At 72.5% G+C, this 114,828-nt stretch carries 99 protein-coding genes and 2 pseudogenes (1 of these 101 only partly in view); 44 read left to right on the forward strand and 57 right to left on the reverse strand.

Annotation, left to right across the window (positions count from 1 at the left end; all coding sequences use genetic code 11):
- The first annotated feature begins 212 nt into the window (after positions 1–212).
- The gene (locus tag EV190_RS12355) at positions 213–674 is read left to right on the forward strand and encodes a pyridoxamine 5'-phosphate oxidase family protein (protein WP_133741685.1); all 462 of its coding nucleotides are present in this window, start codon (positions 213–215) and stop codon (positions 672–674) included.
- Positions 675–754: 80 nt separating this feature from the next.
- Here the strand turns inward: EV190_RS12355 and EV190_RS12360 are convergent, their stop codons facing one another.
- From EV190_RS12360 to ppdK, 16 genes are all read right to left on the reverse strand, one after another.
- Entirely contained in the window at positions 755–2,026 is a 1,272-nt protein-coding gene (locus tag EV190_RS12360; protein ID WP_133741808.1) for a glycoside hydrolase family 18 protein, read from the reverse strand.
- Positions 2,027–2,229: 203 nt separating this feature from the next.
- Positions 2,230–3,381, reverse strand: a complete 1,152-nt coding sequence (gene rpoD / locus EV190_RS12365; RefSeq protein ID WP_133741686.1) for an RNA polymerase sigma factor RpoD — start codon at positions 3,379–3,381, stop codon at positions 2,230–2,232.
- A gap of 71 nt (positions 3,382–3,452) precedes the next feature.
- Entirely contained in the window at positions 3,453–5,324 is a 1,872-nt protein-coding gene (gene dnaG, locus EV190_RS12370; RefSeq protein WP_133741687.1) for a DNA primase, read from the reverse strand.
- A gap of 177 nt (positions 5,325–5,501) precedes the next feature.
- Positions 5,502–5,867 carry a hypothetical protein gene (locus tag EV190_RS12375; RefSeq protein ID WP_133741688.1) on the reverse strand — a complete coding sequence of 122 codons (366 nt, stop codon included), beginning with the start codon at positions 5,865–5,867 and terminating at the stop codon, positions 5,502–5,504.
- A gap of 121 nt (positions 5,868–5,988) precedes the next feature.
- Positions 5,989–7,242 carry a multiple monosaccharide ABC transporter permease gene (gene mmsB / locus EV190_RS12380; RefSeq protein ID WP_133741689.1) on the reverse strand — a complete coding sequence of 418 codons (1,254 nt, stop codon included), beginning with the start codon at positions 7,240–7,242 and terminating at the stop codon, positions 5,989–5,991.
- Positions 7,239–8,777, reverse strand: a complete 1,539-nt coding sequence (mmsA, locus tag EV190_RS12385; RefSeq protein WP_208113159.1) for a multiple monosaccharide ABC transporter ATP-binding protein — start codon at positions 8,775–8,777, stop codon at positions 7,239–7,241. Before mmsA ends, mmsB begins: the two co-directional genes overlap by 4 nt.
- Positions 8,778–8,844: 67 nt before the next feature.
- Positions 8,845–9,924 (reverse strand): multiple monosaccharide ABC transporter substrate-binding protein, encoded by a 1,080-nt coding sequence (gene chvE, locus EV190_RS12390; protein ID WP_133741690.1) that lies wholly within the window; start codon positions 9,922–9,924, stop codon positions 8,845–8,847.
- 80 nt (positions 9,925–10,004) lie between these two features.
- Positions 10,005–11,519, reverse strand: coding sequence for an arabinosylfuranosidase ArfA (gene arfA, locus EV190_RS12395; RefSeq protein ID WP_133741691.1), 1,515 nt, complete (start codon positions 11,517–11,519; stop codon positions 10,005–10,007).
- A gap of 42 nt (positions 11,520–11,561) precedes the next feature.
- Positions 11,562–12,446 carry a carbohydrate ABC transporter permease gene (locus EV190_RS12400; RefSeq protein ID WP_133741692.1) on the reverse strand — a complete coding sequence of 295 codons (885 nt, stop codon included), beginning with the start codon at positions 12,444–12,446 and terminating at the stop codon, positions 11,562–11,564.
- 2 nt (positions 12,447–12,448) lie between these two features.
- Complete coding sequence (locus EV190_RS12405) at positions 12,449–13,384, reverse strand: carbohydrate ABC transporter permease (RefSeq protein WP_133741693.1); 936 nt, start codon at positions 13,382–13,384, stop codon at positions 12,449–12,451.
- 45 nt (positions 13,385–13,429) lie between these two features.
- Entirely contained in the window at positions 13,430–14,737 is a 1,308-nt protein-coding gene (locus EV190_RS12410) for an extracellular solute-binding protein (protein ID WP_133741694.1), read from the reverse strand.
- 54 nt (positions 14,738–14,791) lie between these two features.
- Complete coding sequence (locus EV190_RS12415; RefSeq protein ID WP_133741695.1) at positions 14,792–15,478, reverse strand: L-ribulose-5-phosphate 4-epimerase; 687 nt, start codon at positions 15,476–15,478, stop codon at positions 14,792–14,794.
- 17 nt (positions 15,479–15,495) lie between these two features.
- A complete protein-coding gene (gene araB, locus EV190_RS12420; RefSeq protein ID WP_208113160.1) occupies positions 15,496–17,199 on the reverse strand; it encodes a ribulokinase in 1,704 nt (567 codons plus the stop codon).
- A gap of 334 nt (positions 17,200–17,533) precedes the next feature.
- Complete coding sequence (locus tag EV190_RS12425) at positions 17,534–18,769, reverse strand: deoxyguanosinetriphosphate triphosphohydrolase (protein WP_133741811.1); 1,236 nt, start codon at positions 18,767–18,769, stop codon at positions 17,534–17,536.
- Positions 18,770–18,878: 109 nt separating this feature from the next.
- On the reverse strand, positions 18,879–20,024 hold the full coding sequence (locus EV190_RS12430) for a YdcF family protein (protein ID WP_243742538.1): 1,146 nt from the start codon (positions 20,022–20,024) through the stop codon (positions 18,879–18,881).
- A 180-nt stretch (positions 20,025–20,204) separates the two neighbouring features.
- Positions 20,205–22,880: a pyruvate, phosphate dikinase gene (gene ppdK / locus EV190_RS12435; protein WP_133741696.1), complete on the reverse strand. Its 2,676-nt coding sequence runs from the start codon at positions 22,878–22,880 to the stop codon at positions 20,205–20,207.
- Positions 22,881–23,276: 396 nt separating this feature from the next.
- Between ppdK and trhA the strand changes: the two genes are divergently transcribed.
- A complete protein-coding gene (trhA, locus tag EV190_RS12440; protein ID WP_394345521.1) occupies positions 23,277–24,026 on the forward strand; it encodes a PAQR family membrane homeostasis protein TrhA in 750 nt (249 codons plus the stop codon).
- A 282-nt stretch (positions 24,027–24,308) separates the two neighbouring features.
- Here the strand turns inward: trhA and EV190_RS12445 are convergent, their stop codons facing one another.
- Positions 24,309–25,697, reverse strand: coding sequence for a glycine--tRNA ligase (locus EV190_RS12445; protein ID WP_208113161.1), 1,389 nt, complete (start codon positions 25,695–25,697; stop codon positions 24,309–24,311).
- 205 nt (positions 25,698–25,902) lie between these two features.
- A complete protein-coding gene (locus EV190_RS12450) occupies positions 25,903–26,202 on the reverse strand; it encodes an antibiotic biosynthesis monooxygenase family protein (protein WP_133741699.1) in 300 nt (99 codons plus the stop codon).
- A 116-nt stretch (positions 26,203–26,318) separates the two neighbouring features.
- Here EV190_RS12450 and EV190_RS12455 point away from each other — a divergent pair, with 116 nt between their 5' ends.
- Genes EV190_RS12455 through EV190_RS12470 form a run of 4 tightly spaced genes read left to right on the forward strand, consistent with a single transcriptional unit; the run spans position 26,319 to position 28,803 of the window.
- Positions 26,319–26,678: a DUF6703 family protein gene (locus tag EV190_RS12455; protein WP_133741700.1), complete on the forward strand. Its 360-nt coding sequence runs from the start codon at positions 26,319–26,321 to the stop codon at positions 26,676–26,678.
- Positions 26,679–26,709: 31 nt separating this feature from the next.
- Positions 26,710–27,525 (forward strand): metal ABC transporter ATP-binding protein, encoded by an 816-nt coding sequence (locus EV190_RS12460; RefSeq protein WP_133741701.1) that lies wholly within the window; start codon positions 26,710–26,712, stop codon positions 27,523–27,525.
- Positions 27,518–28,420: a metal ABC transporter permease gene (locus EV190_RS12465; RefSeq protein WP_133741702.1), complete on the forward strand. Its 903-nt coding sequence runs from the start codon at positions 27,518–27,520 to the stop codon at positions 28,418–28,420. Before EV190_RS12460 ends, EV190_RS12465 begins: the two co-directional genes overlap by 8 nt.
- The gene (locus EV190_RS12470; RefSeq protein ID WP_133741703.1) at positions 28,417–28,803 is read left to right on the forward strand and encodes a Fur family transcriptional regulator; all 387 of its coding nucleotides are present in this window, start codon (positions 28,417–28,419) and stop codon (positions 28,801–28,803) included. The genes EV190_RS12465 and EV190_RS12470 overlap by 4 nt, the downstream gene beginning before the upstream one ends.
- A gap of 63 nt (positions 28,804–28,866) precedes the next feature.
- On the opposite strand, the gene EV190_RS12475 is transcribed toward EV190_RS12470, so the two are convergent.
- The 4 genes from EV190_RS12475 to recO all read right to left on the reverse strand — a co-directional run bounded on the left by EV190_RS12475 (position 28,867) and on the right by recO (position 32,271).
- The gene (locus tag EV190_RS12475) at positions 28,867–29,664 is read right to left on the reverse strand and encodes an SGNH/GDSL hydrolase family protein (protein WP_133741704.1); all 798 of its coding nucleotides are present in this window, start codon (positions 29,662–29,664) and stop codon (positions 28,867–28,869) included.
- A gap of 245 nt (positions 29,665–29,909) precedes the next feature.
- Positions 29,910–30,692: an SGNH/GDSL hydrolase family protein gene (locus EV190_RS12480; protein WP_133741705.1), complete on the reverse strand. Its 783-nt coding sequence runs from the start codon at positions 30,690–30,692 to the stop codon at positions 29,910–29,912.
- A complete protein-coding gene (locus tag EV190_RS12485) occupies positions 30,689–31,543 on the reverse strand; it encodes an isoprenyl transferase (RefSeq protein ID WP_133741706.1) in 855 nt (284 codons plus the stop codon). Before EV190_RS12485 ends, EV190_RS12480 begins: the two co-directional genes overlap by 4 nt.
- Complete coding sequence (recO, locus tag EV190_RS12490; protein ID WP_133741707.1) at positions 31,540–32,271, reverse strand: DNA repair protein RecO; 732 nt, start codon at positions 32,269–32,271, stop codon at positions 31,540–31,542. Before recO ends, EV190_RS12485 begins: the two co-directional genes overlap by 4 nt.
- 272 nt (positions 32,272–32,543) lie before the next feature.
- Between recO and EV190_RS12495 the strand changes: the two genes are divergently transcribed.
- Positions 32,544–33,317, forward strand: coding sequence for a CAP domain-containing protein (locus EV190_RS12495; protein WP_341770549.1), 774 nt, complete (start codon positions 32,544–32,546; stop codon positions 33,315–33,317).
- Positions 33,318–33,416: 99 nt separating this feature from the next.
- On the opposite strand, the gene leuA is transcribed toward EV190_RS12495, so the two are convergent.
- The gene (gene leuA / locus EV190_RS12500; RefSeq protein ID WP_133741709.1) at positions 33,417–35,123 is read right to left on the reverse strand and encodes a 2-isopropylmalate synthase; all 1,707 of its coding nucleotides are present in this window, start codon (positions 35,121–35,123) and stop codon (positions 33,417–33,419) included.
- A 781-nt stretch (positions 35,124–35,904) separates the two neighbouring features.
- Between leuA and EV190_RS12505 the strand changes: the two genes are divergently transcribed.
- Entirely contained in the window at positions 35,905–36,720 is an 816-nt protein-coding gene (locus tag EV190_RS12505; RefSeq protein ID WP_394345522.1) for an IclR family transcriptional regulator, read from the forward strand.
- Positions 36,721–37,109: 389 nt separating this feature from the next.
- On the opposite strand, the gene era is transcribed toward EV190_RS12505, so the two are convergent.
- From era to EV190_RS12535, 6 genes are all read right to left on the reverse strand, one after another.
- Positions 37,110–38,078 (reverse strand): GTPase Era, encoded by a 969-nt coding sequence (gene era, locus EV190_RS12510; RefSeq protein ID WP_133741710.1) that lies wholly within the window; start codon positions 38,076–38,078, stop codon positions 37,110–37,112.
- 30 nt (positions 38,079–38,108) lie between these two features.
- Entirely contained in the window at positions 38,109–38,465 is a 357-nt protein-coding gene (locus EV190_RS12515) for a cytidine deaminase (RefSeq protein ID WP_394345523.1), read from the reverse strand.
- Between the two features lie 50 nt (positions 38,466–38,515).
- The gene (locus tag EV190_RS12520; protein ID WP_133741815.1) at positions 38,516–39,820 is read right to left on the reverse strand and encodes a hemolysin family protein; all 1,305 of its coding nucleotides are present in this window, start codon (positions 39,818–39,820) and stop codon (positions 38,516–38,518) included.
- A 14-nt stretch (positions 39,821–39,834) separates the two neighbouring features.
- Positions 39,835–40,299, reverse strand: coding sequence for an rRNA maturation RNase YbeY (gene ybeY / locus EV190_RS12525; protein WP_133741711.1), 465 nt, complete (start codon positions 40,297–40,299; stop codon positions 39,835–39,837).
- 63 nt (positions 40,300–40,362) lie between these two features.
- On the reverse strand, positions 40,363–41,409 hold the full coding sequence (locus EV190_RS12530; RefSeq protein ID WP_133741712.1) for a PhoH family protein: 1,047 nt from the start codon (positions 41,407–41,409) through the stop codon (positions 40,363–40,365).
- Between the two features lie 301 nt (positions 41,410–41,710).
- A complete protein-coding gene (locus tag EV190_RS12535; protein ID WP_243742539.1) occupies positions 41,711–42,067 on the reverse strand; it encodes a histidine triad nucleotide-binding protein in 357 nt (118 codons plus the stop codon).
- Between the two features lie 481 nt (positions 42,068–42,548).
- On the opposite strand from EV190_RS12535, the gene EV190_RS12540 reads away from it, so the two are divergent.
- Positions 42,549–43,079, forward strand: a complete 531-nt coding sequence (locus EV190_RS12540) for a SigE family RNA polymerase sigma factor (protein ID WP_133741817.1) — start codon at positions 42,549–42,551, stop codon at positions 43,077–43,079.
- Positions 43,076–43,735 carry a hypothetical protein gene (locus EV190_RS12545; RefSeq protein ID WP_133741713.1) on the forward strand — a complete coding sequence of 220 codons (660 nt, stop codon included), beginning with the start codon at positions 43,076–43,078 and terminating at the stop codon, positions 43,733–43,735. The genes EV190_RS12540 and EV190_RS12545 overlap by 4 nt, the downstream gene beginning before the upstream one ends.
- A gap of 57 nt (positions 43,736–43,792) precedes the next feature.
- Here EV190_RS12545 and EV190_RS12550 read toward each other — a convergent pair whose 3' ends face one another.
- Genes EV190_RS12550 through hrcA form a run of 3 tightly spaced genes read right to left on the reverse strand, consistent with a single transcriptional unit; the run spans position 43,793 to position 46,704 of the window.
- Complete coding sequence (locus EV190_RS12550) at positions 43,793–44,539, reverse strand: 16S rRNA (uracil(1498)-N(3))-methyltransferase (RefSeq protein ID WP_133741714.1); 747 nt, start codon at positions 44,537–44,539, stop codon at positions 43,793–43,795.
- Positions 44,536–45,690 (reverse strand): molecular chaperone DnaJ, encoded by a 1,155-nt coding sequence (dnaJ, locus tag EV190_RS12555; RefSeq protein ID WP_133741715.1) that lies wholly within the window; start codon positions 45,688–45,690, stop codon positions 44,536–44,538. The genes EV190_RS12550 and dnaJ overlap by 4 nt, the downstream gene beginning before the upstream one ends.
- Positions 45,691–46,704, reverse strand: a complete 1,014-nt coding sequence (gene hrcA / locus EV190_RS12560; protein ID WP_133741716.1) for a heat-inducible transcriptional repressor HrcA — start codon at positions 46,702–46,704, stop codon at positions 45,691–45,693. It lies immediately after the preceding gene.
- A 201-nt stretch (positions 46,705–46,905) separates the two neighbouring features.
- Here hrcA and EV190_RS12565 point away from each other — a divergent pair, with 201 nt between their 5' ends.
- The 4 genes from EV190_RS12565 (at position 46,906) to EV190_RS12580 (ending at position 50,735) form a co-directional block, all read left to right on the forward strand.
- Entirely contained in the window at positions 46,906–47,667 is a 762-nt protein-coding gene (locus EV190_RS12565) for a hypothetical protein (protein ID WP_133741717.1), read from the forward strand.
- 232 nt (positions 47,668–47,899) lie between these two features.
- On the forward strand, positions 47,900–48,736 hold the full coding sequence (locus EV190_RS12570) for a DUF3097 domain-containing protein (protein WP_243742540.1): 837 nt from the start codon (positions 47,900–47,902) through the stop codon (positions 48,734–48,736).
- A gap of 61 nt (positions 48,737–48,797) precedes the next feature.
- Complete coding sequence (locus tag EV190_RS12575) at positions 48,798–49,991, forward strand: DUF4870 domain-containing protein (protein WP_133741718.1); 1,194 nt, start codon at positions 48,798–48,800, stop codon at positions 49,989–49,991.
- 168 nt (positions 49,992–50,159) lie between these two features.
- Positions 50,160–50,735 carry a DUF4870 domain-containing protein gene (locus EV190_RS12580; protein WP_133741719.1) on the forward strand — a complete coding sequence of 192 codons (576 nt, stop codon included), beginning with the start codon at positions 50,160–50,162 and terminating at the stop codon, positions 50,733–50,735.
- Between the two features lie 67 nt (positions 50,736–50,802).
- Here the strand turns inward: EV190_RS12580 and hemW are convergent, their stop codons facing one another.
- Genes hemW through EV190_RS12595 form a run of 3 tightly spaced genes read right to left on the reverse strand, consistent with a single transcriptional unit; the run spans position 50,803 to position 53,830 of the window.
- The gene (gene hemW / locus EV190_RS12585; RefSeq protein ID WP_133741720.1) at positions 50,803–52,035 is read right to left on the reverse strand and encodes a radical SAM family heme chaperone HemW; all 1,233 of its coding nucleotides are present in this window, start codon (positions 52,033–52,035) and stop codon (positions 50,803–50,805) included.
- 55 nt (positions 52,036–52,090) lie between these two features.
- Positions 52,091–52,744 (reverse strand): MOSC domain-containing protein, encoded by a 654-nt coding sequence (locus EV190_RS12590; protein WP_133741721.1) that lies wholly within the window; start codon positions 52,742–52,744, stop codon positions 52,091–52,093.
- Between the two features lie 39 nt (positions 52,745–52,783).
- Positions 52,784–53,830, reverse strand: coding sequence for a LacI family DNA-binding transcriptional regulator (locus tag EV190_RS12595; RefSeq protein ID WP_208113162.1), 1,047 nt, complete (start codon positions 53,828–53,830; stop codon positions 52,784–52,786).
- A 107-nt stretch (positions 53,831–53,937) separates the two neighbouring features.
- Between EV190_RS12595 and EV190_RS12600 the strand changes: the two genes are divergently transcribed.
- From EV190_RS12600 to EV190_RS12615, 4 genes are all read left to right on the forward strand, one after another.
- On the forward strand, positions 53,938–55,572 hold the full coding sequence (locus EV190_RS12600) for a glycoside hydrolase family 13 protein (protein ID WP_133741722.1): 1,635 nt from the start codon (positions 53,938–53,940) through the stop codon (positions 55,570–55,572).
- 217 nt (positions 55,573–55,789) lie between these two features.
- Positions 55,790–57,034, forward strand: a complete 1,245-nt coding sequence (locus EV190_RS12605) for a sugar ABC transporter substrate-binding protein (protein ID WP_133741723.1) — start codon at positions 55,790–55,792, stop codon at positions 57,032–57,034.
- A gap of 26 nt (positions 57,035–57,060) precedes the next feature.
- On the forward strand, positions 57,061–58,644 hold the full coding sequence (locus tag EV190_RS12610) for an ABC transporter permease subunit (protein WP_243742541.1): 1,584 nt from the start codon (positions 57,061–57,063) through the stop codon (positions 58,642–58,644).
- The gene (locus EV190_RS12615; protein ID WP_133741725.1) at positions 58,644–59,516 is read left to right on the forward strand and encodes a sugar ABC transporter permease; all 873 of its coding nucleotides are present in this window, start codon (positions 58,644–58,646) and stop codon (positions 59,514–59,516) included. The genes EV190_RS12610 and EV190_RS12615 overlap by 1 nt, the downstream gene beginning before the upstream one ends.
- A 281-nt stretch (positions 59,517–59,797) precedes the next feature.
- Here the strand turns inward: EV190_RS12615 and lepA are convergent, their stop codons facing one another.
- Positions 59,798–61,642: a translation elongation factor 4 gene (lepA, locus tag EV190_RS12620; protein ID WP_133741726.1), complete on the reverse strand. Its 1,845-nt coding sequence runs from the start codon at positions 61,640–61,642 to the stop codon at positions 59,798–59,800.
- 171 nt (positions 61,643–61,813) lie between these two features.
- Between lepA and EV190_RS12625 the strand changes: the two genes are divergently transcribed.
- The 7 genes from EV190_RS12625 to EV190_RS12655 all read left to right on the forward strand — a co-directional run bounded on the left by EV190_RS12625 (position 61,814) and on the right by EV190_RS12655 (position 69,607).
- On the forward strand, positions 61,814–62,815 hold the full coding sequence (locus EV190_RS12625; protein WP_133741727.1) for a hypothetical protein: 1,002 nt from the start codon (positions 61,814–61,816) through the stop codon (positions 62,813–62,815).
- A gap of 225 nt (positions 62,816–63,040) precedes the next feature.
- Positions 63,041–63,310, forward strand: coding sequence for a 30S ribosomal protein S20 (gene rpsT / locus EV190_RS12630; RefSeq protein WP_133741728.1), 270 nt, complete (start codon positions 63,041–63,043; stop codon positions 63,308–63,310).
- A 302-nt stretch (positions 63,311–63,612) separates the two neighbouring features.
- Entirely contained in the window at positions 63,613–63,933 is a 321-nt protein-coding gene (locus EV190_RS12635) for a hypothetical protein (protein ID WP_208113163.1), read from the forward strand.
- A gap of 214 nt (positions 63,934–64,147) precedes the next feature.
- Positions 64,148–65,149, forward strand: a complete 1,002-nt coding sequence (locus EV190_RS12640; RefSeq protein WP_133741730.1) for a ComEA family DNA-binding protein — start codon at positions 64,148–64,150, stop codon at positions 65,147–65,149.
- The gene (locus EV190_RS12645) at positions 65,146–67,500 is read left to right on the forward strand and encodes a ComEC/Rec2 family competence protein (protein WP_133741731.1); all 2,355 of its coding nucleotides are present in this window, start codon (positions 65,146–65,148) and stop codon (positions 67,498–67,500) included. The genes EV190_RS12640 and EV190_RS12645 overlap by 4 nt, the downstream gene beginning before the upstream one ends.
- 267 nt (positions 67,501–67,767) lie before the next feature.
- On the forward strand, positions 67,768–68,739 hold the full coding sequence (holA, locus tag EV190_RS12650) for a DNA polymerase III subunit delta (protein ID WP_133741732.1): 972 nt from the start codon (positions 67,768–67,770) through the stop codon (positions 68,737–68,739).
- Positions 68,740–68,797: 58 nt separating this feature from the next.
- Positions 68,798–69,607 (forward strand): phosphotransferase enzyme family protein, encoded by an 810-nt coding sequence (locus EV190_RS12655; RefSeq protein ID WP_133741733.1) that lies wholly within the window; start codon positions 68,798–68,800, stop codon positions 69,605–69,607.
- A gap of 132 nt (positions 69,608–69,739) precedes the next feature.
- Here EV190_RS12655 and EV190_RS12660 read toward each other — a convergent pair whose 3' ends face one another.
- Positions 69,740–70,945: an amidohydrolase family protein gene (locus EV190_RS12660; RefSeq protein WP_133741734.1), complete on the reverse strand. Its 1,206-nt coding sequence runs from the start codon at positions 70,943–70,945 to the stop codon at positions 69,740–69,742.
- Between the two features lie 276 nt (positions 70,946–71,221).
- On the reverse strand, positions 71,222–72,736 hold the full coding sequence (gene hflX, locus EV190_RS12665) for a GTPase HflX (protein ID WP_133741735.1): 1,515 nt from the start codon (positions 72,734–72,736) through the stop codon (positions 71,222–71,224).
- Between the two features lie 301 nt (positions 72,737–73,037).
- Between hflX and aceB the strand changes: the two genes are divergently transcribed.
- The 3 genes from aceB (at position 73,038) to EV190_RS12680 (ending at position 77,576) form a co-directional block, all read left to right on the forward strand.
- Entirely contained in the window at positions 73,038–74,636 is a 1,599-nt protein-coding gene (gene aceB, locus EV190_RS12670) for a malate synthase A (RefSeq protein WP_133741736.1), read from the forward strand.
- A gap of 205 nt (positions 74,637–74,841) precedes the next feature.
- Entirely contained in the window at positions 74,842–76,314 is a 1,473-nt protein-coding gene (locus tag EV190_RS12675) for an FAD-binding oxidoreductase (protein WP_133741737.1), read from the forward strand.
- Positions 76,315–76,346: 32 nt separating this feature from the next.
- The gene (locus EV190_RS12680; RefSeq protein WP_133741738.1) at positions 76,347–77,576 is read left to right on the forward strand and encodes an FAD-binding oxidoreductase; all 1,230 of its coding nucleotides are present in this window, start codon (positions 76,347–76,349) and stop codon (positions 77,574–77,576) included.
- A gap of 57 nt (positions 77,577–77,633) precedes the next feature.
- On the opposite strand, the gene EV190_RS12685 is transcribed toward EV190_RS12680, so the two are convergent.
- Positions 77,634–78,311, reverse strand: a complete 678-nt coding sequence (locus tag EV190_RS12685) for a hypothetical protein (RefSeq protein WP_133741739.1) — start codon at positions 78,309–78,311, stop codon at positions 77,634–77,636.
- Between the two features lie 121 nt (positions 78,312–78,432).
- Here EV190_RS12685 and EV190_RS12690 point away from each other — a divergent pair, with 121 nt between their 5' ends.
- A complete protein-coding gene (locus EV190_RS12690) occupies positions 78,433–79,767 on the forward strand; it encodes a (Fe-S)-binding protein (protein WP_133741740.1) in 1,335 nt (444 codons plus the stop codon).
- Between the two features lie 385 nt (positions 79,768–80,152).
- Positions 80,153–81,235 carry an alpha/beta fold hydrolase gene (locus EV190_RS12695; protein WP_133741741.1) on the forward strand — a complete coding sequence of 361 codons (1,083 nt, stop codon included), beginning with the start codon at positions 80,153–80,155 and terminating at the stop codon, positions 81,233–81,235.
- A gap of 294 nt (positions 81,236–81,529) precedes the next feature.
- On the opposite strand, the gene EV190_RS12700 is transcribed toward EV190_RS12695, so the two are convergent.
- From EV190_RS12700 to dapF, 3 genes are all read right to left on the reverse strand, one after another.
- Complete coding sequence (locus EV190_RS12700) at positions 81,530–83,218, reverse strand: ABC transporter family substrate-binding protein (RefSeq protein ID WP_341770550.1); 1,689 nt, start codon at positions 83,216–83,218, stop codon at positions 81,530–81,532.
- A 187-nt stretch (positions 83,219–83,405) separates the two neighbouring features.
- Positions 83,406–84,389, reverse strand: a complete 984-nt coding sequence (locus EV190_RS12705; RefSeq protein WP_133741743.1) for an ABC transporter permease — start codon at positions 84,387–84,389, stop codon at positions 83,406–83,408.
- A gap of 35 nt (positions 84,390–84,424) precedes the next feature.
- Positions 84,425–85,243, reverse strand: coding sequence for a diaminopimelate epimerase (gene dapF, locus EV190_RS12710; protein WP_133741744.1), 819 nt, complete (start codon positions 85,241–85,243; stop codon positions 84,425–84,427).
- Between the two features lie 254 nt (positions 85,244–85,497).
- Here dapF and miaA point away from each other — a divergent pair, with 254 nt between their 5' ends.
- Positions 85,498–86,421 (forward strand): tRNA (adenosine(37)-N6)-dimethylallyltransferase MiaA, encoded by a 924-nt coding sequence (gene miaA, locus EV190_RS12715; protein WP_133741745.1) that lies wholly within the window; start codon positions 85,498–85,500, stop codon positions 86,419–86,421.
- 66 nt (positions 86,422–86,487) lie between these two features.
- Complete coding sequence (locus EV190_RS12720; RefSeq protein WP_133741746.1) at positions 86,488–87,246, forward strand: VOC family protein; 759 nt, start codon at positions 86,488–86,490, stop codon at positions 87,244–87,246.
- A 93-nt stretch (positions 87,247–87,339) separates the two neighbouring features.
- On the opposite strand, the gene EV190_RS12725 is transcribed toward EV190_RS12720, so the two are convergent.
- Entirely contained in the window at positions 87,340–88,026 is a 687-nt protein-coding gene (locus EV190_RS12725; RefSeq protein WP_133741747.1) for a hypothetical protein, read from the reverse strand.
- Between the two features lie 413 nt (positions 88,027–88,439).
- Here EV190_RS12725 and EV190_RS12730 point away from each other — a divergent pair, with 413 nt between their 5' ends.
- Entirely contained in the window at positions 88,440–89,717 is a 1,278-nt protein-coding gene (locus EV190_RS12730) for a cytochrome P450 family protein (protein WP_133741748.1), read from the forward strand.
- Positions 89,718–89,762: 45 nt separating this feature from the next.
- On the opposite strand, the gene miaB is transcribed toward EV190_RS12730, so the two are convergent.
- Positions 89,763–91,232 carry a tRNA (N6-isopentenyl adenosine(37)-C2)-methylthiotransferase MiaB gene (gene miaB / locus EV190_RS12735; protein WP_279536616.1) on the reverse strand — a complete coding sequence of 490 codons (1,470 nt, stop codon included), beginning with the start codon at positions 91,230–91,232 and terminating at the stop codon, positions 89,763–89,765.
- A gap of 357 nt (positions 91,233–91,589) precedes the next feature.
- Here miaB and EV190_RS12740 point away from each other — a divergent pair, with 357 nt between their 5' ends.
- The 5 genes from EV190_RS12740 to EV190_RS12760 all read left to right on the forward strand — a co-directional run bounded on the left by EV190_RS12740 (position 91,590) and on the right by EV190_RS12760 (position 97,256).
- The gene (locus EV190_RS12740) at positions 91,590–92,333 is read left to right on the forward strand and encodes an amino acid ABC transporter ATP-binding protein (protein ID WP_133741750.1); all 744 of its coding nucleotides are present in this window, start codon (positions 91,590–91,592) and stop codon (positions 92,331–92,333) included.
- 131 nt (positions 92,334–92,464) lie between these two features.
- Positions 92,465–93,322, forward strand: coding sequence for a glutamate ABC transporter substrate-binding protein (locus EV190_RS12745; RefSeq protein WP_133741751.1), 858 nt, complete (start codon positions 92,465–92,467; stop codon positions 93,320–93,322).
- A gap of 69 nt (positions 93,323–93,391) precedes the next feature.
- Entirely contained in the window at positions 93,392–94,066 is a 675-nt protein-coding gene (locus EV190_RS12750; protein WP_133741752.1) for an amino acid ABC transporter permease, read from the forward strand.
- Positions 94,063–95,073, forward strand: a complete 1,011-nt coding sequence (locus EV190_RS12755) for an amino acid ABC transporter permease (RefSeq protein ID WP_133741753.1) — start codon at positions 94,063–94,065, stop codon at positions 95,071–95,073. Before EV190_RS12750 ends, EV190_RS12755 begins: the two co-directional genes overlap by 4 nt.
- A 194-nt stretch (positions 95,074–95,267) precedes the next feature.
- Complete coding sequence (locus tag EV190_RS12760) at positions 95,268–97,256, forward strand: S9 family peptidase (RefSeq protein WP_133741754.1); 1,989 nt, start codon at positions 95,268–95,270, stop codon at positions 97,254–97,256.
- A gap of 448 nt (positions 97,257–97,704) precedes the next feature.
- Here EV190_RS12760 and rny read toward each other — a convergent pair whose 3' ends face one another.
- From rny to EV190_RS12780, 6 genes and pseudogenes are all read right to left on the reverse strand, one after another.
- A complete protein-coding gene (rny, locus tag EV190_RS12765; protein WP_133741755.1) occupies positions 97,705–99,246 on the reverse strand; it encodes a ribonuclease Y in 1,542 nt (513 codons plus the stop codon).
- A gap of 205 nt (positions 99,247–99,451) precedes the next feature.
- Positions 99,452–100,021: a recombination regulator RecX gene (gene recX, locus EV190_RS12770; protein WP_133741756.1), complete on the reverse strand. Its 570-nt coding sequence runs from the start codon at positions 100,019–100,021 to the stop codon at positions 99,452–99,454.
- Entirely contained in the window at positions 100,014–100,652 is a 639-nt protein-coding gene (locus EV190_RS24320; RefSeq protein ID WP_279536617.1) for a hypothetical protein, read from the reverse strand. The genes recX and EV190_RS24320 overlap by 8 nt, the downstream gene beginning before the upstream one ends.
- A 171-nt stretch (positions 100,653–100,823) precedes the next feature.
- Positions 100,824–101,438: pseudogene (locus EV190_RS24565) on the reverse strand (LAGLIDADG endonuclease); the annotation flags it as partial.
- Positions 101,439–102,287: pseudogene (recA, locus tag EV190_RS24430) on the reverse strand (recombinase RecA); the annotation flags it as partial.
- A 258-nt stretch (positions 102,288–102,545) separates the two neighbouring features.
- Complete coding sequence (locus EV190_RS12780; protein WP_133741757.1) at positions 102,546–102,740, reverse strand: DUF3046 domain-containing protein; 195 nt, start codon at positions 102,738–102,740, stop codon at positions 102,546–102,548.
- 66 nt (positions 102,741–102,806) lie between these two features.
- Between EV190_RS12780 and EV190_RS12785 the strand changes: the two genes are divergently transcribed.
- Positions 102,807–103,292: a GNAT family N-acetyltransferase gene (locus EV190_RS12785; RefSeq protein ID WP_133741758.1), complete on the forward strand. Its 486-nt coding sequence runs from the start codon at positions 102,807–102,809 to the stop codon at positions 103,290–103,292.
- 47 nt (positions 103,293–103,339) lie between these two features.
- Here EV190_RS12785 and EV190_RS12790 read toward each other — a convergent pair whose 3' ends face one another.
- Positions 103,340–104,557 (reverse strand): ROK family transcriptional regulator, encoded by a 1,218-nt coding sequence (locus EV190_RS12790; RefSeq protein WP_133741759.1) that lies wholly within the window; start codon positions 104,555–104,557, stop codon positions 103,340–103,342.
- 270 nt (positions 104,558–104,827) lie between these two features.
- Here EV190_RS12790 and EV190_RS12795 point away from each other — a divergent pair, with 270 nt between their 5' ends.
- The 5 genes from EV190_RS12795 (at position 104,828) to EV190_RS12815 (ending at position 110,335) form a co-directional block, all read left to right on the forward strand.
- On the forward strand, positions 104,828–106,120 hold the full coding sequence (locus EV190_RS12795; protein WP_133741760.1) for an extracellular solute-binding protein: 1,293 nt from the start codon (positions 104,828–104,830) through the stop codon (positions 106,118–106,120).
- A 102-nt stretch (positions 106,121–106,222) separates the two neighbouring features.
- A complete protein-coding gene (locus tag EV190_RS12800) occupies positions 106,223–107,251 on the forward strand; it encodes a carbohydrate ABC transporter permease (RefSeq protein WP_133741761.1) in 1,029 nt (342 codons plus the stop codon).
- Positions 107,248–108,168 carry a carbohydrate ABC transporter permease gene (locus tag EV190_RS12805; RefSeq protein WP_133741762.1) on the forward strand — a complete coding sequence of 307 codons (921 nt, stop codon included), beginning with the start codon at positions 107,248–107,250 and terminating at the stop codon, positions 108,166–108,168. Before EV190_RS12800 ends, EV190_RS12805 begins: the two co-directional genes overlap by 4 nt.
- Before the next feature lie 111 nt (positions 108,169–108,279).
- Complete coding sequence (locus tag EV190_RS12810) at positions 108,280–109,737, forward strand: glycoside hydrolase family 3 protein (protein ID WP_133741763.1); 1,458 nt, start codon at positions 108,280–108,282, stop codon at positions 109,735–109,737.
- Positions 109,738–109,882: 145 nt separating this feature from the next.
- On the forward strand, positions 109,883–110,335 hold the full coding sequence (locus EV190_RS12815) for an RrF2 family transcriptional regulator (RefSeq protein WP_133741764.1): 453 nt from the start codon (positions 109,883–109,885) through the stop codon (positions 110,333–110,335).
- Between the two features lie 48 nt (positions 110,336–110,383).
- Here EV190_RS12815 and EV190_RS12820 read toward each other — a convergent pair whose 3' ends face one another.
- The 6 genes from EV190_RS12820 to EV190_RS12845 form a co-directional block, all read right to left on the reverse strand.
- The gene (locus EV190_RS12820; RefSeq protein WP_133741765.1) at positions 110,384–110,851 is read right to left on the reverse strand and encodes a Dps family protein; all 468 of its coding nucleotides are present in this window, start codon (positions 110,849–110,851) and stop codon (positions 110,384–110,386) included.
- Positions 110,852–111,002: 151 nt separating this feature from the next.
- The gene (locus EV190_RS12825) at positions 111,003–111,359 is read right to left on the reverse strand and encodes a helix-turn-helix domain-containing protein (protein WP_133741766.1); all 357 of its coding nucleotides are present in this window, start codon (positions 111,357–111,359) and stop codon (positions 111,003–111,005) included.
- 157 nt (positions 111,360–111,516) lie between these two features.
- Complete coding sequence (locus tag EV190_RS12830; protein WP_133741767.1) at positions 111,517–112,017, reverse strand: CinA family protein; 501 nt, start codon at positions 112,015–112,017, stop codon at positions 111,517–111,519.
- Entirely contained in the window at positions 112,014–112,628 is a 615-nt protein-coding gene (pgsA, locus tag EV190_RS12835) for a CDP-diacylglycerol--glycerol-3-phosphate 3-phosphatidyltransferase (RefSeq protein WP_133741768.1), read from the reverse strand. Before pgsA ends, EV190_RS12830 begins: the two co-directional genes overlap by 4 nt.
- Complete coding sequence (gene rimO, locus EV190_RS12840) at positions 112,625–114,079, reverse strand: 30S ribosomal protein S12 methylthiotransferase RimO (protein WP_133741769.1); 1,455 nt, start codon at positions 114,077–114,079, stop codon at positions 112,625–112,627. Before rimO ends, pgsA begins: the two co-directional genes overlap by 4 nt.
- A 162-nt stretch (positions 114,080–114,241) precedes the next feature.
- A protein-coding gene (locus tag EV190_RS12845) for a RodZ domain-containing protein (RefSeq protein ID WP_133741770.1) crosses the window boundary here: on the reverse strand, positions 114,242–114,828 show its 3' portion. The gene runs 394 nt beyond the window's last position; 587 of the gene's 981 nt are visible here — the last part of the coding sequence; the start codon falls outside the window, past its right edge; it ends in the stop codon at positions 114,242–114,244.

Genomic DNA, 114,828 nt, shown 5'->3' on the forward strand with positions numbered 1-114,828 from the left:
CCCTGGGGGCGGGGGGGGGGGGGGGTGGGGTGGGGGGGGGGGGCCCCCCCCCCCCCCCGCCCCCCCCCGGGGCCCCCCCCCCACGACCGTCAACAAAACCACCGGTGCCCGGATCCACCCCCGCACCGGAGGTTCTCTATGGAGACTCCCGCGCCGGAAACACCCTCGAACCTGACGGGGGTCGTCAGGTTCGGAGGCCATACTCGTCTCCCATGACGACATGGGAATCCTTCGCCGCCCAGGCGCCCGGGCTCGCCTCGGCGGTGCGCGCCCGCTTCGAGGCGAACAGGCACCACGTGCTGGCCACCCTGCGCAGGGACGGCGCGCCCCGGGTCAGCGGGACCGAGGTCTCCTTCCACGGCCCGGACCTGGTGATCGGTTCGATGCCCGGCGCGGTCAAGGCGCGCGACCTCCAGCGCGACGGCCGCTTCGCGCTGCACGCGCACACCGGCGACTCCTCCATGGCGGGCGGCGACGCCAAGGTCTCGGGCACCGCCGTGGAGGTGACCGACCCCGACGAGGTCGAGAGGTTCCGGGAGCCGGGCACCCCGCCGGGCCCGTTCCACCTGTTCCGGCTGGAGCTCACCGACGTGGTGCTGACCTCGGTCGAGGGCGACCGCCTGGTCGTCGACGTGTGGCGCGAGGGCGAGGAGACACGCCGGATCTCTCGATGACCTTGACGCCACCGCCCTGGAACCCGCGGGTTCCAGGGCGGTGGCGTCAAGGTCATCGGTGGGTGTGGCGCGGACCCCGGTCAGTTCAGGGACTCCTCCATCGCCTCGACGAGCTCGCCCTCGGGGTCCATGTCCAGGTTCCACAGCATGAGGCCGCGCAGGTCGTGGCGGACGACGTACTCGCCCTTGAGCCGGACCACGTCGGGGTTGTCGTAGGACCACCACTCGTTTCCGTCGAAGACCCAGTAGGCGCCCTGGTCCTCGTCGAAGAAGCGCGCGCCCGCGCGTTCCCTCAGGACGGAGTAGGCCTCGGTCGCCGTGCCGTAGCCGCCCTGCGCGGCCCGCGTGGCCTGGGTGAAACGCCCCTCGCCGTCCTCTCCGGGGGCGACCCCGCTCCACCCCCGGCCGTAGCCCGGCAGGCCCAGCACCAGCTTCTCCGGGGGCAGGCCGTAGTCGAGGTACTGGCGCACCGCGCTGTCCGCGCTGGGCTGGTCCGGGGCGTCGTCGGGCGCGTACAGCTGGGAGTGGTGGCCCGTGACGTCGCTCCACGACCCGGTGAAGTCGTATCCCTGCACGGTCGCGAAGTCGAGGTGCCCGAACACCTCGGGCTCGTAGCTGTCCCGCATGATCCGGGCGTCGTGCGACAGCGAGGCCGACAGCGTGTACTCCTCGCCGGTCTCGGCCTCCAGCGCGTCCAGCTGCTCGCGGAACTCGGTCACGACCAGGGTGAAGTTGTGCTTGTCCTCGGGCCGCACCGTGTTGCCGGGGTGCCCGTTGCCGCCGGGCCACTCCCAGTCCAGGTCGATACCGTCGAAGATCCCCGCGGCCACCCCCTCGCCTCCCTGGGGCTCCCCCGGGAGCTTCGGCAGGTTCCCGCGCAGCCACAGGTCCACGCACGAGGAGACGAACCGCCGGCGGGACTCCTCGGTCCGCACCGCGTCGGAGAAGTGCGTCGACCAGTTCCAGCCTCCCAGCGAGATGCTGGCGTCGAGGTGCGGGTACTTCTCCTGGAGCTTGCGCAGCTGGTTGAGGCTGCCCGCGAGCGGCTGCTCGTACGTGTCGCCCACCCCGTCCACGCTGTCGTCGGCGTCGTAGCGGTGCTGGAAGATCTGCCACGGCTGGTCGGCGTCGGCCGGGATGTGGCACAGGCCCTCGGCGTTGACGTCGCCGAACGCCCACATCAACCGGTTCAGCCGCGCGGCCGCTCCGCTCTCGTCGATGTCCTTGATCGAGTAGCCCCGGTTGGCGGTGTTCCAGTCGGCGAAGTAGGCCAGGCTCTCCTTCGGACCGAAGGCCGGCACCGCGCGGGTGAACGCCGCGAAGGTGCTCACGAAGAGGGAGCACAGCGCCATGGCCAGAACCGTCCACAACAGGACCCCCCGGCTCCGTCGGAACGAAGGGGTGCTTCCGCGCCGATGGCGAGCAGGCATGCTTCACAAGGTATAGGGCCGACGGCTCGTTGGCCCAGGGGAACCCGCGCGAGACCGGAATCGGTCCCGTGGGAACCCCGGCCGCCGTTCCGCTCGTTGTCCACTGCGGCGCGGCGGCGGAACCGTCACTCCAGGAAGTCGCGGAGCATCTGGGCGCGCGAGGGCTGGCGCAGCTTCGCCAGCGTCTTGGCCTCGATCTGGCGGATGCGCTCGCGGGTCACCCCGAACTCCCTTCCCACCTCCTCCAGGGTGTGCGGATGCCCGTCGGCCAGGCCGAACCGGAGCGCGATGACGCGCTGCTCCCGTTCGGAGAGCGCGTTCAGCAGACGGGCCAGCTGCTCCTGGAGCAGGATGAACGCCGCGGCCTCCACCGGCACCACGGCGTCGGAGTCCTCGATGAAGTCGCCGAAGTCGGAGTCCTCCTCGCCGATCGGCGACTGCAGGGAGACCGGCTCCTGCGCGATGCGCTGGATCTCGGCGACGCGCTCGCCACCCAGGTCCAGCGCGCGGGAGAGCTCCTCGGGGGTCGGCTCGCGGCCGAGCTCCTGGTGCATCTGGCGCTGGGTCCGGATCAGCTTGTTGATGGTCTCCACCATGTGCACCGGGATGCGGATGGTGCGCGCCTGGTCGGCGATCGCGCGCGTGATGGCCTGGCGGATCCACCAGGTCGCGTACGTGGAGAACTTGTACCCCTTGGCGTAGTCGAACTTCTCCACGGCGCGGATCAGGCCGAGGTTGCCCTCCTGGACGAGGTCCAGAAGCATCAGGCCGCGCCCGATGTAGCGCTTGGCGATGGACACCACCAGGCGCAGGTTGGCCTCGATCAGCCGGCGCTTGGCGCGCTCCCCCTCGCGGACCAGGGAGCGGAGGTCGGCGATCCGGTCGGGGTCGATCTGGGACGGGACCGGGAGCGTCCGCACGACGCGGAGCTTCTGCTCGGCGTAGAGTCCGATCTCGATCGATTGGGCGAATTCCACTTCTTCTTCTGCCGTGAGCAGCGGAACACGGCCGATCTCGCGCAGGTAGATGCGGACGAGGTCGCTGGTGGGCGCGCGGCGCCCCCGTTCCTCGACGGCCCGGGCGTCGTCGGCGGCCGGGTCGACGACGTCGATCCCCTGCCGCTCCAGGTCTCTCACGACCTGGTCGAACGCCTCGGGCGGGGCATCGAACCGGTCCAGGGCGGACACGACGTCGGTCACCGAGACCGCGCCCTCGTTCCTTCCGCCCGCGACCAGTTCCACCACCTGCCGGACCGGTGGTGTCTCGCTTGGCAGCACCGAAAGAGCCACTCCTACAGTGTGCCCGGTGTCACCCCGCCATGGTGAGGTCTACTTTTGTCACCCTTGTGTCACGCGGCACCGCCGGACCGCTCCCGCATCGTGCGTTTGCGCTGTTCAACAGTCATCAGTTCGGTGAAGACCCGCTGGTATTCCTCGGCCTGGGCGATCGGGTCGAGCCGCCCCAGCTGCGACTTGAGGTTTGTGACCTGACGATTGATGGAATGAACCCTGATCGTGCCGATGACCTCTCCGGCGGTGTGCTCGTCGAGTTCTCCGTAGATCTCGACCGGTTCCACCGCCAGCCGGGTGACGAACCCCCGCTGCTCCTCGTTGCGGGCGGCCTCGCGCAGCCGGCCGGCCCACTGCGCCGGGTCCTGGGCCGCGGCCACCCCGCCCTGGTCCCGCAGCAGCCGGAACACGACCCGGTGCTGGGAGACGGTGAACGCGTCCTCGTCGAGCTGGTCGAACTCGCCCGACAGCGCCGGGTGCTGCACCGCGAGCTTGAGCGCGAGCCGCTCGCGCTGCACCGACGGGTCGCGCGGGTCGTAGGGCGCGCTCTCGGCGGGCGCGGCGGGCGCGGGCGCGGGCCGCCCGCCGCGCTGGGGGCGCCCCTGGTTCATGTGCTGGCGCACCCGCCTGCTGACGAACTCCTCGTCCATGATGCCGAGCCAGCGGTCCAGGCTGACCCCGTAGAGCTTGCGGACCCCGGCGTTGCGGATGCTCGCCACGATGGGCGCGGCCGCGTCCAGCGCGGCGAGGCGGCCCTCGGGGGTGTCGAGGTTGTGCCCCTCGAACTTGCTGCGGATCATGAACTCGTACAGCGGTTTCTTCGCCTCGACCAGGTCCCGCACCGCGCCGTCGCCGTGCCGGATGCGCAGGTCGCACGGGTCGAGCCCGTCGGGCTGCACCGCGACGAAGGTCTCCGAGGCGAACCCGTGCTCCTCCGCGAACGCGCGCAGCGCCGCGTTCTGCCCGGCCTTGTCGCCGTCGAAGGTGAACACGACCTCGCCGCCGAACTCCGAGCGGCCCAGGAGCAGCCGCCGCAGGATCTTGAGGTGCTCCTCGCCGAAGGAGGTGCCGCAGGTGGCGATGGCGGTGGTGACGCCCGCCAGGTGGCAGGCCATCACGTCGGTGTAGCCCTCGACGACCACGGCCCTGCGCTGCCTGGCGATCTCCTTCTTGGCCAGGTCCAGGCCGTACAGCAGGCCGCTCTTCTTGAAGAGCGGGGTCTCCTGCGTGTTGAGGTACTTGGGCCCGTCGTCGCCGGGGTCGAGCTTGCGCGCGCCGAACCCGACGACCTCGCCGGTGACCTCGCGCACCGGCCACAGCAGCCGGTTGCGGAACTTGTCGTAGGGGCCGCGCCGTCCCTGGCTGGCCAGTCCGCCGAGGATGATCTCCTTGTCGGTGAAGCCCTTCTTGCGCAGGTGCGAGGTGAGCGACTCCCAGCCGGGCGGGGCGTACCCGACCCCGAAGCGCTCGGCGTCGGCCCGGGCGAACCCGCGCTCGGTGAGGAAGCGCCGCGCCTCCTGCGCCTGCGGGGAGAGCAGCTGCTCGGCGTAGAACTCCGCCGCGGCCCGGTGCGCCTCGATCAGCCGCTGGCGCTGGCCCTGCTCGTTGCGCGGGACGTACCCGCCCTGCTCGTAGCGGAGCTGGATGCCCGCCCCCCGCGCGAGGGTCTCGATCGCCTCGACGAAGCTCAGGTGCTCGATCTTCTGCACGAAGGCGATGACGTCGCCGCCCTCGCCGCACCCGAAGCAGTACCAGAGGTTGCGCGCCGGGGTGACGTTGAAGGAGGGGGACTTCTCGTCGTGGAAGGGGCACAGGCCCTTCAGGGAGCCGCCGCCGGCGCTGCGGAGCTGGAGGTACTCGCCGACGATGTCGGCGATGGGTGAGCGCTCCCGTACGAGGGCGACGTCTTCGTCTCTGATTCGACCGGCCACGGGAATCAGACTAGTTCGTCCCGACGACTCGGGACGGACCGGCGCGGAGCCTGTGGACGGACCCGGGCCGGACCCGGTGCCCGGTGGCCCTGGCCCTCTCGCGGCCGGAAGCGCTCCGGACCCCGAAAACACCGGGACCGACCGGAAAGGGCCACGGGAGGCGCGGAGCGGCCGGGCTCAGCCGATCTCGGCGCTGCGCAGCACGCCCCTGGACTCGTAGGCGGAGCGGACCGCGCCCGAGAGGGAGTCCAGTCCGTTGCGCACCTTGGCCACGCCGACGGCGCCGCCCATCATGCCGGTGCTGGCCAGGAACAGCGAGACCGTGACGGTGCCGTCGGGGTTCGGGTCGATCTGCAGGGAGTACGGGTAGTACACGGAGAACGCGCCGAGCAGCATCGCCTTGACCTTGCTGCCCTTCTCCGCCAGTCCGCGCTGGGGGCTCTCCCAGGAGAAGCGGAACTGCTGCTGGGCCAGCGTCTCCTGGAGGATGCTCCGGGCGCCCTCGGTGTCGGCGGCCACCACGAACTTCGAGTACTTCGCCATGCGTGTCTTCTCTCTCTGCCGACGGGCGCCGGGGTCCCCCGGCCCCGCCCGGTGCGGTCCTGACCGGGCAGAACTTACCGTGGCCGCCTGTACGCCAGGCGGCCGCGGCATAACAACCCCGTCACATCGCGGCGGTCGGGGCCCGTTCCGGCGGCTCCTCCGCCGGGAGCCGGCCACCGCCGCCCGCGCCGGAGCGGTCCCGCCCGCCCCGGCGCGGGCCGACCCGGTTCTTGTTGTAGATGTCGAAGGCCACGGCCGCGAGCAGGACCAGGCCCTTGATGCCCTGCTGCCAGTCCACGCCCAGGCCGATCAGCGACATCCCGTTGTTCATGACGCCCATGACCAGGGCGCCCACGACCGCGCCGATGACGGTTCCCACGCCTCCGGCGGCGGAGGCCCCGCCGATGAAGGCCGCGGCGATCGCGTCCAGTTCGAACATCGTCCCGGCCCGCGGGGTGGCCGCGTTGAGCCGGGCCATGAAGACCAGACCGGCCAGCGCCGAGAGCGCGCCCATCGTCACGAACACCCAGAACGTCGTCTGCCTGGTCTTGACGCCCGACAGCATCGCCGCCTTCTCGTTGCCGCCCACGGCGTAGACGTGCCGCCCCGCCACCGTGGTGTTCATGACGAACGAGAACACCACGATCAGCGCGACCAGCAGCACCCCGACCACCGGGATCCCGTTGTGGACCGCCAACACGCAGGCGAAGGCGTTGACCACGACGGCGGTGGCGGCGGCCCTGGCCCAGAACAGGCCCCGCGAGGACACCGGCAGCCCGTGCCCGGCGGAACGGACCCGCCCCCGCCACTGCGACCACACCAGGGCCGCGGAGGACAGCGCACCGAGCAGGAGGGTGAGCACGTGCACCTCGGCGTCGACCACGTCGGGCACGTACCCCGAGCCGAGTGCGCGCAGGCTGTCGGGCAGCGGACCGACCGACTCCCCGCCCAGCACGACCATCGTCGCGCCGCGGAAGATCAGCATCCCGGCGAGGGTGACGATGAAGGAGGGGATGCGCACGTAGGCCACCCAGAAGCCCTGCCAGGCCCCGATGAGGGCGCCCGCGAGCAGGGCGGCGGGCACCACGGCCCACACCGGCAGCCCCCAGGAGGTCAGCATCACGGCGGACAGCGCCCCGACGAACGCGACGATCGAGCCGACCGACAGGTCGATGTGGCCGGTGATGATGACCAGCATCATCCCGATCGCCAGGATCAGGACGTAGCTGTTCTGCATGATGAGGTTGGTGATGTTGAGCGGCCTGAGCAGCAGCCCGCCCGTGAGGATCTCGAACAGGACGACGATCGCCAGGAGCGCCATCACCATCCCGTACTGGCGGGCGTTGCCGCGCAGCAGGTCGCGGACGGCGCTCATCGGGCACCGGCCCGGGCCGTGGTCATCAGTCGCATGAGGGTCTCCTGGTCGGCGCGGTCGCGGGGCACCTCTCCGGTGATCCGGCCGTCGTTCATGGTGTAGACGCGGTCGCACATCCCGATCAGCTCCGGCAGCTCCGAGGAGATCAGCAGCACGCCCTTCCCCTGCCGGGCGAGGCTCTGGATGATCAGGTAGATCTCGTACTTGGCTCCGACGTCGATGCCGCGCGTGGGCTCGTCGAGGATGAGCAGGTCGGGTTCGGTGAACATCCACTTGCCGAGGACGACCTTCTGCTGGTTGCCGCCGCTGAGCTGTCCGGCGGCCTGGAAGACGTCTCGGCTCTTGACCCGCATCCGGCGGCGGGCGTCGTCGGCCCGGACCGCCTCGCGCGCGGGGTCGATCACCCCGTTGCGGCTGACCCGGTCGAGCCCGGCCAGGGTGATGTTGCGGAGGATGTCGTCGTCCAGCAGCAGGCCCAGTTCCTTGCGGTCCTCGGGAACGTAGGCGATGCCGTGGGCGATGGCCTCGCTCACGTCGCGGATCCTGACGGGGCGGCCGCCCTTGCGCAGGGAGCCGCTGACGTACCGGCCGTAGGAGCGGCCGAACACGCTCATCGCGAACTCGGTCCGCCCGGCTCCCATCAACCCGGCCAGGCCCACGATCTCGCCGCCGCGCACGGACAGCGACGCGCCGTCGACCACGCGCCGGTCCAGCTGGGAGGGGTGGTCCACGGTCCAGTCGACCACCTCGAACAGCACCCGCCCCGGGCGGCTCTCGCGCTCGGGGTAGCGGTGGTCCATGTCGCGCCCCACCATGCCCCGGATGATGCGGTCCTCGGTCACCTCGCCCGAGGCCGTGTCCAGGGTCTCGATGGTCCGCCCGTCGCGCAGGACCGTGACGGTGTCGGCCACCCGGGTGATCTCGCCGAGCTTGTGGGAGATCAGGATGGCGGTGATGCCCTGGCCGCGCAGCTCCCGCAGGAGGTCGAGCAGGTTGGCGCTGTCGGTCTCGTTCAGCGCCGACGTCGGCTCGTCCAGGATCAGCAGGCGCACGTCCTTGGAGAGCGCCTTGGCGATCTCGACCAGCTGCTGCTGCCCCACGCCCAGGTCGGACACCGGGACCGAGGGGTCCTGGTCGAGGCCGACCCGTTCCAGCAGGCCGCGCGCCTGCCCGAAGGTGCGGCCCCAGTCGACCACGCCGCGCCGGGCCCGCTCGTTGCCCAGGAAGATGTTCTCGGCGATGGACAGCTGCGGGACCAGTGCCAGCTCCTGGTGGATGATGGCGATCCCCGCCGCCTCGCTGTCGCGGACGCCGCGGAAGGCCGCGGGCGCGCCGTCCACCAGGATCTCGCCGCTGTAGGAGCCGTGCGGGTAGACCCCGCTGAGCACCTTCATCAGGGTGGACTTGCCCGCCCCGTTCTCGCCCATGAGGGCGTGGACCTCTCCTCGCCCGACCCTCAGGGAGACGTCCTCCAGCGCCTTGACGCCGGGGAACTCCTTGCCGATCGCCCTCATCTCCAGAATGGTGTCGCGCATCGCGGTCGGCTCCTCCTTCTCCGTGGCGGGGCCGGGGCGCCCGACCGCGCCCCGGCCCCGGGGCGTGTCAGCTCAGCTGCTCTTCGGTGTAGTAGCCGCTGTCCACGAGGACCTCCTCGTAGTTGGAGGCGTCCACGGACACGGGTTCGAGCAGGTGGGACGGCACGACCTTGACCCCGTTGTCGTAGGTCTCGGTGTCGTTGACCTCCGGCTCGGTGCCGTTGGCCACCGCGTCGACCATGGAGACCGCCACGTCCGCGAGCTCGCGGGTGTCCTTGAACACCGTCTGGGTCTGCTCCCCGGCGATGATCGACTTGACGGAGGCCACCTCGGCGTCCTGGCCGGTGATGACGGGCATCGGCCTGGCGTCGGTGCCGTACCCGGCGCTCTTGAGCGCGGAGATCACCCCGATGCTGATGCCGTCGTAGGGCGACAGGACGGCGTCCAGGTCCTCGTCCGCGTAGTGGGCGCTGACCAGGTTGTCCATCCGGGCCTGCGCGGTGGCGCCGTCCCAGCGCAGCGTCGCGATCTGCTCCATCGAGGTCTGTCCGCTGCGGACGTCCAGCACGCCGGAGTCGATGTGGGGTCGGAGCACCGACATCGCGCCGTCGTAGAAGAAGTAGGCGTTGTTGTCGTCGGGGGACCCGCCGAACAGCTCGATGCTGAAGGGGCCCTCCTCCTCGGCCAGGTTCAGCTCCTCCGCCAGGTAGGTCGCCTGCAGGACGCCGACCTGGAAGTTGTCGAACGTGGCGTAGTAGTCGACGTTCTCCGTGCCGAGGATGAGCCGGTCGTAGGAGATGACCGGGATCTCCTGGTCCGCGGCCTGCTGCAGGACGTCGGTGAGCGCCTCGCCGTCGATCGCGGCGACGACGAGCGCGTCCACGCCCTTGGTGATCATGTTCTCGATCTGGGAGACCTGGTTCTCGACCACGTCCTCGGCGTACTGCAGGTCGGTGCCGTATCCCAGCTCCTCGAACTGCTCGACCATGTTCCGGCCGTCGTTGACCCAGCGCTCGGAGGACTGCGTCGGCATCGCGATGCCGACCAGCCCCTCCTCGCCGCGGTTCGCGGCGTCGCCCACGGCGCATCCGCTCAGGAGGGTGGCCAGGGCGGCCGCCCCTGCCAGCAGGACTCTGTTCCGTCTCATGTGGAAACGACCTCATTCGGTTGGGGGTCCGGTGGGGCTCCCGGCGGTCCGGGAAGGGGGGCGGGCCGGGGAGGCCCTGGTCAGGATTTCGTCGCGGCCATCCGCACGACGGTCCACGACACCGGCGGCAGCACGACGCCGAGGCGGCCGCCGTCCAGGCGGACGTCCTTGCCGGGCCGGGGCGCGACGCGGTCGGGGTCCCGCGCGGTGTTGACCGCGCGGTGGTCGGCGTCCGCCAGGGTCAGGCACTCCACGACCCGGTCGACGCCCAGGGGGCGGGCGTCCACGTCGAGGGCGACCGGCTCGTCGACGGAGCGGTTGACCACGAACACCGCGGCCTCCCCGGTCTCCGCGTCGTGGGTGGCGACGGCGTCCACGACGGCGACGTCGCCGAACCGCGCGGTCTCGTGCGCGGGTGAGACCGGCTCCACCCGGAGCACCTGGCCCCGGGCGGCCCGGGCGGTCTGGGCGAAGGGGTGGAAGACGGTCTGCCGCCAGGCCGGGCCGCCGGGCTCGGTCATGATCGGCGCGATGACGTTGACCAGCTGGGCCTGGCTGGCCGAGGTCACCCGGTCGCTGTGGCGCAGCAGCGAGATCAGCAGGCCGCCGACCACGACGGCGTCGGCGAGGTGGTAGCGGTCCTCGATGACGCGCGGGGCCACCGGCCAGTCCTCGCGGGGCTCCTCGGCCTGGAAGCGGCTCAGGTACCACACGTTCCACTCGTCGAAGGAGAGCATGATCCGCTTGCGATCGCGCAGCCGCGCCCCGACGGCGTCGGCGGTGGCCGTCACCGAGTCGACGAAGTGGTCCATGTCCACCGCCGACGCCAGGAAGCTCCGCAGGTCGCCGTCGTGCTCCTCGTAGTAGGCGTGCAGGGAGACGTAGTCGACGGCGTCGTACGCCTGCTCCAGGACCTCGGCCTCCCACGCCCCGAAGGTGGGCATCGACGACCCGGAGCTGCCGCAGACCACCAGTTCCAGGTCGGGCTGGGCCATGCGCATCGCCCGGGCGGTCTCCGCGGCCAGCCGCCCGTACTCGCGGGCGGTCTTGTGGCCGATCTGCCACGGGCCGTCCATCTCGTTGCCCAGGCACCACATGCGGATGCCGTGCGGTTCGACCGCCCCGTTGGCGACGCGCTGGTCGGACAGGCTGGTCCCGCCGGGGTGGTTGGCGTACTCCAGCAGGTCGAGGGCCTCCTGGATGCCGCGGGTGCCCAGGTTCACCGCCGTCATCGGCTCGATGCCGGCCCTGCGCGCCCAGCGCACGAACTCGTCCAGGCCGAACTGGTTGGTCTCGGTGCTGTGCCAGGCCAGGTCGCGGCGGACCGGTCGCGCGGCGCGCGGGCCCACCCCGTCCTCCCACCGGTAGCCGGAGACGAAGTTGCCGCCCGGGTAGCGCACGGTGGTGACGCCCAGTTCCCGGACCAGTTCCAGCACGTCGCCGCGGAAGCCGTCGGCGTCCGCCGTCGGGTGGTCGGGCTCGTAGATACCGGTGTAGACGCACCGGCCCATGTGCTCGACGAAGGAGCCGAAGGTGCGCCGGTGGACGGGCGCGACGCGGAGGGCGGGGTCGAGGGTGAGGGAGGCGTTGAGCATCAGGAGGCTTCTCTCTCGTCTGTGCGGGGCGGGGGCCCGGGGTCAGCCCTTGATGCCGACACCGGCGATGCCGGACACGATCTGGCGTTGGAAGAACAGGAAGACGACGAGCAGTGGCAGCGCGCTGATGACGGCCGCGGCCATGGTCTGGGCGTACTGGAGCCCGTAGGCGCCCTGGACGGTGCCCAGCCCGACGGGGAGCGTCATCATCGCGGGGTCGGTGGTGGCCACGAAGGGCCACAGGAAGTTGTTCCAGGCCCCCACGAAGGTGAAGATGCCGACGGCGGCCAGGACCGGGCGCGACATCGGCAGGACGACGCTCCACAGGACGCGCAGGGGCCCGGCGCCGTCCATGCGGGCGGCGTCCTCGTAGGCGGCCGGGATGCCGTCGAAGAACCGCTTGAGCACGAACACCATCACCGGGGCCACGACCTGGGGCAGCGCGATCCCCCAGTAGGTGTCGACCAGCCCCATGAGGCCCATCTGCGCGAACAGCGGCACGATCAGCACCTGCGGGGGGACCAGGATCCCGGCGACGACGACGGCGAACAGCCAGCCGCGTCCCGGGAACCGGCACTTGGCGAAGCCGTAGGCGGCCAGCACGCACAGGACCAGGGTCAGCGCGGTGACGAGCACCGAGATGATGGCGCTGTTGGCCATCCAGCGCAGCAGGTCGCCGCGGGCCAGGACCGAGGCGTACGCCTGCGTGGTGGGGTTGTCGGTGAGCCAGCGGACGGGCACCGCCGTGGTCTCGGCCTCGGGCTTGACCGAGGTGGCCACCGCCCACAGCAGCGGGGCGAGCCACAGCAGCGCGCACGCCGCGGCCACCGCGTACAGGACCGCGCTCCCCGGGGTGACCCTGATCCGGGGCGCGCGCCGCGCCGGTCCGGTCCGCGCCCCCGCCCGGGGGGTCGTCGTTGCGGCCATGGTCAGTCCTCCTTCCGGGAGAACAGGCGGAACTGGACGATCGAGGCGACGATGACCACCGCGAAGAACAGGTAGGAGACCGCCGACGCGTAGCCGATCCGGAAGCCCGTGAAACCGGACTCGTAGACGTACTGGATGATCGGGCGGGTCGCGGCGTCGGGCAGGCCGATGGTCATCAGGTACATCTGGTCGAAGACCTTCAGCGAGGCGACCAGCTGCAGCACGAGCACCAGCGCCGTGGTGCGCCGCAGCAGCGGCAGGGTGACGCCGCGCAGCCGCTGCCAGGAGCCCGCGCCGTCCAGCGCGGCCGCCTCGTGGACCTCCCGGGGGATGCCCTGGAGCGCGGCGAGGTAGAGCAGGTAGTTGAAGCCCGCCGTCCACCAGGTGGTGGTGGCCACGACCGAGAGCATCGCGAAGCGCTCGTCGGTCAGCCAGTTCACCTCGCCCAGGCCCAGCGCGGCGAGCGTGCCGTTGATCAGTCCGATCCCCGGCTGGTAGATCCACACCCAGATCAGGGTCACCACCGCGACCGGCAGGACGAAGGGGGCGAAGAAGGCGAACCGCAGGAACCAGCCCAGCCGCCGGGCCCGGTCGGTCAGCAGCGCCATGCCCAGTCCCACCAGGACCAGCGGCGGCACGCTGAGCGCGGTGAACACCAGGGTGTTGCGCAGCGAGGACCACACGTTCGGGTCGGCGAGGGCCTCCTGCCAGTTGGCCAGGCCCACGAACCCGGCGGGGGCTCCCGACAGGCTCTGGTCGGTGAGGCTGTAGCCGAGCCCGGTCAGCGTCGGCCAGACCAGGAACAGCGCGTAGCAGGCGACGAAGGGCAGGACGAACCACAGGCCGGTCCAGGAGGCCGGGCGCCGGGGCGCGGTGCCGCCGGGGGGTTCGGGGAGGGAGGGCGCCCGCGCGTCCTCCGTGCTCGTTCTCGTTGTCATGAGGTGGGGACTCCTCGGTGCTGCGGAAGGGGGGCGCCGCCCCGGTCAGATCGGGGCGGGGACGCGCACGAGGGCGCGGACCGCGTCCTTGAACCGCGTCAGGGACTCCTCGGGGGTCGTGGTCCCCTGGTGCAGGCCGGAGAAGACCGCGGTGGCCTCCGTGCTCAGCCGGGCCGCCGACCCGCTGAACCAGATGTCGGGGTCCAGTTCGACGTTCCCGGCCGCCTCGCGGTACTCGGACTGGGGCCGCATCGCCAGGTACTCCTCGCTCTCGACGACCGGCCGGTAGGCGGGGATGTGCCCTCCCCCGGCCCAGGTGAGGCTGTTGCGGAGCATCCAGGCCGCGTACTCCACGGCGGCCGCGGTCACCTCGGGGTCGCGCTCGCGCTGGTGCGGCAGGACGTAGACGTGCGAGTCGCCGCGGGTGCGGTGGTTGCCGAACAGGTCGGGGAACTGGGTGACCGAGAAGTCCATCCCGGCGGTCTCGAAGGTGGGGATCTCCCAGTTGCCCATGAGCCCGAGTCCGCCCCTGCCGTTGGCGAAGTTCGGCGGGGTCCCCGGCGCGTCCGAGCTGCGCGGGGCCAGCCCCTCCTCGGAGAGGCGCCGCAGCACGTCCAGCGCGGCCAGGGCCTTGTCGTCGTCCATCTCGAAGTCGTCGTCGCCGAAGACCATGCGGCCGTCCTGCTGGCGGTACATCGCCCAGAAGTACTGCCAGGGGTTGGTGGTGTCCAGGACGGTTCCGAACTCGCCGGTGACCGCCTTGACCTCGGTGAGCAGGTCGACGAACTCCGCGACGCCGCGCGTCTCGACGAGCCGGCCGCCGGCGTCGAGGACCCCGGCGGAGCGGCAGACCTCCCGGTTGTAGTAGGTGACGACGACGTGGGTGTCCAGGGGGACCGCGTACAGCGCGCCGTCCACGAAGCAGCGCTCCCAGATGTCGGGAGGCAGCACCTCCCCGGAGATCCCGGCCTCGGCCAGGGCGCCCTCGTCGATGGGGTCGATCAGCCGTCCGGGGGCCATGTTGGCCAGTCGGGACAGGTGCAGGGTCGCGATGTCGGAGGCTCGGCCGCCCGCCGCGCCCATCGCGAACTTCGTGTAGAAGGGGTCCCCCCACAGGTAGGTGGTGGGGCGGAAGTCGATGTCGGGGTGCTCGGCCGTGTAGCGCTCGTGCATCTCGACCATCCGGGCGCCGTCGCCTCCGGTGAAGAGGTTCCACTGGCGCAGCCGGGTGCGGTCGTCCAGCACCGAGTCGGCGGGGCCGCACCCGGCCAGGCCCAGCCCGGCGGCGGCGAGCGTCCCGGCCAGCAGCGACCTGCGGCTCGGCGACGGGGGGGTTCCTGCTGCCCTGCGCATGGCGTCTCCTCTTCCGGCCGCCCCGTCAGGAGGCGCGCCGAGGGTTCCTTCGGGCTAGTCGTCTTCTCCGGGGCTCCCGGCGCGCTGACCGTAGACGTTCTGGTAGCGCGCGTAGAGCGCGTCGACGTGCTTCTGGGGCAGCGGCTCCACCGGTCCGTGCTGGCGCGCCAGGTGCACGGTGCGGGCGACGTCCTCGCACATGACCGCGGCCTTGACCGCGGCCCTGGCGTCGGCGCCGATGGTGAACACGCCGTGGCTGCGCATGAGCACCGCCGGCGAGCGGTGGCCCGAGAGGGTGGCCACGATGCCCTTCCCGATGTCGTCGCCGCCGATGAGCGCGAACGGGCCCACCGGGATCTCGGCGCCGAACTCGTCGGCCATCGCGGTGATGGCGCACGGGATCGGCTCCCCTCTGGCCGCCCAGGCGGTGGCGTACGGGCTGTGGGTGTGCACGACGCCGCCCACTCCGGGCATGGACCGGTAGACGTAGGCGTGCGCGGCGGTGTCGCTGGAGGGGCTGTGCGTCCCGTCGACGACCGCCCCGTCGAGGTCGCACACGACCATCGACTCGGGGGTCAGGTCGTCGTAGGACAGGCCGCTGGGCTTGATCACGATCAGGTCGGCGTCGGGGACGCGGGCCGAGATGTTCCCGCTGGTCCAGGTGACCAGGTTCCAGCGGAGGAGTTCGGCGTGGAGGCGGCAGACCTCCGCGCGGAGCCGGTCGACTGCTTCGGTGCGCACGGTCGGGGTGTCCTTAGCTAGCTCTGGGATGCGAGGCGCTCGTTGCGGATGCGGCGCAGGCGGTGCAGCGCGTCGCTGCCGCCCCGGCCGAAGTGGTCGTGCAGGTCGGTGTAGACCGCGTAGAGCCGGTCGTAGGCGTCGGCCCGCTCGGGGTCGGGCATGACCCGGTCGGCGCGCCGGCCGCCCATCGCCGCCGACGCGGCGTGGATGTCGGGGTGCGCCCCCGCCGCGACGGCCGCGTGGATGGCCGCGCCGAGGGCGGGCCCCTGGTCGGAGTCGATGACGCTCAGCGGCCTGCGCAGGACGTCGGCGTAGACGCCCGTCACGAAGGGGTTGCGGGCCAGTCCCCCGGCCACCACGAACTCCTCGACGGGCACGCCCGCCCCGGTGAAGGCCTCCACGATCGTGCGCGCGCCGAACGCGGTGGCCTCCACCAACGCCCGGTAGACCTCTTCCGGGCGGGTGGCCAGCGTCAACCCGGCGATCACCCCCGACAGGTCGTGGTCGACCAGGACCGAGCGGTTCCCGCTGTGCCAGTCCAGCGCGACCAGACCGTGCGCGCCCACCGGTTGGCCCGCGGCCCTGGCCGAGAGCAGCTCGTGCCCGGAGACCCCGGTCCGCTCGGCCTCGCGGGCGTACTCCCCGGGCATCGCCGAGTCGACGAACCAGGCGAAGACGTCGCCGACGCCGCTCTGCCCGGCCTCGTACCCCCACAGACCGGGGACGATCCCGTCGCGGACCACCCCGCACATGCCGGGGACCTCCGCGGGGACGTCGGAGTTCATGATGTGGCAGGTGCTGGTCCCCATGACCGCGAGCATCTGGCCGGGCGCGACCGCCTGCGCGGCGGCCGCGGTGACGTGCGCGTCGATGGTGCCGACCGCGACGGCGATCCCCTCGGGCAGGCCGGTCCAGGCCGCGGCCCGTGCTGTGAGGGAGCCCGCCCGGGTGCCCAGCTGCGCGAGCGGGTGGGCGAGCTTGTCCCGGGCGAAGTCCGCGAATCCGGGGTCCAGCGCGGCCAGGTAATCCCGCGAGGGCCAGGCCCCGTCCTGGTGGATGCCCTTGTACCCGGCAGTGCTGACGTTGCGGGTCTCCCGACCGCACAGCTCCCAGACGATCCAGTCCGCCGCCTCGATCCACCGGTCGGCGCGCGCGTACGCCTCGGGGTCCTCCTCCAGGACCTGCAGCGCCTTGGCGAACTGCCACTCGGAGGAGATCCGCCCCCCGTAGCGGGACAGCCACGCCTCGCCCCGCTCCCGCGCCACCTCGTTGATCCGGTGCGCCTGCGGCTGGGCGGCGTGGTGCTTCCAGAGCTTGGGGTAGGCGTGCGGGCGGTCGGCCAGCCCGGGGATTTCGCACAGCGGCGTCCCGTCGGCGGTCGCGGGCAGGACCGTGCAGGAGGTGAAGTCGGTGCCGATGCCCACCACCCGGTCCGCGGGCACCCCCGCCGCGGCGAGCGCCTCGGGCACGGCCCGGCGCAGGACCCGCCGGTAGTCCTCGGGGACCTGAAGGGCCGTGTCGGGCGCGAGCGGAACCCTGGTCCCGGCCAGGCTCTCGGGAAGCGCCTCCGAGAGAACCGCGTGCTCGTAGGTGTGGACGGCCTCGGCGAGCTGGGCGCCGTCGGCGACCCGCGCGACCACCGCCCGGCCGGACAGGGTCCCGAAGTCGATGCCGACCACGTACTGGTGTTCCCGGGGCGGGCTGCTGGCGTTCTTGGTCATCTGTCAGGTTCCTCGCGAAGGCGCCGGGGGCGGGCGCGCGGTCAGGGGACGCCGGCCCGGACGGCCGGGCGGGCCGGAGCGACGACGGGGACGGGCGGTGGCTCGGGCGGGAGATCGGCGGGGGCGGGCGTTCCTGGGGCGCCTCGTCACACCCCACACCGCTCGGGATGTGACGTGGGCTACATTGTTAGCGCTAACATTAAGGAGCGTCAAGGGCTGTCCCCACAAAAGACCGCGAACCGGGAGAACGGTCGCCGCGCCACGGCCCCGCTTGCTGGCAAGCGCTTACCCACTACCGCGCCGTCCCGCCCCGGCGTCCCGGGGCGCCCGGGCCTCAGGCCAGGGCGGCGTGCCAGGCCAGGGCGGAGGTGTCGGAGAGCGAGGCCACCTGGTCGACGACCACGCGCAGCGCGGCGGCGTCGTCCGGCGCCGCGGCGTAGTCGGCCCGGAAGGGGGCGTCGAGGGTGCCGGGGGCGCCCAGGCGCACGGCCGACACCAGTTCGGCGATCACCTCGCGCTCGCGCGCCTGGTACTCGCGCGCCTCGGTACGGGCCATCACGTAGTGCGCGGCCACCGCCTTGAGCAGCGCGCACTCCAGCAGCCGGGCGCGCGGCACCACCAGGTCGGCGGCGTACCGGGTGAGCGGGGCGGAGCCGTGGACGGCGCGGGTGGCCTGCTCGGCGGCGCGGCAGAACCGCCCGATCAGCTCGCTGGTGAGGTTCTTCAGCGCGGCCAGCGACCGCAGGTCCCCGTCGAAGGAAGCCGGCCAGAACTCCTGGGCCATGAGGCCGTCGAAGACCTCTTCGAGCTCGGCCCGGCCGGCGTCGCAGTAGCGCGCGGCGGCCGTCGCGCACACCTCGGAGCGCTCGGCGGGGCTGCGCAGCGCGTCCAGCCGGACCAGCCCGGCGTACAGCCCGTCCTCCAGGTCGTGCACGGAGTAGGCGACGTCGTCGGACCAGTCCATGACCTGCGCCTCGAAGCAGACCCGGCCCTGCGGCGCGCCCTCGCGCACCCAGGCGAAGACGTCGGCGTCGTCGGCGTAGGCGTTGAACTTGTGCGTGTCGGGGCCGCGACCGCGCTCCCAGGGGTACTTGAGGGTGGCGTCCAGGGCCGCGCGGGTCAGGTTGAGCCCGGCGCTGCGGCCGTCGGCGGTGACGACCTTGCCCTCCAGCCGGGTGAGCAGCCGCAGGCTCTGCGCGTTGCCCTCGAACCCGCCGCAGGACCGCGCGGCGGCGTCCAGCGCGGTCTCCCCGTTGTGCCCGAACGGCGGATGGCCCAGGTCGTGCGCCAGGCAGGCCGCCTCGACCAGGTCGGGATCGCAGCCGAGCCCCTGGCCGAGTTCGCGCCCGATCTGGGCGCACTCCAGCGAATGGGTGAGCCGGGTACGGGGGAAGTCGCTCGCCCCCGGCTGCACCACCTGGGTCTTGGCGGCGAGCCTGCGCAGCGCGAAGCTGTGCAGGACGCGGGCCCGGTCCCGCTCGAAGGCTCCCCGGGCCCGGTTCTTGGGCGGCTCCGCGACCCACCGCCGCAGGTCGTGCCCGCTGTAGGTGTCCGCCGAGGTCTTTGGCATGGCGCTCACGACTCCACTGTCCGTCTCCCCGCTGGTCGTGGCCTTTCCGGGGTCCCAACCGCCTCCGAGACCCCGGAAAGGCCACGATCGCCGGGGAGGCCGCCGCGGGTCAGAGCGCGTCCACCCGGACCGTGGCGCTCTCCCCGAAGATCCAGTAGTGCCACAGCGAGGCGGTCTCACGGGTGATGTACCACAGCTGGGTCTCGCGCTCCAGGACCGCGGGCCCCGAGCGCGCGGGCGAGGTCGCGGCCTCGATCCCGAAGCCCTCGGCCATCTCCCGCGAGCGCAGCGAGTGCCAGGGGTCGCTGACGATCACCGCGGTGGTCCAGCCCCGCTCCCGGAACGCCAGGGAGACCAGTTCCAGGCTCTCCAGGGTGTCGCTGCCCTCGCCGATGGCGACGATCCGCTCGGAGGGGACGCCCTCCTGCTCCAGCCACCGGCCGCCGCTGCCGCCCTCGGTGAAGTTGTCGCCCGGCTGGTTGCCGCCGACCGTGACGATGGCGGGGGCCACCCCCTCCTCGTAGAGGTCGGCGGCGTGCCGCAGCCTGGCCTCGAAGACGGGCGAGGGCTGGCCGTTGTACTGGCTGGCGCCCAGCACGACGATCGCGTCGGAGGAGGGGCGCTGGTCCTGCCGGGCGGTGAACCAGACCCAGCCCCAGGTGGCGACGGGAATCATGACGATCACCACCAGGACCAGCGCGGCGATCCCGGCGATCCGCGGACCGCGGCGGCGCCGGGGACGGACCGGGCGCCGCATGGTTCGGGTGCTCGACGCGTCCGCGTCGTCCGCGTCGTCCGCGTCGCCGAGGTCGTCCCGGCCGCCGCCGTCCGCGCGGTCGTCCCCGCCGAGCGGTTCGGGGCGCGGGTTCCCCGGGCCCGGGTCGCGCCGTCCGGGGGCCGGGGGCCGCTGCCGGACGAAGGTCTGCGGGTGCGCGCCGTCCTGCCGCCGGACGAAGGTCTGGGCGTGCCCGTCGTCGGTCCGCCCGGCGCCGTCCCCGTCGTCGTCCCGGACGGACCGCGCGCCCTCCCCCGGTTCGGCGGGCGCGCGCGTGAAGACCCGCGTCGCCTCGTCCCGCTCGTTCCCGCCGTGCGGATCGTCCGCGGGTCCTCCACCGGTCGTGCGCACCTTCACCCCCTGGCCGAGCACGGAGACGGAACGGTCGTCGCCCTGGTGCCCGTGGCACATCGAGTAGGGGCCGGGCCTCCTCGGCCCGGCGGGGGTCGACCGGCCTCGGCCGCGTACCGTGCCGCCCACGCTGCCTCGGCCAGGGAGCGGCGAGGCGCTCCCGCCGCGCGCTCCCGATGACAATGCTAGGAGAAAGCCACGGCCTTAACAGCCACTATGCCCCTCATCGGCCGATAACGGAGACCGGGCCCGGGCGGCTCACCCGGGCCCGGCCGTCCGCGGCGGACCTCCCCGCGAGGGCCGCGCGCCTCAGCGCCCGGCCGCCCTCCCCGCCTCGAGGCGGGCGACGGGTACTCGGAACGGGGAGCAGGACACGTAGTCCAGTCCCGCCTGGTGGAAGAAGCGCACCGAGGCCGGGTCGCCGCCGTGCTCGCCGCAGACGCCCAGCTTGATGCCCGGGCGCGCGGCCCGGCCCTCCTCGACCGCGATCCTGATCAGCCGCCCCACCCCGTCGACGTCCAGGGACTCGAACGGGGAGACCCCGAACACTCCCTTCTCCAGGTAGTTGGAGAAGAAGGACGCCTCCACGTCGTCGCGCGAGAAGCCCCACACGGTCTGGGTGAGGTCGTTGGTGCCGAAGGAGAAGAACTCGGCGCTCTCGGCGATCTGCCCGGCGGTCAGCGCCGCCCGCGGCAGCTCGATCATGGTGCCGACCGGGTAGTCGAGGTCGAAGCCGCTCTCCTCGCCGACCTCGCGCAGCACCCGGACCGACTCGTCCCGGATGATCTCCAGCTCCTGGACGGTGCCGACCAGCGGGATCATGATCTCCGGGCGGGGGCGCCCCCCGGCCCGGATCCGCTCCGCGGCGGCCTGGGCGATCGCGCGCACCTGCATGGTGAACAGGCCCGGGACCACGAGGCCCAGGCGTACTCCGCGCAGGCCCAGCATCGGGTTCTGCTCGTGCAGGCGGTGCACGGCCTGGAGCAGGCGGAGGTCGCCCTCGTGCTTCTCGCCGCGCGCCTCGGCCACCGCCACGCGCACCGACAGCTCGGTGATGTCGGGCAGGAACTCGTGCAGCGGCGGGTCCAGCAGGCGTACGGTGACGGGCAGGCCGTCCATGGCCGCGAAGATGCCGACGAAGTCCTCGCGCTGCATCGGCAGCAGCGCGGCCAGGGACTCCTCGCGCTCCTTGTCGGTGTCGGCGAGGATGAGCCGCTCCACGAGGGACCGGCGGTCGCCGAGGAACATGTGCTCGGTGCGGCACAGCCCGATGCCCTGGGCGCCCATGCGACGGGCGCGGGCGGCGTCCTCGGGGGTGTCGGCGTTGGCCCGCACGTTCATCCGGCGCGCGGCGTCGGCGTACTGCATGAACCGGTGCACCGCGCGCACCAGGTCGTCGGCCTGGTCCGAGGCGGGGTCGATCTCCCCGTCGAAGTAGCGCACGACCGGCGACGCCACGACCGGGACCTCGCCGAGGAAGACCTCGCCGCTGGTGCCGTCGATGGAGATGACGTCGCCCTCCTCGATGATCCGGCCGCCGGGGGCGACCAGGCGGCGGTTCTTGGTGTCCACGTCGAGTTCCTCGGCGCCGCACACGCAGGTCTTGCCCATGCCGCGGGCCACCACGGCGGCGTGCGAGGTCTTGCCGCCGCGGCTGGTGAGGATGCCCTCGGCGGCGATCATGCCCTCGAGGTCGTCGGGGTTGGTCTCTCGGCGGCACAGGATGACGCTCTCGCCGCTGCGGGACCACTTGATGGCGGTGTAGGAGTCGAACACCGCGCGGCCCACCGCCGCGCCCGGGGACGCGTTCATGCCGCGGCCCAGGCGGTCTCGGTCCGCGGCGTGGTCGAAGCGGGGGAACATGAGCTGGGCGAGCTGGTCGCCGGTGACCCGGCCCACGGCCTCGTCCAGGGTGATCAGGCCCTGGTCGACGAGCTGGTTGGCGATCCGGAAGGCCGCGGCGGCGGTGCGCTTGCCCACGCGGGTCTGCAGCATCCACAGCTTGCCGCGCTCGATCGTGAACTCGATGTCGCACAGGTCCCGGTAGTGCGTCTCGAGCGTCTCCATGATGGCCAGGAGCTCGGCGTAGCACTTGGCGTCGACCCGCTCCAGGTCGGCGAGCGGGACGGTGTTGCGGATACCGGCGACGACGTCCTCGCCCTGGGCGTTCTGCAGGTAGTCGCCGTAGACGCCCTGCTGGCCCGAGGCCGGGTCGCGGGTGAAGGCGACGCCGGTGCCCGAGTCCATGCCGAGGTTGCCGAAGACCATGGAACAGACGTTGACCGCGGTGCCCAGGTCGGTGGGGATGCGCTCCTGGCGGCGGTACAGGACGGCGCGGGGCGCGTTCCAGGAGTCGAAGACGGCCTTGATGGCGAGCCGCATCTGCTCGCGCGGATCGGTGGGGAACTCGGTGCCGGTCGCCTCGTGCACGATGCTCTTGAAGGTCTCGACGATCGCCTTGAGGTCGTCGGCGTCGAGGTCGAGGTCGCTGGTGACGCCCTTGCGCGACTTGGTCTCGTCGATGGCGTCCTCGAACAGCTCGCCCTCGATGCCCAGCACGGTCTTGCCGAACATCTGGACCAGGCGGCGGTAGGAGTCCCAGGCGAACCGGTCGTTCCCGGCCTGGGCGGCCAGGCCCTTGACCGACTCGTCGTTGAGGCCGATGTTCAGGACGGTCTCCATCATGCCCGGCATGGAGAACTTGGCGCCCGAGCGCACGCTCACGAGCAGCGGGTCGTCGGCCTGGCCCAGGCGCTTGCCCATCCTCTCCTCCAGCGCCGCCAGCTTCTGGTCGATCTCCGCGTCCAGCCCCGCGGGCACGGACCCGTGCTCCAGGTAGTGCCGGCACGCCTCGGTGGTGATGGTGAACCCGGGCGGGACCGGGAGTCCGAGGTTGGTCATCTCAGCGAGGTTCGCACCCTTGCCACCGAGGAGGTCCTTGAGGTCTTTGTTCCCCTCGGCGAATTCGAAGACGTACTGGGGCACGGGAACTCCTTTTCACGGCCGGTTGACCTGAGGTGGGCGCGACTCTACCCGACGTCGCACGGGAACTTCCGTAACTAGCCTTCAATTCTAGCGTTTATGCAGGTCAGAGACATGTAGTTGGACTAGACCATTGGTAGAGTCGATTTGGCCGGAAACCACCCGGTTCACACGCCCGGAGCCCTTCGGGACGACGATGAAAGCGCAGCTCACTGCGGAGGCGCGGGAGAAGCCGAGCGCGACTCGAAAAAATTGGTCCACTACGCCACGCGGAGGACCGAAGTGTGCCGATCGCCACATCTCTACCGGCAAGTAACCTACGCTACCGTAGGTTAGAGTCCGAGGGACCAGGTCGGCACCGCGCAGGCGCGCCCGGCCGCCGACGTGACGGAGAAGAACGTGTCAGTGGACCAGACCGGCAGGACACCGCGGGACGAGGAGCCCCGCGACTCGGACGGGAGCGGGGAGGGCCCGCTCGGCAGGGCCGGAGCCGCGGCCTCGGACCTGTTCGAGGCGGTCAAACCCCGGCTGCGCGGCTGGCTTCACCTGGGCACCGCCCCGCTGGCGCTGGCGGCCGGGATCGTCCTGGTCTGCCTGGCGCCCACCGGCCTGTCCAGGCTCGCCAGCGCGATCTACGCGGCCAGCGCGGTCCTGCTGTTCAGCACCTCGGCCGTGTACCACGTGGGCCGCTGGTCCACGAGGGCGGTGGCGGTCCTGCGCCGGATGGACCACTCGAACATCTACCTGATCATCGCCGGGACCTACACGCCGTTCGTGCTCCTGGTGCTCGACGGCTCCCTGCGCGTCGCGATGACCGCGCTGATCTGGGGCGGCGCGTTCGCCGGGGTGCTGTTCAAGATGTTCTGGCTGAACGCGCCACGCTGGCTGTCCACCGCGCTGTACCTGGCCATCGGCTGGGTCGCGGTGCTGTTCGTCCCCCAGCTCGTCGGCGGCACCCACCCCGCCACCTGGATCCTCATCCTGGTCGGCGGCGTGCTGTACAGCCTGGGCGCGGTCGTCTACGGCCTCAAGCGGCCCGACCCCGCGCCGCGGTGGTTCGGCTTCCACGAGATCTTCCACTCGCTCACCATCGCGGCCTTCGTCTGCCACTACATCGCCGTGTCCTTCGTCGTCTACACGACGGGGTGAACCGCGCCGCCGACCGCTTCGGCGGGGTGAGTCACGATTCGCTCACATGGTCGGACTCCAGGTGCGAAAGGCCCCGGGGACGCCCGTCCCGCCCACCGGCCTCTCGGTAGGTTGGGCGGTGTCCCGGCCGACCGTGTGCGGTGGGCCGGACCCACGGTGAGGCGGCCGGAAACCACATCCCCCCGGGTACGGCCGCCTCATCGGACACCCCTGGCACGCGGGAGGCCCCCGCGCGGGGCGGATTCAACGGGTCCGCGCGGGGGCCTCCTCGCACCTCCGGGGTCAGCAGCCGGGCAGCCGCTCCCACAGGTAGTGCTCGACCTGGTCCAGGGAGACGCGCTCCTGGTTCATGGAGTCGCGCTCGCGGACGGTCACGGCGTCGTCCTCGAGGGTGTCGAAGTCGACCGTGACGCAGAACGGGGTGCCGATCTCGTCCTGGCGGCGGTAGCGGCGGCCGATCGCCCCCGCGTCGTCGAACTCCACGTTCCAGCGCCTGCGCAGCGCCGCCGCGAGGTCGCGGGCCTTGGGCGAGAGGTCGGTGTTGCGCGACAGCGGCAGCACCGCGGCCTTGACCGGGGCCAGGCGCGGGTCCAGGCGCATGACGGCGCGCTTCTCCAGCTTGCCCTTGGCGTTGGGCGCCTCGTCCTCGGAGTAGGCGTCCAGCATGAACGTGAGCAGCGCCCGGTCCACACCCGCGGCGGGCTCGATGACGTAGGGGATGTACCGCTCGTTGCTCTCCTGGTCGAAGAAGGACAGGTCGGTGCCGGACTTCTCCGAGTGCGTCCTGAGGTCGTAGTCCGTGCGGTTGGCGACGCCCTCCAGCTCGCCCCACTCGCTGCCGACGAAGTCGAAGCGGTACTCGATGTCGACGGTCCGCTTGGAGTAGTGCGACAGCTTCTCCTGCGGGTGCTCGTACAGCCGCAGGTTGTCCTTGTTGATGCCGAGGTCGACGTACCACTGCAGGCGGGTGTCGATCCAGTACTGGTGCCACTCCTCGTCCGAGCCGGGCTTGACGAAGAACTCCATCTCCATCTGCTCGAACTCGCGCGTGCGGAAGATGAAGTTGCCCGGGGTGATCTCGTTGCGGAAGGACTTGCCGATCTGGCCGATGCCGAACGGGATCTTGCGGCGCGCCGACTGCTCCACGTGCTTGTAGTTGATGAAGATGCCCTGCGCGGTCTCGGGCCGCAGGAAGGCCAGCCCGCTCTCGTCCTGGACCGGGCCGAGGTAGGTGCGCAGCAGGCCGTTGAACATCTTCGGCTCGGTGAAGGAGTTCTTGGCGCCGCAGTTGGGGCAGTTGAGGTCGGCCAGGCCGCCCGCGGGCTCCCTGCCGTGCTTCTCCTCGTACGCCTCGACGAGGTGGTCGGCGCGGAAGCGCTTGTGGCAGGACTGGCACTCGGTGAGCGGGTCCACGAAGGCGGTGATGTGGCCCGAGGCCTCCCAGACCTCCCGGGCCAGGATGACGCTGGAGTCGAGGCCGACGATGTCCTCGCGCTCCTGGACCATCGAACGCCACCACTGGCGCTTGACGTTGTTCTTCAGCTCCACGCCCAGCGGCCCGTAGTCCCAGGAGGCGCGCAGGCCTCCGTAGATCTCACTGGACGGGTAGACCAGACCCCGGCGCTTCGCGAGATTGACCAGGGTGTCCATTGCCTCTGACTTTGCGGCCATGGTTGTTTGACTCTCCATCCGGCTGGCGGTCGGCGGATCGCGGAAGGGCGCGATGCTCGATGGGAAATGCGGAACGCCAAGCGTATTGGACTTCGGGGCGTGTACACGCACCAAGGGCGATACGCCTGCTTTCCGGCGTGCTGTCCCGTTTGACGATACGCGCGGGCCGCCGCCGCGGCGACCCCTTTCCCACCCTGCGGCGGGTTCACCCGGTGACGGGCTCCTGGCGGGAGAGCACCTCGAAGGCGCTGGCCTCGTCCCTGGCCGTGGCCAGCAGCGGGACCGCGGCGACCTTGACGTCGAAGTTCGACAGCGCCCGGCGGTAGAAGCCCGGGCCGTCCCACTCGGTGACGACCGTCCACAGCCCCGGCTCGTCGACGGCGCGCGCCACCGACCCCCTCCGGTAGCCGGGCCTGCGGGCCAGCGCGTCCAGCGCGGTGGCCGCGCCGGCCGCGAAGTCGTCGGAGTCCTCGGGCGCGACGGCGTGTCTGGTGATGACGATCACCCGCCCATGCTGCCACGCCCGCGCCCCCGGCGGGACACGGGGGGAGGCCCCCGCGCGGGCTCTCCTTAAGTAGGCTGCCGACTACCGTGTCGCCCTGACCGCATGGAGGAAGCCGGGTGTCCCCTGACCGCCACGAGCCCGAGCGGAAGAACCGTCCACTGCCGGAAGGGGGCTCGTTCTTCACGCCCGGCGCGTCACCGCTGCGCAGAGCGGTCGAGCGGCGCAGCGCGGTCCCGCTGGTGGTGCTGCACAACGCGCCGCGGTGGGTGCTGCCCGTCGGGATGGTCGGCGTGCTCTTCGCCGGACTGCTGCTCGCCGGGATCGCCGGCGCGCTGCTTCTGGCGCTCCTGGCCGCGTTCATCGGCTGGCTGGCGTTCCTGGCCTGGCCCCGGCTGCGGCGCCCGGAGCGGGCGACGCGGTGCGTGGTGGTGGCGACCCTGCTCGGGCTCGGAGTACTGCAGAGCGGGGTATTTTGACAATCATTTTCGTTCTCGTCAAACTGTAAGGGTGTTACCACAAGCCTCACCTGCCGAAACCTCCTCCCCGCTGGCCTTCTCCGTACGCGACGCCGTTGTGGAGTACGACCGCAGGCCCGTGCTGCGCGGCGTCTCCCTCGACGTCCGCCAGGGCGAGGTCGTCGCCGTCCTGGGCGCCAACGGGTCGGGCAAGTCCACCCTGCTGCGCGCGATGCTGGGCCTGGTCCCGCTCGCCGGGGGAGAGGTCTCGGTGAGGGGCGTGCCGCTGCGGCGGTTCCGCGACTGGGGCCGGATCGGATACGTGCCCCAGCGCCTGTCCGCGGGCGGCGGGGTCCCCTCCACCGTGCGCGAGGTCGTGACCTCCGGCCGGATCAACCGCCTGCGCCGGTTCCTGCCGCCCTCGGCCGCGGACCGCGCGGCCGTCGACGACGCGCTGGCCTCGGTGGGGCTGGGCGACCGCGCCGGGGACTCCGTGCACGAGCTGTCCGGCGGGCAGCAGCAGCGCGTGCTGATCGCCCGCGCCCTCGCGGGCGGGCCCGACGTCTTCGTCATGGACGAGCCCATGGCCGGGGTCGACGCCGCCAACCAGCAGGCCCTGGCCCGGACCATCGAGGGACTGTCGAACCGGGGCGCCACCGTCGTCCTGGTGCTGCACGAGCTCGGCCCGCTGGAACCGCTGATCCGGCGCTCCGTCACCCTGGACCACGGCGTGATCGCGCACGACGGGGCGCCCCCGCGGCCCGAAGGCGACTGCGCCCGGCCCGGCCACGACCACGTCCACCCGCACGCCGACGCCGACCGGACCCCGGCGGCCGTTCCGGTCATCGAGGTTTCCCGCCGTGATTGAGCTGCTCCAGTACGACTTCATGGTCCGCGCGCTGATCGCCGCCGCGCTGGTCGGGCTCGCCGCCCCCGTCATCGGCGTCTTCATCGTGCAGCGCCGCCTGGCACTGCTGGGCGATGGCATCGGGCACGTCGCGCTGACCGGCGTGGGCCTGGGCTTCCTCACCGGCAACTCCCCCGTGCTGACCGCGCTGGTCGTGGCGGTCGTCGGGGCGGTCCTGATCGAACTGGTGCGGGTGCACACCCGCACCAGCGGTGACCTCGCCCTGGCGCTGCTGTTCTACGGCGGCATCGCGGGCGGCGTGTTCCTGACCGGGCTGGCCCCCGGCGCCAGCACCGCCACCCTCACCAGCTTCCTGTTCGGCTCGGTCAGCACCGTGGACCAGCAGGACGTGTACGTGGTGGCCGTCCTGGCCGCGGCCGTGCTGGCCGTGCTGGCCTACTTCGGACGCGAGCTGTTCGTGCTCTGCCAGGACGAGGAGGTGGCCCGCGCGCACGGGCTCCCGGTCCGCTTCCTCGGCATGGTGATCGCGGTGGTCGCCGCGGTCACCGTGGTGATCGCGATGCGGGTCGTCGGGGCGCTGCTGGTCAGCGCGCTGATGGTGGTCCCGGTGGCGGCGGCCCAGCAGCTCACCCGCAGTTTCCGGGTCACCACGGGGCTGGCCATGCTGATCGGCGTGCTGTCCGCGCTGACGGGGCTGTCCGCGGCGTTCTACACCGACACCGCTCCGGGGTCCTCCATCGTGCTGATCGCGATCGCGGTGTTCGCGGTGGCCTCGGGGGCCGGGGCCGTGCTGCGGGCCCGACGGGGCAGGCGTTCCGGCGCCGGCCGGGACGCGCGCGCGGAACCGATGGCGGATACCATTTCCGCGACAGATCCGGGGAGCATATCGACATGAGCACACGTCGCGAGACGGTCCGCCAGGCGCTGAACGAGAGCACCGGCTTTCGCAGCGCCCAGGACCTGTACGCAGCCCTGCGCGCCGAGGGGTCCAAGATCGGCCTGACCACGGTCTACCGGGCGCTCCAGGCTCTGAGCGACTCCGGCGAGGTCGACGTCCTGAGAACCGACGACGGCGAGGCCGTCTACCGAGCCTGCGCCACCGACACCCATCACCACCACCTGGTCTGCCGCAGCTGCGGCAAGGCCGTGGAGGTCGAGGGCCCCGCGGTGGAGAGCTGGGCGGACGACCTGGCCGCCCAGCACGGCTTCGTCGACCTCACGCACACGCTGGAGTTGTTCGGCACCTGCGCCGACTGCGCGGCCGCCGCCCGGCGGTAGCCCGGCGCGCCCTCACACCGGAGGGGCGCCCGGTGACCTGGTCGCCGGGCGCCCCTCCCCTGTTCATCCCAGCCGTTCGAGGTTGGGCCGCTTGGGGCCGAGCCCGTCACCGGAGGAGCGGCCGGTCAGGCGGCGGTGGATCCACGGCATCAGGAACTCCCGCGCCCAGAGCAGGTCCTCCTGGCGGGCCGCCCGCCAGTCGACCCGCCGGTCCTCCGGCCACGGCTCGCTCCAGTCGCCCTCGACCGGCGCCCCCACGACCTCGCACACCTTCAGCGCGAGCCGGGCGTGCCCCTCGGGGGACAGGTGCAGCCGGTCCCAGTTCCAGGCCCTGCGGTCCTGGAGGACCCGCATGCTCCACAGGTCCACGACGTGGCAGCCGTGGCGGTCGGCGATCCCGCGCAGATGCATGTTGTAGGTCGCGATCCTGCCGCGCAGGTGCCGCATGACCGGCTGGAACCCGGTGTCGAAACCGGTGAAGACGATCACCTCGGAACCGGTGGCGCGCAGCCTCCGCACGCCGGCCTCGAATTCCTCCGCGAGCGCGTCGGGGTCGGCCCCCGGGCGGATCAGGTCGTTGCCGCCCGCGCAGACGGTGACCAGGTCGGGGCGCAGCTCCACCGCGCGGGGCAGCTGCTCGGTGAGGATCTGGCGCAGCAGCTTGCCGCGCACCGCGAGGTTGGCGTAGCGCACCTCCTCCGCGTGGTCCACCAGGTGCTGGGCGAACCGGTCCGCCCAGCCCCGGTAGCGGCCCTGCGGGAAGCCGGCGCTGTCCGGATAGGGATCGCTGAGGCCCTCCGTGAAACTGTCGCCGAGTGCCACGTAGGAGATGATGTCCTGCCCGATCTGAAAGCCGCTCATGGTAGACGAGCATGCAACGCGGGTCCATGGTTACGCGACAGTAGGTTGGCGAATCGTCCGTTTTTGTAACCGGGGTCACGCCCGAGGCGAGCGGGGCCTCCCCGGGACGTGATCCGTCGCACACGCCGTGCCGGGCTTTCCGAAACGCCGCGTCGGGCGGTCGGGTGCCCCCTCCGTGCCGGAGACGGCCTGCCGGGGCTCGCGCCGCTTCGATGGCCGAGCGTCCCGCGCAGCCGACGAGAAGCTCAGCGGCCGGACGGGTAGCTCTCCAGATCGGGGCGCTTGGCCGTGACCGAGTCGCCGGAGGAGCGGCCGGTCAGGCGGCGGACCACCCACGGCCCCAGGAACTCCCGCGCCCAGCGGGCGTCGGCGCTCCTGGCCTGGCGCCAGGCCACCGGGGCGGCCTCGGGCCAGGGCTCGTCCCAGCGCTCCTCCGTGGGCACGCCCAGCACCTCGCACACTCCCAGCGCGAGCCTGCGGTGCCCCTCGGGGGACATGTGCAGCCGGTCGGCGTCCCAGGCGCGCGCGTCGGCCAGCACCGGCATGGACCACTGGTCGACCAGGTGGCAGCCGTACCGGTCCGCGATGGAGCGGATGTTCAGGTAGTACCGGGCGAACGGCCCGATGAGCCCGCTCATGTACCCGCGCGAGATGTTGACACCGGTGAACAGCACCACCTCGGCCCCCGCCTCGCGCAGCCGCCGCACCCCGATCTCCAGGACGCGCGCCAGGCGGTCCGGGTCCCCGCCGGGGCGCAGCAGGTCGTTGCCGCCGGCGCTGAACGTCGCCAGGTCCGGCCGGAGCTCCACCGCGCGCGGCAGCTGCTCGGTCATGACCTGGCGCAGCAGCTTGCCGCGCACCGCGAGGTTGGCGTAGCGCACCTCCCCCGCGTGGCCCGCCAGGTGCCCGGCGAACCGGTCCGCCCAGCCGCGCGCGCCGCCGTCCGGGTACCAGTCGCCGACGCCCTCGGTGAAGCTGTCGCCGATCGCCACGTAGTCGACCCGCTCGCCCTCGCCGAGCGGGCTCATCGGGGCGCCTCCCCGGGAGCGGGGTGGGCGGCCGACGGCTCCACCGGGTTGGGCACCGCGCCGCCGTAGCGGCGGTCCCGGCTGGCGAAGATCTCGCAGGCGTGCCAGAAGTGGCGGCGGTCGAAGTCCGGCCAGAGCGTGTCCAGGAAGACGAACTCCGCGTAGGCGGACTGCCAGAGCAGGAAGTTGGAGAAGCGCTGCTCGCCCGAGGAGCGCACGAAGAGGTCGACCTCGGGGATGTCCGGCTTGTACAGGTACTTGGCGAGCGTGGCCTCGGTGATCCGGTCGGGCTTGAGCCGGCCGGCGGCCACGTCGCGCGCCATCTCCGCGGCGGCGTCCGCGATCTCCGCCCGCCCCCCGTAGTTCACGCAGAACTGCAGGGTGAGCCGGGTGTTGTCCTTGGTCATCTCCTCGGCGTCGGTGAGCTCGCTGATGACGCTCTTCCACAGCCGCCCGGGCCGCCCCGCCCAGCGCACCCGCACCCCGCGCGCGTTCAGCTCGTCGCGGCGGCGGCGGATCACCTCGCGGTTGAAGCCCATGAGGAAGCGCACCTCCTCGGGCGAGCGCTTCCAGTTCTCGGTGGAGAAGGCGTAGGCGGACAGGTAGGGCACGCCCAGTTCCAGCGCGCCCTCGATCACGTCGAACAGGGACGCCTCTCCGGCCTTGTGCCCCTCTGTGCGGGGCAGCCCCCGCTGTTTGGCCCAGCGCCCGTTGCCGTCCATGACGACGGCCACGTGCTTGGGGACGAGCTCCTTGGGCAGCTCGGGTGCCCGGGCGCCGCTGGGGTGCGGCGCCGGCGGGACCGGGGCCCGCCGGTCGGACTTGGACGAGAAGGCGTTGTACAGGCTCACGCACGCTCCACAAGGCGCAAAGATCGGATTCCGTTCTCCAGGTGCCACTGGAGGTAGGCGGCCACCAGGCCGCTGCACTGGCCGCGGTCGCGTTCGGTGCTGGCGTCGGCGTGCTCCCAGTCGCCGCGCAGCAGCGCCAGCATCAGCGCGACCACGGCGGGCGCCGGTGTCGCCGAGCCCGCGGGACGGCACACCGTGCACACCATGCCCCCGGCGTGCACCGCGAAGTTGCGGTGCGTCCCCTGCGAACCGCAGCGGGCACATTCTTCCAGCGCCGGAGCGTACCCCGCGACGGCGAGGGAGCGCAGCATGTAGGCGTCCAGCACCAGGCGGGGGTCGTGCCCGCCTCCGGCGAGCGTGCGCAGGCCGCCCAGCAGCAGCAGGAACTGGCGCAGCGCCGGGTCCTTCTCCACGATCACGATCTTCTCGGCGGTCTCCAGCATCGCCGTCCCGGCCGTGTAGCGCGGGTAGTCGGCGACCAGGGGGCCGCCGTAGGCGTGCAGGGTGTCGGCCTGGGTGACGATGTCCAGCGTCCTGCCGGTGTGCAGCTGGAGGTCGACGTGGCTGAACGGCTCCAGCCGCGCGCCGAAACGGGACTTGGTGCGCCGGACGCCCTTGCCGACCGCGCGGACCAGCCCGGTGCGCCGGGTCAGCAGGGTCACGATGCGGTCGGCCTCTCCCAGCTTCTGGGTGCGAAGGACGATTCCCTCGTCGCGGTAGAGGCTCACCCCCCCATTGTCGCCGATGCGGTCCGCTCAGGCGACCGCGGCGGTTCCCATTTCCCCGCACCCCCAACCAACAGGGATGTTTCACCCAGATAACACTTTTCCCCTTACTTTGGTCTACGATCTCCCGCCAACAGGAGTTTCCGCACCATCGAACGGAGGTAGGGCGAATGCCACACGATGCTCGACCCGGGCGAAGATCCGGGGCATCCCGTCGACGCCGCGGCAGCCGGGCACGGCGCCGGGCCGGCCGCCGGAACCGCTGGCGCGGCCCCGTGATCGGAGCGGTGCTGGCCGTTCCCGTCGGCCTCGGCCTGGCCGCGGCCCTCACACTCAACACGGCGTCCGTGTCCGACAACGGCGGCGACAGCCCGCTCGCCCAGGCGCCGGGCTCGGTCCTTCCCGACGACGCCTTCGCGCCCACACCGGACTTCTTCCCCAGCCCCGAACCCGGGCAGAGCTCCGCGCCGCCCTCCCCCAGGCCCACCGAGGGGGCCGGCAACAGCCGGGACGGCGTCGAACTCGAAGTAGAAGACGACTCCGACTCCGACGCGGACACGGACGCGGGGAACGGGACAGGACCCGACGGCGGGTCCGGCGGCGGCGGACAGGGGGCCGACGGCGGGGCCGGATCGGACGGCGGAGGCGGATCGGGCGGCGGAGGCGGCGACACCGGTTCCATGAACACCCTGAGCGCCCAGGTCTTCGCCCTGGTCAACGACGAGCGGGCCGACGCCGGATGCGGCCCCGTGCACTCGGACGAGCGCCTGGTCGCCGCGGCGCAGCTGCACAGCGAGGACATGGACGCCAACGACTACATGTCGCACACCGGCCTCAACGGCAGCGGTCCGGGCGACCGCGCGAGCGCGCAGGGCTACGACGCCTGGTCGGGCGAGAACGTCGCCAAGGGCCAGAGAACCGCCCAGGAGGTCATGGACGCCTGGATGAACAGCCCCGGCCACCGGTCGAACATCCTCAACTGCGACAACAAGGCCCTGGGCGTCGGCGAGTCCGGCAGCGCCTGGACCCAGCTGTTCGGCCGGTCCTGACCCCGGTGCACGAAGTCCCGCACCACCGCGGAACGCGGTGGCCGCGCGCGAGGCGCTGCGCCTCGCGCGCGGCCACCGGCGGGGCCCCGGGGGCCGGCGTCAGCGCCCGGCGCGGTTGACCGCGCTGCACACGGCCTTCAGGGAGGCCGTGGTGATGTTGCTGCTGATCCCCACGCCCCAGAAGACCCGGCCGTCCACCTCGGCCTCGACGTAGGCGGCCGCGCGGGCGTCGCCGCCCTCGCTCATCGCGTGCTCGCTGTAGTCGACCACGCGGACCTTGACCCCGACACCGGACAGCGCGTCCACGAAGGCCGAGATCGGGCCGTTGCCGCTGCCCTCGATCTCACGGATCTCGCCGCGCACCCGCACGTCGGCGTTGATCTGGTACTCGCCCTCGGGGGTGGTCCGGGAGCGGTGCGCCATCACGCCGACCGGTCCCTCGTCGGACAGGTAGGTCCGGGTGAAGACCTCCCAGATGCGCTCGCCGTCGAACTCGCCGCCCTCGGCGTCGGTGAACTCCTGGACCACCCGGGAGAACTCGATCTGCAGGCGGCGCGGCAGGTCGACGGCGTGGTCGCGCTGCAGGATGTAGGAGACCCCGCCCTTGCCGGACTGGCTGTTGACCCGGATGACGGCCTCGTAGTTGCGGCCGACCTCCTTGGGGTCGATCGGCAGGTACGGCACCTTCCACGGGTACTCCGCCACGGGGACGCCCGCCGCCCCGGCGTCGGCCTCCAGGGCGGTCAGGCCCTTCTTGATGGCGTCCTGGTGCGAGCCCGAGAAAGCCGTGTACACCAGGTCGCCGCCGTAGGGGTGGCGGGGCGCGACGGGCAGCTGGGTGCAGTGCTCGACGACGCGGCGGATCTCGTCGATGTCGGAGAAGTCGATCTGCGGGTCCACGCCCTGGCTGAACAGGTTCAGGCCCAGCGTGACCAGGCACACGTTCCCGGTGCGCTCGCCGTGCCCGAACAGGCAGCCCTCGACGCGGTCGGCGCCGGCCATGACCGCCAGCTCGGCCGACGCCACACCGGTGCCGCGGTCGTTGTGCGGGTGCACCGAGACGCACACGTGCTCGCGGCGCGACAGGTTGCGGCTCATCCACTCGATCTGGTCGGCGTACACGTTGGGCGTCGCGCGCTCGACCGTGGCCGGCAGGTTCAGGATGATCTCGCGGCCCGGCCCCGGCTGGTAGACGTCCATGACCGCCTCGCACACCTCCAGGACGAAGTCCGGTTCGGTGTCGATGAAGATCTCGGGCGAGTACTCGTAGCCGAAGTACTCGGTGTCGCCCAGGTACTGCTCGGCGAACTTCAGCACGTGCCGGGTGCCCTCGACCGCGATGGCCCTGCACTCGTCACGGTCCACCCCGAACACCACCCGGCGGAACTCCGGCGCGGTCGCGTTGTACAGGTGCACGGTGGCCCGCTTCGCCCCGACCAGGCTCTGCACGGTGCGCTCGATCAGCTCCTCGCGCGCCTGGGTCAGCACGGAGATCTGCACGTCGTCGGGGACGCGGTCCTCTTCGATCAGGGAGCGCACGAAGTCGAAGTCGGTCTGGCTGGCCGCGGGGAAGCCGACCTCGATCTCCTTGTAGCCCATGCGGACCAGCAGGTCGAACATCTCGCGCTTGCGGTCGCCGTCCATCGGCTCGATCAGCGCCTGGTTCCCGTCGCGCAGGTCGGTGGACAGCCACCGGGGCGCCCGGGTGATGGTCCTGGACGGCCAGGCGCGGTCGGGCAGATCCACCGGCGGGAAGGGCTGGTAGCGCTGGAAGGGCATACCACTGGGCTTTTGCTGCGGCACCATTGTGAAGGCTCCTGGAAAGGTTTCTCGCGGTCGATGAGGCCGACAACAGACAGGTCGAAGCCCCGCGGCGAGGGAGCCGGCCTATCGGCCCCCGCCGCGGCCGCTAAGAAGGAGCAGCTCGCGCAGCATAACGAAAGCCACGTTAGCAGACCCCCCGCACCCGGCACGGCAGGGACCCTCACGCCCCGAGCCCCGGGGAGCCCCCGCGCCCCGATTCGGACGCCTCGCCGCTGGTGTTCTCCCCGACCGTATGTAACATTCAAGGAAACCCTTCAGTGCTAGGGGGTTATGCAGCCACACGGGCGGACCCGTCCGCCCGGCCAGGCCGCTGGAAGCCGTCGGCGGGACTTCGGGTGCGGCCAACACCCAGGCGGTCGTTTCTCGTGCGGAGCACACGTAAGACACGAGACCGGCTTGCCAGTCCCACCGGCGGTCGTCCCCTGCCGCGCGGTCGTCCCGCGTCGCCCCGCCACTGCCGGGCCCCGCGCGACCGCCGCGCCGCTTCCGGTCGTCGAGGGCCGCGGTTCGGAACCGGAAATCGGTGGAATCACCGAATCCCGGCCCAGAAGCTTCTCCATGGCGGACACCGACTTTTACAATTCGGAACAACACGGGTGTGATCTGCGAGAATCGGTGCAGATCCCGACGGCGCGGTCCGCGGGCGCGCGGCGGCACGAGCTGCGGACGGGTTTCGGGGCGGGGCTTCACGTGCTCCGGAACGAGGACCCGGGACTCGACCGTCCGTCGACCGGGCCGGTCACGGTGATGGGAGCTGGATTCCTTGGCAACGTCGCAGACAACGGCCGACGGCGGGCCCGACGGGGTCCTGGTCGGGCCGGAGGCCCGTGGACGCTCCGGCGGCGTGCAGTCGCTCGACCGCGCGTTCACACTGCTGGAGATCATGGCCGACGCCGGCGGCGAGATCTCACTCAGTCAGCTCGCGGCCTCGTCGGGGCTGCCCCTGCCCACGATCCACCGCATCATCCGCACCCTGCTCGGCAACGGGTACGTCCGGCAGCTGCCCTCGCGCCGCTACGCGCTGGGGCCGCGCCTGATCGGCCTGGGCGAGAGCGCCTCGCGCATGCTGGGCGCCTGGGCCCGCCCGCACCTGGCCCAGCTGGTCGAGGACCTCGGCGAGACCGCCAACCTGGCCATGCTGGACGGCGACAAGGTCGTCTACGTGGCGCAGGTGCCCTCCCCGCACTCCATGCGCATGTTCACCGAGGTCGGCCGACGGGTGCTGCCGCACTCGGCGGGAGTCGGCAAGGCCCTGCTGGCCCAGCTCCCCGAGGCCGAGGCGCTGGCCACCGTGCGGCGCGCCGGCATGCCGGCGGCCACCGACCGCACCATCACCACCCCCGAGGCGTTCGCCGCCGAACTGGCCCGCGTCCGCGAGCAGGGGTACGCCATCGACGACGGCGAGCAGGAGGTCGGGGTCCGCTGCCTGGCCGTGCCGGTCCTGGGCGGCCCGGCGATGATGGCCGTCTCCATCTCCGGCCCCGAGTCCCGGATGAACTGGGACTTCGTGGACCGGGCCGCCCCCATCGTGCGCCGGAGCGCCGTGGACCTGGCCGAGGACCTCACCCACCAGGCCTAGGGAATCTCCGGCGCGAGGGTGGATTCGGACACCGGTGCCTCGCCCCCCACCCGGAATGATCATGGGCTTTCCGCCCTTCCCGACCCCGAAACGGGCAGAAAGCCCACAACCGTCAACGGAACCCTCACGCAACGGACATCATGGGCGCTGCCCCGACCCCCGCCCGCCGTCGCCGCCCGCTGTGACCTTGTGATCCGCGTGGCGTGCGGCCGAAAGACCCCCGAAGCACCGGTGCACGGAACACCCCCGCCTCGGAAACCCCATAGGGAGTGTCCCGCGTCCGGTTCGTAGTGGTTTCCCCGCTGATCGTGACCTTTCCCGGGTCTCAGAGGCGGTCGAGACCCCGAAAAGGTCAGGATCAGCGAGAAGGGCGCCGCGCTCCAGGGGCGTCAGACCTGCTGGTCGAAGCCCAGGCGGCGGAGCTGCTTGGGGTCGCGCTGCCAGTCCTTGGCGACGCGTACGCGCAGGTCGAGGTAGACGCGGGTGCCCAGCAGCCCCTCGATCTGCTTGCGGGCGCGGGTCCCCACGTCGCGCAGGCGGGCGCCCTTGGCCCCGATGACGATGGCCTTCTGGCTGGGACGCTCCACGTACAGAGAGGCGTAGATGTCGACGAGCTCGCGGTCCGGGCGGCTGTCCTCGCGCGGGGCCATCTCCTCGACGACCACCGCGATGGAGTGCGGGAGCTCGTCGCGCACCCCCTCCAGGGACGCCTCGCGGATCAGCTCGGCCACCAGCATCTCGTCCGGCTCGTCGGTGAGGTCGCCGTCGGGGTACAGCGGCGGCCCCTCGGGCAGGTGGCCGCACAGCACGTCGGTGACGGTGTCCAGCTGGTAGGCGCCGTTCGCCGAGACCGGCACGATGTCGGCCCAGTCGCCCAACCGGGAGACCGCCAGCAGCTGCTCGGTGATCTGCTTGCGGTCCGCGGTGTCGGTCTTGGTGACGATCGCCACGACCGGGGTGTTCCGCTGGGCGGCGAGCTCGCGGGCGATGTAGGTGTCGCCCCGGCCGATCGGCTCGTTCGCCGGGACGCAGAACCCGATGACGTCGACCTCGACCAGGGTCGAGCGCACCAGGCTGTCCAGCCGCTCCCCCAGCAGCGTGCGCGGCTTGTGCAGGCCCGGGGTGTCCACAATGATCAGCTGCGCGTCGTCGCGGTGCACGATCCCGCGCACGGTGCGCCGCGTGGTCTGCGGCTGGTTGCTGGTGATCGCCACCTTCTGCCCCACCAGGGCGTTCATCAGCGTCGACTTGCCCACGTTGGGCCTGCCGACGAAGCACGCGAAGCCGCTCCGGAAGCCCTCCCGGTGGGTGGGCATCGGCAGCGGCGTGCGCAGTTTTTCGAGGTCGAGGTCGTTCATGTGTCCAGTCTCGCCGGTCGGGGCCGGTGCTCAGGTCCGGGTGACGCCGACGGGGGTGCCGTCGGGGGTCGCGAACACCAGGACCGCGGTCCCGAGGTCTCCCGCCACCGCGGTGTCGCTCGCGGGCAGCGAGGCGGCCGCGGTCACGACCACGGCGGCCTCCAGGGAGGACGCGCCGCTGGAGACCGCGGCGGCCACGGCGGCCTGGAGCGCGCTCAGCGCCAGGGACGGCAGGGCGACGGTGGTCGCCACGTAGGTCCGTCCCGTCTCGTCGCGCACCGCCGCCCCCTCGGCCGCGCCGTTGCGGGCGCGCGAGGACCGCGCGAGGGTGATCAGCTTGACGTCCTCGGGGTCCATGTCCGCGAGGTTTCCGGTTCCGTTGGTCACAGGGATGCCTTTCTCGGCGTCGGTGCTGGAAGTGTGTGGGGCCCGGCGGGTCAGGTCTCGGCCCGGCCCGACGACTCGGCGGGCGCGGGCAGCTTCTCGACCAGGACCGTGGCGGTCTGGTTGCGCCGCCCCGAGGGGTCCTCGGCCACCAGCCGCAGTCCCGCGTACTCGGCCTCGGAACCGGTGACGGGGACGCGGCCGAGCGTGTAGGCGAGCAGGCCGCCGACGGTCTCGACGTCGGGCGCGTCGATCTCCACTCCGAACAGCTCGGCCAGCTCACCGAGCGGAAGCCGCGCGGTGACCCGGGCGCGGTCGTCGCCGAGGGGCTCGATCGGCGGGACCTCGTCGTCGTACTCGTCGGTGATCTCCCCGACGATCTCCTCGACGATGTCCTCGATCGTGACGAGCCCGGCGGTCCCGCCGTACTCGTCGATGACCACCGCCAGGTGGATGCGCTGCTTCTGCATCTCGCGCAGCAGCTCGTCCACCGGCTTGGAGTCGGGTACGTAGTTGGGCTCGCGCATGATGTCGCGGACCGTGCGCCCGGCCTCGGCGCCGGCTCCGTCGCCGGTCCAGGTGTCGCGCAGCCGCGCCACGACGTCCTTGAGGTAGACGATGCCGATGATGTCGTCGAGGTTCTCGCCCACCACCGGGACGCGGGAGAACCCGCTGCTCAACGCGAGCGAGAGGGCGTCCTCCGCCGAGGCGTCGGCGTTGAGGAAGACGATGTCGGTGTGCGGGACCATGACCTCGCGCACCGAGGTGTCGTCGAGCCGGAAGACCGAGTGGATCATCTCCCGCTCCTCCGGGTCGATGACGTGGCCCCGCTCGGCCAGGTCGACCAGGTGGCGCAGCTCGTCCTCCGTGGCGAACGGGCCCTCCCTGTCGCCCTTGCCGCGCGGGGTGAAGGCCCTGCCCAGGAACACCAGGAGCTGCGCCAGCGGGCCGAGCACCAGCGTCACCGGATAGATGACGTTGGCGCTGACCAGCGCCACCTCGGCGGGGAACTGCCGCCCCAGGATGCGCGGTGTCACCCCGATCAGCACGTAGCTGACCAGGATCATCACGACCGCGGTGAGCGTGATCGCGGGCCAGCCCAGGCCGAGCCAGTCGACGAAGCCGACCGCGAGCGAGAGGGCCGCCAGCACCTCGCAGGCGACCCGCAGGAGCAGCAGCATGTTGAGGTAGCGGGCGGGGTCGGCGGCGATCACCCCGAGCCGGCGCGCGCCGGGCCGGTCTCCGCCGACCAGCTCCGCGACGCCCGTCCGGGCGGCGCGGCCGAGCGCGACCTCGGCGCTCACGAAGCACGACGCGCCCAGTGAGAGCAGGACGGCGAGGCCGAAGGCGACCCCCATCTCGAGGGCTCCGTTCACGAGACCTCGTCCAGGCTCCGACGCCAGCCCTCCAGGATCTCACCCTGGATCCCGAACATCTCCTTGTGCTCCTCGGGCTCGGCGTGGTCGTAGCCCAGGAGGTGCAGGATGCCGTGCGTGCACAGCAGGTCGATCTCGTCCTGCGCGCTGTGCCCGGCCTGCTCGGCCTGCCGGGCGGCGACCTGCGGGCAGATGATCACGTCGCCCAGGACCCCCGGGTCGGAGGTGCGCCCGGGACCGCCGGGACGCAGCTCGTCCATCGGGAAGGACAGCACGTCGGTCGGTCCGGGCTCGTCCATCCACCGCACGTGCAGGTCCGTCATCGGCTCCTCGTCCACGAGGACGACGGACAGCTCCGCGAGGGGGTGCACCCGCATGGCGTCCAGAACGTAGCGCGCCAGCCGGGACAGCCGCTCCTCGTCCGCGGGGACGCCGGACTCGTTCGCGACGTCAATACTCATAGTTCTCAGGGGCCTTACTTGTCGCATGCGGGACCGCGCGGGCCGACGGGTCCGCGCGGGGGATCACCTGGCGCCGCGGACCGATCCGTTGGAGTGGACCGGGAGGCGGTCGCGGGAGCCGTTGCCCTGGCTCTGCCGCTGCTCGGCCTCGTGACGGCCGTAGGCGTCCACGATCTTGCCGACCAGCTTGTGCCGGACCACGTCGTTGCTGTTGAGACGGCAGAAGCCGATGTCCCTGATACCGTCCAGGACGCTCTCGACGACGCTGAGGCCGCTGGCCTGCCCTCCCGGCAGGTCGACCTGCGTGACGTCTCCCGTGACCACGATCTTGGAGCCGAAGCCCAGCCGGGTCAAGAACATCTTCATCTGCTCGGGCGAGGTGTTCTGCGCCTCGTCCAGGATGATGAAGGCGTCGTTGAGGGTGCGTCCGCGCATGTAGGCCAGCGGGGCGACCTCGATGGTCCCGGCCGACATCAGCTTGGGGATGGAGTCGGGGTCGAGCATGTCGTGCAGCGCGTCGTACAGCGGGCGCAGGTAGGGGTCGATCTTCTCGTACAGGGTGCCGGGCAGGAAGCCCAGGCGCTCCCCCGCCTCGACCGCGGGGCGGGTCAGGATGATCCGGTTGACCTCTTTGGCCTGCAGTGCCTTGACGGCCTTGGCCATCGCCAGGTAGGTCTTCCCGGTTCCCGCGGGGCCGATCCCGAAGACGATGGTGTGCTTGTCGATCGCGTCGACGTAGCGCTTCTGGTTCAGCGTCTTGGGGCGGATGGTGCGACCGCGCGCCGACAGGATGTTCGTCATCAGCACGTCGGCGGGACGCTCCCCGTTGGGGACGCGAAGCATGCCCAACGCGCGCTCGATCGCGTCGGGGGTGATCTGCGCGCCGTTCTCGACCAGCTGCAGCAGCTCTTCGATGAGCCGGACGACCAGGGCGTTGTCCTCGGCCCGGCCGCTGATGGTGATCTCGTTGCCCCGGACGTGGATGTCGCTGTCGAAGGAGTTCTCGACGACCCGGAGCAGTTCGTCCCCGGACCCCAGCAGGTTGACCATCATCTGGTCTTCCGGGACGACGACCTTGACCTGGGTGCTTGAATGCGTTGACTCGACCATGATGTGGCCTTGCGGCCGTCTCGCCCCTGCCCTTCACCGTGTCCGGAGGATCCCGTCCCGGCAGCCACTGCGGCCGCCGCGCGACACCTGAGATTCTATCAACCCGGACACGCGCGCCCCGAAGGGTTTTCCCAGCCCTCCGAGGGCCGGAGCGCCTCCGGACCTCTCCGGACAACGGCGGCCGGGGTCCCGCTATTCCGGCCCTCCTCCGTTCCCCCGGAAGACCCTCCGACCCGCGCCCGCCGGGCGTGCGGACTCGCGGGCGCCGCGCCGCCCGGGGGACCGCTCCGTCCGCCCCCGGTCACCCCGGGGGCCACTCCATCCCGCGCCCGCCCAGCAGGTGGCCGTGCAGGTGGAAGACGGTCTGCCCGGCCGCCGACCCGGTGTTGAAGACCAGGCGGTAGCCGGTCTCGGCGATCCCCTCGGCGCGCGCGATCTCGCCCGCCTCCCGGACGATCTCGTCGAGGAGTCCGCTCCGGGCGGCGCCCGCCGCGGCGGCGTCGGGGTAGTGGTCGCGCGGGATGACCAGCACGTGGGTCGGGGCCTGCGGGTTGACGTCGCGGAAGGCGACGACGCGCTCGCCCTCGCGGACGACGTCGGCCGGCACCTCCCCCGCGACGATCCTGCAGAACAGACAGTCGGGTCGACTGACGGACACCGGCTTCTCCCTTCTCCGGGAGAGCGGGGCGCCTCCCGGTCCCCACATCATGCCGGAGAGCGCGGAGCGGTACGCCTGCGACGCAGGGGACGGGTGTGTCCGGTGGGAGGCGGACCGCCGGGCGTCCGAACCGGGGGCGGGGACACGCCGGGGAGCCGCGGGGATTCGGCCTTCTCGCTCCCGACAGCCGGTTCGGCTTGGTTCGGGCGCGTTTCCGGACCTTCCCCGGCCCTCGATCCACCGGGAATCGCCCCCATGGCGGACTATTCTGGTCTTTCGCGTCCTCGCGGTGTCCTCTGCCGCCGCCACGGGGCGCGAAGGCTCCGCTGCGCGCGGACCGCCCGCAGTGTGGACATCAAAGGAGGTCATGGGCGTCTTCTCTTGGAACAAGAGGCCGAAACCCCAACCGAACGAGAAGAACGGCATGCCCCTTCGTAAACCGGGCGAGAAGGGCCCGCGTCCTAACCACGTGACTGAAACCATGGTGGCGGGAGCGCCCGCAGCGGCGGTACCGGTCGGTTGGGACGCCGACCAGGCGGTGACCCAGCTGTACTCGGCCCACTACCGGCCCCTGGTCCGGCTCGCCACCCTGCTCGTCCGCGACGTCGCCACCGCCGAGGAGGTCGTGCAGGACGCGTTCGTCGCCATGCACGGCGCCTGGCGGCGCCTCCGCGACCCGAACAAGGCGCTCTCCTACCTGCGCCAGTCCGTGGTCAACAAGGCCCGGTCGGTCCTGCGGCACCGCGCCGTCGTGGAGAAGCACGCCCCCAAGGCGCTCCCCGACGCCCCCAGCGCCGAGCACGGCGCTCTCGGCGAACTCGAGCGCGCCGAAGTGATCAAGGCTCTGCGCACGCTGCCGACCCGGCAGCGGGAGGCTATCGTTCTGCGGTACTACGGGGACCTTTCCGAAGCCCAGATCGCCGACGCCATGGGAATCAGTCGTGGCGCAGTCAAGAGCCACACGGCACGCGGGATCTCCGCGCTCCGCACGGTTCTGGAGCAAACGACATGACCGAACCTTTCGACGACCGCTTCGAAGAGCGGCTGAGGGCGGCCCTCCGCGCCGAGGCCGACAGCACCCCCACGTCACACGACGCGCTGGAGCGCATCAGGGCCCGCACCGAGCGGAGGCTGCTCCCCTGGTCCGGGCTCGCCTGGCTGCGTCCAGCGGTGGCCGTGGGCGCCGCCGCGCTGATCGCCGGGTCCGTTCTGCTGAGCACACCGCAGATCCGCGACCACGTGCTTCCCGAGTCCTTCGTCTCCGCCGCCGAGTCGCACAGGGCCGAGACCGAGCAGCCTCCGCCCGAGGCCGCCGCCGACCCCTCGGACGGTTCCGGTGTCCGGCCGGGCGGGAGCGCGGCCGCCCCGGTCCCGCCCCCGGCTCCCTCTCCGGTCCCCTCCCCGGAGGAGGAGGACGAGGACGGCGAAGGCGAGAGCCCGGCCCTGTCCTGCGCCGCGTCCCCCCCGCCCGAACCGTCGCCCGACACGCGGTCCGACCCGGCCCCGGAGTCCTGCCCGGCCACGGACGCCCCCGGCTCCCCGGAAGGCGAGTCCCCGGCGCCCGGCGGGGACGAGCCCGACGACGGCACCGCTCCCGAGAGCCCGCCCGCCGACGACGAGGAGCCCTCTCCCCTTCCCGAGGAGTCGAAGAGCGCCCCGACCCCCTGACGTGCACCGGCCCGCCCCGCCGTGAGCGGGACGGGCCGGTTCGCGTCAGGGGGTCGGCTACCAGCGGCCGCAGCGGGCCTGGAGCACCGACAGCGCGGCCACACCCGCGGTGGAGGTGCGCAGCACGGTCGGGCCGAGCAGCGCCCGAACCGCCCCGGCCTCGTCGAAGCAGGCCAGCTCGGCGTCGGTGAACCCGCCCTCGGGGCCGACCACCAGCACGATCTCCCCACCGGGGTCGAACGCGCCCTCGGGCGGTTCGAGAGTGGACAGCCGCACGGCGCCCTCCTCGTGCAGCACGATTCCGAGCGAGGCCCCGCCGAGCAGGTCGGCGACCTCGCGGGTGCTCGCGCACCCGGAGACCTCGGGGACACGACTGCGCCGGGCCTGCTTGGCCGCCGCCCGGGCCGCGGCCCGCCACTTGGCCGGCCCCTTGGCGGCGCGGTCGCCCTTCCAGCGGGTGACGCAGCGCTCCGCCTGCCAGGGCGTGACGGCGTCGACCCCCGCCTCCGTCATGACCTCTACCGCGAGCTCACCCCGGTCGCCCTTCGGCAGCGCCTGGACGACGGTGATCCGGGGTGCGGGCTCGGGGTCGACGACGCGCTCCCGGACCTGGCAGGTCACCGTGTCCTTCCCGACGGCGACGACCACGCAGCGCGCCCGTGTGCCGGTGCCGTCGGCGAGATGGACGACCTCGCCGACGGTGATCCTGCGCACAGTGGCGGCGTGCCGCCCCTCCGCACCCGACAGCAGCACGCGGTCGGAGTCGAGGTCCCCCGGTTCCGTCAGGAAGACCGGAGGCGTCACCGGGCTCCGAACGCGTCGCGCAGCCTGGAGAAGATGTTGCCGTGCCCCGGGCTGAACTTGCCGGGCGGCTGGTCCTCACCGCGCAGCTCCGCGAACTTGCGCAGCAGCGCCTCCTGCTCCTCGTCCAGGCGGCTGGGCGTCTCGACGGTGACGTGGATCATCAGGTCGCCCCGGCCCGGGGCGTTGAGGTGCTGGCACCCGCGGGCGTCCAGCGTGATGACCTGGCCGGAGTTGCTGCCCGGCCGCAGGTCGATCTGCTCGGTCCCGTCGAGGGTCTCGATGGTCAGCGACGCGCCCAGGGCGGCCGCCGTCATCGGGACGGTGACGGTGCAGTGCAGGTCGTCGCCGCGCCGCTCGAAGATCGGGTGCGGGCGCTGGACGATCTCCAGGAAGATGTCGCCGCGCGGCCCGCCGTTCGGGCCCACCTCGCCCTCGCCCGCGAGCTGGATCTGAGTGCCGTCCTCGACGCCCGCGGGGATCTGGACCTTGCGGGTGACGCGCTCGCGCACCCTGCCCTCGCCGGCGCAGTCGGGGCACGGGTCCTTGATGACGGTGCCCTGGCCCGAGCACTGCGGGCACGGGCGCGTGGTCATGACCTGCCCGAGGAAGGAGCGGGTGACCTGGGAGACCTCGCCGCGGCCCGCGCACATGTCGCAGGTCTCGCGGTGGCTGCCCTTGGCCGTGCCCTCGCCGTGGCAGGTGTCGCACACGATCGCGGTGGGGAAGGTGACGTCCTTGGTGACGCCGAACGCGGTCTCGGCGAGGTCGAGTTCGACCCGCACCTTGATGCTGCGTCCCCGGCGGACCCGGTCCCGCGGCGATCGGCCGCCCTGCGGTCCGCCGCCCCCGCCGAAGAAGGCGTTCATGATGTCGTCGAAGGGGAAGCCCTGGGCGCCGAAGCCTCCGGCTCCGCCCCCGGCCCCCGCCCCGCCCCTCGCGAAGGGGTCCACTCCCATGTCGAACATGCGGCGCTTCTCCGCGTTGGAGAGCACCTCGTAGGCCTGGGCCACCTCTTTGAAGCGCTCCTGCGTCTCCGGATCGGGGTTGACGTCCGGGTGGAGTTCGCGCGCCAGGCGGCGATATGCCTTCTTGATCTCGTCCTGGGTGGCGTCCCGACGGACACCGAGGGTCTCGTAATAGTCTCTGGCCACTTACTGTCCCGCCAAGATCTGACCGACGTACCTTGCCACTGCGCGTACCGCTCCCATCGTTCCTGGGTAGTCCATTCGGGTCGGACCGACGACCCCGAGCTTGGCCAGCGACTGGTCGCCGATGCCGTAGCCCGCGGAGATGATCGATGTGGTGTGGAGACCCTCGTGCGAGTTCTCCGCCCCGATGCGCACCGTCAGCATCGACGGGTCGCCCGCCTCACCGAGCAAACGGATGAGTACGACGTTTTCTTCCAGTGCTTCGAGCACGTCCCGCAGACTGGCCGAAAACCCCATCGCGGCGAGGTTCGCGGTCCCGCCGAGGACGACCTTCTCCTCGCGCTTCTCCACGAGGCTCTCCATCAGGACGGACAGTACCGCCTGCGCCAGCGGGCGGTCCTCCGCCGGAAGCTGGGCCGTCGTCTCGGACAGGGCCTGGGGGACGTCGGTGAGCCACTTGCCGACGAGGGCCCGGTTGAGCACGCCCCGCAGGTTCTCGACCACGTCGTCGGTGACCCGCGCGAGACCGTCGATGACGCGCTGGTCGACCCGGCCCGTGTTGGTGATCAGCACCATCATGACACGCTGCGGTCCCAGCGGGACGAGTTCGATGTGCTGCACGCAGGACCGTGTCAGCGACGGGTACTGCACGACCGCCACCTGGCGGGTCAGCTGGGCCAGCAGCCGGACCGTCCGGGCCACGATCTCGTCCAGGTCCACCGCGCCGGACAGGAAGGTCTCGATGGCGCGGCGCTCGGCCTTGGACAGCGGTTTGACCGTGGAGAGCCGGTCGACGAAGAGCCGGTAGCCCTTGTCGGTCGGGACCCGGCCCGCGCTGGTGTGGGGTTGGGCGATGTACCCCTCTTCTTCGAGGGCCACCATGTCGTTGCGGATGGTCGCGGGGGAGACCCCGAGGCTGTGCCTGTCGACCAGTGCCTTGGAGCCCACGGGTTCGTTCGTGGACACGAAGTCTTCGACGATGGCACGCAGCACCGCGAGCTTTCGGTCGTCGAGCACGCGCTCACCTCCTGGCACTCCGTGGTCTTAAGTGCTAATTCTACGCTGGCGGGCAAACCCGGCCCTCCCACGATCGGGCACGCTGCCGGCCGGCGTCCGGCCCCGGGCGCGCCCGCGTCCGCCCGAACACCCGGTGGACGCGGGGGTCCGGCGGCCGAAAACCGGTACGGCCAAAGGCTTTCCGTCCGGAATAATCTCTCCGTGTCCTACTATCCCCCGAATCCCCCTCCCCCTACCCCGCCCTCCGGCGCTCCCGCCGGCCCCGGCGTCCTGCGCTACTGGGCGGGCGGCCTGCTCATCGCGGCGGGCTTCGTCACCGCGGTCGTCGTCTTCGCGGTCGGCTCCGTCAGCTCGTTGGCCGCCCCCGTCATGGACCACATCTTCGTCGAGACCGAAGTCGCCGGCTTCACCGTCGCCCCGGGCAGCGAGCACCAGAGCTGGGACCTGTTCGTCACCCATTACCAGAGCCCCGGCATACCGTCGGAGTGCTCGGTCACGGGCCCGGCGGGCGGGGACGACTCCGTTCCGGTCCGCCGCGCCCCGCTCCACTACGAGGTGTGGGACGACGAGACCCGGTGGATACTCGCGGGCCAGGTCCAGGTGAGGGAGCCGGGCGAGCACACGATCGTCTGCCGGACCGTCCAGGGCGCGCGGTACGGACTGTGGCAGGGCGACCACGCCAGGACCACCGAGGACATGTTCTTCGCGGGGCTCCGGTGGTCCGCCCTCATCGGCTCCGGCACCCTCGTGATCGGCATCACGCTGATCGTCACCAACAGCGTCAGCCGCAGCGCCGCCAGGCGGCGGTCGGCCGCACCGGTGTTCCACGCCCCTCCCCGGCCGCCGTGGGGGCCGCCTCCCGCCGCGTACCCCCCGGCCGCGCCCCCGCACCCCGCGTCCCACGGCGAACCCGTGGTGGGAACAGGCCCCTGGCAGCCACCGGAACCCCCCTCCGGCGGCTAGGGAGCATCCGGCGCGGTGACGGGGCTGCGACGGCGAGCGGGGGCCGGGCCCGCGCGGAGCAACCCGGTTCGCGGTCACCACCGGGGGTCCCGCTCGATGATCGTGACGCCGGCGTTCCACTTCGTCCGTTTTGCAGAACGCCAGCGCCAAGACCGTCAACGAAACCCTCACGCAACGGATACCCCGTAGGGCTCCTGTGCCCGCGCGTTCGGAAGCACTAGACTCCGTGCCCGTGGGTTCTCACTCCGGGCGATACGGCGACGACGTGCTCGCGGGCGACTGGCGGCGCCCCCGCAAGGGGAGCGTCCCCGAGGTCCCCGCCGAACTGGGGCTGGTCCTGGAGTCCGCCGACGAGGGGTTCTGCGGCGCGGTGGTCGCCTGGGACAAGCTCGGCCTCACCCTCGAGGACCGCCACGGCCGCCGGCGGGTGTTCGACCTCGCCCCGGCGGGATTCCTCGTCGACGGCGCTCCGGTGACCGTGGTGCGCCCCTCGTCCGCGCCCGCGGGTCCGCTGCGCAGCGCGTCCGGATCCGTCGCCGTCCCCGGCGCGCGTCCCAGGGTCGCCAGGGAGAGCCGCATCTACGTGGAGGGCGCGCACGACGCCGAGCTGGTCGAGCGGATCTGGGGCCACGACCTCCGGGTGGAGGGCATCGCCGTGGAGTACCTGGAAGGCGTCGACCACCTGCCCGAGATCGTCGCGGAGTTCTCCCCCGGTCCGCGGCGCCGCCTCGGAGTGCTCGTGGACCACCTCGTCCCCGGTTCGAAGGAGAGCCGGACCGCCGACCGTGTGCGGTCCCCGGACGTGCTGGTCGTCGGCCACCCCTACGTCGACGTGTGGGAGGCGGTGAAACCGGCGGCGGTCGGCATCCGCGCCTGGCCGCGTGTACCGCGCGGCGTCCCGTGGAAGGAAGGGGTTCTGGCCGCTCTGGGCTGGCGGATGGAGACCGGGGAGGCCTGGCGGCGGATCCTCGGATCGGTCCGCTCCTACGCTGATCTGGAACCGGAACTGCTGGGCCGCGTCGAAGAACTGATCGACTTCGTCACCGTCCCCCAGATGACCGAGGAATAGGCTCAGTACCAGGACCGCGTGGTCTGTGGCCCCATCGCAACCGGCATAGCCAAGGGAAACCATGAGCGAGACACCGCCCAACTACCCTCCTCCCCAGGACCAGCCTCCGGGCGGAGAACCGGCCGGGGGCCGGACCCCCTCCGGCGGGCAGCCGGGCTTCGGCGAGGCTGGGGGCAGCAGCCAGTCCGGCCCCCAGCAGCCCGAGCAGCCGCAGGCTCCCCAGCAGCCCGGGTACGCCCAGCCCAGCGGCGGGCAGCCCGGGTACCCCCAGGGGTACCCGCAGCAGCAGCCCCAGCCCGGAGCCCCCGAGTACGGCCAACCCGGCTACGCCCAGCAGCCCGGCTACCCCCAGCAGCCCGAGCAGCCCGGCTACGGCCAACCGAGCGGCGGACAGCCGGGGTACGCCCAACCGAGCGGCGGGCAGCCCGGATACCCGCAGCAGCCCGAACAGCCCGGCTACGGCCAGCAGCCGGGATACCCGCAGCAGCCCCAGCAGCCCGGCTACGGCCAGCCCAGCGGCGGGCAGCCCGGGTACCCCCAGGGGTACCCGCAGCAGCAGCCCCAGCCCGGAGCCCCCGAGTACGGCCAACCCGGCTACCCCCAGCAGCCCGGCTACCCCCAGCCCAGCGGCGGGCAGCCCGGATACCCGCAGCAGCCCGAACAGCCCGGCTACGGCCAGCAGCCGGGATACCCCCAGCAGCCCCAGCAGCCCGGCTACGGCCAGCCCACCGGCGGACAGCCCGGGTACCCCCAGGGGTACCCGCAGCAGCAGCCCCAGCCCGGAGCCCCCGAGTACGGCCAACCCGGCTACGCCCAGCAGCCCGGCTACCCCCAGCAGCCGGGACCGCAGGCGCACGGGCCGGTCGGGTTCGAGCAGGGCGCCGGGGTGCCCGGCCAGGGGGGTTCGGACGAGACCACCTGGGCGATGATCTCGCACCTCGCCGGGGTGATCATCGCGTGCGCCGGGTGGCTGCCCGCGCTGGTCGTCTACCTGGCCAGGAGGAACCGCTCGCCGTTCGTGCGGCACCACGCCGCGGAGGCGCTGAACTTCCAGCTGACCCTGCTGATCCCGTACATCGTCAGCGGGATCGTCTTCGTCCTGCTCGGTGTGTTCGCGCCCCCTCTCTCCGCGATCGGTTCGGGTCTGCTGATCGTCATATGGCTGGTCTCCATCATCTTCGGGGTGCTGGCCGCGATCGCCGCGAACAAGGGCGCCTGGTACCGCTACCCGGTCGCCGTCCGCCTGGTGAAATAACCGGAACCACACGGTCGGTGGGCCCGTCGGAGTATCCGGACGGACCCACCGACTGGACGATCAGCGCGAATGCGTTCACAATGCCGGGACCGGGCCTTTAAGGCGTCCACCGGCCGTGATGGCACTCATCCCCGCCGCTCCGCACTGGCTTGAAGAACGAGGACGATCATGAGCAACCCCTATCCGCCCCAAGACGGTTCCGAGGGCCAGGGCTACCCCGGTGGCTACGGCCCGGGCCAGGACCCCTACAACACGGGAGGCCAGCAGCCGGGGTACGGACAGCCCAGCGGCGGACAGCCCGGATACGGACAGCAGCCGGGGTACGGACAGCAGCCCGGCTACGGCCAGCCCACCGGCGGACAGCCCGGATACGGTCAGCAGCCCGGCTACGGACAGCAGCCCGGCTACGGCCCCGGCGCCAACCCGGGCGACGACAACACGTTCGCGCTGCTGACCCACGTCCTCGGCATCCTCACCGGTTTCCTCGGCCCCCTCATCCTGTTCCTGGTCAAGAAGGACGAGGCCTCCCCCTACCTGCGGCACCACCTTCTGGAGTCGCTCAACTTCCAGATCATGATCACGATCATCTACGTGGTCTCGTGGGTGCTGACGTTCGTCATCATCGGCATCTTCACCATGCTGGCCGCCGGCGTGTGCGCGCTGATCTTCGGCATCATGGCCGCTCTGGCCGCCAGCAAGGGCGAGTGGTACAAGTACCCGCTCAGCATGCGACTGGTCAAGTAGTCCGAGGCCTCCGCATGACCGAGCGGGCCCGGCCGGGCGGCCGGCCGGGCCCGCCGTGGTGCGAGGCTCAGGTGAGGTCGCGCACCAGAGCGTCGGCGAGCAGACGCCCCCGGGTGGTGAGCACCGCGCGGCCCCGCTCGTGGGCGCCGGAGGCCAGCAGCCCTTCGGCGACGGCCCTCTCGGCGGCCGCGCGGCCCCGCTCGTCGAGCAGCTCCAGCGGACAGCCCTGGGCGATGCGAAGCTCCAGCAGGATCCGCTCGAAGCGGCGGTCCTCGTCGTCGAGGACCTCGCGGGCCTGGGCCGGGGTGCGCCCGGCGGCCAGGCGCGCGGCGTAGGCAGCGGGGTGCCGGACGTTCCACCAGCGGGTCCCCCCCACGTGGCTGTGCGCGCCGGGGCCCACCCCCCACCAGTCGCCGCCGGTCCAGTACAGCAGGTTGTGCGCGCTGCGGGCCGACTCGTCGGCCGCCCAGTTGGAGACCTCGTACCAGTGCAGGCCCGCGGCGGAGAGCAGCTCGTCCGCCATCAGGTAACGGTCGGCCATGACGTCGTCGTCGGGCGGGGTCAGTTCGCCGCGCCGCACCCGCGCCGCCAGGCGGGTGCCCTCCTCCACGATGAGCGAGTAGGCCGAGACGTGGTCCGGACGCGCCGCGACCGCGGCCTCGACGGACTCCTTCCAGTCGGCGTCGGTCTCGCCGGGCGCGCCGTAGATGAGGTCGAGGTTGACGTGCTCGAAGCCCGCCTCCCTCGCCCAGGCCACGCACTGCTCGGGCCGGCCGGGCGTGTGCGTGCGCTCCAGGACGGCCAGCACGTGGGGCCGGGCGCTCTGCATGCCGAAGGAGACCCGGGTGAACCCGGCGTCGCGCAGCCGCATCAGGTAGTCGCGGTCCACCGTCTCGGGGTTGGCCTCCGTGGTGACCTCTGCTCCGGGCTCCAGGCCGAACCGGGCGTCGATCCCCGCGAGGATCCGCCCCAGGTCCGCCGCGGGCAGCAGGGTGGGCGTGCCTCCGCCGACGAAGACGGTGCGCACCGGCGCCGCGCGCTCCCCCAGCACCCTCCGGGCCAGGTCGAGCTCGGCGATCGCCTGGTCCGCGTAGGTATCCCGGGAGGCCGTGGCCGTCCCGTCCCGGGACCGCAGCTCCGCGGCGGTGTAGGTGTTGAAGTCGCAGTAGCCGCAGCGGGTGACGCAGAACGGGACGTGCACGTACATCCCGAACGGCCGCGCGCCGAAACCGGCCAGCGCGGCCTCGGGCAGCGTGCCGTCGTCGGGGACGGGGTCTCCGCCGAGAGGAACTGAGGGCATGCCTCAAGTGTCGGTCATACCCGGCAGTGGTCGGCGCCCCTCTCCCCGCGCTCCCCTACCGGCGGACGCCCAGCCGCCTCTCCGCCTTGGCCAGGGCCGCCTGCCACTCGTCGGCGCGGTCCGGAAGCTCCACGATCCGGCGCAGCAGGTCGGGGTCGCGGTCGTAGCGGGACCGGAAGGCGGTAGTGAGGTCGATCCCGTGGCCGGGGCGGTGGTCCACGACCACCCGGTCGCCCGCGGCGATGTCGCCCTCCTCCAGGACGCGCAGGTAGGCACCGGTGCGGGCCTCGGCGGTGAAGCGCCTCACCCAGGCGTCCTCGCCGATCCAGCGCTGGAACGTCTGGCAGGGGACGCGCGGCAGCGTGACCTCGAGGAGGGCGCCGCCGATCCGCCACCGCTCGCCGATCAGCGCGCGGTCGACCTCCACCCCGCGCGTGGTGAGGTTCTCACCGAACAGCCCGTCCCTCAGCGGTCGGTCCAGCCGCTTCTGCCACAGGTCCAGCTCCTCGCGGGCGTAGGCGTAGACGGCCTGGTCGCGTCCGCCGTGGTTGACCAGGTCGGCCTGCCCGTCCCCGGACAGGCCCAGGGCCAGGGCGCGCACCGGGCCCTCGACGGGGCGCTTGTCGATGGCGGTGCGCCTGAGCCGGCCGGCCCAGTCCGCGTCCACGGGAAGGCCGACGTTGACTGACTGAACGATCCCCTTGATCATGCGCAGAACGCTACGCGAGCGCGTGGGCGCCCCGGCCCCTCACCTTCCCGTCGCGGCGCTCGCCTGCTGGGGCAGCGGGGCCCGGAGGGCACCGGTGGACCCGCGCACCACGAGCTCGGGGTCGAAGACGTACTCGGTCCGCGAGGCGGAGTACCCGGCGATCTCGTCGCACAGCGCCCGGACCGCCGCCAGCGCCATGGCCTGGACCGGCTGGCGCACGGTGGTCAGCGGCGGGTCGGTGAACGCGATGAGCTGGGAGTCGTCGTAGCCGATCACGGAGAAGTCGCCGGGCACGGCCAGGCCGCGCTGGCGGGCGGCGCGGATCGCGCCCAGCGCCATGAGGTCCGAGCCGCACACGATGCCGGTGACCCCGCGGTCCAGCAGTCGGCCCGCCGCCGCGTGGCCGCCCTCGACGCCGAACAGCGACAGCTCGACGAGCTCGTCGGGGCTCTCCAGGCCGTTCTCCGCCATCGCGTTCCGGAAGCCCTCCACCTTCCGCCGCACCGGCATGTAGCGGTACGGGCCGCTGGCGAACCCGATCCGGGTGTGCCCGAGCGCGACCAGGTGGTTCACCGCGAGCCGGGCCGCGGCGCGGTCGTCGGGCGAGACGAACGCCGCGGGCAGGTCCGCGACGAAGCCGTTGACCAGGACGATGGGCAGGCCGCGTGCCAGCAGGGCCCGGTATCGGTCGTGGTTGGCGGTAGTGTCGGCGTGCAGGCCGGAGACGAAGATGATGCCCGAGACGTTGCGCTCCAGGAGCATCTCCACGTACTCGTCCTCGGCGATCCCGCCGGGGGTCTGGGTGCACAGCACCGGCGTGTAGCCGCGCTGGGCCAGCATTCCCTCGGCCGCCTGGGCGAACATCGGGAATATCGGGTTCTCGAGCTCGGGGACGACCATGCCGACCAGCCCGGCCGAGCGCTGGCGCAGACGGGCGGGCCGCTCGTAGCCGAGCACGTCGAGGGCGGTCAGCACGGCCTTGCGTGTGGCCGGACCCACGCCTGGCTTGTCGTTGAGTACCCGGGAAACCGTTGCCTCGCTCACGCCTGCCTGGCGGGCGATATCGGCCAGTCGTGGTGGACCCATGGCAGCACTCTAGTGGAAAAGCACTCCACACGATTGAAAGAAGTCGGTAATCTTGCGCAAGCAGTTGCGCTCGTCCGCCCCCACCTCGCGACCACGGAGGTAAACCCATGCGACCGACCCCCGGAACCGGCCACCCCCCGGCCCCGACCGCCCATGCCCGCTGGTGGCGCGACGCGGTCATCTACCAGGTCTACGTCCGCAGCTTCGCCGACTCCGACGGCGACGGCGACGGCGACCTGAACGGCATCCGCGCCCGCCTGCCGAAGCTGGCCGCCCTCGGCGTGGACGCCGTCTGGCTCACCCCCTTCTACGTGTCCCCCCTGGCCGACGGCGGCTACGACGTGGCCGACTACCGCGACGTCGACCCCCGGTTCGGCACTCTCGCCGACTTCGACGCGCTCCGCGCCGCGGCCCACGAGCTGGGCGTCCGGATCATCATCGACATCGTCCCCAACCACACCTCCTCGGCGCACCGCTGGTTCCGCGAGGCGGTGGCGGCGGGGCCGGGCAGCCCCGAACGCGATCGGTACGTCTTCCGCCCGGGCCGGGGCGAGAACGGCGACGAGCCGCCGAACAACTGGAAGTCGATCTTCGGCGGCTCCGCCTGGACCCGGCTCAAGACCGCCGAGGGCGAGCCCGAGGAGTGGTACCTGCACCTGTTCGACACCGAGCAGCCCGACCTGAACTGGCAGAACGCCGAGGTCCGGGCCGAGTTCGAGGACGTCCTGCGGTTCTGGCTGGACCGGGGCGTGGACGGCTTCCGGATCGACGTGGCGCACGGGATGGTCAAGGACCCGGCGCTGCCCGACATCGCCGAAGGGCAGAAGGCCGACCTGCTGGACGGCCACACGAAGCTGCCCTACTTCGACCAGGAGGGCGTGCACGAGATCTACCGGGACTGGCGCGCCGTCGTCGAGGGCTACGAGGGCGACCGCGCGCTGGTGGCCGAGGCGTGGGTCGAGGACGCCGAGCGGGTGGCGCGCTACCTGCGTCCGGACGAGCTGCACCAGGCGTTCAACTTCGAGTACCTGACCGCCGAGTGGGACGCCGCCGCTCTTCGCCGGATCGTGGACGGCTCGCTGGCGGCCAACGACGCGGTCGGGGCCCCCAGCACCTGGGTGCTGTCCAACCACGACGTGACCAGGCACGTCACCCGGTTCGGCGGCGGTGCGCGGGGGCTGGCCCGGGCCAGGGCGGCGGTCCTGCTCATGCTGTCGCTGCCCGGTTCGGTCTACCTCTACCAGGGCGAGGAGCTGGGTCTGCCCGAGGTCACCGACCTCCCGGAAGAGGTCCTGCAGGACCCGACCTGGGAGCGTTCGCAGCACACCGAACGGGGACGCGACGGCTGCCGGGTCCCGCTGCCCTGGTCGGGCGAGGAGCCCCCGTTCGGCTTCGGCTCCACGGCGGAGCGCGCCTGGCTGCCGGTCCCGGCATCGTGGCGTCCGCTCACCCGTGAGGCCCAGGAGCGCGACCCGGGGTCGACGCTGTCGCTGTACACCGAGGCCCTGCGGCTGCGCCGGGAGCTCGACGCGCTCGGCGACGGCTCGCTGGCCTGGGACGAATCCCCCGACGAGGTGCTGGTACTGCGCCGCGAGCCGGGTTTCCGCTGCGCGGTGAACTTCGGTTCGTCCCCGGTCCCGCTGCCGCTGGACGGTACGGTCCTGCTCTCCAGCGGTCCCGTGGAGACGACCGCGGACGGCCTGATCCTGCCCCTGGACACCGCGGTGTGGCTGCGCCACTGACGAACCCCGCCGCCGGGACGGAGCCCGGACGCCGAACGGCGTCCGGGCTCCGCGCGTTACGTCCGGTTTTCTAACGAGTTACCTCCTTCTTTCTGAAAGCATTTGGAAACTCTTCCAAATCTTGCAAGGAGTTGCTAACGTCACACGCCACCGCACCCCCAAGAAGCCGCGACCGCGAGGGGGAACGCCGCCGCGGCTTGTGCCCCGAAGGAGAACCATGAAGATCCGTAGCGCCAGAGTGATGACGGGCGTTGCCGCCCTCGCACTCCTCGCGACCGCCTGCGGCGGCGGTGACGACACCGCGGCACCCGAGGACGCGGCCGAGGGAACGATGGTCATCTGGGCCGACCCCGAACGCACCGAAGCGCTGATGCCGTTCGCGGAGAGGTTCGGCGGGGCCCACGGCGTCACCGTGGACGTCCAGTCCATCCCCAACGAGGACCTGCAGGACAACTTCGTCACCGCGCACCAGGCGGGCTCCGGCCCCGACCTCGTGGTCGGCGCGCACGACTGGACCGGCAACCTGGTGCGGAACGGGGCGATCGACCCCGTCCAGCTGCCCCAGGACAAGGCCGACGGCTTCGAGCCGGTCTCCCTCGACGCGGTGACCTTCGACGGCCGGCTCTACGGCGTCCCGTACGCCATGGAGAACCTGGTCCTGTTCCGCAACACCGACCTGGCCCCGGACGCCCCCGCGACCGTCGAGGAGCTCGTCGCCATCGGCAGCGGCCTCAAGGACGCGGGCGAGGTCGACGAGATCCTGAGCCTCCAGGTCGGCGCGGAGGGCGACGCCTACCACATCTACCCGTTCTACTCCTCGGCCGGCGGCTACCTGTTCGGCGAGGGCGAGAACGGCTCCCTCGACCCCGCCGACATGGGCGTGGGCCAGGACGCCTCCATCGAGGCGTTCGAGAAGATCGCCGAACTCGGCGAGAGCGGCGACGGCGCGCTCAAGCGCTCCATCGACAACCAGAACGCCGGTCCGCTGTTCAACGACGGCAAAACCGCCTTCTACGTCTCGGGCCCCTGGGCGATCCCCGACATGAAGACCGCCGGAATCCCCTACGACATCACCCCGATCCCCGGTTTCGAGGACGGCGGGGAGGCCCGGCCCTTCATCGGCGTCCAGGCGTTCTTCGTCGCCTCCGGCGGCGCCAACAAGGTGCTCGCCCAGGAGTTCGTGACCAACTTCGTGGCCGAGCCCGAGCTCGCCGTGGCCCTGTACGAGGCCGACCCGCGTCCCCCGGCGCTGACCGAGGCCCTGGAGATGGTTTCCGAGCAGGACCCTGACCTGGCCAGGGTCGTCGAGGCCGGTGCGAACGGCGACCCGCTCCCCTCGCTCCCCGAGATGTCCGCCATCTGGGGTCCGTTCGGGCAGGCCGAAGCCGCGGTCATCGCCGGCGAGGACGTCGCCACCGCGGTCGGGTCCGCCGGTGAGAGCATCACCGACCAGATCGGTTAACGACCGTGAGCCGAGGAAACCGCACCGTGGGCGCCTCCGAAGGGGCGCCCACGCCCCGCGCGAACGACGGGCCCGCCGTCTCGGCGGCCGGGCTCGCCCTGAAGGCCTGCGCCCTGGGCCTGGCCGCCTCTCTGGGGGTCTGGGCGGCCGTCCCGCTGTTCGACGCGGCCAACTGGGTCGGGCTCGGCATCGTCGCCGCGGTGACCGCCCTGATCTTCTACGCCTACCTGTCCCCCCGGCACGTCCCCCTCAAGTACCTGCTGCCCGGCACCCTGCTGCTCGTCGCCTTCCAGATCCTGCCGGTGCTGTACACCGTCAGCACCTCCGTCACGAACTTCGGCGACGGGCACCGCGGGGACAAGGAGCAGGCCATCGCGGCGATCGAGGCCTACTCGGTGGTGCGCGCGCCCGACTCGACGGACTACGCGCTCACGGTGGCCGCCGACGGCGACCCGGCGACCGGCGGCCTCGTCTTCCTGCTCACCGCGCCCGACGGCGCGGTGTACGCCGGCGACGCCGAGGGCCTCACCGGCCTGGCGCCCGGGGACGTCACCGCCGACCCGTCCGGCAGGATCACCGGGGCCGACGGCTACACGGTGCTCACCACCGGGCAGATCAACGACCGCGGCGGCGAGGTCGCGGACCTCGCGGTCCCCACCGGGGACGGGTCCGGTATCCGCTCCAGCGGCCTGTCCGCCGCCTACGAGGGCACCGCGACCCGCACCTACCAGGAGGACTGCGACTGCGTCGTGGACTCCGCCACCGGTGTGGAGTACGCCGCGGACGAGGAGGCGGGCCTCTTCGTCTCCGCCGACGGCGAGGCGCTGCTCCAGGGCTGGCAGGTGGGCGTCGGGGCCGACAACTTCCTGCGGTTCCTGACCGACCGCACCGTCGCCTCGTCCTTCTTCTCCATCCTGACCTGGAACATCGGCTTCGCAGCCGGAACGACCTTCCTGGTCTTCACCCTGGGCCTGGCCCTGGCCCTGCTCATGCACACCCGCAAACCGCTGCGCGGGCAGAGCCTCTACCGGATCCTGCTGGTGCTGCCCTACGCGATGCCGTCCTTCGCGATGCTGCTGCTGTGGCGGGACATGTTCAACGTCGACTTCGGGCTGATCAACCGGATGCTGGGACTGGACGTGGACTGGCTGGGCGGCACCTGGACCGCGCGCGGCTCGATCCTGCTGGTCAACACCTGGCTCGGATTCCCGTACATGTTCCTGGTCGCCACGGGCGCGCTCCAGGCCGTCCCGCGCGAACTGGGCCAGGCCGCCCGCATCGACGGGGCGAGCGCCTGGCAGGCGTTCCGCGACGTCACCCTGCCGCTGCTCATGGTGGCGATGACGCCCATCCTGATCTCCACGTTCGCGTTCAACTTCAACAACTTCAACGCGGTGTGGCTGACCACCGCGGGCGGCCCGTTCAGCCCGGACAACCCGCTGGCCGGGTCCACCGACCTGCTGATCACCTACACCTTCCGGCTGGCCTTCGGCGGCCAGGGCGCCCAGTACGGGTTCGCCTCGGCGGTCTCGGTGTTCATCTTCCTCATCGTGGCGATCCTGTCGCTGGTGAGCCTCAGACAGAGCAGGGCCCTGGAGGAGGTGCGCTGATGGCCGCGACGACAACGAGCCGACGCGCCACGCGGTGGCTCAGGGAGTCCGCCTGGCGGCACCTGCTGCTGTGGCTGGCACTCGTGTTCGCGCTGTTCCCGATCCTGTTCGTGGTCTCCGCCGCGTTCAACCCGCTGGGCACGCTCAGCTCCAGCCGGCTCGTCCCGACCGGGGCCGGACTGGACAACGCGCGCAGGCTGTTCCAGGAGACGCCGTTCGGCAGCTGGTACGTGAACTCCGTCGTGATCGCGCTGACCAACGCCGCGGTGACGGTGTTCCTGTCCGCGCTGGCGGCCTACGCCTTCAGCCGCTTCCGGTTCACCGGGCGGCGCGTCGGGCTGGTCGGCATCCTGCTCATCCAGATGTTCCCGCAGTTCCTGGCGATCGTGGCCATCTACCTGATGTTCACCACCGTCACCGACTACTGGCCGACCGTCGGCTTCGACACCCGCTGGGGCCTGATGCTGGTCTACCTGGGCGGCGCGCTCAGCGTGAACACCTGGATGATGAAGGGCTTCTTCGACACCGTGCCCGTGGAGCTGGACGAGTCGGCCAAGGTCGACGGCGCCACCCACGCGCAGGCCTTCTTCCGGATCATGCTGCCGCTGGTGACACCGGTGCTGGCGATCGTCGGTCTGCTGGTGTTCATCTCGACCGTCAACGAGTTCCTGATCGCCAGCGTTTTCCTGCGCGACCCGGAGTCCAAGACGGTCGCGCTGGGCCTGTACGGCCTGATCTCGGGCGAGCGCAACGCCAACTTCGGGATCTTCGCGATGGGCACCCTGCTCATCGCCCTCCCGACCATGGCGGTCTTCTGGTTCCTGCAGCGCTTCATCGTGGAGGGCCTGACCAGCGGCTCGGTCAAGGGCTGACCCGCTCCGGAGCCCGGAGGGCGGCCTTCCCGTATCGGGGAGGCCGCCCTCCGGCGTGTGGGGTCCCGCTCAATGATCGTGACGCCAGCACCCCGAAACGGGCATTGCAGGGCGCTGGCGTCACGATCACCAAGAGAACCGCCGACGGCTACTTCTTCTTACCGTCCCGGCCCTCGCCACCCGACTCCGTCGACAACGCCGAGACGAACGCCTCCCGGGGCACCTCGACCCGTCCGACCACGCCTCTCAGACAAGCACAGCATGCGCTTCTTCCCCGACGGCTACTTCTTCTTACCGTCCCGGCCCTCGCCACCCGACTCCGTCGACAACGCCGAGATGAACGCCTCCTGGGGCACCTCGACCCGTCCGACCATCTTCATTCGCTTCTTCCCCTCCTTCTGCTTCTCCAGCAGCTTGCGCTTGCGGCTGATGTCGCCGCCGTAGCACTTGGAGAGGACGTCCTTGCGGATGGCGCGGATGTTCTCGCGGGCGATCACCCGGGCGCCCACCGCCGCCTGGATGGGCACCTCGAACTGCTGCCGGGGGATGAGCTCGCGCAGCTTCTTGGTCATCTCCAGGCCGTAGGAGTAGGCGTTCTCCTTGTGCACGATCGCCGAGAAGGCGTCCACCATCTCGCCCTGGAGCAGGATGTCCACCTTGACGAGGTCGGCGACCTGCTCGCCGGAGGGCTCGTAGTCCAGGGAGGCGTACCCCTTGGTACGGGACTTGAGCTGGTCGAAGAAGTCGAAGACGATCTCGGCGAGCGGGAGGGTGTACCGCATCTCCACGCGGTCCTCGGACAGGTAGTCCATGCCCTGGAGGGAGCCGCGCCGCCCCTGGCACAGCTCCATGATCTGGCCGACGTAGTCCGAGGGCGAGAGCAGGGTGGCCCTGACGACGGGCTCGCGGACCTCGGCGATCTTGCCCTCGGGGAATTCGCTGGGGTTGGTCACCGTGTGCTCGACGCCGTCCTCCATGCGGACCTGGTAGACCACGTTGGGCGCGGTGGAGATGAGGTCGAGGTTGAACTCGCGCTCCAGCCGGTCCCGGGTGATCTCCAGGTGCAGCAGGCCCAGGAACCCGCAGCGGAAGCCGAAGCCCAGGGCCGCGGAGGTCTCCGGCTCGAAGACCAGGGCCGCGTCGTTGAGCTGGAGCTTCTCCAGCGCGTCGCGCAGGACCGGGTAGTCGGTTCCCTCGATCGGGTAGAGCCCGGAGAAGACCATGGGCTTGGGGTCGCGGTAGCCCGACAGAATGTCGGCGGCGGGCTTGGCCGCGGAGGTGACGGTGTCGCCGACCCTGGACTGGCGCACGTCCTTGACCCCGGTGATGAGGTAGCCGACCTCGCCGACGCCGAGGGAGTCGACCTTGGTGGGCTCGGGGGAGCTCACCCCGATCTCCAGCATCTCGTGGGTGGCCCTGCTGGACATCATCTGGATGCGTTCGCGGGTGCCCAGCCTGCCGTCCACCACCCGCACGTAGGTGACCACGCCGCGGTAGGTGTCGTAGACGGAGTCGAAGATCATGGCGCGCGCGGGGGCGTCGGCGTCGCCGACGGGCGGCGGGATCTTGGCGACGATCTCGTTGAGGAGGTCCTCCACGCCCACACCGGTCTTGGCGCTGACCCTGAGGACGTCGGACGGGTCGCAGCCGATGATCCCGGCGAGCTCGGCCGCGTACTTCTCCGGCTGGGCCGCGGGCAGGTCGATCTTGTTCAGCACCGGGATGATCGCGAGGTCGTTCTCCAGCGCCATGTACAGGTTGGCCAGCGTCTGGGCCTCGATGCCCTGGGCCGCGTCGACCAGCAGGACCGCGCCCTCGCAGGCCGCGAGCGAACGGGAGACCTCGTAGCTGAAGTCCACGTGGCCGGGCGTGTCGATGAGGTTGAGCACGTAGGACACGTCGTCGGCCGCGGTGAAGGGCAGCCGCACGGCCTGGGACTTGATGGTGATGCCGCGCTCGCGCTCGATGTCCATCCGGTCGAGGTACTGCGCCCGCATCTGGCGGTCTTCGACGACACCGGTCAGCTGCAGCATGCGGTCTGCCAGTGTCGACTTGCCATGGTCGATGTGCGCGATGATGCAGAAGTTTCGGATCAGCGCGGGATCGGTCCGGGTTGGCTGTGGCACCGTGATTCGTTCACATTCGTCGAGGCGTAGGCACGGCGCGGATCGCGCGCGCGGCGCCGGTGGGCGGAACCTCCATCGTCCCATGGCGCGCGGTCGGGGGATACCGCGGGCCACAATGGGACAGGCGTCCTTTACCAGGCTATGCGAACCGACAGGAACCGGGAGACAACGGTGCGGTGGCTTCTCAAACGTGTTCTGGCAGGTCTGGCCGCGGTTCTGGTGGTGGCGACCGGCGCGGGGGCACTGCTGGCGATGCAGTTCTCCGGGGAGCGGGCGGCGTGGGCGGCGTCCTCGGGCGACGACGCGGCCTGGCTCGGCAACGCCTGGGTGAGCGGGGACGGTGAGGGGAACGGCGAGGCCGAGTTCGCCCGGGCCCTGCCCCGACTGGGCGTGTTCTCCGAGGTCTACGTGCACGTGGGCGAGATCGGGACGGACGGCTCGGTCGACCCGGCGGGGTACGCGGGAGCGGAGGCGTTCCTGGGGCGTATGGAGCGGGAGCTCCCCGATGTGCGGGTGCTCGGCTGGCTGAGCAGCACCGCCGACGGCTCGTCGCTGATCGAGGACCGCTTCGACGACGAGGCCAGGGCGCGCCTGGCCGAGGGCGCGGGCGCGGTGGTGGACGCGGGCTTCGACGGGGTGCACTACGGCATCACCCCGGTCAGCGTGAACGACCCGAGCTTCCCCGACCTGCTCGAACTCACCCGCGAGGCGATCGGCGAGGAGGCCGTCCTGTCGGTGGAGGCCCTGCAGATCGAGCTGATCCCGGGGCTTCGGCTGCCGGTGTTCTTCGCCGCCCGCGGGGAGCGCTACTGGTCCTCGGGGTACCTGCGGCAGGTCGCGGAACTGGCCGACGGGATCGTGATCCGGGGGCACGGCACGGGAATGCCGGGCGGCTCGCTGTACGGCGGGTTCATGGTGCGCCAGACCGAACTGGCCCTGGACGCGGTGCCGGAGGACGTGACGCTGCGGATCGGCGCGCCGTCGTTCCAGCACGAGTCGTGGGGCCCGGTGTCGGGCTCCGAGAGCGTGGCCGGCGCCGCCGAGGCGGTGCGCATCGGGCTCACCGCGCACGGCGAGCGGGACGGCTTCGGGATGGCGCTGTACGTGCTGGACGACACGGGCGAGGAGGACTGGGCGGCCTTCGAGGAGGGCTGGCTGGACCCGGCGCGCTGACGCCCCCGGCCGGCGGGCCTCCGACGCGGAGCGTCGGCGGCGCGAGCAGTCGCGCGGCCGATGCATAATGGAGGTCCGTGTCTCGGACGTTCCACGTTCGGTTTGAGCCCTTCGGACTCACCCTCGCGTCGGCCCGCCGCGGACCCTTCGTGGATCGGCTGCCCACATCGGCGTTCCGCGCGTTTTCCGACGCATGATCTGACATTAACTGGAGCACGTTTTCGCATGGCGAACATCAAGTCGCAGAAGAAGCGCAACCGGCAGAACGAGAAGGCCCGTATGCGCAACAAGGCGGTGAGGTCGTCCCTGAAGACGGCTATCCGCAAGTTCCGCGAAGCTGCCGAGGCCGGGAACCCCGAAGAGGCCGCCACCCTGCAGCGCGCCGCGGCGCGCCAGCTGGACAAGGCCGTCAGCAAGGGCGTCATCCACAAGAACCAGGCCGCGAACCGCAAGAGCGCGATCGCCAAGCGTCTGGACTCGCTGAAGAGCGCCTGACCACCCCGGTCCTCATCGGAGCCGGTCGCCCCCGCGGGGGCGACCGGCTCCGATGCTTTCGGCGGGCCCGATCCCTCCGGAGCACGTGCGCGAGCCTCAATGGAATCCCCCGTGTCTCCCGAGGTGTTCCCGCTCAGCGGACGGACCCGTCGTCTGGGGCGGTTGACGGTCGGGCTCCTCACCGCCGCGGCCGTCGGCGGCGCGTGCGTCCTGTTCTGGTCCGCCGCCCTGATCGCCGGAGAGGCGGCGGCTCCCCCGGCGCCCTCGCGGACGGCGCCGGACGTGTCGGGGCCGGCGGGCTGGTGCCGCCGGCCGTCCTGCGGGTCCCCACGGCGGCCGTCCTCTCGCTGTGGATCGGGAGCGGGCGCCGCGACCTCCTCTCCGCCGCCGGCGACCGGCCCAGGACGGGGCCCGCCGACAAGCGGACGGTCCGCTTCCTCGACGACCGCGCCCCCTGGACGGTCACGATCGCCGCGGTCGTCTTCTGCGGATCGGGGGGTGTGCTCATCGGCGGACTGATCGCGGCCGCGGTCTGCCCGGAGAGCGGGCCGGAGGAGATGGTCGTGGGCCGGCCGCCCTCGCCGTCGCCGCGGCCTCCCTCCGCGCCCTCGTCCCCGCGGTGAGGGCTGCTCTGGGGCGCGGCGACCTGACGCGCTCATTCGTGGCGGAGCGCCACCGGCTCTGGCCCGTCCCCGAGGACTCGCCGTTGGGGGCCGCGATGAGGACGCACTCCGGCACCGCCTTCTGAGGAGGCCGTTCCGCGCGGCGGCTCCGGGTTTTCCACAGGCCGGGAATCCGGCTCGGCGCGGCCCGGCGCGCGTTCCTACCGTCACTGGTATGGCACGACGCACTCCTCCCGAGACCGGGGACGTGGCGGCTCGGCGGCTCCGGGCGCTGAACCCGGCCGCCGGTCCCCCGCCCCCGCGCGAACCCGACCCGGTGGCCGACACCTCTCCCCTGCCCTCCCTGCCCGCGCCGCCCTACGCCGTGCCCGACGGCACTCCGGACGACGGTGGCGAGGGGGCCGGGCGGGGACGCGCGCGGGGACGCCGGCGGCGGCCGGACTCCCCACCGCCCGACGACCCGCCGTCGGAGCCCGGCGGTGCCCCCGCGCCACCGGGCGACCCCCCTCCCGGTTACGTGGAGGTGGACGCCGGTCCCCCGCGGCCGCGTGCGGCGGCGCTGCGCGGCCTGCTGGCCCGAGCCGCGCCGGACCGGGTCGGGCTCCCCCGGCTCGGTCCGCCCGGCGTGCGGGCGCTGGCCCTGGTGTGCCTGCTCGCGGCGGGGGCCACCTGCTGGTTCGTGGTGAGTGCCCGGCCTGCTCCCGAACCCGCCCCGGTGCTGCGCGCCGAGAGCTCCCCCACCGATCCGTCCACCGCCGCGCCCAGCCCGCCGGGCGAGGTCGTGGTACACGTGGGCGGCGAGGTCGAGTCGCCCGGCGTCATCACCCTTCCCTCGGGATCCCGGGTGGCCGACGCCATCGAGGCCGCGGGCGGGGCCTCCCCCGGATCGGACCCCGGCCTGCTCAACCTGGCCCGCCCCCTGGTGGACGGCGAGCAGGTCCTGGTCGGCGTCACTCCGCCCCCGGGCGTCGGGCCCGGGGGCGTCCCCGCTCCCCCGGGCCCGGCACCCGCACCACCCGTCGACCTCAACACCGCCACGGCGGAGCAGTTGCAGACCCTGCCGGGGGTCGGCCCGGTGCTGGCCCGGCGCATCATCGACCACCGCACCGCCAGCGGCGGCTTCACCTCGGTGGAGCAGCTGCGCGACGTCACGGGCATCGGCGACCGCCGCTTCGAGGAGCTGAACGGCCTCGTCCACGTGGGCGGCGCGTCGTGAGCCTCCTGGGCACCGACGCCCCCGGCGAGCGCGTGCCGCTGGACCTGCGGCTGTGCGCGCCCGCGGTGGGGACGTGGCTGGCGGCGCTGGCACTGCTGGGCGTTCCGGCGGACGCCGCGCTCGCCGGGGCCGCCGTACTGGGCGTCCTCGCCCTGGCGGCGTTCCTGCCGCTGCGGCGCGGGGTCCGGTTCGAGGGCGCGGTCGCTCTCGTCGCCGCGACGCTGGTGTGCGCGGCGGGCGGGGCCCTGGCGGTGGCGGGGAGGTCGGCCGCGGTGGCGGACAGCCCCGTCACCGCGTTGGCCGAGGCCGAGGGGCGCGCGCGGCTCGTGGTGCGCCTCTCACTCGACCCGCGCCCCCGGGCCGCTCCCACCGTCCCGGGGCGCCCCGAGTTCGTCGTGGCGGCCCGGACCGAATGGGTGGATGTGGACGGCCGGCAGGTCCGCACCCGGGTCCCGGTGGTGCTGCTGGTGCACGGCGAGGAGTGGCGCCACCTGGTGCCCAGTCAGCCCGTGCTGCTGGACGGCAGGCTCGTGCCCGCCGGGGACGGCGGTCTCGAGGCCGCGCTGGTGCTGGTGCGCGGTCCGCCCGCCGGCGTCGGTCCGCCCACGGCCGCGCACGCCTGGGCGGGCGGGGTCCGCGCCCGGCTGCGCCAGGCGTGCGCGGTGCTGCCGCAGCCCGAGCGGGGGCTGCTGCCCGCGCTCGTGGTCGGGGACGTGTCCGGACTCGACGAGGAGGCCGCCGAGGACTTCAGGGCCACCGGAATGACGCACCTGCTGACCGTCTCGGGGACCAACCTCTCGGTGATGACCGGCGTGGTGCTGGGAGCGGCCCGTTGGTTCAGGGCCCCGCCCTGGTGCCCGGTCGCTCTCGGCACGGTCGTGATCGCGGTGTTCGTGCTGGTGGCGCGGCCCGAGCCGAGCGTGCTGCGGGCGGCGTTCATGGGCGCGATCGCGCTGCTGGCCCTGGCGTTGGGGCGGCCCTCGGTCGGTGTCGCGGCGCTGTCGGCCTCGGTGATCGGGCTGCTGCTGTTCTCACCGGGCCTGGCCGCCTCCTACGGTTTCGCGCTGTCGGTGCTGGCCACCGCCGGGATTCTGGTGCTGGCGCCGCGCTGGCGGGACGCCTGGTCGGCGCGGGTCCCGGTGTGGCTGGCCGAGGCGGTCGCGGTCGCGCTGGCCGCGCAGGTGGCGTGCGCGCCGGTGCTGGTCGTGCTGTCCGCGGAGGTCAGCTGGGTGTCCGTTCCGGCGAACGTGCTGGCCGGCCCGTTCGTCCCGGTCGCCACGGTGGGCGGGTTCGCGGTCGCCGGGCTGGCCCTGGTCGCCATGCCCGCGGCGCAGGTCGCGGTGTGGGTTCCGGGGACGGCCGTCGCCCTGGTCCGGGCGGTCGCCGGCGCGGGCGCGCGGGTCCCCCAGGGCGCGCTGCCGTGGCGCGCGGACCTGGCCGGGGCGCTGCTGCTGGCCGTGCTCATCGCGGCGCTCCTCGCGTTGCGGGGCCGGGTCCGGCGCGCGGTGGCCGCGGTGTCGGGCGCGGTCGCGGGAACGGTGCTGGTGGTGAGCTGCGTCGCCCCGGGCTGGCCGCCCGGCGACTGGGCCGTCGTGGCCTGCGACGTGGGCCAGGGCGACGCGTTGGTGCTGTCGGCCGGGCCCGGCCGCGCGGTCGTGGTGGACGCCGGGATCGACCCGCGGGCGGTCGACCTCTGCCTGGACGACCTGGGGGTGCGGGAGGTGGTGCTGCTGGTGCTCACCCACCACGACTCCGACCACGCGGGCGGCGCCCCGGGGGTGCTGCGCGGCCGCGGGGTCGGCGCGGTGCTCGTCCCGCCGGGGTTCGACGCGCCGGAGACCCTGGAGGCGCTGGCCGACGCGGGGGCCGTCCCGGACACCGCCACCGCGGGCCGGCGCTACGCGGTGGGCCCGTGGCGGCTGTCCGTGCTGTGGCCGCGGCGCGGGTTCGCCGGGGATCCCAACGAGGGCAGCGTGGTGCTGCTGGCGTCCTGGTCCCCGCCGCCCGACGCGGCCGCCGAGCCGCTGTCGGTGCTGCTCACCGGTGACATCGAGGAGTCCGCGCAGCGCGGGCTGCTGTCCGAGCCGGGGATCCGGGACGTGGACGTGCTCAAGACCCCGCACCACGGCGCGGGGACCCAGGAGCCCGCCTTCCTGGCCGCGACCCGCCCCCGGGTGACGCTCACCTCGGTGGGCGCGGACAACCCGTACGGCCACCCCGCCCCTCGGACCTGGGCGCTGCTGACGGGCCTCACCCCGGCCTCCTACCGGACCGATCTGCACGGGGACGTCGCGGTGTCGCCCGGCCCTGACGGGCCGTCGGTGCGCTGGCGCGGCCCGGACGCCCGGTGAGCCGTGGTGCCGCGGCCCGCCGTCGGTGGCCATGAGGGGCGGCGTCGTCTCGGGTCCGGCGGTGGGCATCCCGTCGACGCGGCCCCCGGCGTTCCGATGTCGCGGGGCCTCCATGGCCGAGCTCGGGACCATCGAGGCCGCCAGGCGCTCCACTCGCCGGGCCGACCGTCTACGGCGGGACCGGCGGGATCCAGCGCGCCGCCGTCGGCCGGAGCCACCGCCTCCGACCGCGCCCGCCGGTCGGCCCGGCGTGGCATGCTGGCGTCCATGGACTCCGCTTCCGTTCCGCCGCTGACCGTCATCGTGGGCGACGAGGAGCTTCTCGTCGACCGCGCCGTCGCCTCGCTCGTGGCGGCGGTGCGCGCCGACGACCCGGAGGTCGACGTGCACGACCTCGTGCCGTCACAGGTGAACGCGGGCAAGCTGGTGGAGGTGACCTCGCCCTCGCTGTTCGGGGAGCGCCGGGTGGTGGTGCTGCGTTCGGCGCAGGACCTCACCAAGGAGCCCGCGGGCGTGGTCACCGGCTACCTCAGGGATCCCGCCGACGACGTGGTGCTGGTGCTGTCCCACGCGGGCGGGGCCAAGGGCCGGGCCCTGCTGGAGGCCGCGGTCAAGGCGGGGGCGCACCGGGTCGACTGCGCCAAGCCGACCAAGGCGGCCGAGCGGACCAGGTTCATCAAGGACGAGTTCTCCCGGGCCGGACGCCAGATCACCCCGGACGCCGCCCAGGCGCTGCTGGACGCGGTCGGCAACGACCTGCGCGAGATCGCGGCGGCCTGCACCCAGCTGGTCGCCGACACCGACGGCCGCGTGGACGCCGCCGCCGTGGCCCGCTACCACACGGGCCGGGCCGAGGCCTCGGGCTTCACCGTCGCCGACCGCGCCGTGGAGGGCCGTCTGCCCGAGGCGCTGGAGCAGCTGCGCTGGTCGCTGTCGGTGGGGATGGCGCCGGTGCTGATCAACAGTGCCCTGGCCGGGGCCGTGCGCGGAATCGCGGTGGCCGCCCAGCCGCCGCGCGGGATGTCGGAGGCCGAGCTCGCCAAACGCGCCAAGGTCCCCCCGTGGAAGCTGCGGTCCCTGCGCCAGCAGTCGCGGGGCTGGACCCCGCAGGGCGTCGCGCACGCGCTGCGCGTGGTGGCCGAGACCGACGCCCTGATCAAGGGCGCGGGCCGCGATCCGGCCTACGCCCTGGAGCGGGCCGTCATCGAGATCGCCACGGCGCGGACCCGCCGCGGCTGACCCGTCCCGGGTCGGGCCCCGGGGAACGGCTCCGCGCCGACGGTCTAGGGTGCCTCCCATGGACGGTGAGACCCTCAACGGCGGTGTGAACCAGGTCGTGCGGATCGGAAGGACCGTGCGCAGGCCGACGGGAGCGTGGACGCCCGCCGTGCACTCCCTGCTGCGGCACCTGGCGGAGACCGGTTTCACCGGGGCGCCGCGGGTGCGCGGGATCGACGAGGAGGGCCGCGAGATCCTGGACTTCGTTCCCGGCGAGGTGGCGCACTACCCGATCCCCGAGTACGTCCGGGGCGACGTCGCGCTCGCGGCCGCGGGGCGGCTGCTGCGCCGCTACCACGACGCCTCGGCCGGTTTCACGGCCCCCGACGGCGCGGTGTGGCAGCTCCCGGCGCGCGAGCCGCGCGAGGTGGTCTGCCACGGGGACGCGGCCACCTACAACACCGTGTTCCGCGTCGGCCTGCCGGTGGCGCTCATCGACTTCGACGCCGCCCACCCCGGCCCCCGCGTGTGGGATCTGGCCTACACCGCCTACCGGTTCGCCCCCCTGGGCGCGCCCGGAAGCAACGGCGAGCACGTCCCGGTCGCCGAGCAGGCCCGGCGGCTGCGGCTGCTGGCCGACGCCTACGGCCTCGGCCCGGCGGACCGCCGCGCGCTCCCCCGGACCGTGTGCGACCGGCTGCACGCGCTGGTGGCGTTCATGACCGAGCGCGCCGCGGCGGGCGACACCGCGTTCGCGCGGCACCTCGCCGACGGGCACGACGCGCTCTACCGGACCGACGCCGCCCACGTGCGGGCGCACGAGGAGCGGTTCGCCGAAGCACTGCTGTCAGGAGCATCGACGGAGCCCCCGCCGGCGGCCGCCACCTGATCAGGCTCTGCTCGTGTCCCGCGTCGGGGGTCCCCTCTTCTCGGCGGTCTTGGCCTTTCCGGGGTCTCGACCGCCGCTGAGACCCCGGAGAGGTCACGATCAGCGAGGCCCGCGGCCGCCGGGCCCAGGGCGCTAGCGGATCGCCTCTCCGCCGCGCCAGACGCGCATCGCCTTCAGTCCGTAGGCCCACGCGAAGGCGCCCTCGTGATCGGTGTCCCACTGGACGATGTCGGCGACGCTGCCCGGGGCGATGATCCCGCGGTCGGTGACTCCCAGCGCGATGGCGCCGCCGACGGTCGCGGCGCGCAGGGCCTCCTGGATGCTGAGCCCGTACATGGCGATCGCCATGCAGATGACCAGCGACATCATGGTGGACCCCGACTGCGCCGGGTTGTGGTCGGTGCCCAGCGCGACCGGCACCCCGTGGTCGAGCAGTGCGCGCACCGGCGGGGTGCGGTGCTCGTGCAGGGAGGCGGTGGGGCAGATGACGACCGGGGTGCTGGACTTGGCCAGCGCCAGCACGTCGTCGTCGTCGGTCTCGTGCAGCAGGTCCACCGAGGAGCACTGCATGTCCGCGGCCATGCGCACCGCGCCGTGGCGGGGCTTGGAGCAGGCGTGCATCCGGGCCTGGAGCCCGGCCGCGCGGCCCGTGGACAGCAGCCAGCGCGCGTCGTCGGGGGTGAACTGGCGGCTGTCGCAGTACACGTCCACACCGTCGGCCCCGGCCTGGGCCGCGTCGCCCAGCCACGAGCCGACCGCCTGCACGTATTCGCGCGGGCGGCCGAAGTACTCGGGCGGCACCGCGTGCGCGGCGAAGAAGGTGACGTGCAGCCGGGGCATGCCCGGCTCCTCCTCCAGCGAGCGCAGCAGCCGCACGTCCGCGAGTTCGCCGTCCCGGGTCAGGTGGTACCCGGTCTTGGCCTCGACCGTGGTGGTCCCCCACAGCAGCCAGTGCCGCAGCCGGTCCCGCACGTCGTTGCACAGGGTCCACGGGTCCGTCCCGCGGGTCACCGTCACCGTCGACGCCACTCCGCCGCCCGCGGCGACGATCTCGCTCTGGCTCGCGCCGTCGGCGCGCACCGCGATCTCGGCGAACCGGTTCCCGGCGTAGACGGGGTGGGTGTGCGCGTCGATCAGCCCCGGTGTGACGAGGGCCCCTCCGGCGTTGTCGATCTCGGCGTCGACGATGTTGTCGATGACCCCGGGGATGCCCTGGGGAAGCTCGGCCGCGGGTCCGACCCAGGCGACGTGGCCCTTGTCCATGATGATCGCGGCGTTACTGATCAGCTCGGCGCCTGTCCACAGACGCCCGATATTCGTCAGTAGTCGTACCGTCATCGTCTCACCGCTCGCCCACCCGCGTTAGTCATGGCTGCCGTCCGGCGCGCAGGAGACAGCACGGCCGTACGGACAGTCCTGACACGACTTCATATATCGATGCCCTGGCTGAGATAGGGGGTAGCCAACGCGGCCGGAAAGGGCCGGGCAGCAGCATCTAACGTCAGTGAAGGCAACCGTAGCCCACGGTCCGTTCGGATGTACACCTCCGCCGCTGAACAGTGAACGGCGGAACACCCGAGGGAGTTCCGCCGTTCCGCAGCTGTTCTACGCGGCCTACAGCGCCGCTGTGGCGTACTCGTCCAGCTGGTTGGCGAGCATCTGGGGCACCCAGGCGTGCAGCGCGGTGCCGTCTCCGGTGTGCTCCTCCTTGAGGATCCGGCCTTCCTGGTAGACCCGGGAGACCAGGTCGCCCCGCTCGTAGGGGACCAGGACGACGACCTCGCGGTCGAGCACGGGGAGCGCCTCGGTCACGGCCCGGATCAGCTCGTCGATGCCCTCGCCGGTGCGCGCGGAGACCTCGACGGCCCCGTTCAGCTTGGTGCGCAGCTGCTTGAGCAGGGTCGGGTCGGCGGCGTCGACCTTGTTGATGATGACCAGTTCGGGCACGTCGGAGGCCTCGATGTCGGCCAGGACCTCGCGCACCGACGCGAGCTGCTGCTCGGGGTCGGGGTGCGAGCCGTCCACGACGTGCAGGATCAGGTCGGCGTCGGCGACCTCCTCCAGGGTGGAGCGGAACGCCTCGACGAGCTGGTGCGGCAGGTGCCGCACGAACCCGACGGTGTCGCTGAGCGTGAACGCGCGGCCGTCCGGCGTGCGCGCCTGGCGCACGGTCGGGTCCAGGGTGGCGAACAGCGCGTTCTCCACCAGCACGCCCGCCCCGGTGAGGCGGTTGAGCAGGCTGGACTTGCCCGCGTTGGTGTACCCGGCGATGGCCACGGCGGGCACCTGGCGGGTGCGCCGCTGGTCGCGCTTGACGTCGCGGGCCACCGACATGTGCGCCAGCTGACGGCGCAGCTTGGCCATCTTGGCGTTGATCCGGCGCCGGTCGGTCTCGATCTTGGTCTCACCGGGACCGCGCAGCCCCACGCCGCCGTTTCCGCCGCCTCCGGCGCCGCCGCCCTGCCGGGACAGCGAGTCGCCCCAGCCGCGCAGGCGCGGCAGCAGGTAGGTGAGCTGCGCGAGTTCGACCTGGGCCTTGCCCTCGCGGCTGCGCGCGTGCTGGGCGAAGATGTCCAGGATCAGGGCGGTGCGGTCGACCACCTTGACCTTGACGACGTCCTCCAGCTGGCGCAGCTGGCCGGGTGTCAGCTCTCCGTCGCAGATGACGGTGTCGGCTCCGGTGCTCTCGACGATGTCGCGGAGCTCGGCGGCCTTGCCGCTGCCGACGTAGGTGGCGGGGTCGGGCTTGGAGCGGCGCTGGGTGAGCCCTTCCAGCACCATGGCGCCCGCGGTCTCGGCGAGCTGCTTGAGCTCGACCAGCGAGTTGTCGGCGTCCAGCTGCGTTCCGCTGGTCCAGACCCCGATGAGGACGACGCGCTCCAGGCGCAGCGACCGGTACTCGACCTCGGTGACGTCCTCGAGTTCGGTGGACAGCCCCTGCACGCGGCGCAGGGCGTACCGGTCCTCGAGTTCGAGCTGCCCCTGGTCGGGGAGGTCGTCGGTGCCGCGTCGGTTCTCCGCGAAGGTCACCACATCGGTGTCTGCGTCGTCGACGACGATCGCGTCGCGGTCGGCGTCGTGGCCGTCGAAGGGATCGTGGTCATTGAAAGCAGTACGTGTCATATCCATCCAGGGAGAGGTAACGCGGAGGCGCCGCGATTTCTTCCCCCGATGCTCCCACGCGCACCGAGGAACAGCACCTGTTTTTCACCGTGGCCCGCACAGCCGGACCTCCCCCCGAAACGCGCCCCGAACCAGGATGGTGGAGATCTTTACCCTGCTTTGGGCAGAGAAGAACGCGCTTCCTTCCGATCCGGAGAAAAACCGGGGTCGTATGGGACGGCCGCGGCGTTGACCGTGTTCCACCGGCGGAGTAGCGTCACATTCCACATACCAGAAGCAAATTTCGCGATGCGGAAGGCAGGATTCCATGGGCGCCACCAACGGGGTCGAGATCACCGGCCCGATGCACGAGCGTTACGACGAGATCCTCACCGATGACGCGCTCGCGCTCGTCGCGGACCTGCACCGCCGGTTCGAGTCCCGCCGCCAGGAGCTCCTCGCCGCGCGAGGGCGCCGCCAGGAGGAGATCTCCGCAGGCGCCGACCTGGACTTCCTCCCCGAGACCAAGGCCGTGCGCGACGACCCCGACTGGCGCGTCGCCCCTCCGGCCCCGGGCATCACCGACCGCCGCGTCGAGATCACCGGTCCCACCGACCGCAAGATGACCGTCAACGCGCTCAACTCCGGCGCCAAGGTGTGGCTGGCCGACTTCGAGGACGCCAACACCCCGCTGTGGGAGAACATGATCGGCGGCCAGCTCAACCTGCGCGACGCGCTGGACCGCGCCATCGACTTCAGCACGCCCGAGGGCAGGGAGTACACGCTCGGGGACGACTCGGAACTGGCCACCATCGTGGTCCGCCCGCGCGGCTGGCACCTGGACGAGAAGCACATCCTCGTCGACGGGCAGCGCGTCTCCGGCGGCGTCGTCGACTTCGCGCTGTACCTCTTCCACTGCGCGCGCCGCCAGATCGCCAAGGGCAAGGGCCCGTACTTCTACCTGCCCAAGATGCAGAGCCACCTCGAGGCGCGGCTGTGGAACGAGATCTTCGTGCGCGCCCAGGAGTCCCTCGGCATCGAGCGCGGCACCATCCGCGCCACCGTCCTGATCGAGACCGTCCCGGCCGCGTTCGAGATGGAGGAGATCCTGTACGAGCTGCGCGAGCACTCCGCGGGCCTCAACGCGGGCCGCTGGGACTACCTGTTCAGCATCATCAAGACGCACCGCACCCGGGGCCGGCGGTTCCTGCTGCCCGAGCGCAACGCCGTCACGATGACCGCGCCGTTCATGCGCGCCTACACCGAACTGCTGGTCAGGACCTGCCACAAGCGCGGCGCGCACGCGATCGGCGGCATGGCCGCGTTCATCCCGAGCCGCCGCGACCCCGAGGTCAACAAGGTCGCCCTCGCCAAGGTCCGCGACGACAAGTCCCGCGAGTCCGGCGACGGCTTCGACGGCTCCTGGGTCGCGCACCCCGACCTCGTCCCGGTCGCCATGGAGGTCTTCGACGGCGTCCTCGGGGAGAGGCCCCACCAGATCGACCGCACCCGCGACGACGTCTCCGTCTCCGCCGCCGACCTGCTGGACGTGGCGAGCGCGGGCGGCGGCGTCACCGAGGCGGGCCTGCGCGGCAACGTCAACGTCGCCGTCCAGTACCTGGCCGCCTGGCTGGGCGGCAACGGCGCGGTGGCGATCCACAACCTGATGGAGGACGCCGCCACCGCCGAGATCTCCCGGTCCCAGATCTGGCAGTGGCTGCACAACGACGTCGCCCTGGACGACGGCACCCCGGTGACCGGCGCGCTCGTGGAGCGCCTGATCCGCGAGGAGCTGGCGGCGGTCCGCGCGGCCGGGAACCTGGACCCCGCCCTCCTGGAGCGCGCCACCGCCCTGTTCAAGGACGTCGCGCTGGCCGACGACTACGCCGAGTTCCTCACCCTGCCCGCCTACGAGCAGATGCCGTAGACCGCTGACGGGAGGGCCCCGCCCGGCCGGCCGGAAGCGGTGGGCCGACCGGGTGGTCCTCCCGGCCCGGCCGGGCCCCACCGGACCGCGGTCGCCCGTCGGCGGCCCGGACACCGTGCCCGCCGTTACCCCGCCCCCGCCGGGGGGAAGGACTCTCAGGGCGGGGGCGCCGTTCCCGCCACACCGTGATCGGGGGCGACCTCCCATGCCGGACGCGATGACCGGTCCCGCCGCGCTGGCGCCGCGGCTGCGCGCCGTCTGCGGCGCGGACGGGGTCGTCACCGACCCCGCGCGGCGCCGCACCTATGAGAGCGACGGCATCACCTACCACTCGGCCGTGCCCGGGATCGTGGTGCTGCCCGAGACCACCGGGCAGGTGGCCGCCGTGGTGCGGCTGTGCGCCGAGCACGGCGTGCCGTTCGTGCCGCGCGGTTCGGGCACGGGCCTGTCCGGCGGAGCGCTGCCCCGCCCCGACGGGGTCCTCGTCGTCACCTCCCGGATGCGCCGCGTCATCGAGGTGGACATCCCCAACGAGCGCGCCGTCGTCCAGCCCGGCGTGTTCAACCTGGACGTGACCAGGGCCGCCGCCCCGCACGGCTACCACTACGCGCCCGATCCGTCCAGCCGGCAGGTGTGCTCGGTGGGCGGCAACATCGCGGAGAACTCGGGCGGGGCGCACTGCCTCAAGTACGGGTTCACCGTGAACCACGTGACCGGCCTGGAGATCGTCACCCCGCGCGGGGACGTGGTGCGCCTGGGCGGCAAGGCCCCCGACGCGCCCGGATACGACCTGATCGGCGTGTTCGTCGGCTCCGAGGGCACGCTCGGCATCGCCACCGAGATCACCGTGCGGCTGACGCGCGCCCCGCAGCGGACCAGCACTCTGCTGGCGGCCTTCCCCACCATGGACGCGGGCGGCAGGGCGGTCTCGGCGATCATCGCCGCCGGGGTGCTGCCCGCCGCCGTCGAGATGATGGACGCCCTCGCCGTCGAGGCCGCCGAGGCCGCCGTGCGGTGCGGCTACCCCGAGGGCGCGGGCGCGGTGCTCATCGTGGAGCTGGACGGCGCGGCCGAGGACGTCGCCGCCCAGTTCGAGGCGGTCACGGCGCTGTGCCGCGCGGCGGGCGCCTTCGCGGTCCGCGCCGCCGACGACCCGGCCGAGCGCGCCCGGATCTGGAAGGGCCGCAGGTCCGCGTTCGCCGCGGTCGGCCGGATCAGCCCCGCCTACATCGTGCAGGACGGCGTGGTGCCGCGCACCGCGCTGGGCGGGGTGCTGGCCCGGATCTCCGAGCTGTCGGCGCGCTCGGGCATCCGGGTGGCCAACGTCTTCCACGCCGGGGACGGGAACCTGCACCCGCTGGTGCTGTTCGACGACGCCGAGCCCGGCGCCGCCGAACGCGCCGCCGAGGTCTCCGGGGCGATCCTGGACCTGTGCGTCGAACACGGCGGATCCATCACCGGCGAGCACGGCGTGGGCGTGGACAAGGCCTGCCACATGCCGCGCATGTTCAGCGACGACGACCTGGCCACGATGGACCTGTTCCGGCGGGCCTTCGACCCCGACGGCATCGCCAATCCCGAGAAGGTGCTGCCGACGCCGCGGCTGTGCGGGGAGCGGCCGGGCGTGGTCAGGGGCGAGCACCCGCTGGTGGCGAGCGGGCAGGCCGAACTTTTCTGACCGGGGCGTCCGGAGGTGTCGGGAGGGGGCGGATGGGTCCGGAGCAGGTGTTGGCCGCGATCGGCGCGACGGGGGTGCGGGCCCGGCCCGGCACGGGGGACGACGCGGTGGTCGGGACCGTCCCCGCGGTGGTGGCGCGCCCGCGGGACACCCCGGAGGTGTCCGCGCTGCTGGGCGCCGCGGCGCGGCACGGCCTGCGAGTGGCGGCCGCGGGCAACGGCACCAAGCGGGACTGGGGCGCCGCCCCGACCGGCTGCGACCTGCTGGTGGAGACCGGGGAGCTGGCCGGGATCGAGCATGCGCGGGGCGACCTGGTGGTGCGGACCGGAGCGGGCGCGCCGATGGACGGGCTGCGCGCGCTGCTGGGCCGGGCGGGGCAGCGACTGACCGCTGACCCGATGGTCCCCGGGGCGACCGTCGGCGGGACGGTGGCGGCGGGGGTCAGCGGGCCGCTGCGGATGCTGCACGGGCCCCTGCGGGACCTCGTCATCGGGATGACCGTGGTGCGCGCCGACGGGGTGGCGGCCAGTTCGGGCGGCGTCGTGGTCAAGAACGTGGCCGGCTTCGACCTCGGCAAGCTGCACACCGGCGGCTGGGGGACGCTGGGGGTGATCACCTCGGTCACCTTCCGCCTGCACCCGGTGCCCGCCGCCTTCCGGCTGGTCGGGGCGCGCTTCCCGGACCCGGTCGCGGCCGCCGGTCCCGTCGGCGCGGTGCTGGCCTCCCAGGCGGTCCCTGCGGCCGTCGAACTGGACTGGCCGCCGGGTGGCGGGCCGGTCCGGCTGTTCGTCCTCGTGGAGGGCGCGGCCGAGGGCGTGGACGCCCGGGCGGGCGGGATCGCGGCCCTGCTCGGCGCGCGGGACGTGCGGGACGCGCTCCCCGACGGCTGGGGGACCCTTCCCGGGGAGCCGGAGTGCACGGTGCTGAAGATCGCCGCGCCGATCCGCGGGCTGCCCGTGGCGCTCACCGCGCTGCGCGCCGAGGCGGGGACGGGCTGCTCCTTCCGCGGCTCGGCCGGTGCGGGCGTCGGCTACGCCGCGCTGCCCGTCGGCACCGGCGCGGACCGCGTCGCCCGGGTCCTGGCCCGGACCCGGGACGCGCTCCCCGACGGCTCGGTCACCGTCCTGCGCCAGTCCCCGGACCTGCGCGGGCTCCCCCTCGACCGGTGGGGCGAGGTCCCGGGCGCCGAGCTGATGCGCGCGGTCAAGGACCGCTTCGACCCCGCCCACCGCCTCGCACCGGGCCGCTTCCTGGACCACTGACGTCCGTTCGGGCCCTGTCGGCGCGGCCGGCCCGGCGGGGCTCCGAGAGCCCGGGGCTCAGTCGACCGCGGCCTCGGCGGGGAAGCGGGCGTCCAGGTCGGCGCGCATGGCCGCCAGGGCGGCCCTGGACTCGGCCAGGCCCCGGAGCGGTCGGCGCTCCCGCAGGTAGCGGGCGGCCCCGGCGCGCTGCCCGGCGTCCCACTCCCCGTTGACCGGGAGGGCGTCGCCGCGCCACCGGCCCCGCCCGCCCGCGACCATCCGGGACTGGCGCGACGCGCGCGAGGTCGTGTCCGGCCCCCGGGACCGCCAGGCGATGGCGTCGAGCTCCTCCGGGGTGGGGCCCAGCGGGAGCAGCCCGGACTCCACGACCTGGACCAGCGCGTCCAGCGCGGTCAGCCCACTGCCGACCAGCGTCGCCACGCGGGTGCGGACGTCGTCGCCGGCCTCCGCGAGGTCCGGCGCGAAGCCGCCGAGCAGCCTCCCGGCCTCGGTGAGCGCGGCCGCCTGCGCCCGGACGGCGGCGGCGCCTCGCTCCGCGGCCCCCGGACGCCCCGCGACCCTGTCGTCCAGGGACGCGGCGACCTCCTCGGCGGCCGACACGGCCTCGTCCAGCCGGTCGCGGAGGCGGCGGAGTCCGGCCCCGACCTCGGGCCGCCTCCCGGCCCGCTCCGGCGCGTCCAGCACCGGCACCGCCGCCGACGCGACCTCGACGAGCATCATGGTGAAGGCGAGCATGTCCAAGCCCTTCCCTGAGGGGGTTCACCGGACATTGTGTCGGGTAACCCCCTCATCAGTACACATCCCGCCGGGAACGGGCCGGGGCGTCCGCGCTCGCACGAGGGGACGGAGGCGACCGATGACCGATTTCCCGACCGGTGCCGAGACAGGGCCTCCCTCCCCCCGACGCTCCTTCGACGACCTGCTCGGCGACTGCGTGCACTGCGGGTTCTGTCTGCCGACCTGCCCCACCTACGTGCTGTGGGGGGAGGAGATGGACTCCCCGCGCGGGCGGATCCACCTCATGGCCCAGACCAGGGACGACGTGCTCACCCCCGAGGTCGTCCAGCACTTCGACCGCTGCCTCGGCTGCCTGGCGTGCGTGAGCTCGTGCCCGTCGGGGGTGCGGTACGACTCGCTCATCGAGTCCACCCGGGCCCGGGTGGAGGCCGAGCACCAGCGGGGCCCGCGCGAGCGGCTGCTGCGGGCGCTGGTCTTCGCGCTGTTCCCGTACCGGCGCAGGCTGGACCTGCTGCGCGGGCCGCTGCGCGCCTACCGGGCCTGCGGCGCGTCCGCGTGGCTGCGCCGCAGTGGGGTGCTGGAGCGGGTCTCGCCGTCGCTGGCCGCCATGGAGCGGGTCGCGCCGCCGCTGCGGACCGTGCCCGCGCTGCCCGGGCGGCTGCCCGCCGTGGGGAGGCGGCGGGCCGTGGTGGGCCTGCTCACCGGGTGCGTGCAGGGCTCGCTCCTCCCCCAGGTGAACACCGCGACCGCGCGCGTGCTGGCGAGCGAGGGCTGCGAGGTGCTGACCCCCCGCGCCCAGGGGTGCTGCGGGGCGCTGTCGGCGCACTCGGGCCGGGCCGCCGAGGCCGCCCGGTTCGCGCGCGCCACCGTCGAGACCTTCGAACGCGCGGGCGTGGACACGGTCGTGGTGAACTCGGCGGGCTGCGGAAGCAGCATGAAGCACTACGCCGACGTCCTGGCCGAAGCGGGGGCCGGGCCCTCCTGGGAGCGGCGGGCCCGCGCCCTGTCCGCACGGACCGCGGACCTCACCGAGTTCCTGGTGCGGCTGGGGCCGGTCGCCGAACGGCACCCGCTGCCCGTCCGCGCGGCCTACCACGACGCCTGCCACCTGTCGCACGGGCAGGGGGTGCGGGACCAGCCGCGCGAACTGCTGCGCGCGATCCCCGGCCTGGAGCTGCTCGACCTGCCCGACCCGGACCTCTGCTGCGGCTCCGCCGGGGTGTACAACCTGCTGCGCCCCGACGCGGCCCGCGAGCTGGGCGACCGCAAGGCCGGAAACCTGCGCTCGACCGGCGCGCGCCTGCTGGTCACGGGCAACCCCGGCTGCTCGCTGCAGATCGCCTCCGCGATGGAGCGCGGCGGACACCCCGTGTCCGTGGCGCACCCCGCCCAGGTCCTGGACGCCTCCATCCGGGGCCTGGACGCGTCGGCCCTGCTGGAGGACGCGCCCTAGAGAGTCTCCGACGCGGGGGTGAATTCGGGCACCGGTGGTTTTGTTGACGGTCTTGGGCTTTCTGCCCGTTTCGGGGGCTGGAAGGGCGGAAAGCCCATGATCATTCCGGGGCAGAGCAGGACCGGCCCTCGAACCTCCGCGTCACGGACACCCGGCGGGGACGCGCGGGCCTCCGGCCGCGCTCGCCGTCGCCGCCCGCCGTGCGCACCGCCGGGTCCGCTGAGGGTGATGCCGTGCTCGCTGACGCGGCGCGCGCGGCCGCCTCCCCACAGCGTCGAGCACGTCCACGCCCACGCCCCCGGGGCCGTATTGCCGGAACAGCAATTTTCCGTGCCAAAAGATAGAGGTTCCGTTGAGACTGGGCGCACCCGACAGAAGGAGCCCCATGAGCACCAACGAAGCGGCCGCGTTCTGGGACGGCGTCCACGCCCCCCGACCGGCGACCACCCCGCGGCCGTCCCCGCGCGGCACCCTTCTCCCCGCGCGGGCGGGGGTCAACATCGTGCTCACCCTCCTGCTCCTGATCGGCGCCGCGGCCTGCGCCACGTCGGCCCCCGAGGAGGACGCTCCCCCCTACGCGGCCGCCACCCGGGGCGACCCCGAGTTCGAGGGCGCCTTCCGGCACGAGTTCGCCGACGTCGACGGAGTCCGCATGCACTACGTGACCGGCGGCAGCGGCACGCCGTTGGTGCTGGTCCACGGCTGGCCGCAGACCTGGTTCGGCTGGTGGTCGATCATGCCGGAACTCGCCGAGCACCACACCGTCTACGCCGTGGACCTCCCCGGGCTGGGTGACAGCACCGGTTCGCCGACCGGTTACGACAAAGCCACCCTGGCCCGGTACGTGCACGCCCTGATCGCCGATGAGCTCGGGGTGGACGACGCCAACGTCATCGGGCACGACCTCGGAGCCGCGGTGGCCTTCCAGTACGCCAGCCAGTTCCCCGACGACACCGAGCGCCTCGGCTACCTCGACCTGCCGCTCCCCGGGCCCGGGATCGACGCGTCCGCGTACCGCTCGATGAGCTGGCACATCGCCTTCCACTCCCAGCCCGAGGTCCCCGAGGCCGTGGTCGGCGACGACGTCCGCGACTACCTGGCGCTGTTCTACCCCCAGGTCTCCTTCAACGGAACGGCGTTCGGGGGCACTTCGGACCAGTCCCCGTTCACCGACGCCGAGATCGACGAGTACGCACGGACCTACGCCAGGCCCGAGGCCCTCACCGGCGGTTTCGAGCTCTACCGCACCCTCGACGAGGACGTCCGCGACACCGTGGAAGCGGAACCGGTCGACACCCCGGCCCTGGTCATGACCGCCCAGGGACAACTCGACCCGGTCCGAGCCACCGTGGACACGCGCATGACCGACATCGTGCGCGCGGTGGAGGTGCCGGGCGCGGGGCACTGGCTCGTCGAGGAGAACCCCGAGTTCGTCACCGCGGAGTTGCTCCGCTTCCTCGACGGATGACCCGGCCCCGGGAGCGGCGCGGGGGCGGCACCGCTCGAACGGTCGGGGCGCGCTGCCCCTCGCGGGGCGCCTCGGTGCTCGTGGAGGAGCGGGGCAGGCGCGGGACCGGCCCGGGTCGCGGTCGGGTCCGCAGGGGAGGGCCGGCTGTCCGTGCCGGTGGACGAAGTTCCCGTACCGCTCGTCCTGGCCACCGTCACGGTCACGGCGGGGTGGGGGAACCGGCCCTTCACCGCACCGGCGCACTCGGTCGGGAGGCCTCCGCGCGCGCCGGGCCGCTTCCCCGGTGCTCCGGGGTCAGCTCTCGGCGGTGTACCCGATGTCGGCGTAGTCCAGTGTGCCGAAGCCGGGGGCGCCCGCGTTGGCCAGGGTCCCCCGGACGGCGAAGAGCTGGGGGCGCTGGTAGAGGGGGAGGGTGTGGCCCGCCTCCCACAGCAGGCGGTCGGCCTCGTTGATCCGCTCGGCCGCGGCGCCGTCGTCCCGCGGCTCCAGCGCCGCGGCCAGCGCCTCGTCGATCCGGTCCGAGCCGATCCGCCCGACGTTGGAGCGCCACTGCGGCTCCCCGTCGGGGCCGGCCACCGCGTCGGACCACTGGTACAGGAACTCCGACACGGGGAAGCCCGAACCGGAGTTGACGAAGGCGACCAGGTCGTAGTTGCCGGGCAGCACGTAGTTCCCGAAGAGCTGGTCCCCGGGGACGCCCTCGATCTCGACGTCGAAGCCGATCTCGCCGAGCATCGCCTGCACCAGTTCGGCCTCGCTCCGGGCCGGGGCGAAGCCCTGCGGGACCACGAAGCGCAGCCTCAGGGGCTCGCCGTCCCTGGTGCGGACCCCGCCGTCCTCCCCGGCCGTCCAGCCCGCCTCCTCCAGCAGCCGCGCGGCCCGCTCGGGGTCGTACTCGCCCCACTCCCCGCTGTTGTCGGCGTACCCCGGCTGGTTGGGCATCAGGAAGCGGTTGCCGACCACCGACGGCGGCCAGTCGACGGAGCTGAACGCCGACTCGGCGAGGGCCGAGCGGTCGATACCGAGGAAGACCGCGTGCCGCACGTCAACGTCGTCGAGCACCGGGCTCTGGCCGTTGAGGGTGATGTGCCGGTAGTCGGGGGCGAGGGCGGTGCGGATCTCGCCGTCGGAGGCGTCTCGGACCCGCTCGTAGGAGCCCGAGTCGACGGGGAGCGCGTACAGGTCGATGCCGCCGTCCAGGAAGGCCGCGTCCAGCGCGTCGGGGGCCAGCGAGCGGAAGACGATCCGGTCGAGCTTCGCGGGATCGCCCCACCAGTCGCCGTCGCGGCGCAGGGTGACGCTCTGGGCGGTGCGGTCGATCTCCCCGGTCTCGAACGGGCCCGCGGTGGCCGGGATCGCGTCCAGGTAGCCCTCGTTGAACGCCTCGGGGCTCTCGGTGTACTCCTCCGGCAGCAGGGGCGAGAACAGCGACCGGTAGTCGGCGAAGGGCTCGGCGAAGGTGATGACCACCTGGTACTCGTCCTCGCCCGCGCGCACCCGCTCGATGCGGTCGTAGCCGACCGTGCCGAGGACCTGGTAGTCGGGGTCGGCTCCGGACAGCGCCTCGGCCATGGACGCGTAGTCGCGCCAGGTGACGGGGTCCCCGGTGGACCACCGGGCCTCGGGGTTGAGGGTGAGCGTGACGACCTGCCGCGGCTCGGTGTCGACCTCGACGTCCGTCACGTAGTCGGGGTCGGGGTGCGCCTGCCCCTCGGAGTCGGTGCTGAACGGCGCTGGCAGCAGCCCGCGCAGGACGGTGTCGACGGTGCCCAGGTTCCCGGCCGCGTGGTGCGGGTTCCACTGGGTGGGGAACTCGTTGATGCCCCAGCGCAGCGTCCCGCCGTCGGCGAGCAGGGCACGGTCCACGGCGTTGATCGAGGCCGAGGGCAGTTCGTCCGGGGACGGCGGCCGCCCCGGCTCTCCCGTCCCGCAGCCCGCCAGTGCGGTGGCGAGGGCCAGCAGGGCCGCCCCCACCGGAAGCACGCGCCGTTTCCCTAATCGCACCTGTCCCCCAAACGTCCTGGCTCCGGAGCGGTGAGAGGCCCCGCGTTCGCGGGTGTCGCCACCGGATCGACGCGCTCTGACCGACCCAACGAAAGGCACCAATGGAACAATTGGGAAATAATACTTGCTTCGGGTACGGAGGAGGAGTCCCCGCCCCCGACACTTCTCACGCCGTGCGGACACGGGGATCCAGCAGGAAGCTCACGGTGTCGACGAGGAACCCCGCCGCGATCACGCACGCCGCGCCGAAGCAGCAGACCGCCGCCACCGCGTTGACGTCCCCCTGGCCGACCGAGTCCAGCAGGTACTCCCCCGCCCCGTGCCAGCCGAACACCTTCTCGGTGAAGACCGCGCTGGTCAGCAGCAGTGCCAGGGAGTACCCGAAGTAGGCGACCGCCGGGGCGAGCGCGGTGCGCAGCGCGTGCCGCACGAGCGCCCTCCTCCGGGTCAGCCCCTTCGCCCGCGCCGTGCGCACGTAGTCCGCGTCGACCTGGTCGGCCATGAGGTTGCGCTGGTAGCGGCTGTACAGGGCGATCTGCGGCAGCGCCACGGTCAGGGTCGGCAGGACCAGGTGGCGCGACCGGTCCAGCAGCCACGCCCCCGCCCCGCCCTCCAGGCCGGGGGTGTACTCGCCCGTGGCCCGCAGCAGCTCCACACCCGTCCCCTGGTTCACCCACAGCGCCGCGTTCTGCAGCGACACCGCGACGACCACCACCGGAACCGATATCAACACGAAGGACACCGCGGTGGCGGCCCGGTCCGCCGGGCCGTGCCTGCGGCTGCCCGCCCAGGCCCCCAGCAGCACCCCGCCGACGCAGCCGACCACCGCCCCGGGCAGCAGCAGGCGGACGCTGACCCCGATCCGCCGTCCCAGCTCCTCGGTGACCGGGGCGCCGTCCCAGGTCCGGCCGAAGTCGCCGGTCGCCACGCCGGAGACCCAGACCGCGTAGCGCTGGGCCAGCGGTGTGGCGTCGTTGAGGTTGTACGCGTCGAGCGCGGCGTCGACCACCTCGGCCGGCGGGGGCGGGCGCCTCCCCTCGTAGTTCGCGCGCGGGTTCAGCGCCCCGGCGGCGAGCAGGTAGGCGCAGCTCGCCGCCACGAACAGCAGCAGCAGGCGGCCCGCAAGCCGACGCAGCAGGAAACGGGCCACCACGGCTCCATCACGGCTAGAGCGGGTCTCGCGGATCAGACGGGCAGGAGGAGTTCGCCTTCGGCGACGATCACGGCGGGGCCGCGCAGCCGGGCCGCGCCCGCCGCCAGGAGCACCGTGCACACCCCTCCGGGGACGCGCACCGTCCACTCGGCGTCCGCCCCCGGGGCGGTGGCCGCCGCGGCCGCGGCCACGATCCCGGTCCCGCACGAGCGGGTCTCGGCCGCGCCGCGCTCGTACACGCGCATCTCCAGCACACCGGGCTCGACCTCGCGGAACACCTCGACGTTGGCTCCGGCGGGGAACTCCTCGGGGTCCAGCACCGGGGCGCGGTCCAGGTCGACCTCCGCGACGGGCCGCTCCACCCGGCAGGCCAGGTGCGGGTTGCCCACCGAGATCCGCTCGCCGCGCACGGCCCCGTCCGCCAGCAGCGCGCCGCCCGGACCCAGGACGCGCACCGGGCCCATGTCCACGGTGACGTCCCCGTCGTCCTCGACCGTCACCCGGCGCGCGCCCGCGCGGGTGCCCACCTCGAACACCCCGTCCGCCAGGAGGCCCGCGTGCAGCAGGTAGCGGGCGAACACCCGGACCCCGTTGCCGCACATCTCGGCGACGCTGCCGTCGGCGTTGCGGTAGTCCATGAACCACTCGCAGCCCAGCGACGAGGCCGCCGCGCCGTCCAGCCGCTCGTCCAGCGCCTTGGTGCGCACGACCCTGAGGACGCCGTCCGCGCCCAGTCCCGCGCGCCGGTCGCACAGCGCGGCGACGGCGGACGCGGTGAGCTCCAGCGCGCCGTCCGGATCGGGGAGGATCACGAAGTCGTTCTCGGTGCCATGACCTTTGGCGAAGCGCATGCTGCTCATCCTAGATCGTTGGTGTGGAACCGCCGTCCGGTCGGGGACGGCGGTCCGGCCGGGCCGTTCCGCCGGCGCGGGGCCCGCGCGGCGACGCCCCGCGGCCCTGGGCGGTCACCCGTGGCCGAGGGGACCACTCGACCGCCCCGAAGCCCTCGACCAGGTGATATTCCCACATCGCGGCCCCGAACGGGTTTCCCCGGGCCGTCGGCCGGACGGCCGGCGGAGCGTCGGGGCACTGCCACACTGGGAAGATGAGCACAGTGATCGCGGTCGTCGGGGCGACCGCAGCGGGAAAATCCGACCTGAGCGTCGGGCTGGCACTGCGACTGGGCGCCCACGGCTCCCCCGCGGAGATCGTCAACGCCGACTCCATGCAGCTGTACCGGGGCATGGACATCGGCACGGCCAAGCTCACCGTGCCCGAGCGGCGCGGCGTCCCGCACCACCTGCTCGACGTCTGGGACGTCACCCAGGCCGCGAACGTGGCCGACTACCAGCGGATGTCCCGCGCGCTCATCGACGAGCTGCGCGCCCTCGGGCGCGTCCCGGTCCTGGTCGGAGGGTCGGGCCTGTACCTGCGCGGCGCACTGGACGAACTGGACTTCCCCGGCACCGACCCGGCCGTGCGCGCCCGGCTGGAGGCCGAACTCGCCGCGCAGGGCCCGCTCGCGCTGCACGCCCGGCTCGCCCGGCTCGACCCCGCCGCGGGCGAGGCCGTCCTGCCCACCAACGGGCGCCGCGTCGTGCGCGCGCTGGAGGTCATCGAACTCACCGGCGGGCCGTTCGCCGCCACCATGCCCGAGCACGTCTCGCGCTACCCGTGCGCGCAGATCGGGCTGGCCGTGCCGCGCCCCGAACTGGACGCGCGGATCGAACTGCGGGTGGCGCGGATGTGGGAGGCGGGCCTGGTGGACGAGGTCCGCGCGCTGGAGAAGGCCGGGCTCCGCGAGGGCTTCACCGCCTCCCGCGCCCTCGGCTACGCCCAGGTGCTGCGTTTCCTGGCCGGGGAGTGCTCCGAGGCCGAGGCCCGGGAGGAGACCGTGCGGGCCACCCGCCGCTTCGCCCGCCGCCAGGAGTCCTGGTTCCGCCGCGACCCGCGCGTGCACTGGCTTCCCCACGACGCCCCCGACCTGCTCGACCGAGCGTTCGCCCTGGCCACTGGGCCTGTCGGGTAGAAGAATCTCCTCCCCTTTTACCGAAACCCCCCGGTGGCGTCCTCGAACGCGCGTACGATCCGCTGTATGAGCGAGATCACCGCGTACCCGCCGGGCGCACCGGCCTGGTTCGACATGACCGTGCCCGACCTCGGTTCCGCCCAGCGCTTCTACTCGACGCTGCTGGGCTGGGAGTTCGACGAGGGCCCCTACTCCCTGGCGGGGATCGGCGGCAGGCGGGTCGCCGGGCTCGCCGAGCCCTGGGGCGACGCCCCACCACCCGAGCAGTCCAACTGGACGGTGTACCTGTCCACCAACGACATCGACGCGACCCTCGCCGCGGTCCGCGAGGCGGGCGGAAGCGTGGTCTCCGGGCGCGGCGACATGCCGGGGATCGGGTCGATGGCGATCATCCGCGAGCCCACCGGCACGGTCTGCGCCCTCTGGCAGGGCGACGGCCTCCCGGGCACCGAGGCCTCGGGCGTCCCGGGGGCGCCTGTCTGGTCCGAGGTGACCAGCACGGACACCGCGGCGGCCACGGACTTCCTCGTCTCGGTCTTCGGCTACGAGACCGAACGCACCCTGGGGTTCGACTACGTCACCCTGTACAGCGGCGGCGAGCCGGTGTGCGGCGTCTACGGCGGCTCCGACGGGCGCGTCCACCGGGGGCACGGCGCGTGGCTGCCGTACTTCGCGGTCCGGAACGCCGACGCGGCGGGCGAGCTGGCCGAACGCGAGGGCGGCAAGATCCTGCGCGGCGCGGAGAACTCCCCCTACGGCCGGTGGGCGATGCTCGCCGACCCCGTGGGCGCCCACTTCGCGGTGGTCGGGTCCGCCGACCGCTAGCAGAGCCCGCCCCTGTCGATGTCCTGACGCCACCGCCCTGAAATCCGTGGTTTCAGGGCGGTGGCGTCAGGACATCGACAGGGGCGCGGCGGGTCAGCGGGGGAGCCACCGCGCGACGAAGTAGCCGACCCCGTAGGGCGCTTCGTGGGCGAGGAGCTCTCCGGCGAGTCCGGCGCCGTCCGCGGCGCCCGCGAGGACCTGCCAGGCGGCGCGGCCCTCCGCCATCAGGTCGTCCGACAGCGCCGGGTCGAGTCCGGCGAGGGCGCGGACGTCGGCCCTCTCCAGGGCTTCGGCCAGCGCCTCGTCGTAGCCCGCCGCGCGCCCGTCCATCCGGCCGGGCGAGTTCGCCGCGCGCCGCGCGCTGCCGTCGCCCATCACCAGCAGGGCCACCCGGGGCGCCTCCTCGGCCAGGGCCGCCCCCAGCACCAGGCACTCCTCGGTCCTGGCGTCACCCGCGACCTCGGCGTAGGAGTGCGGAGCGGCGCCGCACCGCTCGGCCAGCCAGCGCCCCAGGGTCAGCGACAGCGGCAGCGTTCCCGGCCCCCGCCCCACCACCACGTCGACGCCGTACCCGGCCAGGCTCCCCGCGGCTCCGGCCGGGTGGACCCGGGTCCGCCCGCCGCCGCCGACCACCGTGAGCCGGTCGGGGCGCGCGGCGGCCAGCGCGGCCACGGCGCGCTCGCAGGCCGCGCGCACGCGGGCGAGTTCGGCCGCGGCGCCACCGGCGACCCGGGGGACCAGCAGGGGCGGGTAGGGGCACACGGCGGCGGCGATCAGCACGTGTCGAGCGTATCGGGCGCACCGGTAAGCGCTTCGTACCGACTCCGCGACTGGCCGCCCGCCCCGCGCCGGGTCACCATGGCCGTGTGACCGAATCCCGGATCCGGCCACACGGTCGCACGGTCGCAACAGAAGGACGCGGCGTCCGTGGCCGTGTCCGCATCCGCCTCCCCGGCTTTCCCGGCACCGCGCGTCCTCGACGCCGCGGCCGGGCCCCGGTCGCCCGGGTCCACCGGCGAGCCATCGTGGACGAGGCCGCCCGGGCGCGGCCCGGACGAACGCGCGGCGCCCCGGCGAGGTCCTGCCGACGCCGCGGCCCGGCCCGTCACCGGCCTCCACGAGCGGGCCGAGGAGCCGTCCCGCCAGGAGACGCGGCGCCAACCGAGGCAGTAGACACAGAGGGAGCAACGACGATGACGTCAGCCGCCAATCCGCTGGGCGCGCACGTGGGCGAGCACCCCGGCGAGCCGAACCTCGCGGACCCCGGCCTGGTCTCCGACCCGTTCGGAGGCTACGGCGCGATCCGCGAGCACGGGGCCGTCACGCGGGGCCGGTACTTCGACGGAACGCCCGTGTGGCTCGTGACCCGCTTCGACGACGTGCTCACCGTGCTGAACGACCGCCGCTTCGCCAACGACCCGCTGTCCGTACCCGGCCAGGAGACCGACACCACCGCCGCGTACGCGGCGGAGGCGCTGGGCCTCCCCGAGCAGTTCGTCCCGTACCTGCTGGGCAACCTGCTGCGGAAGGACCCGCCGGACCACACCCGGCTGCGCAGGCTCGTCTCGCGCGCGTTCACCGTGCGCCGGGTGTCCGAGCTGCGCCCGCGCGTGGAGCTGATCGCCGAGGACCTGCTGGACCGGCTGCCCGACCACGCCGAGGACGGCGTGGTCGACCTGATCGAGCACTTCGCCTACCCGCTGCCGATCACCGTCATCTGCGAACTGGTGGGCATCCCCGAGCAGGACCGCCCGCGATGGCGCGAGTGGGGCGCCGCCCTGGTGTCGCTGCGGCCCGAGCCGTTCGCCGACGCGATCAGGGCGATCGTCGAGCACGTCCACGCGCTGGTCCTCGAACGGCGCGCGGCACCGACCGGCGACCTCCTCAGCGGGCTCGTCCGGGCCCGCGACGAGGACGACCGGCTCACCGACACCGAACTGGTCACCATGGTCCTGACCCTGGTCCTGGCCGGGCACGAGACCACCGCGCACCTGATCGGCAACGGCGTCGAGGCGCTGCTCGCCCACCCCGACCAGCGCGCCGCGCTCCAGGCCGACCCCGGCCTGCTGCCGGACGCCGTCCACGAGCTGATGCGCCGGTGCGGCCCCGTGCACCTGACCCGGCTGCGCTACGCGACCGAGGACGTCGAACTCGCCGGGACCCTCGTCCGCCGGGGCGACGTCGTGCAGCCCGTCCTGGTCGCGGCGAACTCCGACCCCCGCCGGTACTCCGCGCCGGACCGGCTCGACCTCTCCCGCGAGCGCGGGGGGCACGGGGAGGGCCACCTCGGCTTCGGGCACGGGGCGCACTACTGTCTCGGCGCCGCGCTCGCCCGCCAGGAGGGCGAGGTCGCCTTCGGCTCGCTGCTGCGCCGCTACCCGGACCTGTCCCCGGCCGTGCCCCCGGAGAAGCTGGCACGCGTGCCGGTCCCCGGATCGTGGCGTCTCACCAGCCTCCCGGTCCGCCTCTGACCGCGCGGGCCGCCGGGCTCGGGGTCCCGGCGGCCCTCGGTCGGCTCAGGCCGGGGCGCAGCCGCCCGATACGGCGGGGAGCGGCTCGGGGACGCCCACCTTCGGGATGCCCAGGAGGACGCCGGGGGCCGACGCGGCGGGGGCGGCGTTGCGGGCCTCCCAGGCGTCGCCCGAGCGGGTGCGGCGCACCGCGCGCACCCCGGAGTCGGCGACCAGGTGGTGCGGGGCCGCGTAGGTGACGCCCACCGTGGCCAGGTCCCCCGGGCGCAGGACGGCGGCGGTCTCATCGTCCACCGAGAAGTGCACCAGGCGGTTGTCGGGGGCGCGGCCCGACAGGCGGCGGCGGACGCCGTCCTTGCGGCCCTCGCCCTCGGCCACCAGCACCTCGACCTCGCGGCCGACCAGCGCGGCGTTCTCCTCCTCGGAGACGCGCTCCTGGAGTTCGACCAGGCGCATGTACCGCTCCTGCACGACCTCCTTGGGCAACTGGCCGTCCATCGAGGCGGCCGGGGTGCCCGGGCGCTTGGAGTACTGGAAGGTGTAGGCGTGCGAGAAGCGCGCCTCCTCGACCACCCTGAGGGTCTCGGCGAAGTCCTCCTCGGTCTCGCCGGGGAAGCCCACGATGATGTCGGTGCTGACGGCCGCCTCGGGCATGGCGGCGCGGACCTTCTCGACGATCCCCAGGAACCGGTCCTGGCGGTAGGAGCGGCGCATGGCCCGCAGCACCCGGTCCGAGCCCGACTGCAGCGGCATGTGCAGCTGCGGCATGACGTTGGGCGTCTCGGCCATCGCCGCGATCACGTCGTCGGTGAAGTCGCGGGGGTGCGGGGAGGTGAACCGGACCCGCTCCAGGCCCTCGACCTCGCCGCAGGCGCGCAGCAGCTTGGAGAACGCCTGGCGGTCGCCGAACTCGGAGCCGTACGCGTTGACGTTCTGCCCCAGCAGGGTGACCTCGATGGCCCCCTCGGCGACGACCGCGCGGACCTCGGCGAGGATGTCGCCGGGGCGGCGGTCCTTCTCCTTGCCGCGCAGCGCCGGGACGATGCAGAACGTGCAGGTGTTGTTGCAGCCCACCGAGATGGAGACCCAGGCCGCGTAGACCGACTCGCGGCGGGTCGGCAGGGTGGAGGGGAAGGTCTCCAGCGACTCGGCGATCTCCACCTGCGCCTCGCGCTGGACCCTGGCCCGCTCCAGCAGCACCGGCAGGGAGCCGATGTTGTGCGTCCCGAAGACCACGTCCACCCAGGGCGCCCGGCGGGTGATCTCGCCGCGGTCCTTCTGGGCGAGGCAGCCGCCCACCGCGATCTGCATGCCGGGGTTGGCGTCCTTGACCGGGCGCAGGTGCCCGAGGTTGCCGTAGAGGCGGTTGTCCGCGTTCTCACGTACCGCGCAGGTGTTGAACACGACGATGTCCGGCGTGGCGTCCTGGGCTGCCCGCTGGTACCCCGCGTCCTCGAGCAGGCCCGAAAGGCGCTCGGAGTCGTGGACGTTCATCTGGCAGCCGTAGGTCCGCACTTCATAGGTACGACTCTGGCTCACCCGTCCAGGCTAGGGCATGTTCGGCGGACCGGTTCAGGTCCGCTGCGCCGGTGCGCCCGCGCGGCCGGCCGGGCGCCCCGCCGCGCGGGCCCGCTCCGGGGCTCCCGCGCCGGTCCGAAAGCCCTCGTCCGCCCCGCCCCGGCGCTCGCCCGGGGGGGCGACCGCAACCGGCCAAGTTGACGCGACGGGCTGTGACCGGTGAGACGCCTGAGGCGATTTCTGGCTGTTTAAGTAACATTTGTACTGATTTCGGAGTAACAAGTCTGCTACTCCGTCTCGCCAGGGCGTTTCTTGTGATGACAAGGAAATCTTCGCCGACTAGGTTCCCGTCACATGACCGCAACTCCTCTCGTCGTGCTGGAGAACGTCGACAAGCACTTCGGCGAGCTTCACGTGCTCCGCGACATCAATCTCTCCGTCAACGCCGGCGAGGTGGTCGTCGTCATCGGCCCCTCGGGCTCGGGCAAGTCGACACTGTGCCGGACCATCAACCGGCTGGAGACCATCGACACCGGGCGCATCCTGCTGGACGGCCAGCCCCTTCCCGCCGAAGGGCGCGGCCTGGCCAAGCTGCGCAGCGACGTCGGCATGGTGTTCCAGTCCTTCAACCTGTTCGCGCACAAGACGGTGCTGCAGAACATCACCCTCGGGCCGATCAAGGTCCTGGGCCAGTCCAAGGCCGAGGCCAACGCGCGCGGCATGGAACTGCTGGAACGGGTCCGCATCGCGGAACAGGCCGACAAGTACCCGGCCCAGCTGTCCGGCGGGCAGCAGCAGCGCGTGGCGATCGCCCGCGCGCTGGCGATGAACCCCAAGGTGATCCTCTTCGACGAACCCACCTCCGCGCTGGACCCCGAGATGGTCCAGGAGGTCCTCGACGTCATGACCGACCTGGCCAGGGAGGGCATGACCATGGTCGTGGTCACACACGAGATGGGCTTCGCGCGCAGGGCCGCCAACCGGGTCGTGTTCATGGCCGACGGCCAGATCATCGAGGAGAACACTCCCGACGAGTTCTTCACGAACCCCAGCTCCGAACGCGCCCGCGACTTCCTCTCCAAGATCCTGACCCACTAGGAGGTGCTCTCCGGCCGCTTCCGGGCGGGCGAACGTCCTTCGGGACGCGGACCCGGAACGGTCAGAGGGACACCCCCAGGGCACCTGGCGTTCCCCGCACGAACAAGAAGAAGGAAGAAGAGGTTCCGAACATGCGATTCCGCCGCATCAGCACGACCCTGGCCGGAGCATCCGTCCTGGCTCTCTCCCTCGCCGCCTGCGGCACCGCCGAGGTCGGCGGTGGCGGCGGCGGTGAGGGCGAAGGCGAAGGCGACCGCATCACCATCGGCGTGAAGTACGACCAGCCGGGCCTGGGCCTGCTCGAGGGCCAGGCCCCGGTCGGCTTCGACGTGGACGTGGCCACCTACATCGCCGGCGAGCTGGGCTACTCCCCCGAGCAGATCGACTGGACCGAGGCCGCCTCGGCCAACCGCGAGTCCTTCCTCCAGCAGGGCACCGTGGACATGATCGTGGCCACCTACTCCATCACCGACGAGCGCAAGAACGTGGTGGACTTCGCCGGGCCGTACTACGTCGCCCAGCAGGACATCCTCGTGGCGGCCGACAACGACGACATCAGCGGCCCCGAGGACCTCGACGGCAAGGTGCTGTGCTCGGCGTCCGGCTCCCGCTCGGCCAACAACATCGTCGACAGCGAGGAGGACGGCGGCCTGGGCATCGGCGCCGAACTGCGCGAGGCCGGCAACTACTCCGAGTGCCTGGAGCTGCTCGGCAACGGCACCGTCGACGCGGTGACCACCGACAACACCATCCTGGCCGGGTTCGCCGCGCAGAACCCCGACGCGTACAAGATGGTGAACAACCCGTTCGGCGAGGAGAAGTACGGCGTGGGCCTGCCCAAGGGCTCCACCGAGCGCTGCGAGGAGATCAACGCCGCCATCACCAAGATGTGGGACGAGGGCGTGACCACCGAGTACCTGGAGACCGCCTTCGGCGAGACCGGGTTCGCCTACGCCGAAGAGCAGCCCGCGGTCGAAGGCTGCGCGTAACATCTGACCGCACGCTCCGGCCGGCAGGGGTCCGCCCCCGCCGGCCGGGCACATGACCGGCTGGGATCCATGGAAGCCTTCCTCAGCAATATCGACAAGGTCGTCGACGGTTTCTCCTGGACCGTCCGGCTCACCCTCTTCAGTGCCCTGTTCTCGTTCCTCCTGGGCATCCTCCTGACCGCGATGCGGGTCTCCCCGGTTCCGCTGCTGCGCGGTGTGTCCACCGCGTACGTGGAGACGATCCGCAACACCCCGCTCACCCTGGTCCTGCTCTTCTGCGGCCTGGGTCTCAACAGCGCGCTGGGTCTGAGCCTGGCCGGCAGCGTGGCCTGGGACGTGTTCTGGTGGGCCGTGGTCGGCCTGTCCGCGTACACCTCCTGCTTCGTGTCCGAGTCCCTGCGGTCGGGCATCAACACCATCCCGCTCGGCCAGGTCGAGGCGGCCCGCTCGCTCGGCCTGACCTTCACCCAGAACCTGCGCCTGATCGTCATCCCGCAGGCCCTGCGCACCGTCGTGGGCCCGCTGGGCAGCGTGCTCATCGCGCTCCTCAAGAACACGACCGTGGCCTCCGTCGCCGGACTCGGCGTGCAGGAGGCCTCACGAGAGATGAAACTGATGTTCGACCAGGGCATCGCGCCGGTCCTGCCGACCTTCGTCGGCTTCGCGATCGGCTTCCTCATCCTGACCCTGCCACTGGGGTACTTCTTCGGCTGGCTGAGCAAGCGAGTGGCGGTGGCCCGATGAGCGCGCAGAACGTCCTGTTCGACGTTCCGGGCCCCAGGGCCCGGGCCCGCTACGCGGTGTACACCGTGTTCACGGTGCTGGCCTTCGCCGCCGCGCTGGCGGTGGTGTACCTGGGCTTCAACCGGACCTTCGGCGAGGGCGCGCCCCCGCTGCTCAGCGCCCGGGCGTGGGCCGTCAACCCCGAGGGGCAGTGGGCCGCCGACAAGTGGGCGCCCTTCCTGGACCCGGCCACCTGGACGGACTACGTCATCCCGGGTCTGCAGAACACGCTGACCGCCGCGCTGCTGGCCTCCGTGCTGGCGATCGTGTTCGGCCTGGTGTTCGGCATCGGGCGGCTCTCGGACAACCGGGGGATCCGGACGGTGTCCGGAGCGGTGGTGGAGTTCTTCCGCGGCATCCCGCTGCTGATGCTCATCTTCTTCACCATGGCGCTGCCGATCGCCGTGAACCAGTTGCTGCAGGCCTTCGGAATGCCGCCCCTGACACCGGGCACCTTCCAGGTCACCGCGCTGACCGCGGTCGTGACCGGGCTGACCCTGTACAACGGCTCGGTGCTGGCCGAGGTGTTCCGCGCCGGGATCAACGCCGTGCCCAAGGGCCAGTCCGAGGCGGCGTACTCGATCGGCATGAACAAGGGCAAGGTGATGCGGCTGATCCTGATCCCGCAGGCCGTCACCTCGATGATGCCCGCGATCGTGGCCCAGCTGGTGGTGCTGCTCAAGGACTCCGCGCTCGGCTACATCATCGCCTTCCCCGAGCTGCTGCGCAGCTTCACGCTGATCGGCACCCGGTACGGCAACGTGATCCCCGCGGCGATCATCTGCGCGGTCATCTACGTCGTCATCAACATCTCGCTGAGCCGCCTGGCCATCTGGCTGGAACGGCGCAACTCCCGGCGCGGCAGGGCGACGCCCCACGTCGGCGCGGTGGGCGTGGAGCCCTCCGACGTCGAACCGGTCGGCGCCGCCGACACCGGGAAGCGGCCCGACGAACCGGGCGGACACTAGGCCCCGCCCCGGACCGTTCCGGGGCCCGCGGCCGACGGAGCCCCGCCCCCGAGTACTCCTCGGGGGCGGGGCTCCGTCTTCTCCACCCGGCGGGCCCCGACGGCTAAGGTCGGTCCTGGGCGCGAACCGGGGGACCCTCGGGTCGGCGGCCCACCCGTCCTCCACTCGTCATCCAACGACCCGGGACCGCATCCATGACCGAACGCGTGACCCTTCCCTACGGCAGCTGGCCCTCACCCGTCGCCGCCGCCGACATCGCCCGCGGGACGAGCCGCCTGGGCTTCCCCTCCGTCGTCGGAGACGAGATCTGGTGGGAGGAGTCCCGCCCCGATGAGGACGGCCGTAACACGGTGATGCACCGCGCGGCCGACGGAACGGTCACCGACCTGCTGCCGCCCCCGTGGAACGCCCGCACCCGGGTGCACGAGTACGGCGGGCGCGCCTTCCTACCGGTGCCGCGCCGCGACGACAAGGCGCTGACCCGGTGGGGGATCGTCTTCTCCGACCTCACCGACCAGCGTCTGCACCTGCTGGAGAAGGGCGCGCGCGAGCCCCGCCCCCTCACCCCCGAACCCGCCTCCCCGGCGGCACTGCGGTACGCCGACCCCGTCCTGTCCCCCGACCAGAAGCACGTCGTCTGCGTGCGGGAGAGCCACGAGGGCGGCTCCCCGGTCCGCGCGATCGTGTCCGTCCCGCTGTCGGGCCGGGCCGCCGAAGACCCCTCCGCGGTGCGCGAGCTGGTCACCGGCTCGGACTTCTTCGCCTCCCCGGTCCCCTCGCCCGACGGCACGAAGCTGGCGTGGATCTCCTGGAACCACCCGCGCATGCCCTGGGTCGGCACCGAGCTGCGCGTGGGCGACCTCGACGGGTCCGGCCCGGTGACCGCCCCCTACACCCTCAGGGGCGGACCGAAGGAGTCGGTGCTGGCGCCGCTCTGGCGCGACTCCCGGACGCTGTACTTCGTGTCCGACTGGGCCGGCTGGTGGAACCTGTACGAGATCGGGACACGCGGCCCGGCGATGGCCCTGTTCCCCGAGGAGGCGGAGTTCACCCCTGCCCCCTGGCAGCTCGGCACCACCCCGTTCCGCGTGCTCGACGACGGCCGGATGGTCGTCCTGTACGGCAACGCCGACCTCGGGCCCGGGGTCTACGACCCCGCCACCGCCGAACTGGTCCCGCTGAAATCCCCTCTGACCAGCTGGCAGACCCTGGCCTGCGACGGCACCAGCGTCGTGGGGATCGCGGCCTCCCCCACCGAGCCCGCCTCCCTCGTCCGGCTCGACCCCGACACCGGGGCCACGACCACGCTGCGCCGCTCCCCCGGCCGGCTCCCCGACACCGCCCTTCTGCCGGTCCCCGTCGAGGAGACCCTGCCGGGCCGGTACGGCGGGACCGTGCACGCCTTCGTCTACCCCCCGACCAGCCCCGACGCCGTGGGCGAGGGTCCCGCTCCCTACGTGGTGTGGGCGCACGGCGGGCCGACCACCGCGGCCGGCAGCGCGCTCGACCTGGAGAAGGCCTACTTCACCAGCCGGGGCATCGGCGTCGTCGAGGTCAACTACGGCGGTTCCACCGGCTACGGGCGCTCCTACCGGGAGCGGCTGGACGGCCAATGGGGCGTGGTCGACGTCGAGGACGCCGTCGCGGCGGCGCGGGCCCTGGTCGACCGGGGCGTCGCCGACCCCGCCCGCCTGGCCATCCGCGGTGGCAGCGCGGGCGGGACCACCACCCTGCTCGCGCTGACCGGGGACACCTTCGCGTGCGGCGCCTCCTACTACGGCGTCACCGACCTGCTGCGCCTCGCCGAGGAGACGCACGACTTCGAGTCGCGCTACCTCGACACCCTCGTCGGGCCGCTGCCGGGCTACGCCTCGACCTACCGGGAGCGCTCCCCCGTCCACCGGGCCGCCGAGATCGACGTCCCCGTCCTGCTCCTGCAGGGCGCGGACGACCCTGTGGTGCCCCCCGCGCAGGCCAGGAAGCTCGTCGCGGTGCTGCGCGAGCGGGGGGTCCCGCACGCCCACGTGGAGTTCCCCGGCGAGAGCCACGGCTTCCGCGGGGCCGCCGCCGTCACCACCGCTCTGGAGACCGAACTCGCCTTCTACTGCAAGGTGTTCTTCGGCTTCACCCCGCCCGGCGTTCCCCCCGTCGAACTGACCGGCGAACTGCGGCACTCGTACTAGGGGACCCCCGGCGCGAGGGTGGTTCGCGTGCCGGTGCTTGGGGGGCCTTTTCGACCTCACGCCACGCGGACCACGAGGCCACGGCGGGTGCGGGTGCGGGTCGAGACCGTGCCCACGGCGTCCGTTTCGCGTGGTTTCCGTTGATGATCTTGCTGTTTCCCCCTGAAACCAAGGATTCCGTGGGGAAAACAGCAAGATCACCGGACATTCGAGGGCCGGTCCCACCCCACCCGGAATGATCATGGGCTTTCCGCCCTTCCCGGCCCCGAAACGGGCAGAAAGCCCAAGGCCGTCAACGGAACCCTCACGCAACGGACATCATGGGCACGGCCCCGGCCCCACCCGCCGTCGCCGCCCGCCGTGACCTCGCGATCCGCGTGGCGTGAGGTCGAAAAGGCCCCCGAAGCACCGGTGCCCGAATTCACCCTCGCGCCGGAGGAGGGTCCCGTCAGCGCGCGGTCTCGGTGGCCCTGGACTCGCGGATCACCGTGACCCGGATCTGCCCCGGGTAGGTGAGCTCCTCCTCGACTCGCTTGGCGATGTCGCGCGCGATCACCTGCGCCTGCACGTCGTCCACCGCCTCGGGTCTGACCATCACCCGGATCTCCCGCCCCGCCTGCATCGCGAAGACCTTCTCCACGCCCTCGTTGGCGCGGGCGATCTCCTCCATCCGCTGCAACCGCTCCACATAGGACTCCAGCGACTCCCGGCGCGCCCCCGGGCGGCTCCCGCTGATCGCGTCGGCGGCCTGGGTCAGCACCGCCTCGACCGTGCGCACCTCCACCTCGTTGTGGTGCGCCTCGATGGCGTGCACGACGTCCTCGTTCTCGCCGTAGCGGCGGGCGATCTCCGCGCCGATCATCGCGTGGCTGCCCTCGACCTCGTGCGTCAGCGCCTTGCCGATGTCGTGCAGCAGCGCGCAGCGCTTCATCAACCGCGCGTCCATCCCCAGCTCCGCGGCCATCATCCCGGCCAGGTGCGCGCACTCCACCAGGTGCGCCAGCACGTTCTGGCCGTAGGAGGTGCGGTAGCGCAGCTGACCGAGCAGAGTGACCAGCTCGGGGTGCATGTCGGTGAGGCCGACCTCGACGAGGGCGTCCTCACCCGCGCGCACGCAGAGCTGGTCCACCTCCACACGGCTGGTCTCGTAGACCTCCTCGATCCGGTGCGGATGAATCCGCCCGTCCAGGACGAGCTTCTCCAGGGTGAGGCGGGCGACCTCTCTGCGGACCGGGTCGAAGCACGACAGCAGCACCGCCTCGGGGGTGTCGTCGATGATCAGGTTGACCCCCGTGACCATCTCGAAGGCGCGGATGTTGCGGCCCTCACGACCGATGATCCGGCCTTTCATGTCGTCGCCGGGCAGATGGACGACCGAGACGACCGACTCGCTCGTCTGCTCGCTCGCCAACCGCTGGATGGCCAGCGTGATGATCTTCCGGGCCCGCGCCTCGCCGTTCTTCCGCGCGTCCTTCTCGATGTCCCGCGCGATCAGCGCGGCCTCGCGCTTGGCCTGGTTCTCCACCTCCGCCACCAGCGCCGCTCTGGCGTCCTCCGCGCTCAGCGCCGCGGCGGCCTCGAGGACGGCGAGCCGCTCCCGGTCGAGTCCGGCGAGTTCGGCCTCGCGCACGTCCAGGCCCGCGGCGCGCTCCTCGTCCCGGCGGCGGGCCTCGGCAAGTCGGCGGGCGTCCTCGTCGAGGCGCTGCTCCCGCTCGCCCACACGCCGCTCCCGGCGTTCCAGATCCGCGCGACGCCCGTCCAGCCGCGCCTCGACCTCGGCCTGCTCGGCCACGGCGGCCGCGGTCCTGCGCTCGGCGGCCTGCTCGGCCTCGACCCGGATGCGGTCGGCCTGCTGCCGGGCCTCCTCCACGAGCACGGTCGCGCGGGCCCTCACCGCGCGCGCCGACCTGGCCAGCAGGAACCCGCCGGTGAGGAGCACGGCCAGCGCCACGAGGAACACCGCGACCAGCAGGCCGGTCACGCCGTCCATGGACTACCCCCCACCGTGCCCTGTCCGGACTCGGCCGCTCCCCGCACTTCACACGGGACGGCTCCACCACGTGGTCGCACACGTGTCGTCCGTCGGGTTATGGCTACCCGTCGCGCAAGCGAGCTAACTCGCCCTCTGCCGTGAGGTTAGGGTGCGCGGGGCCTCTCGGGCAACCAGGGCTCCGCCGGCGGCCGCGCCGGTCACCTCACCCGGGGCCGGGCTCGTCGAGGCCGGCGTCGAGCCCCTCGGCCTCCAGCTCCGCGCGGATCAGCCGGTAGGCGAGCCCCGCCGGGTAGCCCTTGCGGGCGAGCATGCCCATGAGCCTGCGGGTGCGCACCTCCGCGCTCCTGCCCCGGGTCCCGGCGAGCTTCCGGCGGATCAGGGAGCGCGCGGTGGCCTCCTCCTGTTCGGGGCTGAGCTCGTCCACCGCTCCGCGCACCGTCTCCTCGTCGACCCCGCGCCGGCGCAGCTCGGAGGCCAGGGCGCGCCGGGCCAGTCCCCGGCCGGCGTGCCGGGACTCCACCCACGCCCCGGCGAAGGCGGCGTCGTCGATGATGCCGACCTCGCTGTACCGGCTGAGGACCGCCTCGGCCGCTTCGTCGGGGATATCGCGTTTGCGCAGCGCGTCGGCGAGCTGGGCCCGGGTGCGCGGGGCGAAGGTGAGCAGTCGCAGGCAGATCTCGCGGGCCTTGGCCTCGGGGTCCGCCTCCGGCCGCGTACCGGCGACCGGAGGCTCCTCGTACTCCGTGTGGTGGTCGGTCTCCCGATCAGGCATCGGTGGCGGTGACCGGCTTGGACTCCACCACCGGCTTGGGCTCCGCCACCGGCTTGGGCTCCGCCACGGCCTTGGGCTCCGCCGCGGCCTTGCCGCGCGGCGTCCGCTTCGCGGTGGCCGGAGCCGCGGCCGGCTCCTTGGCGGCCTTGGCGGGCTCGCTGGTCGCGCTGTCGTCCCCACCGGTGGGGATGCCCAGCTTGTCCTTGATCCGCTTCTCGATCTCGTTGGCCATGTCGACGTTCTCGCGCAGGAAGTTCCGCGCGTTCTCCTTGCCCTGGCCGAGCTGGGTGCCCTCGTAGGTGTACCAGGCCCCGGACTTGCGCACGATCCCGTTCTCGACGCCGAGGTCGATCAGACCGCCCTCGCGGGAGACCCCGACACCGTAGAGGATGTCGAACTCCGCCTGCTTGAACGGCGGCGCGGTCTTGTTCTTGACGACCTTGACCCGGGTCCGGTTGCCGACCGCGTCGGTACCGTCCTTCAGCGTCTCGATCCGGCGCACGTCCAGTCGCACCGACGCGTAGAACTTCAGCGCCCGCCCGCCCGAGGTGGTCTCGGGGCTGTTGTGCACCATTACCCCGTCGACGAAGTAATTGTGGTTTCCTTCGACCTCGATGTCGAACTTGCGCATGCTGCGGGTCTGCGGCTTGACACGCACGTCGAGGATCGGAGCGGGGACCAGCCTCTCGACGGGCTCGGCGAACTGAGGCTCGACCTCGCAGCGGCCGCGGAACCGTGGCAGCAGCTTGTAGTCCATGGACTCGTGCACGTAGGGAGCGACGATCTCCATGAACTTGGCCGAGGCCTCCGTGTTGAACACGATGAAGCTCTTCTTCTCGGTACCGCGCTCGGCCAGCTTGACGCTGAGCCCGTGGGTGTCGCGCAGGTAATCGGCCAACCGAACCCTGGAACCCGGACTCATCGCCTCGACGCAGATTTCGATCCGGCCGCTGCCGCCCTCCGTGCGGGCCTGGACACCCTTGGAACCCGGGGTGAAGCACCCGTCGTCCATGTACCACACGGCCAGCGCGAGTGGGGTCAGTTCCTTCAGGAACTCCCAGGTGAAGTGCTTCTTGCCATCACCGAAGTACACGACCTTACGCAGCTCTTCGAGCTCGGGCAGCGGGGTGAAGTCGGCGAACACCGCCTGCTTGGCGTTGGCGGTCCGAGAATGTCCGATGTTGGACAGCAGCGAGACCTTCCAGTCGAGGTACTCCTCCTGCGTGACTCCGTGCCCCATTCGGAATCGCACGCCGGTGCGGCCTCGGCGGTCGGGCGAGAGGTTGCCGTCTCCCATAACGGAGCCATAGACGACCTGGCGCTGTTGGTCGCTCAGGTAGTGCGTCTCGTTGGCCAGGACCCGATCCCCGGTGATGAGCTCGCCCGCCTCACGCCATCCGCCCGGCGTGCGGACCAGGTGGTTGGGCGTGGCGGCGAACTGCGCCTTGCCGTTCTTCCCCGACTTACCCACGGTGAACTGCAGGAAGTACTCGGCGTTGCCGTTGTCGAACCAGTTCACGACCCTGCGGGGGACGACCTGGTCCGTCTCGGGGTCGTAGGAGAGGACCTCGACGTCCATCTTCTGGTCGACGATCTTGCCGATCTTCTCCTGGGATCCGTCGGCGAGCGTTACCCGGGTGCTGTAGTTCATGCACCCGAACATCACCCCGACCTTCTCGCGGAGCTGGTTGATGAAGATGGCAGTGGTGTTCGTCTGGTGCAGGGCGCCCGCGATCTTGCGCAGGGCCTGGGACATCAGGCGGGCCTGCAGACCCACGTGGCTGTCGCCCATCTCGCCCTCGATCTCGGCGCGCGGCACGAGCGCGGCGACGGAGTCGATGACGATGATGGAGACCGCGCCGGAGCGGATCAGCATGTCGACGATCTCCAGCGCCTGCTCGCCCGTGTCGGGCTGGGACAGCAGGAGGTCGTCGGTGTTCACGCCGATCTTCTTGGCGTAGGAGGGGTCGAGCGCGTGCTCGGCGTCCACGAACGCCGCGATGCCGCCCAGCCGCTGCGCGCTGGCCACGGCGTGCAGCGCGACGGTCGTCTTGCCGGAGGACTCCGGACCGTAGATCTCGACGATCCGTCCCCGGGGGATGCCGCCGATGCCCAGGGCCACGTCCAGGGAGATGGCCCCGGTGGGGATGGACTCGATGGGCGGACGCTCGTCATCGCCCAAGCGCATGATGGAGCCCTTGCCGAACTGGCGCTCGATCTGCGCGAGTGCGGTTTCAAGAGCTTTGTCTCGATCAGCAGCTGCCACGGGAAACCCCTGTTGGGTCGATGCCTTCTTCTTCATGATGAGGATGACGCTACGCGGCGCCGGTGACATTTCGCGACGCGTTCGCCCCTCCTGTGGACAACCGCCGAGCGGTCCTCCTACCTGGGCGGCTTCGGCCGCCCGCCGGGTGGCACGGCGGCCACTCCAGGCCCGGGTACACCACCACCCTACCCGAACCTCTGTTCGATTCTCGTCCGCTCCGCGTGCGCCGGGCGTGTCGGCACCGCGCCCCGCGGGCGGTCAGCGGGCGGCGGCGGGCAGGCCGAAGGACTCGCACACCGCGCGCCACACCTCCTTTGCGGCGACGCCGTCGTCGAGGGCCTGGCGGACCGTGCGCGAGCCGAGTTCCTCGATCACGTGGTCGCGCGCCAGGCTGTCGGCGTAGGCCTCGCCGAACTGCTCGTTCATCCGCTGCCAGAACTGGGAGAGTCTCATCCCCTCCAGTATCGGCCCCGTCCCGACCGCTTTCACTCCGTCCGCCCCCGACGGCAGACTGGGGGGATGGACGTCGAGACGAGACCGATGGAGCCGGACGACCTGGACCGGCTGGTCGAGGTGAGCCTGGCCGCCGACACCCTGTTCGCCGGGGCCGGGCTGGAACTGCCGCCGGACGACCCGGCGCCGGTGCTGGCGCGCTGCTCCCCGGTCCTGGTCGCGGGGCGTCCCGCGATGGGGCTGGCCGCGCTGGTCGAGCTGGACGGCGGGGCGCACCTGGAGCAGCTCGCGGTGCACCCCGGGCACGGGCGGCGCGGGGTCGGGACCGCGCTGCTGGAGGCGGCCTGCTCCGACGCCCGGCGGCGCGGGCACCGGGGCATGACCCTGACCACCTTCCGCGACCTGCCCTGGAACGGCCCCTGGTACGCCCGCCGCGGCTTCTCCGAGCTCCCCGAGTCCGCGTGGGGCCCTGAACTGGCCGCCCGGTGGCGGGCGGAGGCCGACGCCGGAATCGTGGTCGCCCCGCGGCTGGTGATGCGCCGCGCGCTCTGAGCCACGGCGGCCCCGCGCACCGCACCCGTCGCCGCCGGGCGGGGCGGTCAGCCGACCGTGGAGGCGAACAGCTCCTCGCGTGCCCGCTTCAGCGCCGCCAGGACCGCGCCGCGCAGGACGGGGTTTCCCTCGACCCCGCTGACGGCGACCTCGGAGGCGTTGGGGCCTATGCGGCCCGCCGCGGCCGCGACCCGCCGGGCCAGGTCGGCGCCGCCCGCCAGCGGGAGGTCACCGCCCAGGACGACCAGGCCCGGGTCCAGGATCACGCAGACCGAGGCGACGCCCCGGGCGATGCGCCGGGCCAGCTCGTCCAGGAACTCCTCGCCCCCCTCGGCCCCGGCCGCGGCCGCGCGCACCGCCGCGGTGGCGCCCTCGGCCCGCAGGCCGTGCGCGGCGGCCAGCGCCTGGACCTCCTTCGCCTTCACCAGGGACTGGAAGCCGTGCGCCAGCGAAGGGCGGCCGTAGGCGGTCCGCGCGGGCTGGTAGCCGCCCGGCAGGCCGACGTCGTCGGGGAGCGGGGCGCCGGGGACCGGGAGGTAGCCGATCTCGCCCGCGCCGCCGGAGCGGCCGCGGTGGATGCGGTCGCCCAGCATGATCGACATGCCGACGCCGCCGGAGCCGTTGATCCAGATCAGGACGAAGTCGGGGACGCCCGCGGCGACGCCCTCGGTGTGCTCGGCCAGCGCGGCCAGGTTGACGTCGTTCTCGATGGCCACCGAGCGCTTGAGGTCGGTGCGCAGCGCCTCCAGGACCCCCTCGTGCCAGGAGGACAGGTCGAAGGAGAAGCGGACGTCCCCGGTGCGCGGGTCCACCACGCCGGGCGTGCCGATGACGCAGGCGGTGAGGCGGTCGAGCGGGACCCCCGCGTTCTCCACGAGCCGCATGACGGCGGTGTGCACGAGCTCCACCGGCTCGTCCGAGCCGCTGGGGTCGATGGCGACCTCGGTGACGATCCGCCCCGTCACGTCCGCGATGGCGGCGGTGACCTCGTTGGGCCCCACGTCCAGGGCGGCGACGTAGGCACTGGAGGGCACCACGGCGTACAGCGCGGCGTTGGGCCCCCTGCCGCCCGCCCGCGCCCCGATCACGTGCACCAGCTCCCGCTCCTCCAGCCTGGAGAGCAGCTGGGAGGCGGTCACCTTGGACAGCCCCGTGGCCTCCCCCAGCTGGGTGCGGGTGAGCGGTCCGGACGACAGGAGCAGCTCCAGCGCCGCTCGATCGTTGAGCTGCCGCAGCAGCCGCGGGGTCCCCGGGCGTCGAGACATAACCGTGACACCTCCTTATCTATTTATTAGGAAAGTTTCTTGTTAGTTTAGCGGGCAACCCGCTCGAGGTCACGCGGGTCGCACTCCTCCCGCCGGAGCCGCCCTGGTTGCGGAGGGCTGAGCCGACTCGGTACTCCACTGTCTTATCCCAGCACACCCCGCACCAACGACGAAGCCCGTACAGCGTTCGCAGCCGACCGAGATGTTCCCGGGGGCCTGGTCTTCGAAGGCTCGTCGCAGGCGAGGCGATTCGTGAAAGGGAGATCCGAAGTGAACAAGTTCGCGAAAGTCGCAGCGGCATCCTCGCTGCTTCTTCTGGCCTCCGCCTGCGGCGGCGGATCCGACGACGGCAGCGCCGACGGCGGGGCCCCCGAGGAGATGACCGTCTGGATCATGGGCGACTCCCAGCCGCACATCGTCGAGTACTTCGGCGAGGCGGAGGCCGCCTGGCAGGAGGCCCACCCCGGGAGCGCCCTCAACGTCGAGTTCATCCCCTGGCCCGACGTGCAGACCACGCTGACCAACGCGCTGGCCGGCGGCGACAGCCCCGACGTCATCGAGATCGGCAACGACCAGAGCTCCAACTGGGCCTCCCAGGGCGCGCTGGTGGACATCACCGAGACCGTCGACGCCTGGGACGAGGCCGCGGACCTGGACCAGAACGCGCTGGAGTTCGCCTCCTACGAGGGTTCCGTCTACGGCGTGCCGTGGTACTCGGGCGTGCGCACCCTGTACTACCGCGCCGACTGGCTGGGCGACCTCGACATCGAGCCCCCCACCGACTGGGAATCCCTCCGCGACGCCGCCGAGAGGATCAACGAGGAGCACGACGTCCCCGGCTTCTGCGCGCCGACCGACTTCACCAACGGCATCGCCAGCTTCATCTGGAGCAACGGCGGCGAGATCGCGGTGCACGACGGCTCCGCCTGGGAGGGCCGGCTGACCGACCCGGCCACCCGGGAGGCCATCGAGTTCTACGCGGACCTGAGCGCGGACGGCGACGTCTCCCCGTCCGCGGCCCTGGGCGCGAACGAGAACGACGGCTGCCTCAACGACATGGCCAACGGCAACCTCGGCATGTACATCGACGGCAGCTGGGCCCGCGGGGCCTGGGAGGGCGTCGCCGAGGACCCGGCCGTCCTCGACCAGATCGAGACGACCGTGCTGCCCGGCGCCGACGGCATGGCCCCGGCCTTCGCCGGCGGTTCCAACCTGTCGGTGTGGAGCACCACCGAGAACCCCGAGGCCGCCGCCGAGCTGCTCCAACTGCTCGCCGGCAAGGAGTGGGGCGACCGGTTCGCCGAGACCGCGGGCTTCTTCCCGGCCTACCCCGAGCTCCTGGAGCAGGACAAGTACACCTCCGACCCGCTGAAGGCGGCCGGCGCGGAGCAGATGACGAACACCCAGTTCTTCCCGGCCACCCCGAACTGGAACTCCGCCGACCAGGAGCAGAAGATCCTGCCCAAGGCCGTCCTCGAGATCGCCCAGGGCGGAGACGCCGAGGAGATCCTGGCCGGGTACAACGACCAGCTCACCGAGATCCTGAACACGCCCGTCGAGTAGGCGGGCCGGTCGCACCCGACCGCGCCGCCCTCCCCGCCGGTGGCCGACGGCCCCTCCCGTCGGCCACCGGTCCCGTGTCCCCCGATCGAGAAACTCCGAGCCATGGCACACACCACAGAGGCGGCCAGGACGGCCGAACCACCGCCCGGTCCCGATCGGCACCCGAAACCGGGGGGACGCGGCGTCCGTCCCGCGCCCGTTCCGCTCACCCGCAGGATCACGCGGAGTCTCCCGCCCTACGCCCTGATCGCCCCCGCCGTCGTCGTGCTCGGCGTCGTGCTGCTGTGGCCGATGCTGCAGATGGTGTGGAACTCGCTGCACTCCTACACCATCCGGCACCTGATGCCCGCCGGCCCCGACCCGGAGTGGAACGACTTCGCGCACTACCGCACCCTGCTCACCGACCCGTACTTCTGGTCGGTGCTGGGCAAGACCGTCCTGGTCTGCGTGACCATGGTCGTGTGCACCATCGTCCTGGGCACCCTGGTCGGCCTGCTGCTCAACAGGCTGCCCAAGGCCTTCTCCACGTTCGTGGCCGTCGGCACGATGCTGGCCTGGGCCACCCCGGCGATCAGCGCCTCGCTGGTCTTCCGCTGGCTCTTCTTCCCGGAGCGCGGCTTCGCCAACCACGTCCTGGACGCGCTCCCGGACCTGCTGGTGGGCTCGGGCTGGCTCCGGTACAACTGGTTCCTGGACGAGGGCCCGCTGTTCACGCTGCTGGTCCTGGTGGTCGTCTGGCAGGGCTTCCCGTTCGTGGCCATGACCGTGCTGGCCGGGCTCAAGAGCATCCCGTACGAGCTCTACGAGGCCGCCCGGATGGACGGCGCGAGCGCGTGGCGCTCCTTCTGGGCCGTCACCGTCCCGATACTCAGGCCGCTGTTCGCCCTGATCGTCGTCCTGCAGATCATCTGGGACCTGCGGGTGTTCACCCAGCTGTACATCCTGACCGGCAGCAGTTTCGCCAACCCGGACGCGTACCTGCTCTCGTACTACGTCTACCAGCAGGGCTTCAACGCCAGCCCGGCCAACTTCGGCCTCGGCTCGGCCATCGCGGTGGTCATGACGGTCCTCGTCCTCGGCATCACCGTGTACTACCTGCGCGTCATGATCCGTCAGGGGGAGACCCGATGAGCGCCACCACGGCCACCCGGCCCGCCGCCCGCCGGACCGACCCGCTGCTGCGCGCCCGCCGGATCGCGGGCCGGACCGGGCTCTACGCCGCCGGTCTCGCGGTCTTCGCCTTCTCGGTCTTCCCCGTGTACTGGATGATCGCGACCGCCTTCAAACCCGGCGGCGAGCTGTTCGCCCGGGAGCCGACGCTCCTGCCGCGGAACCCCACGCTGGACAACTTCGACCAGGTGGTCAACGGCAACGTGATCCCCGGTGTGGACTTCTGGCAGTTCCTGGTGAACAGCCTCACCGTCACCCTCGGCTCGGTGGCGGTCGGCGCGGTCCTGGCGCTGCTGGCCGCCATCGCGGTGGCGCGCTTCAGGTTCAGGCTGCGCACCACGCTGATCGTGACGCTCATGGTGGTCCAGATGGTGCCGGTCGAGGCGCTGATCATCTCGATCTTCATCAACTTCCGGCAGATCCAGGAGGGCACCGGCGTCGAGCTGCTGGGGACGCTGACCGGCCTGGTCCTCGCCTACAGCGCGGTGTCGCTGCCGATCACCATCATGATGCTGCGCGGCTTCGTGGCCGCGGTCCCCAAGGAGCTGGAGGAGGCCGCCGCGATCGACGGCGCGGGCCACTGGACGGTCTTCTGGCGCATCCTGATGCCGCTGGTCGCCCCCGGCCTGGTCGCCGCGAGCATCTTCGCCTTCATCACGGCCTGGAACGAGTTCATCATCGCGCTCACCTTCCTGGGCCGCAGCAGCGAGACGTACACCCTTCCGCTGACGCTCTCCTACTACTTCGGCCGCTACGGCACCGACTGGGGTTCGATCATGGCCGCCTCCAGCCTGCTGACCGTGCCGGTGATGATCTTCTTCCTGTTCGTGCAGCGCCGCATGGTGTCGGGTCTCACCATGGGCGCGGTCAAGGGCTGATGGTCCGCCACCGCCCCTGACGGCGCCGCGCGCCGCCCCCGGGGCGCGGCGCCTCCGCCGCGCCCCGCCCGCCCCTATCTCGCCCGTCGAGGGCCTGGAACGGAGTCCGTGATGCCCGCTGACCGGAGCCTGGAACGTCTCGCCAACGCCACCCTGCTGGTGCCCTTCGAGGCGTACACCCCGCCCCGCTGGCTGCTGGACGGCCTGGCCGACGGCTTCGCCGGCGTCTGCGTCTTCCACAACAACATCGAGGACGCCGAACAGATCACCTCGGTCAACGCGAGGATCCGCGAGGCCTCGGACACCCCGCTGGTCTCCCTGGACGAGGAGGGCGGCGACGTCACCCGGATCGGGCAGCGCGCCGGCAGCGAGTATCCGGGCAACGCGGCGCTCGGCGCGATCGACGACCCCGCGCTGACCCGGTCGGTGCACCGCTCCCTGGCCGCCGAACTGCACGCTCTGGGCTTCAACCTGGACCTCGCCCCGTCGGTGGACGTCAACACCGCCGCGGACAACCCGGTGATCGGCACCCGCTCCTTCGGCGCGGACGCCGGACTGGTCGCCCGGCACGCCGCGGCCGCCGTCACCGGCCTGCAGGAGGGCGGGGTCGCCGCGTGCGCCAAGCACTTCCCCGGCCACGGCGCCACCCGCCAGGACTCGCACGAGGTGCTCCCCGTCATCGACGCCGACCCGGACCTGCTGGCGGAGCGCGAACTGCTGCCCTTCCGGGCCGCCATCGACGCGGGGGTGCGCAGCGTCCTGACCGCGCACATCGAGCTTCCCGGCCTCGGCGTGCGCGGACCGGCCACGCTGGCGCCCGAGATCGTGACCGGCCTGCTCCGCGACGGGCTGGGCTTCGACGGCATGATCATCTCCGACGCCCTGGACATGCGGGGGGTGAGCGGGGACATCGGGGTCCCCGAGGCGTCCGTGCGCGCGCTGGCCTCGGGCTGCGACCTGCTGTGCCTGGGCCGGTTCGCCTACGCGGACCAGGTCGCCGCGGTGCGCGAGGCGATCGTGGCGGCCGTTCGGACGGGGCGGCTCGGCGCCGAGCGGTTGGAGGAGGCCGCCGCCCGCACGGACGCGGCGCGCGCGTGGGTCGCCGGGCACTCCGCCCGCCCGGGGCCGGGCGAGGCGGGGATCGGCCTGGACGGGGCCCGCCGGGCGGTGCGGGTGGTCGGCGAGCTCGGACCGCTGCGCGCCCCGTTCGTCGTCGAGGTGGACGCTCCGGCGGGGATGGCCGTGGGCGAGGTCCCGTGGGGGCTCTCCCCCTGGTTCCCCCGGACCGTGCGACTGGAGGCCGAGACGGCCGACGTGGCGGCGCTGCTCGCCGAGGCGGCCGGGTACGACCTGGTGGTCGTGGTCCGCGACGCGCACCGCTACCCCGCGACCCGGACCCTGGTCGACCGCCTGTGCCGGGCGCGTCCCGACTGCGTCGTGGTCGAGATGGGCCTGCCGGTCTGGCGGCCCGACAGCCGCGCCCACATCAGCACCTACGGCGCGGCGCGCGTCAACGGCCAGAGCGCGGCCGAGCTCCTGGGATCAGCCGAAACGGCGCCGGCGCGCTGAGGCCGGAGGCCGGCGCTGCCGGCGGGACCGCCCGCCCCGTCCCGACAGGAGAACCCGTGGTCGGTGCGGCCCTCGGGCGCCGCACCGGGGCCGCGCCGCCACCCCACCGGCGCGGCCCCTCTCCGATTCACGGCATAATCGCAGCATGCGCCTTTCCGCACGAGTCGATTACGCGTTGCGTGCCGCGGCCGAACTCGCGGCCGCCAGTGGCGGCCCTGTCACGGCCGAGCAACTCGCGCGCGCCCAGGCCATACCCGGCAAGTTCCTGGAGAACATCCTCACCCAGCTGCGCCGCGCCGGTCTGGTGCGCAGCCAGCGGGGCCCGGTGGGCGGCTACTGGCTCGCCCGCCCGGCCTCGGAGATCTCCCTCGCCGACATCATCCGCGCGGTGGACGGCCCACTGGCCAACGTGCGCGGTGAGCGTCCCGAGCACGTCGACTACGACGGCGCGGCGCGCAGTCTCCAGCAGGTGTGGATCGCCCTGCGCGCCAGCGAGCGGGCCATCCTGGAGACGGTGACCCTGGAGCACGTGTCCACGGCCAGGCTTCCGGAGTCGGTCCGCGTCCTGGCCGAGAACCCCGAGGCCTGGACCAGCTGACCCGCGGCGGCGCGCGGCCCGCGTCGGTGAACCGCGCGCCGCCCGCGCTCAGCGCATCGCCTCGAACATCCAGTGCTGCTGTTCGAGGTCCTGCGCGGCGGCGATCAGGAGGTCCTGGGTGACCGGGTCGGCCTCTTCGGTGGCGCCGATGTGCTCGCGGAAGCGCTCGACCACGCCGCTCAGCGCGTCGACGGCCAGCGCGATGACCTTGTCGTCCTGGAGGTAGCCGGGGTCCGGCTGGGAGATCCGGGTGTCCTGCGCGACCTTGCCCGAGCGCCCGTCCGGGTTGACCCCGATCGCCACGGCGCGTTCGGCGAGGACGTCGGTGTGGCCGCGCGCGGCCTCGACGAGCTCGTCGAGTTGCAGGTGGATGGAGCGGAAGGTCCGGCCCACCACGTTCCAGTGCGCCTGCTTGGCCACCAGTGACAGATCGATCAGATCGACGATCGCGGCCTGCAGCGCCTGGCCGGTGACCTTGCGCGCGTCTTCCGCGAGTGCCCCGTGGATCTTCGCCATCGTTGATCATCCCCTTGTGTCTCGTGGACGGCACCAGAGCCACTGCCCGGCCCCGCCCCACCGAAAACACCCGGAGCGGACACCCCCGGAAACAGCAATGCGTCGGCCGCGCCATTGCGACCGACGGCATCGTGGCTGTGTGGGCCGGGGGTCAGACGCCCACCATGTCGATGACTTCTGGAACGCGATCGGGGATCGAGTCGATGCCGAGTCGGTCGGAGCCCGATACGGACGCGGCCGGAACCGATCCGCTGAGCGCCGCCTCCTGGAGCTCGGCGAGTGCCAGCTGGTCGGAGACCTCGCGCAGCACCTGGGAGAGGGGAACCCCCAGTGCCCCGCAGATCGAGGAGAGCAGTTCGGAGGACGCCTCCTTCTGTCCTCGCTCGACCTCCGACAAGTAACCCAACGAGACCCGGGCATCGGCCGACACCTCGCGGAGAGTGCGGCCCTGCCGCTGCCGGAGCTGCCGTAGCACGTCACCAATCAGGTGACGAAGCAGGACCATCATTCGCGCTCCCTCCTACCGGTAGCGACCTTCATAAAAACACCGTACCTGGCCGAAGCCCGATCGTCGCACCTCATGGCTTCCTGTTCGCTGGAGGGATAACACGATCTTGGTGAGGGTTTGTTCCCAGGGACCGACCGCTTGAACAGGATGCGGTCCGCTAATTCGCGGTGGTCTCGGACACGCCGTCCAGCAGGAGGGACAGGGCGCTCTCGACGGTCCGCTCCCGGATGGCGGCGCGGTCGCCCTCCAGACGCAGCTCCAGCACGCGATGGCGCTGGTCAGGGCCTGCGAGCGCGGTGTAGACGGTCCCGACCGGCCTGCCGTCCTGGGGTTCGGGCCCGGCGACGCCGGTGACGGCGAGGCCGAATGTGGCCTTCAGCAGCCCGCGCGCGCCCCGGGCCATGGCGACGGCCACGTCCGGGTGCACCGCCCCGTGCTCGGCCAACAGCGCGGCCGGGACGCCCAGGACGTCGGCCTTGGCCCGGGTGGCGTACGCGATCACGCCGCCCCTGAAGACGGCCGAGATCCCGGGCACACCGGTCAGGGTCGCGCCGATCAGGCCGCCGGTCAGCGACTCGGCGACGGCGAGCGTCTCCCCGCGGCCCCGGAGCAGCGTGTGCGCCCTGGAGGCGAGCTCCGCGGCGGCGGGGCCCGTCACCGGTCCTCCTCCGTACCCGGCTGCAGCCCGGCGCGGGACCTCCCGCGCAGTCTCAGGGCCTGGACGACGTAGTCCGCGCCGGTCCACAGCGTGACCGCCACCGCCACCGCCATGACGGTGTGCGCGACGACCTGGAAGAACAGCAGGTCGGGAAGGGGGAACAGGTAGACGCTGATCGCGACGATCTGGAGGACCGTCTTGAGTTTGCCGCCGCGGCTGGCCGGGATGACCCCGTACCTGATCACCGCGAAGCGCAGCGCGGTGATGCCCCACTCGCGGACCAGGATGACGACGGTCACCCACCACCACAGGTCGCCGAGCATCGACAGCACCACGAGCGCGGCGCCGGTGAGCGCCTTGTCCGCGATGGGGTCGGCGATCTTGCCGAAGTCGGTGACCAGGTTGCGGCGGCGGGCGAGCTCTCCGTCGATGCGGTCGGTGATCGCGGCGATCACGAAGACCGAGAAGGCGGCCAGGCGCCACCACAGGCCGTCCTGGAACATGCAGACGACGAAGAACGGCACCATGACGAGCCTGCTCACCGTCAGGATGTTCGCGATGTTCAGCACCGGCACGGGGCCGGCCTGGGCCGCGGGGTCCGGGGTGCTCACGTCGTGCCCGCGTCTTCCTCGTGCTCGGCGACGAGATCGACGCCCATGGCCGCCATGACGGTCGCCCGGACGATGTCGCCCACCCGGAGTTCGGTGTCGGCGTGCACGATCGTGCTGCCGTCCACCTCGGGGGCCTGGTGCGCGGCGCGCCCCTCGTAGGCGCCCTCCCCCAGTTCGGCCTCGATGAGCACGTCCACCGTCGAGCCGACGCGCTCCTCGGCGCGCTGGGCCATCAGCTCCTCCGCGAGCTGGTTGAGCCGCTCGACGCGGGCGTTGACGACCTCCTCGGGGAGTTTGCCGTCGTGCCCGACCGCCTCGGTGCCGTCCTCGTCGGAGTAGCCGAAGACTCCGATGGCGTCCAGGCGCGCCTCCTCCAGGAAGGCGACCAGCTCGGCGAACTCCTCCTCGGTCTCGCCGGGGAAACCGACGATGAAGTTGGAGCGGGCCCCCGCCTCCGGCACGGTCTCGCGGACCGTCCCCAGCAGCTCCAGGAAGCGCTCGCGGTCCCCGAAACGGCGCATCCGGCGCAGCAGCGTCCCGCTGGCGTGCTGGAAGGACAGGTCGAAGTAGGGCACGACCTTGGGGGTGCGGGTGAGCACCTCGATCAGGCCGGGGCGCACCTCGGCGGGCTGGAGGTAGCTGACCCGGACCCGTTCGATGCCGGGGACCTCCGCCAGGCGGGGCAGCAGCCGTTCCAGGGCCCGCAGGTCGCCCAGGTCCTTGCCGTAGGAGGTGGAGTTCTCGCTGACCAGGAAGAGTTCGCGGACGCCCTCTCCCGCCAGCCACTCGGCCTCGCGCACGACGTCGTCGGGGTCGCGGGAGATGTAGGCGCCGCGGAAGGCCGGGATCGCGCAGAAGGTGCAGCGCCGGTCGCAGCCCGAGGCGATCTTGAGGTTGGCCACCGGGCCGCCGGTGAGCCGCAGGCGCGGAACGACCGGCCCCGAGGCCGGGGCGACGCCGTCGGGCAGCGGGGTGAGGGCGTCGGCGCCGAAGGACGCGTGGCCGGGCACGTGCACGCCGGGTCCCGCGGCGCGCTCGACCGGGGAGATCGGCAGCAGGGTGCGGCGGTCGCGCGGGGTGTGCGGCACGAGCGGCCGGCCCTGGACGACGTCGTCGAGGCGCTCCCCGATGTCGGCGTAGTCGTCGAAGCTGATGACCTGGGCCTCGGGCATGGCCTCGGCGAGCTCCGAACCGTACCGCTCGGCCATGCAGCCGGCGGCGACGACCTTCGTCCCGTCCTCGGCCGCGGACAGCAGCGCGTCGATGGAGTCCTGCTTGGCGGCTTCGATGAAGCCGCAGGTGTTGACGACGACGACGTCGGCGGCCTCCCCCTCCTCGGGGTCGACCAGGTTCCAGCCGCCGGCGGCCAGGCGTCCGGCGAGTTCTTCGGAGTCAACCTCGTTGCGCGCGCACCCCAGGGTGACGAGCGAAACAGTACGGCGCGATGACATGGCTTCCAAGGTTACGGGAGGGCGTGGGCACGGCGGGGCCGCGCGGGCCGGCGTCGGGCACCCGCGCCGGCACTCCGGCGCCGGTGGCCGCCAAACCGTCCACACGACCCCTTAAGGGTAGGTCTTCCCAGGTGCGCTTCGGCCCCGGCCCCCACCCGCCCCTCATCCCCGCCCCGGATCCCGCGCGTCGAAGGTGAGTCGGGCCACCTCGCCGGAGTCGCCGGGAACGCCGAGGTCCTCGCCGTTGACCCGCAGCCGGACGCTGCCCGCGTCGCCCAGGTGCAGCCGCAGCCGCCCGGGCGCGGTCCAGTCGCGGCTCTCGCCCTCGTCGAGGATCCCGGCGAAGAGGGCGTCGCCGTCCCCGTCGTACACGCTGGCCCAGGTGCTCTCCCGGACCTCGACGTGGAGCGTCACCTCGCCGTCCCCCTCCGCCTCCGCGGCCCGCCGTTCCGCCTCGGCGGCCTGGAGTTCGGCCCGGCGCTGCTCGGCCTCCCAGTCCTGGACGGGCCTGGGCTCGTCGGGGGGCGCGGGGTCGCCCGCGCTGCGCACCGACACCTGGGCGGCCTCCTCCTCGGGCTCCCCCAGGTTCGCCCAGACCAGCACCGCCGCCGCGATCGCGATGGCGACCGCGGCGACCGCCCAGCGCAGCCAACCGCCCGGGGGCGTGGCCGCCTCCCCCTCGGGCTCCCCCGGGTCTTCGCCCTCGTTCCTCTCCCCGGTCTCGGCCTCGTCGCCGGTCGCGTCCTCGT

This window comes from Actinorugispora endophytica, from assembly GCF_004363075.1.
Taxonomy (GTDB): domain Bacteria; phylum Actinomycetota; class Actinomycetes; order Streptosporangiales; family Streptosporangiaceae; genus Actinorugispora; species Actinorugispora endophytica.

Excerpts from the sequence above, each read along its gene's own strand:
- EV190_RS12760 (WP_133741754.1), top strand. The coding sequence starts at position 95,268 with ATGACCGAACGCGTGACCCTTCCCTACGGCAGCTGGCCCTCACCCGTC.
- EV190_RS12640 (WP_133741730.1), top strand. The coding sequence starts at position 64,148 with ATGGCACGACGCACTCCTCCCGAGACCGGGGACGTGGCGGCTCGGCGG.
- EV190_RS24320 (WP_279536617.1), bottom strand. The coding sequence starts at position 100,652 with ATGCGCAAGTTCGACATCGAGGTCGAAGGAAACCACAATTACTTCGTC.
- EV190_RS12405 (WP_133741693.1), bottom strand. The coding sequence starts at position 13,384 with ATGACAACGAGAACGAGCACGGAGGACGCGCGGGCGCCCTCCCTCCCC.
- recX (WP_133741756.1), bottom strand. The coding sequence starts at position 100,021 with ATGCCTGATCGGGAGACCGACCACCACACGGAGTACGAGGAGCCTCCG.
- leuA (WP_133741709.1), bottom strand. The coding sequence starts at position 35,123 with ATGGTGCCGCAGCAAAAGCCCAGTGGTATGCCCTTCCAGCGCTACCAG.
- EV190_RS12755 (WP_133741753.1), top strand. The coding sequence starts at position 94,063 with ATGAGCGCGCAGAACGTCCTGTTCGACGTTCCGGGCCCCAGGGCCCGG.
- araB (WP_208113160.1), bottom strand. The coding sequence starts at position 17,199 with ATGACCAAGAACGCCAGCAGCCCGCCCCGGGAACACCAGTACGTGGTC.
- EV190_RS12520 (WP_133741815.1), bottom strand. The coding sequence starts at position 39,820 with ATGGGGGTCGCCTTCGGCCTCGCCGTCCTGCTCTCACTGGGCGCGTCG.
- EV190_RS12400 (WP_133741692.1), bottom strand. The coding sequence starts at position 12,446 with ATGGCCGCAACGACGACCCCCCGGGCGGGGGCGCGGACCGGACCGGCG.
- chvE (WP_133741690.1), bottom strand. The coding sequence starts at position 9,924 with ATGAGACGGAACAGAGTCCTGCTGGCAGGGGCGGCCGCCCTGGCCACC.
- EV190_RS12660 (WP_133741734.1), bottom strand. The coding sequence starts at position 70,945 with ATGACGGTACGACTACTGACGAATATCGGGCGTCTGTGGACAGGCGCC.
- EV190_RS12815 (WP_133741764.1), top strand. The coding sequence starts at position 109,883 with ATGCGCCTTTCCGCACGAGTCGATTACGCGTTGCGTGCCGCGGCCGAA.
- EV190_RS12545 (WP_133741713.1), top strand. The coding sequence starts at position 43,076 with ATGACCGAACCTTTCGACGACCGCTTCGAAGAGCGGCTGAGGGCGGCC.
- EV190_RS12530 (WP_133741712.1), bottom strand. The coding sequence starts at position 41,409 with ATGGTCGAGTCAACGCATTCAAGCACCCAGGTCAAGGTCGTCGTCCCG.
- EV190_RS12745 (WP_133741751.1), top strand. The coding sequence starts at position 92,465 with ATGCGATTCCGCCGCATCAGCACGACCCTGGCCGGAGCATCCGTCCTG.
- miaA (WP_133741745.1), top strand. The coding sequence starts at position 85,498 with ATGAGCACAGTGATCGCGGTCGTCGGGGCGACCGCAGCGGGAAAATCC.
- rpsT (WP_133741728.1), top strand. The coding sequence starts at position 63,041 with ATGGCGAACATCAAGTCGCAGAAGAAGCGCAACCGGCAGAACGAGAAG.
- EV190_RS12595 (WP_208113162.1), bottom strand. The coding sequence starts at position 53,830 with ATGGGTCCACCACGACTGGCCGATATCGCCCGCCAGGCAGGCGTGAGC.
- EV190_RS12820 (WP_133741765.1), bottom strand. The coding sequence starts at position 110,851 with ATGGCGAAGATCCACGGGGCACTCGCGGAAGACGCGCGCAAGGTCACC.
- EV190_RS12575 (WP_133741718.1), top strand. The coding sequence starts at position 48,798 with ATGAGCGAGACACCGCCCAACTACCCTCCTCCCCAGGACCAGCCTCCG.
- rimO (WP_133741769.1), bottom strand. The coding sequence starts at position 114,079 with ATGTCATCGCGCCGTACTGTTTCGCTCGTCACCCTGGGGTGCGCGCGC.
- EV190_RS12425 (WP_133741811.1), bottom strand. The coding sequence starts at position 18,769 with ATGCCAAAGACCTCGGCGGACACCTACAGCGGGCACGACCTGCGGCGG.
- EV190_RS12580 (WP_133741719.1), top strand. The coding sequence starts at position 50,160 with ATGAGCAACCCCTATCCGCCCCAAGACGGTTCCGAGGGCCAGGGCTAC.
- arfA (WP_133741691.1), bottom strand. The coding sequence starts at position 11,519 with ATGCTCAACGCCTCCCTCACCCTCGACCCCGCCCTCCGCGTCGCGCCC.
- EV190_RS12410 (WP_133741694.1), bottom strand. The coding sequence starts at position 14,737 with ATGCGCAGGGCAGCAGGAACCCCCCCGTCGCCGAGCCGCAGGTCGCTG.
- era (WP_133741710.1), bottom strand. The coding sequence starts at position 38,078 with ATGAACGACCTCGACCTCGAAAAACTGCGCACGCCGCTGCCGATGCCC.
- hemW (WP_133741720.1), bottom strand. The coding sequence starts at position 52,035 with ATGCCCTCAGTTCCTCTCGGCGGAGACCCCGTCCCCGACGACGGCACG.
- EV190_RS12800 (WP_133741761.1), top strand. The coding sequence starts at position 106,223 with ATGGCACACACCACAGAGGCGGCCAGGACGGCCGAACCACCGCCCGGT.
- EV190_RS12810 (WP_133741763.1), top strand. The coding sequence starts at position 108,280 with ATGCCCGCTGACCGGAGCCTGGAACGTCTCGCCAACGCCACCCTGCTG.
- EV190_RS12825 (WP_133741766.1), bottom strand. The coding sequence starts at position 111,359 with ATGATGGTCCTGCTTCGTCACCTGATTGGTGACGTGCTACGGCAGCTC.
- EV190_RS12695 (WP_133741741.1), top strand. The coding sequence starts at position 80,153 with ATGAGCACCAACGAAGCGGCCGCGTTCTGGGACGGCGTCCACGCCCCC.
- EV190_RS12780 (WP_133741757.1), bottom strand. The coding sequence starts at position 102,740 with ATGAGACTCTCCCAGTTCTGGCAGCGGATGAACGAGCAGTTCGGCGAG.
- EV190_RS12540 (WP_133741817.1), top strand. The coding sequence starts at position 42,549 with ATGGTGGCGGGAGCGCCCGCAGCGGCGGTACCGGTCGGTTGGGACGCC.
- holA (WP_133741732.1), top strand. The coding sequence starts at position 67,768 with ATGGACTCCGCTTCCGTTCCGCCGCTGACCGTCATCGTGGGCGACGAG.
- EV190_RS12740 (WP_133741750.1), top strand. The coding sequence starts at position 91,590 with ATGACCGCAACTCCTCTCGTCGTGCTGGAGAACGTCGACAAGCACTTC.
- rny (WP_133741755.1), bottom strand. The coding sequence starts at position 99,246 with ATGGACGGCGTGACCGGCCTGCTGGTCGCGGTGTTCCTCGTGGCGCTG.
- EV190_RS12655 (WP_133741733.1), top strand. The coding sequence starts at position 68,798 with ATGGACGGTGAGACCCTCAACGGCGGTGTGAACCAGGTCGTGCGGATC.
- EV190_RS12805 (WP_133741762.1), top strand. The coding sequence starts at position 107,248 with ATGAGCGCCACCACGGCCACCCGGCCCGCCGCCCGCCGGACCGACCCG.
- EV190_RS12730 (WP_133741748.1), top strand. The coding sequence starts at position 88,440 with ATGACGTCAGCCGCCAATCCGCTGGGCGCGCACGTGGGCGAGCACCCC.
- EV190_RS12680 (WP_133741738.1), top strand. The coding sequence starts at position 76,347 with ATGGGTCCGGAGCAGGTGTTGGCCGCGATCGGCGCGACGGGGGTGCGG.
- EV190_RS12445 (WP_208113161.1), bottom strand. The coding sequence starts at position 25,697 with ATGGCCGCAAAGTCAGAGGCAATGGACACCCTGGTCAATCTCGCGAAG.
- EV190_RS12360 (WP_133741808.1), bottom strand. The coding sequence starts at position 2,026 with ATGGCGCTGTGCTCCCTCTTCGTGAGCACCTTCGCGGCGTTCACCCGC.
- EV190_RS12600 (WP_133741722.1), top strand. The coding sequence starts at position 53,938 with ATGCGACCGACCCCCGGAACCGGCCACCCCCCGGCCCCGACCGCCCAT.
- mmsB (WP_133741689.1), bottom strand. The coding sequence starts at position 7,242 with ATGAGCGCCGTCCGCGACCTGCTGCGCGGCAACGCCCGCCAGTACGGG.
- ybeY (WP_133741711.1), bottom strand. The coding sequence starts at position 40,299 with ATGAGTATTGACGTCGCGAACGAGTCCGGCGTCCCCGCGGACGAGGAG.
- aceB (WP_133741736.1), top strand. The coding sequence starts at position 73,038 with ATGGGCGCCACCAACGGGGTCGAGATCACCGGCCCGATGCACGAGCGT.
- EV190_RS12470 (WP_133741703.1), top strand. The coding sequence starts at position 28,417 with ATGAGCACACGTCGCGAGACGGTCCGCCAGGCGCTGAACGAGAGCACC.
- mmsA (WP_208113159.1), bottom strand. The coding sequence starts at position 8,777 with ATGCGCGACACCATTCTGGAGATGAGGGCGATCGGCAAGGAGTTCCCC.
- EV190_RS12590 (WP_133741721.1), bottom strand. The coding sequence starts at position 52,744 with ATGATCAAGGGGATCGTTCAGTCAGTCAACGTCGGCCTTCCCGTGGAC.
- EV190_RS12605 (WP_133741723.1), top strand. The coding sequence starts at position 55,790 with ATGAAGATCCGTAGCGCCAGAGTGATGACGGGCGTTGCCGCCCTCGCA.
- EV190_RS12375 (WP_133741688.1), bottom strand. The coding sequence starts at position 5,867 with ATGGCGAAGTACTCGAAGTTCGTGGTGGCCGCCGACACCGAGGGCGCC.
- hflX (WP_133741735.1), bottom strand. The coding sequence starts at position 72,736 with ATGGATATGACACGTACTGCTTTCAATGACCACGATCCCTTCGACGGC.
- EV190_RS12785 (WP_133741758.1), top strand. The coding sequence starts at position 102,807 with ATGGACGTCGAGACGAGACCGATGGAGCCGGACGACCTGGACCGGCTG.
- dapF (WP_133741744.1), bottom strand. The coding sequence starts at position 85,243 with ATGCGCTTCGCCAAAGGTCATGGCACCGAGAACGACTTCGTGATCCTC.
- EV190_RS12720 (WP_133741746.1), top strand. The coding sequence starts at position 86,488 with ATGAGCGAGATCACCGCGTACCCGCCGGGCGCACCGGCCTGGTTCGAC.
- EV190_RS12615 (WP_133741725.1), top strand. The coding sequence starts at position 58,644 with ATGGCCGCGACGACAACGAGCCGACGCGCCACGCGGTGGCTCAGGGAG.
- EV190_RS12790 (WP_133741759.1), bottom strand. The coding sequence starts at position 104,557 with ATGTCTCGACGCCCGGGGACCCCGCGGCTGCTGCGGCAGCTCAACGAT.
- EV190_RS12690 (WP_133741740.1), top strand. The coding sequence starts at position 78,433 with ATGACCGATTTCCCGACCGGTGCCGAGACAGGGCCTCCCTCCCCCCGA.
- EV190_RS12750 (WP_133741752.1), top strand. The coding sequence starts at position 93,392 with ATGGAAGCCTTCCTCAGCAATATCGACAAGGTCGTCGACGGTTTCTCC.
- EV190_RS12475 (WP_133741704.1), bottom strand. The coding sequence starts at position 29,664 with ATGAGCGGCTTTCAGATCGGGCAGGACATCATCTCCTACGTGGCACTC.
- EV190_RS12685 (WP_133741739.1), bottom strand. The coding sequence starts at position 78,311 with ATGCTCGCCTTCACCATGATGCTCGTCGAGGTCGCGTCGGCGGCGGTG.
- EV190_RS12480 (WP_133741705.1), bottom strand. The coding sequence starts at position 30,692 with ATGAGCCCGCTCGGCGAGGGCGAGCGGGTCGACTACGTGGCGATCGGC.
- EV190_RS12355 (WP_133741685.1), top strand. The coding sequence starts at position 213 with ATGACGACATGGGAATCCTTCGCCGCCCAGGCGCCCGGGCTCGCCTCG.
- EV190_RS12675 (WP_133741737.1), top strand. The coding sequence starts at position 74,842 with ATGCCGGACGCGATGACCGGTCCCGCCGCGCTGGCGCCGCGGCTGCGC.